At 70.0% G+C, this 114466-nt stretch carries 104 protein-coding genes, 1 tRNA gene, 5 pseudogenes and 1 riboswitch (2 of these 111 only partly in view); of the genes and pseudogenes, 57 read left to right on the top strand and 53 right to left on the bottom strand.

Annotated elements, in window-relative coordinates; all coding sequences use genetic code 11:
- The 4 genes from OG452_RS10355 to OG452_RS10340 form a co-directional block, all read right to left on the bottom strand.
- A protein-coding gene (locus tag OG452_RS10355) for a ribonucleoside-diphosphate reductase subunit alpha (protein ID WP_327295322.1) crosses the window boundary here: on the bottom strand, positions 1-2212 show its 5' portion. The gene continues 152 nt to the left of window position 1, outside the view; 2212 of the gene's 2364 nt are visible here — the first part of the coding sequence; it begins with the start codon at positions 2210-2212; its stop codon lies beyond the left edge, outside the window.
- A gap of 130 nt (positions 2213-2342) precedes the next feature.
- Positions 2343-2466, bottom strand: a riboswitch (cobalamin riboswitch).
- 158 nt (positions 2467-2624) lie between these two features.
- Positions 2625-4256 carry a monocarboxylate uptake permease MctP gene (mctP, locus tag OG452_RS10350; RefSeq protein ID WP_327295321.1) on the bottom strand — a complete coding sequence of 544 codons (1632 nt, stop codon included), beginning with the start codon at positions 4254-4256 and terminating at the stop codon, positions 2625-2627.
- Positions 4253-4495 (bottom strand): DUF3311 domain-containing protein, encoded by a 243-nt coding sequence (locus OG452_RS10345; RefSeq protein ID WP_327295320.1) that lies wholly within the window; start codon positions 4493-4495, stop codon positions 4253-4255. The genes mctP and OG452_RS10345 overlap by 4 nt, the downstream gene beginning before the upstream one ends.
- Before the next feature lie 407 nt (positions 4496-4902).
- The gene (locus OG452_RS10340) at positions 4903-5667 is read right to left on the bottom strand and encodes a GntR family transcriptional regulator (protein ID WP_327295318.1); all 765 of its coding nucleotides are present in this window, start codon (positions 5665-5667) and stop codon (positions 4903-4905) included.
- Between the two features lie 305 nt (positions 5668-5972).
- On the opposite strand from OG452_RS10340, the gene OG452_RS10335 reads away from it, so the two are divergent.
- The 4 genes from OG452_RS10335 to OG452_RS10320 all read left to right on the top strand — a co-directional run bounded on the left by OG452_RS10335 (position 5973) and on the right by OG452_RS10320 (position 10668).
- The gene (locus OG452_RS10335) at positions 5973-7250 is read left to right on the top strand and encodes an extracellular solute-binding protein (RefSeq protein WP_327295316.1); all 1278 of its coding nucleotides are present in this window, start codon (positions 5973-5975) and stop codon (positions 7248-7250) included.
- Between the two features lie 83 nt (positions 7251-7333).
- A complete protein-coding gene (locus OG452_RS10330; protein ID WP_327295315.1) occupies positions 7334-8320 on the top strand; it encodes a carbohydrate ABC transporter permease in 987 nt (328 codons plus the stop codon).
- The gene (locus OG452_RS10325) at positions 8317-9147 is read left to right on the top strand and encodes a carbohydrate ABC transporter permease (protein ID WP_327295314.1); all 831 of its coding nucleotides are present in this window, start codon (positions 8317-8319) and stop codon (positions 9145-9147) included. Before OG452_RS10330 ends, OG452_RS10325 begins: the two co-directional genes overlap by 4 nt.
- A 9-nt stretch (positions 9148-9156) precedes the next feature.
- Positions 9157-10668 (top strand): glycoside hydrolase family 3 protein, encoded by a 1512-nt coding sequence (locus tag OG452_RS10320; protein ID WP_327295313.1) that lies wholly within the window; start codon positions 9157-9159, stop codon positions 10666-10668.
- 76 nt (positions 10669-10744) lie between these two features.
- Here OG452_RS10320 and nagB read toward each other — a convergent pair whose 3' ends face one another.
- Positions 10745-11530 (bottom strand): glucosamine-6-phosphate deaminase, encoded by a 786-nt coding sequence (gene nagB / locus OG452_RS10315; protein ID WP_327295312.1) that lies wholly within the window; start codon positions 11528-11530, stop codon positions 10745-10747.
- 158 nt (positions 11531-11688) lie between these two features.
- Between nagB and OG452_RS10310 the strand changes: the two genes are divergently transcribed.
- Together OG452_RS10310 and OG452_RS10305 are read left to right on the top strand one after the other, a co-directional pair.
- Entirely contained in the window at positions 11689-11850 is a 162-nt protein-coding gene (locus tag OG452_RS10310) for a hypothetical protein (protein ID WP_327295311.1), read from the top strand.
- A gap of 297 nt (positions 11851-12147) precedes the next feature.
- Complete coding sequence (locus OG452_RS10305; protein WP_327299581.1) at positions 12148-13614, top strand: histidine kinase N-terminal domain-containing protein; 1467 nt, start codon at positions 12148-12150, stop codon at positions 13612-13614.
- A 194-nt stretch (positions 13615-13808) separates the two neighbouring features.
- On the opposite strand, the gene OG452_RS10300 is transcribed toward OG452_RS10305, so the two are convergent.
- Both OG452_RS10300 and OG452_RS10295 read right to left on the bottom strand, forming a co-directional pair.
- A complete protein-coding gene (locus OG452_RS10300; RefSeq protein WP_004937597.1) occupies positions 13809-14066 on the bottom strand; it encodes a WhiB family transcriptional regulator in 258 nt (85 codons plus the stop codon).
- A 321-nt stretch (positions 14067-14387) separates the two neighbouring features.
- Positions 14388-15356, bottom strand: coding sequence for a diacylglycerol/lipid kinase family protein (locus tag OG452_RS10295; protein ID WP_327295310.1), 969 nt, complete (start codon positions 15354-15356; stop codon positions 14388-14390).
- Positions 15357-15438: 82 nt separating this feature from the next.
- On the opposite strand from OG452_RS10295, the gene OG452_RS10290 reads away from it, so the two are divergent.
- Positions 15439-15867, top strand: a complete 429-nt coding sequence (locus OG452_RS10290) for a hypothetical protein (RefSeq protein ID WP_327295309.1) — start codon at positions 15439-15441, stop codon at positions 15865-15867.
- A gap of 41 nt (positions 15868-15908) precedes the next feature.
- On the opposite strand, the gene OG452_RS10285 is transcribed toward OG452_RS10290, so the two are convergent.
- The 3 genes from OG452_RS10285 to OG452_RS10275 form a co-directional block, all read right to left on the bottom strand.
- The gene (locus OG452_RS10285) at positions 15909-16829 is read right to left on the bottom strand and encodes an RNA polymerase sigma factor SigF (RefSeq protein WP_327299580.1); all 921 of its coding nucleotides are present in this window, start codon (positions 16827-16829) and stop codon (positions 15909-15911) included.
- A gap of 14 nt (positions 16830-16843) precedes the next feature.
- A complete protein-coding gene (locus tag OG452_RS10280) occupies positions 16844-17257 on the bottom strand; it encodes an anti-sigma regulatory factor (protein ID WP_327295308.1) in 414 nt (137 codons plus the stop codon).
- 298 nt (positions 17258-17555) lie between these two features.
- Entirely contained in the window at positions 17556-17816 is a 261-nt protein-coding gene (locus tag OG452_RS10275; protein WP_327295307.1) for a UBP-type zinc finger domain-containing protein, read from the bottom strand.
- Positions 17817-17861: 45 nt separating this feature from the next.
- On the opposite strand from OG452_RS10275, the gene OG452_RS10270 reads away from it, so the two are divergent.
- Positions 17862-19460 (top strand): Na+/H+ antiporter, encoded by a 1599-nt coding sequence (locus tag OG452_RS10270; RefSeq protein ID WP_327295306.1) that lies wholly within the window; start codon positions 17862-17864, stop codon positions 19458-19460.
- Here the strand turns inward: OG452_RS10270 and OG452_RS10265 are convergent.
- The 3 genes from OG452_RS10265 to OG452_RS10255 form a co-directional block, all read right to left on the bottom strand.
- Entirely contained in the window at positions 19436-20347 is a 912-nt protein-coding gene (locus tag OG452_RS10265; RefSeq protein ID WP_327295305.1) for a 1-aminocyclopropane-1-carboxylate deaminase/D-cysteine desulfhydrase, read from the bottom strand. The two genes, OG452_RS10270 and OG452_RS10265, sit on opposite strands and share 25 nt — an antisense overlap.
- A 49-nt stretch (positions 20348-20396) precedes the next feature.
- Positions 20397-21620 carry a globin domain-containing protein gene (locus OG452_RS10260; protein WP_327295304.1) on the bottom strand — a complete coding sequence of 408 codons (1224 nt, stop codon included), beginning with the start codon at positions 21618-21620 and terminating at the stop codon, positions 20397-20399.
- Positions 21621-21782: 162 nt separating this feature from the next.
- Entirely contained in the window at positions 21783-22229 is a 447-nt protein-coding gene (locus OG452_RS10255) for an RrF2 family transcriptional regulator (protein WP_327295303.1), read from the bottom strand.
- Between the two features lie 176 nt (positions 22230-22405).
- On the opposite strand from OG452_RS10255, the gene OG452_RS10250 reads away from it, so the two are divergent.
- The 9 genes and pseudogenes from OG452_RS10250 to OG452_RS10210 all read left to right on the top strand — a co-directional run bounded on the left by OG452_RS10250 (position 22406) and on the right by OG452_RS10210 (position 29691).
- Positions 22406-23812 (top strand): family 2B encapsulin nanocompartment shell protein, encoded by a 1407-nt coding sequence (locus OG452_RS10250; RefSeq protein WP_327295302.1) that lies wholly within the window; start codon positions 22406-22408, stop codon positions 23810-23812.
- A 111-nt stretch (positions 23813-23923) separates the two neighbouring features.
- Positions 23924-24964 carry a family 2 encapsulin nanocompartment cargo protein polyprenyl transferase gene (locus OG452_RS10245; protein WP_327295301.1) on the top strand — a complete coding sequence of 347 codons (1041 nt, stop codon included), beginning with the start codon at positions 23924-23926 and terminating at the stop codon, positions 24962-24964.
- Positions 24965-25133: 169 nt separating this feature from the next.
- Positions 25134-25727 carry a GNAT family N-acetyltransferase gene (locus OG452_RS10240; RefSeq protein ID WP_327295300.1) on the top strand — a complete coding sequence of 198 codons (594 nt, stop codon included), beginning with the start codon at positions 25134-25136 and terminating at the stop codon, positions 25725-25727.
- A 245-nt stretch (positions 25728-25972) separates the two neighbouring features.
- Positions 25973-26398, top strand: coding sequence for a DUF6304 family protein (locus OG452_RS10235; protein ID WP_327295299.1), 426 nt, complete (start codon positions 25973-25975; stop codon positions 26396-26398).
- A 239-nt stretch (positions 26399-26637) separates the two neighbouring features.
- On the top strand, positions 26638-27618 hold the full coding sequence (locus tag OG452_RS10230; protein WP_327295298.1) for a DUF1648 domain-containing protein: 981 nt from the start codon (positions 26638-26640) through the stop codon (positions 27616-27618).
- On the top strand, positions 27618-27968 hold the full coding sequence (locus OG452_RS10225; RefSeq protein ID WP_327295297.1) for a GntR family transcriptional regulator: 351 nt from the start codon (positions 27618-27620) through the stop codon (positions 27966-27968). Before OG452_RS10230 ends, OG452_RS10225 begins: the two co-directional genes overlap by 1 nt.
- Before the next feature lie 325 nt (positions 27969-28293).
- The gene (locus OG452_RS10220) at positions 28294-28743 is read left to right on the top strand and encodes a carboxymuconolactone decarboxylase family protein (RefSeq protein ID WP_327299579.1); all 450 of its coding nucleotides are present in this window, start codon (positions 28294-28296) and stop codon (positions 28741-28743) included.
- A gap of 9 nt (positions 28744-28752) precedes the next feature.
- Positions 28753-29106, top strand: a pseudogene (locus tag OG452_RS10215) (DUF952 domain-containing protein); the annotation flags it as partial.
- A complete protein-coding gene (locus OG452_RS10210) occupies positions 29083-29691 on the top strand; it encodes a DUF1349 domain-containing protein (RefSeq protein WP_327299578.1) in 609 nt (202 codons plus the stop codon). The pseudogene OG452_RS10215 and the gene OG452_RS10210, both read left to right, overlap by 24 nt.
- A 28-nt stretch (positions 29692-29719) precedes the next feature.
- Here OG452_RS10210 and OG452_RS10205 read toward each other — a convergent pair whose 3' ends face one another.
- From OG452_RS10205 to OG452_RS10185, 5 genes are all read right to left on the bottom strand, one after another.
- Entirely contained in the window at positions 29720-30964 is a 1245-nt protein-coding gene (locus OG452_RS10205; RefSeq protein WP_327295296.1) for an MFS transporter, read from the bottom strand.
- 387 nt (positions 30965-31351) lie between these two features.
- Positions 31352-32650: an ArsB/NhaD family transporter gene (locus OG452_RS10200; protein ID WP_327295295.1), complete on the bottom strand. Its 1299-nt coding sequence runs from the start codon at positions 32648-32650 to the stop codon at positions 31352-31354.
- 11 nt (positions 32651-32661) lie between these two features.
- The gene (locus tag OG452_RS10195; protein WP_327295294.1) at positions 32662-33120 is read right to left on the bottom strand and encodes a CBS domain-containing protein; all 459 of its coding nucleotides are present in this window, start codon (positions 33118-33120) and stop codon (positions 32662-32664) included.
- Positions 33107-34360: a cation:proton antiporter gene (locus OG452_RS10190; protein WP_327295293.1), complete on the bottom strand. Its 1254-nt coding sequence runs from the start codon at positions 34358-34360 to the stop codon at positions 33107-33109. The genes OG452_RS10195 and OG452_RS10190 overlap by 14 nt, the downstream gene beginning before the upstream one ends.
- A 330-nt stretch (positions 34361-34690) precedes the next feature.
- Complete coding sequence (locus tag OG452_RS10185; protein ID WP_327299577.1) at positions 34691-34924, bottom strand: PH domain-containing protein; 234 nt, start codon at positions 34922-34924, stop codon at positions 34691-34693.
- Between the two features lie 547 nt (positions 34925-35471).
- Between OG452_RS10185 and OG452_RS10180 the strand changes: the two are divergent.
- Positions 35472-37149: pseudogene (locus tag OG452_RS10180) on the top strand (chloride channel protein).
- A gap of 22 nt (positions 37150-37171) precedes the next feature.
- On the opposite strand, the gene OG452_RS10175 reads toward OG452_RS10180, so the two are convergent.
- A complete protein-coding gene (locus tag OG452_RS10175; protein WP_327295292.1) occupies positions 37172-37669 on the bottom strand; it encodes a nitroreductase family deazaflavin-dependent oxidoreductase in 498 nt (165 codons plus the stop codon).
- A 285-nt stretch (positions 37670-37954) separates the two neighbouring features.
- Between OG452_RS10175 and OG452_RS10170 the strand changes: the two are divergent.
- From OG452_RS10170 to OG452_RS10160, 3 genes and pseudogenes are all read left to right on the top strand, one after another.
- Positions 37955-38936, top strand: a pseudogene (locus tag OG452_RS10170) (PP2C family protein-serine/threonine phosphatase).
- A 54-nt stretch (positions 38937-38990) separates the two neighbouring features.
- Positions 38991-39521 carry a MarR family winged helix-turn-helix transcriptional regulator gene (locus OG452_RS10165; protein ID WP_327295291.1) on the top strand — a complete coding sequence of 177 codons (531 nt, stop codon included), beginning with the start codon at positions 38991-38993 and terminating at the stop codon, positions 39519-39521.
- Positions 39522-39732: 211 nt separating this feature from the next.
- Positions 39733-40956, top strand: coding sequence for a permease (locus OG452_RS10160; RefSeq protein ID WP_327299576.1), 1224 nt, complete (start codon positions 39733-39735; stop codon positions 40954-40956).
- Positions 40957-40984: 28 nt separating this feature from the next.
- On the opposite strand, the gene OG452_RS10155 is transcribed toward OG452_RS10160, so the two are convergent.
- From OG452_RS10155 to OG452_RS10145, 3 genes are all read right to left on the bottom strand, one after another.
- Positions 40985-41794 carry an aminoglycoside phosphotransferase gene (locus OG452_RS10155; RefSeq protein WP_327295290.1) on the bottom strand — a complete coding sequence of 270 codons (810 nt, stop codon included), beginning with the start codon at positions 41792-41794 and terminating at the stop codon, positions 40985-40987.
- Between the two features lie 78 nt (positions 41795-41872).
- On the bottom strand, positions 41873-42010 hold the full coding sequence (locus OG452_RS10150) for a hypothetical protein (RefSeq protein WP_327295289.1): 138 nt from the start codon (positions 42008-42010) through the stop codon (positions 41873-41875).
- Positions 42011-42177: 167 nt separating this feature from the next.
- On the bottom strand, positions 42178-42372 hold the full coding sequence (locus OG452_RS10145; RefSeq protein WP_327295288.1) for a hypothetical protein: 195 nt from the start codon (positions 42370-42372) through the stop codon (positions 42178-42180).
- 179 nt (positions 42373-42551) lie between these two features.
- Between OG452_RS10145 and OG452_RS10140 the strand changes: the two are divergent.
- Positions 42552-42923, top strand: a pseudogene (locus OG452_RS10140) (tyrosine-type recombinase/integrase); the annotation flags it as partial.
- A gap of 10 nt (positions 42924-42933) precedes the next feature.
- Here OG452_RS10140 and sodN read toward each other — a convergent pair.
- A complete protein-coding gene (gene sodN, locus OG452_RS10135) occupies positions 42934-43329 on the bottom strand; it encodes a superoxide dismutase, Ni (protein ID WP_327295287.1) in 396 nt (131 codons plus the stop codon).
- Between the two features lie 142 nt (positions 43330-43471).
- On the opposite strand from sodN, the gene sodX reads away from it, so the two are divergent.
- A complete protein-coding gene (sodX, locus tag OG452_RS10130) occupies positions 43472-43897 on the top strand; it encodes a nickel-type superoxide dismutase maturation protease (protein WP_327295286.1) in 426 nt (141 codons plus the stop codon).
- On the opposite strand, the gene OG452_RS10125 is transcribed toward sodX, so the two are convergent.
- Positions 43801-44430: a CGNR zinc finger domain-containing protein gene (locus OG452_RS10125; RefSeq protein WP_327295285.1), complete on the bottom strand. Its 630-nt coding sequence runs from the start codon at positions 44428-44430 to the stop codon at positions 43801-43803. The genes sodX and OG452_RS10125 overlap by 97 nt on opposite strands.
- Positions 44431-44636: 206 nt before the next feature.
- On the opposite strand from OG452_RS10125, the gene OG452_RS10120 reads away from it, so the two are divergent.
- Complete coding sequence (locus OG452_RS10120) at positions 44637-45326, top strand: class I SAM-dependent methyltransferase (protein WP_327299575.1); 690 nt, start codon at positions 44637-44639, stop codon at positions 45324-45326.
- A 144-nt stretch (positions 45327-45470) separates the two neighbouring features.
- On the opposite strand, the gene OG452_RS10115 is transcribed toward OG452_RS10120, so the two are convergent.
- The 3 genes from OG452_RS10115 to OG452_RS10105 are packed head-to-tail and all read right to left on the bottom strand — an operon-like array spanning position 45471 to position 48162.
- On the bottom strand, positions 45471-46259 hold the full coding sequence (locus OG452_RS10115; protein ID WP_327295284.1) for an amino acid ABC transporter ATP-binding protein: 789 nt from the start codon (positions 46257-46259) through the stop codon (positions 45471-45473).
- A complete protein-coding gene (locus tag OG452_RS10110; protein ID WP_327295283.1) occupies positions 46256-47194 on the bottom strand; it encodes an amino acid ABC transporter permease in 939 nt (312 codons plus the stop codon). Before OG452_RS10110 ends, OG452_RS10115 begins: the two co-directional genes overlap by 4 nt.
- 29 nt (positions 47195-47223) lie before the next feature.
- Entirely contained in the window at positions 47224-48162 is a 939-nt protein-coding gene (locus OG452_RS10105; RefSeq protein ID WP_327295282.1) for an ABC transporter substrate-binding protein, read from the bottom strand.
- Positions 48163-48720: 558 nt separating this feature from the next.
- On the opposite strand from OG452_RS10105, the gene OG452_RS10100 reads away from it, so the two are divergent.
- The 3 genes from OG452_RS10100 to OG452_RS10090 all read left to right on the top strand — a co-directional run bounded on the left by OG452_RS10100 (position 48721) and on the right by OG452_RS10090 (position 52926).
- Entirely contained in the window at positions 48721-49935 is a 1215-nt protein-coding gene (locus tag OG452_RS10100) for an NAD(P)-dependent malic enzyme (protein ID WP_327295281.1), read from the top strand.
- Positions 49936-50047: 112 nt separating this feature from the next.
- Positions 50048-51013: a zinc-binding dehydrogenase gene (locus tag OG452_RS10095; protein WP_327295280.1), complete on the top strand. Its 966-nt coding sequence runs from the start codon at positions 50048-50050 to the stop codon at positions 51011-51013.
- A gap of 356 nt (positions 51014-51369) precedes the next feature.
- The gene (locus OG452_RS10090) at positions 51370-52926 is read left to right on the top strand and encodes an FAD-dependent monooxygenase (protein ID WP_327295279.1); all 1557 of its coding nucleotides are present in this window, start codon (positions 51370-51372) and stop codon (positions 52924-52926) included.
- 189 nt (positions 52927-53115) lie between these two features.
- On the opposite strand, the gene OG452_RS10085 is transcribed toward OG452_RS10090, so the two are convergent.
- Both OG452_RS10085 and OG452_RS10080 read right to left on the bottom strand, forming a co-directional pair.
- Positions 53116-54288, bottom strand: a complete 1173-nt coding sequence (locus OG452_RS10085; RefSeq protein WP_327295278.1) for a PadR family transcriptional regulator — start codon at positions 54286-54288, stop codon at positions 53116-53118.
- Position 54289: 1 nt separating this feature from the next.
- Positions 54290-55141, bottom strand: coding sequence for a DUF4097 family beta strand repeat-containing protein (locus OG452_RS10080; RefSeq protein ID WP_327295277.1), 852 nt, complete (start codon positions 55139-55141; stop codon positions 54290-54292).
- Between the two features lie 124 nt (positions 55142-55265).
- Between OG452_RS10080 and OG452_RS10075 the strand changes: the two genes are divergently transcribed.
- Positions 55266-56072, top strand: a complete 807-nt coding sequence (locus OG452_RS10075; RefSeq protein WP_327295276.1) for a hypothetical protein — start codon at positions 55266-55268, stop codon at positions 56070-56072.
- Positions 56073-56107: 35 nt separating this feature from the next.
- Here the strand turns inward: OG452_RS10075 and OG452_RS10070 are convergent, their stop codons facing one another.
- The 5 genes from OG452_RS10070 to OG452_RS10050 all read right to left on the bottom strand — a co-directional run bounded on the left by OG452_RS10070 (position 56108) and on the right by OG452_RS10050 (position 63271).
- Positions 56108-56296 carry a DUF6104 family protein gene (locus OG452_RS10070; protein WP_327295275.1) on the bottom strand — a complete coding sequence of 63 codons (189 nt, stop codon included), beginning with the start codon at positions 56294-56296 and terminating at the stop codon, positions 56108-56110.
- A gap of 166 nt (positions 56297-56462) precedes the next feature.
- Entirely contained in the window at positions 56463-60296 is a 3834-nt protein-coding gene (locus tag OG452_RS10065) for a multifunctional oxoglutarate decarboxylase/oxoglutarate dehydrogenase thiamine pyrophosphate-binding subunit/dihydrolipoyllysine-residue succinyltransferase subunit (protein WP_327295274.1), read from the bottom strand.
- Between the two features lie 269 nt (positions 60297-60565).
- Positions 60566-61732 (bottom strand): HAMP domain-containing sensor histidine kinase, encoded by a 1167-nt coding sequence (locus tag OG452_RS10060; protein WP_327295273.1) that lies wholly within the window; start codon positions 61730-61732, stop codon positions 60566-60568.
- Positions 61729-62466: a response regulator transcription factor gene (locus OG452_RS10055; protein ID WP_266853138.1), complete on the bottom strand. Its 738-nt coding sequence runs from the start codon at positions 62464-62466 to the stop codon at positions 61729-61731. Before OG452_RS10055 ends, OG452_RS10060 begins: the two co-directional genes overlap by 4 nt.
- Positions 62467-62599: 133 nt before the next feature.
- Positions 62600-63271 (bottom strand): spermidine synthase, encoded by a 672-nt coding sequence (locus tag OG452_RS10050; protein ID WP_405565601.1) that lies wholly within the window; start codon positions 63269-63271, stop codon positions 62600-62602.
- A 153-nt stretch (positions 63272-63424) separates the two neighbouring features.
- On the opposite strand from OG452_RS10050, the gene OG452_RS10045 reads away from it, so the two are divergent.
- Positions 63425-64219, top strand: a complete 795-nt coding sequence (locus OG452_RS10045) for a rhomboid-like protein (protein ID WP_405563014.1) — start codon at positions 63425-63427, stop codon at positions 64217-64219.
- A gap of 106 nt (positions 64220-64325) precedes the next feature.
- On the top strand, positions 64326-66728 hold the full coding sequence (gene lon / locus OG452_RS10040) for an endopeptidase La (RefSeq protein WP_327295271.1): 2403 nt from the start codon (positions 64326-64328) through the stop codon (positions 66726-66728).
- Positions 66729-66823: 95 nt separating this feature from the next.
- Here the strand turns inward: lon and OG452_RS10035 are convergent, their stop codons facing one another.
- The gene (locus OG452_RS10035; protein ID WP_327295270.1) at positions 66824-67651 is read right to left on the bottom strand and encodes a lysozyme; all 828 of its coding nucleotides are present in this window, start codon (positions 67649-67651) and stop codon (positions 66824-66826) included.
- Positions 67652-67881: 230 nt separating this feature from the next.
- Here OG452_RS10035 and OG452_RS10030 point away from each other — a divergent pair, with 230 nt between their 5' ends.
- Entirely contained in the window at positions 67882-68364 is a 483-nt protein-coding gene (locus tag OG452_RS10030; protein ID WP_442809987.1) for a MarR family winged helix-turn-helix transcriptional regulator, read from the top strand.
- Positions 68365-68505: 141 nt separating this feature from the next.
- Here OG452_RS10030 and OG452_RS10025 read toward each other — a convergent pair whose 3' ends face one another.
- Positions 68506-69288 carry a hypothetical protein gene (locus OG452_RS10025; protein ID WP_327299573.1) on the bottom strand — a complete coding sequence of 261 codons (783 nt, stop codon included), beginning with the start codon at positions 69286-69288 and terminating at the stop codon, positions 68506-68508.
- Between the two features lie 378 nt (positions 69289-69666).
- Between OG452_RS10025 and OG452_RS10020 the strand changes: the two genes are divergently transcribed.
- The 5 genes from OG452_RS10020 to OG452_RS10000 are packed head-to-tail and all read left to right on the top strand — an operon-like array spanning position 69667 to position 74980.
- Positions 69667-72255, top strand: a complete 2589-nt coding sequence (locus tag OG452_RS10020) for a sensor histidine kinase (protein WP_405563024.1) — start codon at positions 69667-69669, stop codon at positions 72253-72255.
- Entirely contained in the window at positions 72252-72737 is a 486-nt protein-coding gene (locus OG452_RS10015; RefSeq protein WP_327295267.1) for a roadblock/LC7 domain-containing protein, read from the top strand. The genes OG452_RS10020 and OG452_RS10015 overlap by 4 nt, the downstream gene beginning before the upstream one ends.
- On the top strand, positions 72734-73123 hold the full coding sequence (locus OG452_RS10010; RefSeq protein WP_327295266.1) for a DUF742 domain-containing protein: 390 nt from the start codon (positions 72734-72736) through the stop codon (positions 73121-73123). Before OG452_RS10015 ends, OG452_RS10010 begins: the two co-directional genes overlap by 4 nt.
- A complete protein-coding gene (locus OG452_RS10005; RefSeq protein ID WP_327295265.1) occupies positions 73104-73730 on the top strand; it encodes a GTP-binding protein in 627 nt (208 codons plus the stop codon). Before OG452_RS10010 ends, OG452_RS10005 begins: the two co-directional genes overlap by 20 nt.
- A 14-nt stretch (positions 73731-73744) precedes the next feature.
- Positions 73745-74980, top strand: a complete 1236-nt coding sequence (locus OG452_RS10000) for a styrene monooxygenase/indole monooxygenase family protein (RefSeq protein ID WP_327295264.1) — start codon at positions 73745-73747, stop codon at positions 74978-74980.
- 88 nt (positions 74981-75068) lie between these two features.
- Here OG452_RS10000 and OG452_RS09995 read toward each other — a convergent pair whose 3' ends face one another.
- The 3 genes from OG452_RS09995 to OG452_RS09985 form a co-directional block, all read right to left on the bottom strand.
- On the bottom strand, positions 75069-76298 hold the full coding sequence (locus tag OG452_RS09995; protein WP_327295263.1) for a C40 family peptidase: 1230 nt from the start codon (positions 76296-76298) through the stop codon (positions 75069-75071).
- A gap of 197 nt (positions 76299-76495) precedes the next feature.
- Entirely contained in the window at positions 76496-76774 is a 279-nt protein-coding gene (locus OG452_RS09990; protein ID WP_327295262.1) for a hypothetical protein, read from the bottom strand.
- Positions 76775-76839: 65 nt separating this feature from the next.
- A complete protein-coding gene (locus OG452_RS09985) occupies positions 76840-77568 on the bottom strand; it encodes a TetR/AcrR family transcriptional regulator (RefSeq protein WP_327295261.1) in 729 nt (242 codons plus the stop codon).
- Between the two features lie 160 nt (positions 77569-77728).
- Between OG452_RS09985 and OG452_RS09980 the strand changes: the two genes are divergently transcribed.
- Positions 77729-78955 carry a 4-hydroxybenzoate 3-monooxygenase gene (locus OG452_RS09980; protein WP_327295260.1) on the top strand — a complete coding sequence of 409 codons (1227 nt, stop codon included), beginning with the start codon at positions 77729-77731 and terminating at the stop codon, positions 78953-78955.
- Here OG452_RS09980 and OG452_RS09975 read toward each other — a convergent pair.
- The gene (locus tag OG452_RS09975; protein WP_327295259.1) at positions 78928-79440 is read right to left on the bottom strand and encodes an ATP-binding protein; all 513 of its coding nucleotides are present in this window, start codon (positions 79438-79440) and stop codon (positions 78928-78930) included. The two genes, OG452_RS09980 and OG452_RS09975, sit on opposite strands and share 28 nt — an antisense overlap.
- 163 nt (positions 79441-79603) lie before the next feature.
- On the opposite strand from OG452_RS09975, the gene OG452_RS09970 reads away from it, so the two are divergent.
- On the top strand, positions 79604-80482 hold the full coding sequence (locus OG452_RS09970; protein WP_327295258.1) for a helix-turn-helix domain-containing protein: 879 nt from the start codon (positions 79604-79606) through the stop codon (positions 80480-80482).
- Positions 80479-80688, top strand: a complete 210-nt coding sequence (locus OG452_RS09965) for a DUF397 domain-containing protein (RefSeq protein ID WP_327295257.1) — start codon at positions 80479-80481, stop codon at positions 80686-80688. Before OG452_RS09970 ends, OG452_RS09965 begins: the two co-directional genes overlap by 4 nt.
- A 582-nt stretch (positions 80689-81270) precedes the next feature.
- Here OG452_RS09965 and OG452_RS09960 read toward each other — a convergent pair.
- The 6 genes from OG452_RS09960 to OG452_RS09935 all read right to left on the bottom strand — a co-directional run bounded on the left by OG452_RS09960 (position 81271) and on the right by OG452_RS09935 (position 84734).
- Positions 81271-81534 (bottom strand): hypothetical protein, encoded by a 264-nt coding sequence (locus OG452_RS09960; RefSeq protein WP_327295256.1) that lies wholly within the window; start codon positions 81532-81534, stop codon positions 81271-81273.
- Between the two features lie 74 nt (positions 81535-81608).
- Positions 81609-81749: a hypothetical protein gene (locus OG452_RS09955; protein ID WP_327295255.1), complete on the bottom strand. Its 141-nt coding sequence runs from the start codon at positions 81747-81749 to the stop codon at positions 81609-81611.
- Between the two features lie 176 nt (positions 81750-81925).
- On the bottom strand, positions 81926-82195 hold the full coding sequence (locus OG452_RS09950) for a hypothetical protein (RefSeq protein WP_327295254.1): 270 nt from the start codon (positions 82193-82195) through the stop codon (positions 81926-81928).
- A 76-nt stretch (positions 82196-82271) separates the two neighbouring features.
- Entirely contained in the window at positions 82272-82751 is a 480-nt protein-coding gene (locus OG452_RS09945) for an SMI1/KNR4 family protein (RefSeq protein WP_327295253.1), read from the bottom strand.
- Complete coding sequence (locus tag OG452_RS09940) at positions 82748-83311, bottom strand: HNH/ENDO VII family nuclease (protein ID WP_327295252.1); 564 nt, start codon at positions 83309-83311, stop codon at positions 82748-82750. Before OG452_RS09940 ends, OG452_RS09945 begins: the two co-directional genes overlap by 4 nt.
- Before the next feature lie 490 nt (positions 83312-83801).
- Entirely contained in the window at positions 83802-84734 is a 933-nt protein-coding gene (locus tag OG452_RS09935; RefSeq protein ID WP_327295251.1) for an AurF N-oxygenase family protein, read from the bottom strand.
- A gap of 125 nt (positions 84735-84859) precedes the next feature.
- On the opposite strand from OG452_RS09935, the gene OG452_RS09930 reads away from it, so the two are divergent.
- Positions 84860-85960, top strand: a complete 1101-nt coding sequence (locus tag OG452_RS09930; RefSeq protein ID WP_327295250.1) for a ferritin-like domain-containing protein — start codon at positions 84860-84862, stop codon at positions 85958-85960.
- A gap of 90 nt (positions 85961-86050) precedes the next feature.
- Here OG452_RS09930 and OG452_RS09925 read toward each other — a convergent pair whose 3' ends face one another.
- The 5 genes from OG452_RS09925 to OG452_RS09905 form a co-directional block, all read right to left on the bottom strand.
- Positions 86051-88750 (bottom strand): SpoIIE family protein phosphatase, encoded by a 2700-nt coding sequence (locus OG452_RS09925; protein WP_327299572.1) that lies wholly within the window; start codon positions 88748-88750, stop codon positions 86051-86053.
- A gap of 89 nt (positions 88751-88839) precedes the next feature.
- Positions 88840-89946, bottom strand: a complete 1107-nt coding sequence (locus OG452_RS09920) for an amidase (RefSeq protein ID WP_327295249.1) — start codon at positions 89944-89946, stop codon at positions 88840-88842.
- A gap of 64 nt (positions 89947-90010) precedes the next feature.
- Positions 90011-91468 (bottom strand): peptidoglycan D,D-transpeptidase FtsI family protein, encoded by a 1458-nt coding sequence (locus tag OG452_RS09915; protein ID WP_327295248.1) that lies wholly within the window; start codon positions 91466-91468, stop codon positions 90011-90013.
- Positions 91465-92844, bottom strand: coding sequence for an FtsW/RodA/SpoVE family cell cycle protein (locus tag OG452_RS09910; RefSeq protein WP_327295247.1), 1380 nt, complete (start codon positions 92842-92844; stop codon positions 91465-91467). The genes OG452_RS09915 and OG452_RS09910 overlap by 4 nt, the downstream gene beginning before the upstream one ends.
- A gap of 178 nt (positions 92845-93022) precedes the next feature.
- Positions 93023-93334, bottom strand: coding sequence for a zinc-ribbon domain-containing protein (locus OG452_RS09905; protein ID WP_327295246.1), 312 nt, complete (start codon positions 93332-93334; stop codon positions 93023-93025).
- Positions 93335-93435: 101 nt separating this feature from the next.
- Here OG452_RS09905 and OG452_RS09900 point away from each other — a divergent pair, with 101 nt between their 5' ends.
- On the top strand, positions 93436-94335 hold the full coding sequence (locus OG452_RS09900) for an NERD domain-containing protein (RefSeq protein WP_327295245.1): 900 nt from the start codon (positions 93436-93438) through the stop codon (positions 94333-94335).
- A gap of 33 nt (positions 94336-94368) precedes the next feature.
- On the opposite strand, the gene ligD is transcribed toward OG452_RS09900, so the two are convergent.
- A complete protein-coding gene (gene ligD, locus OG452_RS09895) occupies positions 94369-95259 on the bottom strand; it encodes a non-homologous end-joining DNA ligase (RefSeq protein ID WP_327295244.1) in 891 nt (296 codons plus the stop codon).
- A gap of 156 nt (positions 95260-95415) precedes the next feature.
- Here ligD and ku point away from each other — a divergent pair, with 156 nt between their 5' ends.
- The 6 genes from ku to OG452_RS09865 all read left to right on the top strand — a co-directional run bounded on the left by ku (position 95416) and on the right by OG452_RS09865 (position 102011).
- The gene (ku, locus tag OG452_RS09890) at positions 95416-96537 is read left to right on the top strand and encodes a non-homologous end joining protein Ku (protein WP_327295243.1); all 1122 of its coding nucleotides are present in this window, start codon (positions 95416-95418) and stop codon (positions 96535-96537) included.
- Positions 96538-97084: 547 nt separating this feature from the next.
- On the top strand, positions 97085-98941 hold the full coding sequence (locus tag OG452_RS09885) for an MFS transporter (RefSeq protein WP_327295242.1): 1857 nt from the start codon (positions 97085-97087) through the stop codon (positions 98939-98941).
- Positions 98942-99079: 138 nt separating this feature from the next.
- Positions 99080-99754, top strand: a complete 675-nt coding sequence (locus OG452_RS09880) for a hypothetical protein (RefSeq protein ID WP_327295241.1) — start codon at positions 99080-99082, stop codon at positions 99752-99754.
- 121 nt (positions 99755-99875) lie between these two features.
- The gene (locus OG452_RS09875; RefSeq protein ID WP_327295240.1) at positions 99876-100448 is read left to right on the top strand and encodes a DUF6461 domain-containing protein; all 573 of its coding nucleotides are present in this window, start codon (positions 99876-99878) and stop codon (positions 100446-100448) included.
- A gap of 301 nt (positions 100449-100749) precedes the next feature.
- Entirely contained in the window at positions 100750-101178 is a 429-nt protein-coding gene (locus OG452_RS09870) for a hypothetical protein (RefSeq protein WP_327295239.1), read from the top strand.
- A complete protein-coding gene (locus OG452_RS09865; protein ID WP_327295238.1) occupies positions 101127-102011 on the top strand; it encodes a NucA/NucB deoxyribonuclease domain-containing protein in 885 nt (294 codons plus the stop codon). Before OG452_RS09870 ends, OG452_RS09865 begins: the two co-directional genes overlap by 52 nt.
- Before the next feature lie 105 nt (positions 102012-102116).
- Here the strand turns inward: OG452_RS09865 and OG452_RS09860 are convergent.
- A tRNA-Arg gene (locus OG452_RS09860) sits at positions 102117-102188 on the bottom strand.
- 107 nt (positions 102189-102295) lie between these two features.
- On the opposite strand from OG452_RS09860, the pseudogene OG452_RS09855 reads away from it, so the two are divergent.
- The 10 genes and pseudogenes from OG452_RS09855 to prfA all read left to right on the top strand — a co-directional run.
- Positions 102296-102797 (top strand): annotated as a pseudogene (locus OG452_RS09855) (response regulator).
- Between the two features lie 55 nt (positions 102798-102852).
- Entirely contained in the window at positions 102853-103761 is a 909-nt protein-coding gene (locus tag OG452_RS09850; RefSeq protein WP_327295237.1) for a DALR anticodon-binding domain-containing protein, read from the top strand.
- A gap of 12 nt (positions 103762-103773) precedes the next feature.
- On the top strand, positions 103774-105165 hold the full coding sequence (lysA, locus tag OG452_RS09845; protein WP_327295236.1) for a diaminopimelate decarboxylase: 1392 nt from the start codon (positions 103774-103776) through the stop codon (positions 105163-105165).
- A 94-nt stretch (positions 105166-105259) separates the two neighbouring features.
- A complete protein-coding gene (locus tag OG452_RS09840; RefSeq protein WP_327295235.1) occupies positions 105260-106615 on the top strand; it encodes a homoserine dehydrogenase in 1356 nt (451 codons plus the stop codon).
- A 6-nt stretch (positions 106616-106621) separates the two neighbouring features.
- Entirely contained in the window at positions 106622-107695 is a 1074-nt protein-coding gene (thrC, locus tag OG452_RS09835; RefSeq protein ID WP_327295234.1) for a threonine synthase, read from the top strand.
- Positions 107696-108096: 401 nt separating this feature from the next.
- Positions 108097-109014: a homoserine kinase gene (gene thrB, locus OG452_RS09830; RefSeq protein WP_327295233.1), complete on the top strand. Its 918-nt coding sequence runs from the start codon at positions 108097-108099 to the stop codon at positions 109012-109014.
- Between the two features lie 350 nt (positions 109015-109364).
- The gene (gene rho / locus OG452_RS09825; RefSeq protein ID WP_327295232.1) at positions 109365-111491 is read left to right on the top strand and encodes a transcription termination factor Rho; all 2127 of its coding nucleotides are present in this window, start codon (positions 109365-109367) and stop codon (positions 111489-111491) included.
- 440 nt (positions 111492-111931) lie between these two features.
- On the top strand, positions 111932-113035 hold the full coding sequence (locus OG452_RS09820; RefSeq protein ID WP_327295231.1) for an LCP family protein: 1104 nt from the start codon (positions 111932-111934) through the stop codon (positions 113033-113035).
- 182 nt (positions 113036-113217) lie between these two features.
- Positions 113218-113445: a 50S ribosomal protein L31 gene (gene rpmE, locus OG452_RS09815; RefSeq protein WP_327295230.1), complete on the top strand. Its 228-nt coding sequence runs from the start codon at positions 113218-113220 to the stop codon at positions 113443-113445.
- Positions 113446-113551: 106 nt separating this feature from the next.
- A protein-coding gene (gene prfA, locus OG452_RS09810) for a peptide chain release factor 1 (RefSeq protein ID WP_327295229.1) crosses the window boundary here: on the top strand, positions 113552-114466 show its 5' portion. It continues 165 nt past the right edge of the window; 915 of the gene's 1080 nt are visible here — the first part of the coding sequence; the start codon lies at positions 113552-113554; its stop codon lies beyond the right edge, outside the window.

The raw sequence follows: 114466 nt of genomic DNA, 5'->3' as shown, positions 1-114466 counted from the left end.
ACGTGGTCTTGATGCCCTGCTTCCACGCGTACGCGTACATCGACGAGAGCTTCCCGATGGTGGGCGTCTCCAGGAAGAGGTTCAGCGACTGGCTCTGGTCGATGTACGGAGTACGGGCCGCCGCCATGTCGATCAGACCGCGCTGCGGGATCTCCCACGCCGTGCGGTACAGCGCCCGGACCTCCTCGGGGATCCAACTGAAGCCCTGCACCGACCCGCTGGCCTCGCGCAGTGCCTCACGGGACTGCGCGTCCCAGACGCCCAGTTCCTTCAGCTCCTTCACCAAGTACGCGTTGACCTGGAGGAATTCACCCGAGAGCGTCTCGCGCTTGAAGAGGTTGGAGACCTGCGGCTCGATGCACTCGTACACCCCGGCGATCGAGGCGATGGTCGCCGTGGGCGCGATCGCGAGGAGCAGCGAGTTGCGCATCCCGGTCTTCGCGATCCGGGCGCGCAGCGCGTCCCAGCGCTCCGGCCAGCTGAGCTCGGTCGCGTAGTGGTCGGGGTGCAGCACACCGCGCGCCGCACGGGTCTTCTCCCAGGCGGGCAGGGGGCCGCTCCGGTCGGCGAGGTCGCAGGACGCCTCGTATGCGGCGAGCATGATCCGCTCGGAGATCCGGGTGGAGAGCGCCTTGGCCTGCGGCGAGTCGAAGGGCAGCCGCAGCTGGAAGAAGACGTCCTGGAGCCCCATCAGGCCCAGGCCCACCGGCCGCCACTTGGCGTTGGAACGGCCCGCCTGCTCGGTCGGGTAGAAGTTGATGTCCACGACCCGGTCGAGGAAGGTGACCGCGGTGCGGACGGTCGCGTCGAGGCGCTCCCAGTCGAGCGAATCGCCCGAGACGAACGCGCCGACGTTGACCGAGCCCAGGTTGCAGACCGCGGTCTCGCCGTCGTCCGTCACCTCCAGGATCTCGGTGCAGAGGTTCGACGAGTGGACGACCGAGCCGGGCTCGGCGGTCTGGTTGGCCGTACGGTTCGACGCGTCCTTGAAGGTCATCCAGCCCTGGCCGGTCTGCGCGAGGGTACGCATCATCCGCCCGTACAGCTCCCGCGCGGGGATGGTCTTCCTGGCCAGCCCGTCGGCCTCGGCCTTGCGGTAGACGGCGTCGAAGTCGTCGCCCCAGAGATCGGTCAGCTCCGGTACGTCCGCGGGCGAGAACAGCGACCAGGTGCCGTCCGCGTCGACCCGGCGCATGAACTCGTCGGGCACCCAGTGGGCCAGGTTGAGGTTGTGCGTACGCCGGGCGTCCTCACCGGTGTTGTCGCGCAGCTCCAGGAACTCCTCGATGTCCGAGTGCCAGGTCTCCAGATAGACGGCGGCGGCGCCCTTGCGCCGGCCGCCCTGGTTCACCGCGGCGACCGAGGCGTCGAGGGTCTTGAGAAAGGGGACGATGCCGTTGGAGTGCCCGTTGGTGCCGCGGATCAGCGAACCGCGGGAGCGGATACGGGAGTACGAGAGGCCGATGCCGCCCGCGTGCTTCGAAAGCCGCGCCACCTCGTGGTAGCGCCCGTAGATCGAGTCCAGCTGGTCGAGCGGCGAGTCCAGCAGATAGCAGGAGGACATCTGCGGATGGCGGGTGCCCGAGTTGAAGAGCGTGGGGGAGGAGGGGAGGTAGTCGAGGCGGCTCATCAGTCCGTACAGCGCGGCCACCTCGTCCAGGGCGGCCGCGGACTCGTCGGCGGCGAGACCGCAGGCGACCCGGAGCATGAAGTGCTGGGGTGTCTCGATGACCTGGCGGGTGAGCGGGTGGCGCAGCAGGTAGCGGCTGTAGAGGGTGCGCAGTCCGAAGTACCCGAAGCGGTCGTCGGCCCCGGTGTCGATGGTCGCGTCGAGCCGCTGCGCGTGGAGCCGTACGAAGTCGGCCGTACGGTCGGCGATCAGGCCCTCGCGGTGCCCGACGGCGACCGATGAGGAGAAGGAAACCGCGCCCTGGCCCGCCGCCTCGTCCGCGATGGTACGGGTCAGCAGCCTGGCCGCCAGCCGCGAGTACGCGGGGTCCTCGGAGATGAGACCGGCGGCCGCCTCGGTGGCCAGCTCCCGCAACTCGGCCGCGTCCGACGCCGCGTTGCGCCCGCGCAGGGCGGCCGCGGCGACCTTGCCGGGGTCGGTGTCGGTGAGGTCGGCGGTGAGGTCGGTCAGGGTCCGCAGAAGTACGGTTCCCGGGGCGTCCGCCACCTGCTCGGAGACAGGTGCGGTGGGCGCGATGGTCACGGTGCGCTCTCCCTCGCTCGGCTGGGGGCCGGCGGGGGGCACGGGTGCGTACGGGCGCAGCAGAGCAGCACACCGCACAGCATCCGCAGGCCCAACCGCGAGGCCCGGACGTTTCCCATCCGGTTCGGTCGAGCCGGATGCGCCGTCGGCAGGTCCTCGGACTCCACGGTGCGCGAAAGCGCACTGATCACACCGTTGCGGGACAGTTCCGGATTCGCACCGGATTCCCCTGCGGCGACAGCGAGCATGAGCATACATGTGGGGTGCCCGCCGGAAAGCACCCCCCATATGTTGTGTCGTGGAGGGCGGAAGGGAGAGGCGGAGTGGCACGGCGAAGGGCCGCCGCAGCTCCCTGGGAGGGAGCGCGGCGGCCCTTGGCGGAGCGGTGGCTCAGTGGTGGCCTGCCGGTGGCTCAGTGGGCGGCCGGGGCGGCCTCTGTGGCCGGCGGGAGCTCCACCTGGACGCCCTCGTCACCGGCGTCCGCCGTGTAGTCCTCCGGGGAGGTCTCGTCGATTCCGGCCGGTGCCTTCACCGCGTTGAGCACGAGGGTGAGCACCAGCGTCACCACGACGTTCAGCACGAACGCCGTCAGACCGATGTAGCCGATCTGGCCGATGCCCGGGATCTCCTTGGAGGAGCCGCCGAAGTGCGCCTGGGTCGGGCTCGTCACACCGTACGCGGCGAGCGTGCCGTACACCATGCCGACCGCCCAGCCCGCGAGCAGCGCCCAGCGGTGGAACCACCGGGTGAAGAGCCCGCCGACCAGCGCCGGCATCGTCTGGAGGATCCAGATACCGCCGAGCAGCTGGAAGTTGATCGCCACCGTCGGGTCCATGGCGAGCACGAAGAGCAGCGCGCCGACCTTCACCACGAGCGAGACCAGCTTGGAGACCTTGGCCTCCTGGGCGGGGGTCGCGCCCGGTTTGATGAAGTCCTTGTAGATGTTGCGGGTGAAGAGGTTCGCCGCCGCGATGGACATGATCGCGGCCGGTACCAGCGCACCGATGCCGATGGCTGCGAAGGCCACGCCCGCGAACCAGTCGGGGAACATGTTCTCGAACAGCTGCGGGATCGCCAGCTGGCCGTTCTTCACCTTGATGCCGGCGGCGATCGCCATGAAGCCGAGCAGCGCGAGCAGTCCCAGCATCAGCGAGTACAGCGGCAGGATCGCGGTGTTGCGGCGGATCACGTTGCGGCTGCGCGAGGAGAGCGTCGCCGTGATCGAGTGCGGGTACATGAACAGCGCGAGGGCCGACCCGAGCGCGAGCGTGGCGTAACCCCACTGGCCGGCAGCGCCCGGCGCGAGCGCCCCGCGGGGCTTGCCCGTCGCCGGGTTGGTCTGCGAGAACGCGTGGCCGGCCTTGGCGAAGATGTCGTCGAAGCCCCCCAGTTTGATGGGGATGTAGATGATCGCCACCAGGATGACGATGTAGATCAGGCCGTCCTTGACGAAGGCGATCAGGGCGGGGGCTCGCAGCCCCGACGAGTACGTGTACGCGGCGAGCACCGCGAAGGCGATCAGCAGCGGGAGGTCCTTGACGAACCAGTTGCTGCCCGAACCGCCGACGCCCATCACGTCGAGCACCGCCTGGATGCCGACCAGCTGGAGCGCGATGTACGGCATCGTGGCGAGGATGCCGGTGACCGCGACGGCCAGCGAGAGCCCCTTGGAGCCGAAGCGCCCCCGGACGAAGTCCGACGTCGTCACGTACCCGTGCTTGTGCGAGACCGACCAGAGCCGCGGCAGGAAGGTGAAGATCAGCGGGTAGACCAGGATCGTGTACGGCACGGCGAAGAACCCGGCAGCGCCCGCGGCGTAGATGGCCGCGGGTACGGCGACGAAGGTGTACGCCGTGTAGAGGTCGCCGCCGAGCAGGAACCAGGTGACCCAGGTGCCGAACGACCGTCCGCCCAGGCCCCATTCGTCGAGGGTGGCAGCGTTGTCGGCGCGGCGCCAGCGGGCGGCCAGGAAGCCGACGACCGTGACGGCCACGAAGAAGAAGATGAAGACGCCGAGCGCGACGCCGTTCACACCGTCCTTCATGCGGAAGCACCCCCCTTGCGGGCGCGCTGGTCACGCTGCCACAGCTTGTACGCGGTCATGGTGAGCGCCGTCGAGATGAGCACCCAGAGCATCTGGTACCAGTAGAAGAACGGGATACCGATGAAGGCGGGGTCCACCTTCGCGTACGAACTCACCCAGAGCATGGCGATAAAGGGTGCGATCAGGCATACCGCGATGATCACGCGCACCGGCGTGATCACGGGTCTTTTCTCGGGCATGGTGCGGTCCGTCCCCTCACTGAGCACCTGGTACAACGCGCAGGAAATCTAGGCGAGGATGCTCATTCGACGGAACCCCTATCCGCATACCGGAATGGCAACACCGGTCATCCTGGGGGATTTCGGCGGAGAGTGCCGTTTCTGTGGGGGTGTTGGACCGGACCAGCCAGGCGAGCGGCCGCCGAGGGTCGCCCCCGGCCTCAGTCGGTAGGCCGCCGCAGCCGCGCCACGCTGTGCCTGTCCGGGGGGCGACCCCCGGACCCCCGGCCTCAGTCGGTAGGCCGCCGCAGCCGCGCCACGCTGTGCCTGTCCGGGGGGCGACCCCCGGACCCCCGGCCTCAGTCGGTAGGCCGCCGCAGCCGCGCCACGCTGTGCCTGCCCGGGGGGCGACCCCCGGACCCCCGGCCTCAGTCGGTAGGCCGCCGCAGCCGCGCCACGAATTTGTAGCGGTCGCCGCGGTAGACCGAGCGCACCCACTCCACCGGCTCGCCCCGCTCGTCGATCGAGTGGCGCGAGAGCATCAGCATCGGAAGCCCCACGTCCGTACCGAGCAGCCCGGCCTCCCGTGGGGTGGCCAGTGAGGTCTCGATCGTCTCCTCGGCCTCGGCCAGCCGGACGTCGTACACCTCGGACAGCGCGGTGTAGAGCGAGGCGTACTTCACCAGCGAGCGGCGCAGCGCGGGGAAGCGCTTGGCCGACAGGTGCGTCGTCTCGATGGCCATCGGCTCGCCGCTCGCGAGCCGCAGCCGCTCGATGCGCAGCACACGCCCGCCGGCCGTGATGTCGAGCAGCCCCGCGAGGGTGTCGTCCGCGGTGACATAGCCGATGTCGAGCAGCTGGGACGTGGGCTCAAGGCCCTGCGCCCGCATGTCCTCGGTGTACGACGTGAGCTGCAGGGCCTGCGAGACCTTGGGCTTGGCCACAAAGGTGCCCTTGCCCTGGATGCGTTCCAGCCGGCCCTCCACGACCAGCTCCTGGAGCGCCTGCCGTACGGTCGTGCGCGAGGTGTCGAACTCGGCGGCCAGCGTCCGCTCCGGCGGCACCGGGGTGCCCGGCGGCAGCGTCTCCGTCATGTCGAGCAAGTGACGCTTGAGCCGGTAGTACTTGGGCACCCGGGCGGTGCGTCCGGGCGCCGCGGTCTCCGTCCCGGCCGCCCCCCCGCTGGTGCTCATGGCCTGCCTTCCCGAGTGCTGCGCTGCTGCCGTCACCGGCTCCTCCGTCTGTCGCGGCTCACATGGTGGCACGGTCCGGTCACGGGACGACGCCCTCCCTCAGGTGTCGGTCCGATAACGGACACGACAGCCTTTCTTATACACCCTTGACACCCCCATAGGTCTAGGCCAAGCTCCCGGTACTGGTCTAAACCATTAAAGACCAGGTCCCAGCCCCACGGGCAGTACCGGTCGCACTGGTTGCGGCAGAACGGCGTTCTCGGGTGGTGGGGGGAAGTGTTTTTTGCATCCCTGAGGAGGGTGTCGTGAAGCGCGGACTCATCGCGGCGATCGGTGTGGCGGCAATGCTGGCAAGCGTCGCGGCCTGTGGCTCGGACAGTAAGGACAGCAGCAAGAAGGCGGGGGCCGACGGCTACAAGGGTCAGACCCTGACCGTCTGGGCGATGGACGGCTCCACGCCTCCCGGCTGGACCAAGGACCTCCAGGCCGCCTTCAAGAAGAAGACCGGTGCCACGGTCAACTTCCAGACGCAGAAGTGGGACGGGATCCAGCAGAAGATCACCACCGCTCTCTCCGAGTCGACCCCGCCGGACGTCATCGAGGTCGGCAACACCCAGACCCCGGCGTACGCGGCGACCGGCGGCCTCGCCGACCTCAGCGACCTGAAGAGCGAGATCGGCGCCGACTGGACGCCGTCGCTCAGCAAGTCCTCGGTCTACCAGGGCAAGTCGTACGCCGCGCCCTGGTACTTCGCCAACCGTGTGGTCATCTACAACAAGAAGGTCTGGGCGGACGCCGGCATCACCGGCACGCCGAAGACCCGCGCCGACTTCTTCAAGGACCTCGACGCGATCAAGGCGAAGGGCAAGGCCGAGCCGATCTACCTGCCCGGCCAGAACTGGTACTTCTTCGACGGCCTCACCATCGGCCAGGGCGCGGACCTCGTCAAGAAGGACGGCGACAAGTACGTCTCCAACCTCGGCGACCCCAAGGTCTCCGCCGCCATGGAGCTCTACAAGAAGTACCAGTCGTACTCCAAGGCGCCCAAGGACAAGGACGAGGCCACCCCGCAGCAGGCCGAGGTCTTCGCCAAGGGCAACGTCGGCGCCTTCATCGGCATGGGCTGGGAGGCCGGTACGGCCATCGCGGCCAACAAGAAGATCGCGAAGGACATCGGCTACTTCACCATCCCCGGTGAGACGGCCGCCAAGCCCGAAGGTGTCTTCCTCGGCGGCTCGAACTTCGCGGTGGCCGCGGCCAGCAAGAAGCAGGACCTGGCCAAGGAATTCCTGAAGATGGCGCTCGGGGACAAGTTCGAGGGCGCGCTCGCCAAGGAGAGCGGCATCATCCCGAACAAGGAGTCGCTCAACTCCAACCTCAAGGGCAACGCCGCGGCCGAAGCCGCTGCCCCCGCCGCCGCAGTCGGTGGCACCACCCCGCTCATCCCCGGGTGGGCCTCCGTGGAGAACGACCCCAACCCGATCAAGAGCTACATGACCTCGGTCCTCTCCGGGAAGTCGCCGGCGGCTGCTGCGTCCGCCGTCGAGGGTGAGATCAACAAGCGCCTGGCGCAGAAGAACTGACCGCAGGCGCCGGGGGGCGGGCCACCGCCCCCCGGCGCCCCCGCGTGGATCTCGACCGTACGGCTCAAGAAGAGATGGCGAGCATGTCAGTGCAGACCGAACAAGCGGACTCGGTCCCTCAGGCCGGCCCCCGCAAGGAAGACGCGCCACCCGGCGGCCCGGCGGCGGCGCCCAGGAGGAGAGCCGGGAGCGCGGGCCCCTATCTGCTCCTGCTGCCCGCACTGCTCGCCACCGTGGTGCTCCTGGGATACCCGCTGGTCAAGAACGGCATGCTGTCGTTCCAGAACCTCAATCCGCGCCAGCTGATCCTCCACCTCACCGAGTGGAACGGCTTCTCCAACTACCAGGACGTGCTGGGCGGCTCGGACTTCTGGAAGGTCGTCGAGCGGTCGATCTTCTTCACCGCGGCGAACGTCGTGCTGATCATGGTTCTCGGTGCACTGATCGGCCTGCTGCTCGCCCGCCTCGGCAAGAAGATGCGGCTGTTTCTTCTGCTCGGCCTGGTGCTCGCCTGGGCCATGCCGGTCATCGCCGCCACCACCGTCTACCAGTGGCTGTTCGCCCAGCGCTTCGGTGTCGTCAACTACGTACTGGACAGCCTCGGCTGGCACTCGATGGCCGCCTTCAACTGGACCGGCAGCCAGTTCTCCACCTTCTCGGTGGTGACGCTGCTGATCGTCTGGCAGTCGATCCCCTTCGTGGCGATCAACCTGTACGCCGCCTCGACGACCATCCCGAAGGAGCTGTACGAGGCCGCCTCGCTCGACGGCGCCGGGACCTGGAAGAGCTTCACCTCGGTGACGTTCCCGTTCCTCAAGCCGTTCCTGCTGGCCACGACGTTCCTCGAAGTCATCTGGGTCTTCAAGTCCTTCGCCCAGATCTTCGCGATCAACGGCGGCGGCCCTGACCGGCTCACCGAGACCCTGCCCGTGTACGCCTTCGTCGAGGGCGTCGGGAACCAGCACTTCGGCATGGGCGCCGCGATCTCGTTCCTGACGATCATCGTGCTGCTCGTGCTGACCGGCTACTACCTTCGCACCGTACTGAAGCAAGAGGAGGACGAGCTGTGAGGCGCTCACTGTTCAGCCGGTTCTGGCCCAACGCAACGGCGATCATCCTCTTCATAGGCTTCGCCTTCCCCGTCTACTGGATGTTCAGCACGGCCTTCAAGCCGACCGGCGACATCATCACCGACACCCCGGTGTGGTTCCCGGTGGACTTCACGTTCTCGCACTTCAGCAAGGTCCTCAGCGCGGACCACTTCTGGACGCTGGTCCGCAACTCCGTGGTGGTCACGGTGGTTTCGGTGCTCTCGTCGCTGGTGATCGCACTCCTCGCCTCGTTCGCCATGGCGCGGATGCGCTTCAAGGGCAAGCGCGGGGTGCTCCTGACCTTCATGATCGCGCAGATGGCGCCCTGGGAGGTCATGGTCATCGCGATCTACATGCTGGTCCGGGACGCGGACATGCTGGACAGCCTGCTCCCGCTGACGGTTTTCTACATGATGATGGTGCTGCCCTTCACGATCCTCACGCTGCGGGGCTATGTGGCCGCGGTGCCCAAGGAGCTGGAGGAGTCCGCCATGGTCGACGGCTGCACCCGCCCGCAGGCCTTCATCAAGGTGATCCTCCCGCTGCTCGGGCCCGGGCTGATGGCCACCTCGCTCTTCGGCTTCATCACCGCGTGGAACGAGTTCCCGCTGGTGCTCATTCTCAACAAGGACATCGGCTCGCAGACGCTCCCGCTGTGGCTCTCCCAGTTCCAGACGGCGTTCGGCGACGACTGGGGCGCGACCATGGCGGCCTCCTCGCTCTTCGCCATCCCGATCCTGATCCTCTTCGTCTACTTGCAGCGCAAGGCGGTCAGTGGTCTCACCTCCGGTGCAGTGAAGGGATAACGGCGCTCCATGACCACCATCACCACGGGCACGGACCAGCTCACCCGCGACGCCCTCGCCGTCCTCCAGCCCGGCTTCGCCGGCACCACCGCCCCCGACTGGCTGCTGCGCAGGGTCGGTGAAGGGCTCGCCTCCGTCGCGCTGTTCGGCCGCAACGTCACCAGCGCCCCCCAGGTCGCCGCGCTCACCGCCCGGCTGCGGGCCGAGCGGGACGACGTCCTCGTCGCGATCGACGAGGAGGGCGGCGACGTCACCCGGCTCGAAGTGCGCACCGGGTCCTCCTTCCCCGGCAATCTCGCGCTCGGCGCGGTCGACGACCCGGAGCTGACCTGGGCCGTCGCCCGTGAACTGGGCCGGCGCCTCGCCGACTGCGGGGTCAACCTCAACTGGGCCCCGTCAGCCGACGTCAACTCCAATCCGGACAACCCCGTCATCGGCGTACGGTCCTTCGGCGCCGACACCGCGCTGGTCGCCCGGCACACCGCCGCGTACGTCGAGGGGCTCCAGGCCGCCGGAGTCGCGGCCTGCACCAAGCACTTCCCCGGCCACGGCGACACCGCCGTCGACTCGCACCACGCGATGCCCCGGATCGACGCGGACCTCGCGACGCTGCACGCCCGCGAACTCGTGCCCTTCAGGGCCGCGATCGCCGCGGGTTCCAAGTCGGTCATGAGTGCGCATATCCTGCTTCCCGCACTCGACCGCGAGCGCCCGGCGACGCTGAGCCCGCAGATCCTCACCGGGCTGCTGCGCCGCGAGCTCGGTTACGAGGGGCTGATCGTTACCGACGGTATCGAGATGCGCGCCATCGCATCGGCGTACGGCATCGAGCGCGGCAGCGTCCTCGCCGTCGCGGCGGGCGCCGACGCCATCTGTGTGGGCGGCGGCCTCTCGGACGAGGGCACCGTACTGCGGCTGCGTGACGCACTGGTGGCGGCGGTACGGGCGGGCGAACTGCCCGAGGAACGGCTGGCGGACGCCGCCGCGCGCGTACGTGCGCTCGCGGAGTGGACCCGCCGGGCCAGGGGGGCTTCGGAGCCGGGCGCGGCGTCGCAGGAGGGGACCGCGCCCGGCACCGATATCGGGCTCGTCGCGGCCCGCAGGGCGCTCCGCGCCACCCCGCCGGACCACCGGCCGCTGACCACGGCCCCGTACGTCGCCGCCTTCACACCGGGGGCGAACATCGCCGTCGGCGACGAGACCCCGTGGGGCATCGCCGCCGAGCTGGCCGCGCTGCTGCCCGGCACCGGGACCGGCCGGTACGGCGCGGACAGCGCACCGGCCGATGTGCTCTCGGCCGCGGGGGAGCGCACGATCGTCGCGGTCGTCCGCGACGCCCACCGCCACCCGTGGATGACGGCGGCGCTGGACGCGCTGCTCGCGGCCCGCCCCGACACCGTCGTGGTCGAGATGGGCTTGCCGCGGGCGGAGCCGCGCGGGGCGCTGTATCTGGCGACCCACGGCGCGGCGCGGGTCTGCGGCCGCGCGGCGGCCGAGTTCATCACGGGCGCCGGGCGGTAACGAACCGGGCGGAGCGGAACGAACGAAAGAGCCGGGCACCCGTGAGGTGCCCGGCGCTGTCGTTTCCCGGATACCGCTACAGGCCCTGCCACTCCGGCTTCGAAGCGTACGTCGCACGGAAGTAGTCGGCCAGCTTCAGCTTGGACGCGGCCGCCTCGTCCACGACGACCGTCACGTGCCGGTGCAGCTGGAGCGCGGAGGCGGGCACCACGGCGGCCACCGGCCCCTCGACGGTCTGCGCCACGGCCTCGGCCTTGCCCTCGCCGGTGGCCAGCAGCACCACATGGCGGGCCTCCAGGATCGTCCCGATGCCCTGGGTGATGACGTGGTGCGGCACCTGCTCGATGTCACCGTCGAAGAACCGCGCGTTGTCGACCCGGGTCTGCTCGGTGAGCGTCTTGATCCGGGTACGGGAGGCGAGCGAGGAGCAGGGCTCGTTGAAGCCTATGTGCCCGTCGGTGCCGATACCCAGGAGCTGGAGGTCCACCCCGCCCGCCTCGGCGAGCGCCCTGTCGTACGCCGCGCAGGCCGCCGGGATGTCCTCGGCCGAGCCGTCGGGGCCCATGAAGGAGGCCTCGGTCAGCCCGAGCGGTTCCACGACCTCGCGCAGCACCACCGAGCGGTACGACTCCGGGTGCCCGGCCGGCAGCCCCACGTACTCGTCGAGCTGGCAGATCCGCGCCCGCGCCGCGTCGACGGCCCGCGCGCGCACCTTGGCGGTCAGAGCCTCATAGACGGGCAGCGGGGTCGACCCGGTGGCGACACCGAGCAGAGCGTCGGGCTTGCGGCGCAGCAGGCGGGCCATGGCCTCCGCGATGACTTCGCCGCCTGCCTTGGCGTCCGGGACGATGACAACTTCCACGCTGGGCCTGCCGATCTGGAGAGTGCAAACATGTGGTATAGACCAATCTAGCAGAGCGGGCCCTTCCCGCCAGGAGTTCCCCCTGCCTTTCCCGCGCAGGGGGCACCCACCGCCTCCTGTCCTCATCTCATGGTCGGCTGAAGGCGCACGGCCCGCATGTGGGCCGGGAGAAGGCGCTGTTCGGCGAGGTGGTGGAGGCGTACGCGGCGACATACGGCTCCTACTCGGCCCGCGCCCTGCGCGAGGAGCCGCTCGAACTGCTCGCCGAGACGGCGATGCGGGCCTGGCCCGGACGGGGTGCCGGCACCGTGGCGGGATGAACCGCCCGGCGCCGCCCCGGAAGCGACTGCGGGCCGCGGCGCCGGTGTGGTCGGGACCCTCGGCCCGGCCGTACGGCACCGCAGCCCTCAGCTGCATCGGCCGTCAGGTGTGCGGTTCCCGGCGGCCGTGGGGAGGACTCGGCGCAGTCAGGGCAGAGAGCGCCTCGTACCTCGTCTCCACTCTCCTGTGCGGGGAGAGCGGAAGTCTTTGCACGCACATTGTGGACTAGACCATTCTGCCCTGTCCATGCGTACGACGGAAAGAATCCGGCGGGTACGCTCACACACGTGCCCTCCATGAACGATCTCGTACGCCAGCACACCGCTCTGAGTGACACCGACCTCGAGTGGCTGCACCTGCTGGTCTCGGAGTGGCAGCTGCTCTCCGACCTCTCCTTCGCCGACCTGGTGCTGTGGGTGCCCACCCGCGACGGCACCCGCTATGTCTCCGTGGCGCAGATGCGGCCGAACACCGGGCCCACCTCCTACCAGGACGACATGGTCGGCCATCTCGTTCCACGCGGCCGGCGTCCGCTGCTCGACGCCGCGCTCGACGAGGGCCGGATCGTGCGCGAGGGCGACCCGGAGTGGCGCGAGGAGGTGCCGGTACGGGTCGAGTCCATCCCCGTACGCCGGGAGGGCCGAGTGCTCGGGGTCATCGCCCGCAACACCAATCTGCTCACCGTCCGTACGCCGTCGCGCCTCGAACTCACCTACCTCCAGTCGGCGTCCGACCTGGCCCAGATGATCGCCGCGGGCTCGTTCCCCTTCCCGGGCCAGCAGGTCGACATGGACGCATCCCCCCGGGTCGGGGACGGGATGATCCGCCTCGACGCGGACGGGGTGGTCCTGTACGCCAGCCCCAACGGACTCTCCGCCTACCACCGCCTCGGGCTCGCGTCCGACCTGGTGGGCCAGCACCTCGGCCAGCTGACCACCGACCTCGCGCCGTCCCGCGGCCCCGTCGACGAGGCCATGGTCAAACTGGCCAGCGGCTACGCACCGAGGGAGACCGAGGTCGAGGGGAACGACGGGGTGATCCAGCTCCGCGCCATCCCGCTCTCCCCGAAGGGCACCCGGATCGGCTCGTTGGTGCTGCTGCGGGACGTCACGGAACTGCGCCGCCGTGAACGCGAGTTGATCACCAAGGACGCCACCATCCGGGAGATCCACCACCGGGTGAAGAACAACCTCCAGACGGTGGCGGCCCTTCTGCGCCTCCAGGCCAGGCGGATGGACTCGGACCGCGGCAGGGAAGCGCTCAACGAGGCGGTGCGGCGCGTCGGTTCCATCGCGATCGTCCACGAGACGCTCTCGCAGAACCTGGACGAACGTGTCGAGTTCGACGAGATCGCCGACCGCGTCATCGCGATGGTGTCCGAGATCTCACCGGGCAAGGTCGACTGCCGCCGTACCGGCCGGTTCGGCATCCTGGACGCCGAGGTCGCCACCCCGCTCGCCATGGTGCTGACCGAAGTCCTGCAGAACGCGCTGGAGCACGCCTTCGGACCGGGCGAGCTGGGCACCGTCGAGGTCTCCGCCGTTCGGGGCGGGCTGCGCGAGGATGCCAGGCTGCTCATCACGGTGCAGGACGACGGCCGCGGACTGCCCGGCGGGTTCGACGCGAAGACGGCGGGAAACCTGGGGCTCCAGATCGTACGGACGCTGGTGGAGGGGGAGTTGGGCGGCTCGTTCGACATGGTCCCGGCTCCGGAGCGCGGCACCCATGTGGTGCTCGACATACCGGTCCCGGGCGACGCGTAGCTCCTTCCCCCAGCACACAGCAGTGAGCCCCGGACCGAAGTGGTCCGGGGCTCACCGTGTGCTGGGGAGAGGAACTCTCCCGGCGTTCTCTTACTGCGTGCGCATCGGGGGTACTGCGCGCTGCGTTTCGGGGGCGACGGTGGTGCGTACTCGCTGTACGCGCGCCGCCTGGCTCAAGCTCGTGAACAGGGTGGTCAGGCGGTCGCGTTACGCGCCCGGTTGCGAGCGGCACGGCGCTTCATCGCGCGGCGCTCGTCCTCGCTGAGGCCACCCCAGACGCCGGAGTCCTGGCCGGACTCAAGCGCCCACTGCAGGCACTGCTCCATGACGGGGCAGCGGCGGCAGACGGCCTTGGCTTCCTCGATCTGCAGCAGCGCGGGACCGGTGTTGCCGATGGGGAAGAACAGCTCCGGGTCTTCCTCACGACAAACGGCGTTGTGACGCCAGTCCATGGCTGCTACCTCTCTTAGGGTGTTACGTGCAGGTTGCTTGTGAATGTGAACGCTTTCACGAATCCCCCGACAAGTGAAGGGCCAGCTTCCAGATGACCTGGTTGCGGTCCTGTGGTGTTGAGGAGGGGTTCTGGCTTTCAGGGAGGCCGGTGTTGCGGGCCGTCCCGAGCGCCATGTAGAGATTCGCAAACCTCGGCGGCGGATACAACCCCTTCTGGAAAGTTTTTTTTGATTCCTCGGTGTCGGCTAGGTCACAGCCGTACTTCCATGGGGTGGATCCCAGCCCAAACGTTCGAGTTAAAGGACTTTGAGCTCTTCCACTCACACAATCACACGCAGTGCACGGCGTACGCCTGTGAACGTCACGCTGGTACGCAGTCCCAGGTGGTCGCCGTCCATCTGGAAGGGGAGCCGGACCTTGGAATGCAAGGAGAAGTCCGTCAGGTCGTGCAGCGAAACCGCGTGCTTTCCGTGGGGGCCCCGTTCGGGTGTCGAAGTGAGCAATTGAGTAGCGAAACGTGCCACATGAGCGGGTGACATTTTCGACAGTCCCAGCACATCGAGCGCGGTGTCGAAGGACGCCTCGGGGGAGGCGTACATCGGGCGATTGCCCAGGTAGGTATAGGGAGACGTGTTGCAGATTATGGACATCACGAGGTCCGTGACCGGGTCCTGGCCCGGGCGTTCCAGGGTGATCGCGCCATGCCTGCGGCTCGGCTCCTCCAGGAACTGGCGGACGACCTGACGCACATAGAGGGCGTGGGTGGACCGCTTTCCGCGTTCCCGCTGCTGTTCGACCCGGCCGACTACACCCGCGTCGAACCCGAGTCCGGCACAGAACGTGAACCAGCGCGAGGGCACCCCCTCGTCCGTGGTGCCCGGGGTGCCGGCCGCCAGGCCCAGGCCGACCGTCCGCTCGCGGCGCTCACGCAGCGCGTCCAGAAGTGCGCCGGTCGCCTCCACCGCGTCGTTGGGCAGGCCGAGCGCGCGGGCGAAGACATTGGTGGAGCCGCCGGGGACGACCGCCAGTCCGGGCAGCCCATCGGGGTCGGGCCCGTGGTGGAGGAGTCCGTTGACCACCTCGTTGACCGTGCCGTCGCCGCCGAGCGCGACGACGAGGTCGATGTCATCGCTCTCCGCGGCCCGTCTGCCGAGGTCGCGGGCGTGCCCCCGGTACTCGGTCGTGACGGCCTCCAGCTTCATCTCGCTGGCGAGCGCGTGGAGCAGTACGTCCCGTGTGCGGGCACTGGTGGTGGTTGCTGCCGGATTGACCACGAGGAGTGCGCGCATGACCAGAAGATTACCTACCGCTTGGAACCGGGCCCAGCCCCGGCCTCGATCCGGCCCCCGGGGTGCCCGCTACCCTGCAGGGGTGAGTACCGACCAGACCGCAGAGCAGCCCAGCGGCCCCCGCCCCACCCGTCTGACCGCCGCCGCGGCGCTGGCCGCGCTGGAAGGGGCGGCGCTGGCCGCCGGAGGGCTCTATGTCATCGGCCAGGGCGTGTTCGCCGACGGCGACAGCCCCGGGCAGTCCGCGCTGGCCGGCGTGACGCTGATCGTGCTCGCCCTCCTCCCGCTGATCGCGGCCCGTGGGCTGCTGGGCCGTCGCAGCTGGAGCCGGGGCCCCGCGATCGTCACCCAGATCATCGCGCTGCCCGTGGCATGGACGCTGCTCTCCGCGCAGGGCGTACTGATTCCGGCGGGAGCGGTGCTCGCGGTGGTGGCCCTGGCCGCGCTCGTCCTGCTGGTGAACCCGACGACGGCCAAGGCGCTGGGGATCAGGGGCGCGCGGGGGGCCTGAGCGTCGCGCGCGCCAGCCGTGGCCCCCCGCGTCCGCTGTGTCTACTCCTCGACCAGCAGGCGCTCCCGCAGCTGCGCCAGTGTCCTGGCCAGCAGCCGCGAGACGTGCATCTGCGAGATCCCCACTTCCTGGGCGATCTGCGACTGCGTCATGTTCCCGAAGAACCGGAGCAGCAGAATCCGCTTCTCTCGCGGGGGCAGATCCTCCAGCAGCGGCTTGAGCGACTCGCGGTACTCGACGCCTTCGAGCGCCTCGTCCTCCGAGCCCAGGGTGTCCGCCACCGCGGGCGACTCGTCGTCCGTGTCGGGCACGTCCAGCGAGAGGGTCGAGTAGGCGTTCGCGGATTCCAGACCCTCCAGGACCTCTTCCTCCGAGATGCCCAGCCGCTCCGCCAGCTCATGGACCGTGGGCGCCCGGCCGTGCTGCTGGGAGAGCTCCGCGGTGGCTGTGGTCAGCGAAAGCCGCAGCTCCTGGAGGCGGCGCGGCACCCGGACCGCCCAGCCCTTGTCGCGGAAGTGCCGCTTGATCTCTCCGACCACCGTCGGCGTCGCGTACGTGGAGAACTCCACCCCGCGGTCCGGGTCGAACCGGTCCACCGACTTGATCAGACCGATCGTGGCGACCTGGGTCAGATCGTCCAGCGGCTCTCCGCGGTTACGGAAGCGGCGGGCCAGATGTTCGACCAGCGGCAGATGCATCCGCACCAGCCTGTTGCGCAGTTCGGCCTTGGCGGGCGAACCGTCCGGGAGCTCGCGCAGCTCGATGAAGAGCGCCCGCGCCCCGCTGCGGTCCCGCGGGTTGTGCTGCTCGTGGTGCTCGTGATGCTCGCTCATGAGGCCCGCCTGATCCGCCGACTCCAAAAGGCCTTCCACCGGATGCGGCCGGGCCTGTTGCTCCGGGATGTCCCCCGTGCCCAGCGGTCCCGTGCCCGGCGCCCGCGCGCCGCGCTCGTCGTCCCGCACCGGTCCGTCCCCGTTCACGCCGGTCCAGGTCCAGCGCCGCGCTGTTTGTACAGACTGATGCTGACCGTACGGTCGTCGGCCACCGTCGACTCGACCTTGCCCGCCAGTGCCGAGAGCACCGTCCAGGCGAAGGTGTCGCGCTCCGGTGCGCGGCCGTCCGTGGTGGGCGCGGACACCGTCACTTCGAGGGAGTCCTCGACGAGACGGAACACGCAGCTCAGTACGGAGCCCGGCACGGCCTGCTGAAGCAGGATCGCGCAGGCCTCGTCGACCGCGATGCGCAGATCCTCGATCTCGTCGAGGGTGAAGTCCAAGCGTGCCGCGAGGCCGGCCGTGGCCGTACGCAGCACAGACAGGTAGGCACCCGCAGCGGGCAGCCGGACTTCCACGAAGTCCTGGGTCCCGGGCTCGCCTGCGATCTGGGACACCCTCACCTCCAAGGTGGCACAAGCTCGTTCATGGTCGGGGAAATTCTGCTCCCGCAACCGTGCGTGACATGGTCGCTTCCTGACGCCGTGACGCTATCGCGATCCAAGGTTCCCTGTCGCCAGGACCCCCACCCCACGACTGTCACTCATGGTAAGCCCATGAGTACATACGGTCGCCAGGGGTGTGCACATCCGATTGTGGCGCTGTGATTCTCCGGAATGTCCGGCGGCTCCGCGGGGTTCCCGGGATGCTTCGGCCAACTGGAAAGACGCAGCGAACGGTTGACGTACCCAGAGCTCAGACGATCGAACCGTCGACAAAGCACCACCGCCAGCTCTCTCCCGGCTCGAAACTCCGCATCACCGCGTGCCCGGTCTCCTTGAAGTGCCCGGTGGCGTGCTGGTACGGGGACGAGTCGCAGCAGCCCACGTGCCCGCACACCAGGCACAGGCGCAGCTGTACGGGATGGCTCCCGATGGCCAGGCACTCGGGACAGGTGTCACTCAACGGGACCGGCCGGGGGCGCGGCAGTTCTGCAACATGCTGGCACTCGCTCATGATTGCCAGGTTACGACGGACCAGGACCGAGGGCGGGGAGACCCCATGGACGCATTGCCGCTGGTGGCACTGGTGGCGGGCAGCGCGGCGGTGGCGGGTGTCGCACGCCGGACACCGGTGGCGGCGCCGCTGCTGCTGGTCGCGGTCGGGCTGGGTGTCGCGTATCTGCCGGGGGTGCCCGAGTACACGCTGGATCCCGGGATCGTCCTTCCGCTGGTGCTGCCGCCGCTGCTCCACACGGCGGCCGTCGACTCCTCGTACCTGGATCTGCGGGCCAATCTGCGGCCCGTCGCGCTGCTCTCGGTCGGCTATGTGCTCTTCGCGACCGTCGCGGTGGGCTGGCTCGCCTATCTGATCGTGCCGGATCTCCCGCTCACCGCGGCCCTGGTGCTCGGTGCGGTGATCGCGCCGCCCGACGCGGTGGCGGCCACAGCCATCGCCCGGCGCCTCGGACTGCCCTCCCGGCTGACGACGGTCCTGCAGGGCGAATCACTCGTCAACGACGCGACCGCGATCACCGCCTACAAGGTGGCGCTGGCGGCCGCGGTCGGCGCCGGGGTCTCCTGGGCGGACGGGCTCGGCGAATTCGCGCTGGCGTCGGTCGGCGGAATCGGGGTCGGCCTGGTCCTGATGGTGCCGCTGCACTGGCTGCGTACGCATCTCAAGGAGGCGCTGCTGCAGAACACCCTCTCGCTGCTCATTCCCTTCGTCGCCTATGCGGCGGCGGAGCGGGTGCACGCTTCGGGGGTGCTCGCCGTGGTGGTCGTCGCGCTCTATCTGGGACACCGTTCCTGGCAGGTCGACTTCGCCACCCGGCTCCAGGAGGAGGCCGTTTGGAAAATGGTCTCCTTCATTCTGGAATCGACGGTCTTCGCGCTGATCGGGCTGCAATTGCCCGTTGTTCTCCGGGGGCTTGGCACTTACGGCGGAGGGGAAGCCGCCTGGTATGCGGCCGCCGTTTTCGTGGTGGTCGTGGTGGTGCGCTTCGTCTGGGTCTTTCCCGCCACGTTCCTGCCACGCGTGATCTCCAGCAGGATCCGGGAACGCGAACCCGATACGGACTGGACCGCGCCGGTCGTCGTCGGCTGGGCCGGAATGCGCGGCGTGGTCTCGCTCGCCATTGCCTTCTCGATCCCGCTGACCGCGCACGGCGCACCGTTCCCGGCCCGGAACCTGGTGCTCTTCCTGACCTTTACGACGGTGATCGCGACCCTGGTCGTCCAGGGGCTCTCGCTGCCGCCGCTGATCCGGTTGCTGAGAATCCCGGGCCGTGACACGCACGCCGAGACGCTCGCCGAGGCCCAGGCGCAGAACGAGGCGTCGCAGGCGGCCGAGGACCTGCTGAACTCGATGCTCGCCGACGAGGACAACGAACTCCCGGAACCGCTCGCCGACCGGTTGCGCACCGTGATGGCGCGGCGCAGGAACGCGGTCTGGGAGCGGCTCGGCACGGTGAACGAGCACACCGGCGAGAGCGCCGACGACACCTACCGGAGGCTCGCACGGGCGATGATCGGCGCCGAGCGCGAGGTTTTCGTGGAGCTGCGCGACCGGCGGAGCATCGACGACGAGCTTCTCAGGACGCTGCTGCGCAGGCTCGATCTGGAGGAGGCGGCCGCCTACCGCGAGGAGGAGGCGGGCTGACCTGTGATGACGGCGGCGACCCTGGTGCCCGGCGGGAAGGCGCCTTCGGCGGCCAGCTCCACCAGTCCGTACAGCATCTTCGCGACGTAGACCCGCTCGACGGGGAGACCGTGCAGCTGCTCGAACCCGGCCGCGAAGGCTTCGAGTTCCGGTGCGCTGCGGGCGTACCCGCCGAAGTGGAAGCGGTCGTCGAGCCGCCAGTCGCCGGTCCTGGCTCCGAAGGAGGTCTGCTGGAGCGCCGCGACCTCGCCGGCCAGGAAGCCGCCCTTCAGGACGGGGAAGCCGATGGCGCGCTGGTCCGCCGTGAGGCCGGCCGCCAGCCCCGCGAGCGTGCCGCCGGTGCCGACCGCCACCGCGACGGTGTCGGCGAGCCCGTGCAGTTCCCGGCCGAGCGCGCCGCAGCCGTGCACGGCCGCGGTGTTGCTGCCGCCCTCGGGCACCACGTACATCCCCGTCGTGTCGAGACCGGCCGGGACCGCCTTGGCGCGGTAGGCAGCGCGGTCCACGAAGTACAGCCGCATACCGTCGGCCGCGCACCGGGCGAGGGAGGGGTTGAGCGGGCGGTGGGCCAGCTCGTCCCCGCGTACGACGCCGACGGTCGGGAAGCCGAGCAGCCGGCCCGCGGCGGCGGTGGCCCGCAGATGGTTGGAGTACGCGCCACCGAACGTCAGCACGGTCCGTCCGGTGGCTGCCGCCAGATTGGGCGCGAGTTTCCGCCATTTGTTGCCCGGCAGATCCGGGTGGATCAGGTCGTCGCGTTTGAGCAGCAGCTGTACGCCGCGCCGGGCGAAGCGCTCGTCGTCGAGCGGCTCCAGCGGCGACGGCAGTAGCGGTCGCAGCGACCGCAGCGGTGGCTGCCGGTCGGGGCCCGGGAATTCGGGAGGCATGGGCCCATTGTCCGCCCCGGGGGTCCGGCGGGCGGCGGCGGTCCGGCCGTCAGCTCGCGGCGAGCCAGAGGTCCGGGCCGAACACCTCGTAGTGGATGTCGGCGGCCCGTACGCCGCCGGCCAGCAGCTGGGTCCGTACGGAGCGCATGAAGGGCAGCGGCCCGCAGAGGTACGCACGGGTCCCCGGCGCGAGGGGCAGGCCGCTCAGATCGACCAGGCCCGTGCGGTCGGCCGGGTGGTCGGCGCCGGGGTGCTCGTACCAGAAGTGCGCGGCGGCATCCGGCAGCTTCTCGGTGAGGAGGGCATGTTCGTCGCGCAGTGCGTGGTCCGCGGGGGTGCGGTCGCCGTGCACGACGGTGACGGGGGCGGGGTGACCGGTGTCCGCGAGGTGTTCCAGCATCGCCAGTATCGGAGTGCAGCCGATTCCGGCCGACGCGAGCATGAGCGGGGCGTCCGCCGCGTCCGGGCCGATGACGAGATCGCCGTACGGGAGCGAGACCCGGAGCCGGGCACCGGTCCGCACGTGTGTGTGGAGGTGGTGCGAGACCTCGCCGTCCGGGGAAGCGCCGTGGCTGTACGGGGAAGGGCCTCCGCTCACGCGCTTCACGGTGATCGAGTGGAGCTGTCCACCGGGGGCGCCGGAGAGGCTGTACTGCCGGATCTGGCGGGCCCCGTCGGGGAGCTCGACCTGGACGGAGACGTACTGGCCCGGCCGGAAGTCCGGGGCGGGCGAGCCGTCGGCCGGGCGGAGCCGGAAGGTGGCCGTGTCGGCGGTCTCCTCGGTCCTGGACACCACGTCCCACTCGCGCCAGACGTCACCCGCGATGGCCTCGCGCTCCGTGTAGAGCCGGGCCTCCAGGGCGATCAGGGCGTTGGCCATCAGCCAGTAGACCTCGTCCCAGGCGGCGGCGACCTCCGGGGTGACCGCGTCGCCCAGCACCTCGGCGATGGCGGCGAAGAGATGGGTGTGCACGACGCCGTACTGGGCGGATGTGATCCCGAGTGAGGCGTGCTTGTGGGCGATACGGCCGAGCATGACGTCGGGGCGGGTGTCAGGGTGCTCCACCAGCTGGGTGGCGAAGGCGGCGATGGAGCCGGCGAGTGCCTGCCGCTGGGCGCCTGATGCCTGGTTGCCGCGGTTGAAGAGGTCGCGCAGCAGCTCCGGGTGGACGTCGAACAGCTTGCGGTAGAAGAGGTCGGCGATGTCCCCGATGGCCGCGCCGACGGCGGGGAGGGTGGCTCGGACGGTGGCGGTCGACGGCTCGCTGAGCATCGGTGACTCCTGGTTCCTGCGCTCGGTCTGGCTCTTGAATTGGTATGTGAGATGCGTATTTTTGGCCGTGAGTGGCCGTGAGTGGCCGTGAGTGGCGGGCCGGTGGGTGTTGCCAGGGGCCTGTGGACTGCCGCCAGCGGGGTTGGCGCGGCGCGGGGTGGGTCAGCCGTCGTCGGGGCGGCTGCCGATGCCGATCAGCAGCGGCCCGGTCGGGGGGGCGACCAGGTCGGCGACGGTGAGCGGGTCAAGCGACGCGTAGAACGCCTCCTGTGCCCGGCTCAGGGCCCTGCGCAGCAGGCAGGCCGACCGGAGCGGGCACGGGGCGGCGCCCTCGCACTCCATGACGTCGCCTGACCCTTCGAGCTCGCGGACCAGCCCGCCGATGGAGGCGGAGCGGCCTGCTCCGGTGAGGCTGAGGCCGCCGCCGCGGCCCCGGCGCGCCTCGACCAGGCCGAGATGCTGGAGACGGGCGACGATCTTCGCGGCGTGGCTGTACGGCACGCTCATGGCTGCCGCGACCTCCCGGGTCGTCGGCGCCTCGCCTTCCTCCGTGACGGCGAGGCGCATCAGTACGCGCAGTGCCACATCGGTGAATCTCGTCAGCCGCATGGGCGTCACGGTAGGTAACTTGCATAAAGGATGCAAGTTATGACCGTTCTGGACAACGAATGACAACGTGCCCCGCTCAAAGCCCTATTAGTCACACTCTTTTGTGTAATGGCGCGCCGCAGGTCTCCGCTGAAAGGCTCTTCAAGTACGTCAGTCGAAGATCGAAGGGGCGTCAGATGTCCGTTGGTGAAGAGGTTCGCGACACGCAGGCACCGCCGCAGCAGAGTCTGGGCACGGCAGCTGCGCGGAACCTCGCAACGACCACCAAGTCCGCACCGCAGATGCAGGAGATCACCTCACGGTGGCTGCTGAAGATGCTCCCGTGGGTACAAGTGCAGGGTGGTACGTACCGGGTGAACCGGCGGCTGAGCTACTCGGTCGGTGACGGCCGCGTGACGTTTGTGCAGACTGGCGACCGCGTCCAGGTCATCCCGGCCGAGCTCGGTGAGCTGCCCGCCCTGCGGGACTACGCGGACGAGGCGGCCCTGGCCGAGCTGGCGCAGCGCTGCACTCAGCGGGAGTTCGCGGCGGGCGATGTGCTGGCCTCCGCGGGCGACAGGGCGGACCGGGTGTTCCTGCTGGCACACGGCCGGGTCCAGAAGGTAGGCACAGGGCCCTACGGGGACGAGACCGTCCTCGGTTCGCTGGCCGACGGGTCGTACTTCGGCGACCATGCGCTGCTGGACGAGGGCGCCACCTGGGACTACACGGCCCGCGCCGACACCGCGTGCGTCGTACTTGAGCTGACCAGGGCGGACGTGCTGAACCTCGCGGAGCGCGCCGACTCGCTGCGCGAGCATCTCGCGGGGGTGACCTCGCTGCCCGCGCAGCGCACCAACAGCTACGGCGAAGCGGCGATCGACCTTTCGGCGGGACACGTCGGTGAGGCGCACGTCCCCCACACGTACGTCGACTACGAGGGGGCGCCCCGCGAGTACGAACTGAGCGTCGCCCAGACCGTGCTGAAGGTCCACAGCAGGGTCGCCGACCTCTACAACCAGCCGATGAACCAGACCGAGCACCAGTTGCGGCTCACCGTCGAGGCGCTGCGGGAGCGCCAGGAGCACGAGCTGGTCAACAACCGCGAGTTCGGCCTGCTCAACAACTGCGACTACGGCCAGCGGCTCCAGCCGCACGACGGTGTGCCCAGCCCGGACGACATGGACGAACTCCTCTCGCGCCGACGCGGATCGAAGCTCTTCCTCGCCCACCCGAAGGCCATCGCCGCGTTCGGCCGCGAGTGCAACAAGCGCGGCCTCGTACCGGAGAGCGTCGACATGGGGGGCCACCATGTGCCCGCCTGGCGCGGGGTGCCGATCTTCCCGTGCAACAAGATCCCGGTCAGCGACGCCCGCACCACGTCGATCATCTGCATGAGGACCGGCGAGTCCGAGCAGGGCGTCATCGGGCTCCAGCAGAGCGGCATCCCCGACGAGATCGAGCCGAGCCTGTCGGTCCGCTTCATGGGTATCGACGAGAAGGCGATCATCTCCTACCTGGTGACGGCCTACTACTCAGCGGCCGTGCTGGTGCCCGACGCCCTGGGGGTGCTGGAGAACGTCGAAGTCAGCCGCTGGCGGTGAGGCGACGCCCCGGACCGGCCGGCTCCGACGGTGCTCGGGCCGCCGCGGGGACCGGTGCGTCCGGGGCATCCGTGGCGACCGAGCCGTACGCACGCCGCAGAGGAAGGGACCATGACCACGACCAGAACGGACGCCGCGACCGAGGGACATGAGGCCGCAGCGCTCCTTGAACGCACCCGCACCGTCGTCGACCCGGAACTCCGCTCCGCGCTGGAGTCCCTGCCCGGCCCGATGCGGAACATCGGGATGTACCACTTCGGCTGGGAACAGTCGGACGGCTCGCCGGCCACGGGGCAGGCGGGCAAGGCGATCAGACCCGCGCTCGTCCTCGCCGCCGTCCAGGCGCTGAACGGCGACATCCGGCAGGCGGTACCGGCGGCCACCGCCGTGGAGCTGGTGCACAACTTCACCCTGCTGCACGACGACGTCATCGACCGGGACGCCACCCGGAGGCACCGGGCGACGGCCTGGACCGTCTTCGGCATACCCGACGCGGTCATAGCGGGGGACGCGATGCAGGCACTGGCCGTGCGGCTGCTCGCGGAGGACCCGCACCCCGCGGCGAAGGCGGCCACGGGGCGGCTCACGGCCTGCGTCATCGAGCTCTGCGCGGGGCAGCAGGCGGACTGTGCCTTCGAGGCCCGTTCGGAGGTCACGCTGGACGAATGCCTGATCATGGCTGAGGCCAAGACCGGGGCGCTCCTCGGCTGCGCCTGTGCGATGGGTGCGCTCTACGCGGGCGCCGGGCCCGAAGCGGCGGCGGCGATGGACGCGTTCGGCCGGGAGGCCGGGCTGGCCTTTCAGCTGATCGACGACCTGATCGGCATCTGGGGCGAGCCGTCCCACACCGGCAAGCCGGCCGGTGCGGATCTCGCCGCCCACAAGAAGTCGCTGCCGGTGGTGGCCGCGCTGAACTCGGGCACCGGGGCGGCGGCGGAGCTGGCGGAGCTGTACGGCGGCCCGCTCGACGCGGACGGCATCAGGCGGGCCGCCGACGCGGTCGACCGGGCCGGCGGCCGGGACTGGGCACAGGTCGAGGCGGCCGACCGGATGGCCAGAGCCGTGGGTCACCTCTCCCGCGCGGTTCCCGACCTCGCGGCGGCGGGAGGCCTGCTCTCCCTCGCGGAGTATGTGACGCGGCGCAGCCGCTGAGCTGTACCGCTGTACCGCTGTACCGCCCATGGTCGGGTCCGGCCAACTCTAGGATCACGTCTGCGAGTTATCGATGGCTCATCCGTCCATCGAGCAAGCGAGCAAACGAGCAAGCGAGCAAGCAGTAGCGAGCGAGCGACGTGATCGGCGAGAGAAGAGGGACCGGACCATGGGCGTGGCGATACAACAGGCGGGCGAGGCCGACCGCGAGGTGCTCGTACGACTTCTTGATGAGTCCTTCATGCGGGACCCGGTGAGCAACTGGGTGTTCCCCGACGAGGCGCACCGCAGGGCCGTGCACGGCAAGTTCCTCGGGGTCTTCATCGACGTGGCCCTCGCCGAGGGCCGGGTAGACCTCGCCGAGGACCACACGGCGATGGCCCTCTGGCTCGACATTCCCGCCGGCGTGCCGGAGGAGGAGGACGACACGCCCGCCCGGATGCGGGAGGTCGCCGACCCGGAGAACGAACGCGCCGAACTGGTGGGGCGGTTGACGGGCGAGCTCCATCCGCACGACCGGGCGCACGCCTACCTGCTGATGATCGGTGTGACACCGGAGCGGCAGGGCGAGGGCCTGGGCACCGCGCTGATGGCCCCCGTACTGGAGCGCTGCGACCGGGAAGGGGTTCCGGCGTACCTGGAGGCGAGCAGCGCGCGCAGTCGCGCGCTGTACGAGCGGCTCGGGTTCGTGTTCATGGGCACCGCGGTTCAGCTGCCCGACGGTCCGCAGATGTGGCCGATGTGGCGCGAGCCGCGCGGCTGATCCGCGACCGGGCCGTACGCCGGGGGAGGGGCGCCTCACCCGTTCGGTGGTCCGGCCGGTCACTCGTACGTGCCGTCGTATGTGCCCTCGTACGTGCGCTCGCCGGGTGGCGCGGGCGGACACGAACGGGACCTTTCGGGCCGTCAGGAAAGGGATGCCAGGCCCGAAGTGCACCAGGAACCAGTAATTCCGGACTTGATCACTCTTGGTGACGCCGGGCTGGTGGCGGCGCTACAGTCGCGCTCATGACACCACAGTCATGGGCCGGCTGGTACCGGGACAGCCATGGATCAGATGCCCTAGTGATCAGTGCCGTTGAGCGTCAACTCCGCACCCGGATCAGGGGAGTCGACTACGCCGGAGCTTCGTTCGACTCGTTCAGGCCGGTGGGCGACGTACCGGAGGGGGTCGAGCCGTTGAGCGACTGCGTCCTGGAGTGGGACATGCCGCTCCCGGTCGTGGCCGGTGACAGCACGGCCCAGCCGGCCACGCTGAGCTGCCTGCTCGCCCTGCGCCGCCCGGCCACCGATCTCGGCGTCACACTGCACTACGGCGGCACGAGTTACGTATCGGGCAACGACCAGGGCGACTTCGGCGCCGCGGTCGCCCTGATCCAGGAGCAACTTCCGCCCGGTTCCACCCTCCAGGCGCCCTTCTCGGCAGCCGTCTAGTCCGATGGCGGCGGGGGTGTAATCGGACCCCGCCGGCTCCCGTCAGTTCCGGTAAGCGGTCCCTCATCGGACCGGCACTCATGATCGCGTGCCGGTCCGATGAGGGACCGCTGCTCTCTGCGTCGTCGGCCTGCGCTCTCCCCGCCTCGTTCCCTTCCCTTCCCCTTTCCCTTCCTCTTCCCCTTTTCCTTGACGCCCCGCGCGCATATTGTTCTACTTGGATGCAAACAATAGGGGGAATGATGGAGCGCTCCACATGGCCGCGGGTTCCGGGCGATGCCCGAGGGGTTCCGGCGGCACCCGGCCGCATCCGGCGCGCGACAGTTGCCGGGCTGCCCTTCCTGCTTGCCTACGCCGTCGATCTGGCGGTCTTCCTCCAGCTTCGGGACCGGTTGCCGCACCGCCTGGCCAGCCACTTCGGGAGCGGCGGGAGGCCCAACGACACGGCGGGACAACTGGAATACGTACTCGTCACCACCGGTCTCCTGGTCGGCCTCGGGGTGATCTGGATGCTGATCGCCCGCGGGGTGCGGAGCCTGCTCGTCACGGGCTGGGCGCTCGCCGGCTTCATCGGCGCGCTGATGGCCGCGATCCTGTACGCCAACCTCCGCACTCCGGTGGACTTCCCGTTCTGGCGGTTCGCCACCGCCGTCGGGGTGGCGGTCCTGGCGGGCGGGGCGGGCTGGTGGCTGGCCCGTTTCGTACCGTCCGTGCTGCCGCCGCCGGCCGAGGGGCCCGTCGAGCGGATCGACCTCGCGGCCGGCGAGACCGCCGGCTGGGCGCGCCACGCGGGCGCCCGTCCGCTGCTGGCGCTCGCGGTGGCCGTCGTCGTCACCGGAGTCGTCGTGCTGACCGTCTCCGGTTGGCAGGCCGCCGTGGCCCCTGTCGTGGTCGGCCTGGTGCTGATGGCCTTCGCCAGGCCGTACGTCACCGTGGACCGCAGGGGCCTGACCATCTCCACCGGCCGCCTGCCCTGGCCGCGTATCCGGATACCGCTGGACCAGGTCGAGCAGGCGACCAGCCGCGATATCGACGCCCTGAAGGACTTCGGCGGCTGGGGCTACCGGTTCCGCGCGGGCAGCTCCGGACTCATCCTCCGCTCGGGGGAGGCCATCGTGGTCCGGCGCAGGAGCGGCCGCGACTTCGTCGTCACCATCGACGGCTCGTCCGACGGCGCCGCACTGCTCAACACCCTGGCCGAGCGGCGGGAGAACCGCTGATGCTCTTCCGGATCGACCCGTCGTCCGCGATTCCGCTCGGGGACCAGATCGCCGCGTGCGTCCGGGGCGCCGTCGCGGACGGCCGGGTGGACGCGGGCGAGCGGCTGCCCGCCGCCCGCGTCCTCGCCGACTCGCTCGGGGTCAACGTCCATACGGTGCTGCGCGGTTACCAGCGGCTGCGCGAGGAGGGCCTGATCGAACTGCGCCGGGGGAGGGGTGCGGTGGTCGTCGGCGGGCCCACGCAGGCGCGGGCGCGACTGCTCGTACGGGTAAGGGAATTCGCCGCCGAGGCAAGGGAGCTGGGTCTCACGGACGAGGCCGTGCTGGCACTCGTACGCGAGGCTCTCTGAGGCCGCGCGGCGGCGACCGCCCCCACTGCGGAGCCGCCCACCCACTGCCGTCTGCCCATTCCGCACAGTCTGTCCTGCCCCGACCGGGTCCCGTACCAGGTCCAGCGCTTACCGTCTTTCTACGAACGGCGAATGTTCAACCACCTTGTACGGACCGTACGTACGGCCACCGTACGGTCACTTTGCACGGCTGCCCGATACCCGACGGGCAGCCCGGAACGGAGCAGCCATGAGTACCCCGAGCGATCCGGCCACCCCGGAGGCCGCCACGGCACTCTCGTCCGACACCGTCGCCGAGACCCGGCAGGACCGTTTGCAGCGGGGGATGGGGATGCTCGACCGCGTCGTCGGCGAGGGCGGCCGGCAGGTCATCGACTCCCTGGCCGACATCTCACCCGACCTGGGGCATCACATCGCCGCCTGGGCTTTCGGCGACATCTACAGCAGGCCCCAGTTGGCGCTGCGTGACCGGCAGTTGGTCACCCTGGGCATGCTCACCGCCCTCGGCGGCTGCGAACCGCAGCTCGACGTCCACATCAACGCCGCGCTCAACGTCGGCCTCAGCCCGGAGGAGATCGTCGAGGCGCTGCTGCACTCCGCGGTCTACTGCGGGATGCCCAAGGCGCTCAACGCCACCGCCGTGGCGAAGAAGGTCTTCGCCGAACACGGCCTGCTCACCGAACCGGAGAAGCCCGGCGGGCCGGCGCACAGCGTTCCGGAACAGCGTCTCCCCGGGCAGGGTTTCGCCGGGCAGGCCGGTCCCGGGAGCGCATAGCGTTGGCCCATGACCGAACTGCTGCACATCACCGAGCGCTCCCTGTGGGAGGCGGCCCGCGCGGTCGGCGCGTACGAGATGTCGACCCGCGGCCGCACCCTCCAGGAGGAGGGCTTCATCCACTGCTCGACGCGCGGCCAGCTCGTCGCGGTCGCCGACTTCCTCTACGGGACCGGAGCAGGGGCCGGGAGCGGGAGCGGGACGGGGAGCGGCGGCCACGGTGAGCTGGTCGTGCTCGTCATCGACAGCGACCTGCTCTCCGTACCGCTGCGCTACGAGGTGCCCGCGCCCGGCGCCGACGCCTTCCCGCACATCTACGGGCCGCTCCCGGTGGAGGCGGTGACCAAGGTCGTTCCCTGGCAGGACGGTTACGCACTCGACTGGTCGGACGGGACCTGGCTCAACCCGCCCGCGCACACCGCGACGGACGGCGCGGAGCTGGTGGTGACCACCCGCGACAGGACCGACTTCTGGCGTACGACCAGCTACGGCTTCGTCCGTGACGACGGGCACGCGCTGCTGACGGAACTGAGTGCGGGATCGGCGGTCGAGGTGACCTTTGTGGCCGATTTCGACACGCTCTACGACCAGGCGGGCGTCCTGGTCCGCACCGACGAGGAGAACTGGATCAAGGCGGGCGTCGAGATGACGGACGGCACACCGCAGGTCGGCGCGGTGGCCACCCGCGGTGTGTCGGACTGGTCCATGGCGCCGGCCCCGGAGTGGGCGGGCCGGCCGGTCACGGTCCGGGCCAGCCGCTCGGGGGACGCGGTGACGGTGCGGGCGCGCGCCGAGGGCGAGCCGTGGCGCATGATCCGCCTGACGCCGCTCGACCCCGCAGCGGAGGCGTCGGCGGGCCCGTACTGCTGCTCCCCGCAGCGGGCGGGGCTGCGGGTCACCTTCACCCGGTTCGCGGTCGGCCCGGCCGACCGGCAACTCCACGGCTGACGGGCGGCTCCGAGGCTGACGGGGAGCTTCACGGCTGATCGGCGGCTTCACCGCTGACGGGCGACGACGAGACCGCTATCGGCGCGTGCGGCCGTACGGAGAGGCTGACGCCCGCGGCGGTCAGACAGACCGCCCCGCACCCCGCGAAGAACACCCCTGCGCCCCAGGCGGCGGCGACCAGACCGGCGAGCGGATACAGCAGCGGGCTGAGCCCCACGGTGCACAGGCTCGTCAGCGAGGAGACCCGGCCCAGATAGCGGACCTCGGTGCGTTCCTGGAGCAGCGCGTTGCTCACCACCATGGCTGCACCGCTCCCCGCCCCGAGCAGCGCGCCCGCCGCCACGGCCGGGCCGGGCCCCGGCGCCCGGCCCACAGCGGCGACCTGTACGGCGGTGAGGAGCAGCGCGCAGAACAGCACGGCGCGTGCGTACGGGACGCGACGCACGGCGGTCAGCAGAAGGCCGGACGCGGCGCCGCCGACGGAGAAGGCGGTGAGGATCCAGCCGAGCGCGCCCGCGCCCCAGCCGCGCTCGGCGGTGAGCAGCAGCAGCCCGGTCCCGACCGGCCCGCTGAAGCACAGCTCGCCGAGGCCGATGACGAGCACCAGCCTGCCGAGGTGCGGGTTCTCCCGCAGATAGCGCAGACCGGCCCGGAAGTCCTGCCGGGCGGTCGTGCGACCGGGCCCGTCCCGGGCGTCCGGCACCGGGCGTACCCGTACGGCGATGAGCAGCACCAGCGATCCGCAGAAGAGCAGCCCCGACGCCCCGAAGGCACCGGCCGCACCGCCGGCGGCCAGCACCAGGGCGCTGGCCATCGGCCCCACGGCGTTGCTGAACCGGATGGACAGGGTGCGCATGCCCTGCACCCGGGCGAGCTGGTCCGGGCCTGTGAGCTGCGGTGGAAGCGTCCCTACAGCGGGCATGAACAGCGCGTCCACGGTGCCGAAGACGACCGCCAGGACGTAGAGCAGCCAGAGCTGGGCGCCCGCGAGCCAGGTGAACGCGGCGGCGGTGAGGATCACCACGCACCGCACCAGATCGCTGCCGACGACGACGCGGCGCGCCCCGAACCGGTCGGCGACGACACCGCCGCCGAGCATCAGCAGGGCCCGGGGCACGGCCCCGGCGGCCAGCACCGCACCGGCCTGGGCGGGGCCCGCGGTACGGGTGGCGGCCCAGGTCAGCCCGAGGAAGTAGGTCACGTCACCGGTCACGGAGGCGGTGTAGGCGCCCAGCCAGCGCAGGACGTCGGCGTCCCGGTGGGCGGCGGTCATCAGCGGTCGAGCAGCGGGAACGGGTGCGGGTCTGTGCGCGGCTACATCGCCGACCAGTTGGACATCACGGACGAGGTGGCCTCCGCGCTGCGCCGGAACTTGCTGGAGCCTGCCTCAGCAGCCGGACCCCGGCCGTAGGGCGACGCGCGGGACCGGCCCGGCCCGGGGCAGCAGGGGGCGGGGCGATGAACAGCGGACGAGGTGCGGCAGGCGAAGGGGCCGGTGGAGGCAACTCTCCCGCAGATCAGGGCAGGCGGCTCTGCGGACCGTGGCCGACGCCCTGTGTTCCGGTTCCGACGGAGCCCTGGTACTGGTGCCAACCCTGGTGGGGACGGCCGGGGTCGGCAAGACGGCGCCGGCCCTGCGCGCCGGCGGTGCGTTTCGGCTTCATCCGAGAGAGAAGTAGCGCAGCCAGATGTAGGCGGCTGAGATCACCAGGGTGGCGGCGGTGACGACGAGACCGTACTTGGTGAATTGCCAGAAGGAGATGGGGGTGCCGTTGCGTTCGGCGATGCCGAGGACGACGACGTTCGCGCTGGCGCCGATCGCGGTGGCGTTGCCGCCGAGGTCGGCGCCCAGGGCGAGGGCCCACCACATGACGTGGTCGCCGTCGCCGCCCAAGCTGTGAACGAGGTCGCCCGTGATGGGCGCCATGGTGGCAACGTAGGGGATGTTGTCGACGACTCCGGACAGGATGCCGGAGGCCCCGAGGATCAGTATGGAGCCGCCTTGCTCCTTGTCGCCGACCGCGTTGGCGAGGGCTTTGGAGACCTCGCCGATGACGCCGGTGTCGATGAGGCCGCCGATCATGATGAAGAGGCCGGCGAAGAATGCGAGGGTGGGCCACTCGACCTCGGCGAGGACCTCGCCGGTCTCGACGGTGGAGACCGCGACGAGCAGACCTGCGCCGAGGAGGGCGACGATGCTCGGTTCGAAGTGCAGTACGGGGTGCAGGACGAACCCGACGATGACCAGGGCCAGCACGCTCAGGCCCTGGATGAGCAGCCGAGGGTTGCGGATGGCCTCTTTCTCCTCAAGTTCCATGATTTCCGCCGCGCGGTCCTCGTCGTAGCGGAAGGACTTGCGGAAGAGGAACCGGCACATCGCGATAAGTACGAGTGTCAGCAGGGCCGACAGCGGTGCCAGATGGACGATGAAATCGTTGAAGTTCAGTCCGGCGCGGCTGGCGATGATGATGTTGGGCGGGTCGCCGACGAGGGTGGCGGTGCCGCCGATGTTCGACGCGAGTACCTCCGCGATCAGGAACGGAGCGACGGGCAGTGCGAGCCGTTCGCAGACCAGCAGGGTGACGGGTGCGATCAGCAGGACCGTGGTGACGTTGTCCAGCAGGGCCGAGGCCGCAGCGGTGATGATGATCAGCATGGCCATGACCCTGAAGGGCTTGGCCTTCGCCTTCTTCACGGACCAGATGGCCAGGTATTCGAAGAGGCCGGTCCTCTTCAGCACACCGACGATCATCATCATGCCCAGGAGCAGGAAGATGACGTTCCAGTCGATGCCGGAGTCCTCGGAGTAGAACGCCGAGACATCGTCCGTCGCGCCGATCGCGAGCATCAGACCCGCGCCGCCCAGCGCCGCGGCGACGCGGTGGACCTTCTCACTGATGATCAGGGCGTACGTGCCGACGAAGACGGCGATCGCCGCCCAGCTGTGCCAGTCACTCACAAGGCCTCCAACTAGGGGTTTTCGAGAAGCTGATGAAGCAGGTGGGAGGCGGTGATCACGCCCAGCAGACGGGTGCCCCGCTGGTCCTTTTCGGCCACCGCCACCAGAGGGCTGCGGACCTGAGCCATGAGGGCGGCGACTTCCAGGGCGGTGTCGTCGGGGGCGGCGACGGGCGGCGGGCCGGCCTTGGCGGGAAGGCAGTCGCCCACGCTCCGGTCGGCCAGTGCGTGGCCCAGCCGGTCGGCGTGCTTCTCGTCGATGACCGCGGCCAGGGTGGGGTCATCGATCACGTAGCCAGGCACGAGTACTTTGACCAGCTGCGACGCGGGCATGACCGCCACGGGGGCCCCCGCCCGGTCCACCACGAGCAGAGCGGGCAGTTTCTGTTCCGCCATCAGCCGGGCGGCGGCCAGAGCGTCACTGTCGATCAGAACCGTCTCGTACTCCACTGCCAGATCACGTGCGCGCATGGTCGTCTCCCTCTTGCTGGCGCGGGCCGCCCTGTGCGCCGTCATCCTCGGCGTCCGGGATTCCCACGAGGTCATTGACGTGGAACATACGGGCAACCGGGACATCGGTGCTGCTGTGCGCCACGATCGAGAAGGCGATGCATACGGCGATGAGCGTGTACGCCTGCTCGGCGTGTGGAATTCCCGACTGGAGCACCAGCAGCCCGTAGACCACGGAGGCGAAGCCCTTCGGGCCGAACCAGGCCGCGGCCAGCTTTTCCCGTCGGTCGATCCGCGTCCCGATCAGGGAGAGCAGCAGGGACGCCGGGCGGATGACCACGATCGCCAGCACCACGGCCACGTATCCGCCGACTGAGAGGTCGTTGAAGAGGTGCGGGGTGAGCAGCGCGCCGAATACCAGCAGTGCGGCGAACTTGGCCAGTTCGGCGAGGGATTCGCCGAGGGGTTCGAAGGCGCGTTTGGCCTCGGGGGATACGGAGGTCAGGACCGCGCCGGCGGAGAACGCGGCGAGGTAGGGGTTGGCGTGGGTGAGATGGCACAGGGCGTAGAGGGTGATGCCGGTGGCCAACGGCAGCAGAGGCTGGAGTTTGGGCTCCGCCCCGAGCAACGGGAGCCGGGTGACGGCGTTGACGAGGAGCGGGATCACGATGCCCAGGACCAGACCGAGAGCGAGCTCGACACCGATCTTCGAAGGTGACGCCTCCGCGTGGGCACCTGCCACCGGGCCGGCCGCGGCGATCAGCAGCAACACGACAGGCAGGGCAAGCCCGTCGTTCACACCGCTCTCAACGTTCAGCAGCTGGCGCAGCCTGGCCGGGACTTCCCTGCGTCCCACGATCGCCGAGGCGAACACCGGGTCGGTCGGCGCCAGTACCGCACCGACCAGGAAGGACGTAGTCCAGTCCAGGCCCACGAGGTAGTGGGTGACCAGGGCCATGAAGGCGAATGCGAGAGGCATGCCCAGGCCCAGTGCGCGAGCCGGGTTCCTCCAGGCGCGGCGCAGAGCGGGGAAGGACACGTGCATGCCGTCGGTGAACAGCACGGCGAAGAGTGCGAGATCGGCGGTCACCGACACGATGTCGCTGCCCGGCGTGATGTGGATCAGCCCGAGGGCGCCGTCGCTGACGAGAGCGCCGCCGGTCAGGAAGAGGAACGAGGTGGAGAGCACAGTACGGGCCGCGAGCCCGGACAGCAGGACCGCGACCAGCAGGGCGACACCGAATACGGCGATGAGTACCACGAGAACAGGCCCCCGATCGGCAGAGCTCTGAGCCGGAGACCCTTGGAGCGGATCCCCTTGCTCGCCGACCAGACTTCCCGGCACACCGTGGTGAACCGTACAGGTTCTTTACCTGTCTTTGGCAGCTCCGTGATCCGCAGAGATGGGGCGAAGCCTTGCCGGGGTCCGGCAATGTCCTGGACTGTCCTATTTCCTGTGCAGGACGGGTGGGGAACCGGGCGCCATTGACGGCGGTCCGGGAAACACCTGCCGGGACGGCCAGAACACCGCGGCGATGTGGTCTGGGGCCGTGCCGGCCAACGTTTGCGCTGACCGCGACGTGATGCAGTACTAAGTGTCGGTCGGGCGGGCTCTGCACTGCCGGATGGTCGCCACCTTCGCCTCGAATTTGGGGTCGTGCCAGCGGGCGGTGAAGGCACCCGGAACCGTGAGCGGCCGGCCCTGAACTCGGCGGATGCGCACGTCCGACCACGTGCCACTCCGTCTTGTGCGGCAACGTTTCTCAATCCCCGTAACCTCGCTCCAAGGCACTGACCTGTGCCTGAAGAGGGTGCGTAACTCCATGCCCTGGGAGGTGAGGAGCGTCGCGCCCGTCCCCTGGCTGACCATGGAGATGAGTGCGAGCAAGTCGAAGACGGCGACCCCTCCGATCCACCACCACCGCTCTGGTGCCGGTTCAGTGAGCCCAGCCGCCACTGCCATTCCGGCGAAGGTCAGCATCACAAACCCGGCCCGCCACCAGTACCTACGGCGCTCAGTGGCATCGAGTCGTATCCATGTCTGAGGAGGCACAGCCCGGATGTTACCGGCGGCTGACGCTCCTGCTACCCCCTTCAGCCGAGCATCGCGACAGCGCGAGTGTTGCCTGCTGCTGCACGGGCTCTGCCAGCGCACGGCACGTCGCAGCCAGCCTGTACGCAGGTCAAAGGTGGCTCCGACCTGACAACGTTTGCATAATGCAAATGTAGAGAGAGGGGGCGCCGTGATGATCGGCACCAGAACGAGGGAGACATCCGAGGAGGCGGCGCCAGGGGCGCCGGGCACTCGATCGTGGAAGGCCGCCGCCCTCAGCGCGGCCCGTGAGACCCACGGGGGGCTTGCGGTACTCGCCGTGCTGATCGGTGCGGGCGCGGGGCTGGGATCGATTGTCTTCCGCTGGCTGATCAAGGTCTTCACGGAGGTCTTCTCCGGGCACGCGGACTACGCGGGAGCGGGGCATGTGGCGAACCCTCATGTGCCGTGGCTCGGTCCGTTCTTCGTACTGGTCGCGCCGGTCGTCGGGGGGCTGTTGTACGGGCCGCTGGTCGACCGGTTCGCCAAGGAGGCGCGTGGCCACGGTGTGCCGGAGGTGATGCTTGCGGTCTCCCAGCGCGGGGGGCGTATCAACGCGAGTGTCGCGGTCGTCAAGTCGCTGGCCTCGGCCCTGACCATCGGCTCCGGCGGGTCGGTCGGCCGTGAGGGGCCCATCGTGCATCGGCTCCGCGCTCGGTTCCACACTGGGACGGTTGACCAGGGTCACCGAAGGGCGGATGCGGCTGCTGGTGGCGTGCGGAGCCGCGGGTGGTATCGCCGCCACCTTCAACGCCCCCCTGGCAGGGGTCTTCTTCGCGATGGAGCTGATCCTGCGGGACTTCGCGATCGAGTCGTTCGGGGCGGTCGTGGTGTCCAGCGTGACCGCGAGCGTGATCGGACGCGCCGCGTTCGGCAACGTCGCCTTCCTGAACCTGCCCGCCTTCCACGTGGAACACGTCGTCCAGTACGGGCTGTTCGCCCTGCTCGGCGTCGCCGCCGGCGCGGTCGGCATCGGCTTCACACGCATCCTTTACCTGGTCGAGGACGCCTGCGACTGGGCCTGGCGGGGCCCGGAATGGCTGCGCCCGGCGGCGGGCGGCCTGCTGCTCGGCGTGGTCCTGCTGGTGCTCCCTGAGATGTACGGAGTCGGATACCCGGTCCTGGAGAAGGCGACCGAGGGCGGATACGCGGCGGCGTTCCTGCTCCTTCTGCTTGTGGGGAAGATCGTCGCGACCAGTGTGACCATCGGCATCGGCGGTTCGGGCGGGGTCTTCGCACCGAGCCTGTTCATCGGTGCGATGCTGGGCGCCGCTTACGGGGCCGGTGTGCACGCACTGATGCCCGGTACAGGCGGAGAGGTCGGTGCCTACGCGCTGGTCGGGATGGGCGCGGTGTTCGCCGGGTCCGCACGTGCCCCCATCACCGCCGTGGTCATCCTGTTCGAGCTGACCGGCGAGTACTCGATCATCCTGCCGCTGATGCTGGCCATCGCCACGGCGACACTGACCAGCAAGCTCCTCAGCCGGGACACCGTCTACACCCTCAAGCTCAGCCGCCGCGGCATCGACCTGGACGCACCGGCACCCGGTGCGGCCATCGGCTCCCAGCAGGTCGGCGAGGTTATGGAGAAGGTCCCCGACCCGCTGCCCGCGGCCACGAAACTGTCCGCGGCCGCGCTGCTGCTCTCCCGCTCCGAGCACGGCGTGCTGCCCGTGTTCGACGAGGACGACCGGTACCTGGGCACAGTGACGGCCCGCGCCGTCGCGGAAGCCCTGTCCGAGACCCCCGACGGAGAACCGGGAGCGCCGGCCACCGCGGGCGACCTGACCGAGCTTCCCCACCCCATAACAGCGGACATGCCGCTGGCCACCGCCCTGCGCGGCCTGGTCTCCTCGCCCGGCACGGGACTCCCGGTCCTCGACGCCGACCGGACCCGCCCCGTCGGCTGGATCAGCCACCAGAGCGCGCTGCGCGTCTTGCACCCCGTACCCGCCTGAGCCCCGTCGGGCCTTCGGTGGCTCACCGGGGGCCCGACGCCTCCAGGCGGACGAAGGGGATGAGCTCGCCCGCCCGCTGGAAGCTCTGCGGGTTCCCGTCGCTGGGCAGCCCCATGTACCGGCAGAGAATCCGTGCCGCGCGGGGATGCTTCGGTGCGTACGCGGCCATGATCCGGCCGCCCTCCTCCGGGCTCAGGAAGCGGGCGTCCACGGCGTGGAAGCGGCGGCCGGTCTGAATGGTGGCCTGCGGGGCGTGGCGCAGATTCCGGTACCAGTGCGCCTGGGGTCCGAAGCCGGATGCCACGGTCCACGTCCGCTGCTCCGGGTCGTGCGCGACGACCTCGATGACAGCCCGGCGCTGTTGCCCCGAGACGCGGCCCGTGTGGATGAGCAGCAGCATCCGTCTCCCGAACAGAGGCCCCAGCCCCATGCGGTAGAGGCCGACCGGCAGTCTCGCCAGGGTCCGGCGCCAGCCGGTGGGCCGCCGGGGGCGGTGCGGTTCGTCGGGCCAGGGAGTCACGGAGCACCTCTCGTGTACACCAGTACGGTCGGACCGGGTCGGTGCCGAAACGGAGCGACACACGTAAAATACTTCGGCTGGCAAACCTTTGCACAGTCCAAATATGTTGGAGAGGGTGGGCGGTCGATGAGGCGAGGAGAGAGACCGGTCATACGTGTCGCGGCCTCCCCCGGTCCCCGGCAGGCTGAGACCGCTCCGCGGGCCACGCCGCCGGTACCGGACCTGCCGGACGGACAGCACACCGAGTCACCTCTGGGGCTGCTGGCGGCTCTGCCCTTCGTGGTCATGACGGTGATCGCGCTGGTGGACGTGGCGGCGGGATCGGGTGTCGGCCTGCTGCCGATGGTCTCTCTCGGCCCTGCCTTCGCATGTCTGACCGGCGGCCGTCGGCGTGCTGGCCCTCGCGCTGTGCGCCGCGCTCGGGCTGTACGACGGACTGTTCGACGAGCGCCGCGGGTTCACCGCTGTCGCATCCGTCGCCGGCGTGACCATCGCGGGCCTGGCCGCCACTGTGATTCGCCAGCGCCGTGAGAGCGAGCTCGCGAACATGCGGTCCATCGCCGAAGTCGCCCAGCGGGTGCTGCTGCGACCGGTGCCGCGCGCCGCAGGACACCTGCGGGCTGCTGTCTCCTACACCTCGGCCGTAGCGGAGGCCCGGATCGGGGGCGACCTCTACGAGGTGGTCACCGCACCGACCGGGGTACGCGTGATCATCGGAGACGTCCAGGGCAAGGGCCTCGGAGCGGTCGAGACCGCGGCGGTGGTACTTGGCGCCTTCCGGGAGGCAGCCCACGACGAACCCGACCTGACCGAGGTCGGGGCCAGGGTGGAACGGGCCGCCGACCGCGCACTGAACGGAGAGAAATTCGTCACCGCGATCATCGCCGAGATCAGCAGGGAACGCGGAGCGGTATTCCTCAACTACGGCCACCCGCCACCGCTGCTCGTACGGACCGACGGCACGGCCGTCTTCCCGGAGCCACCGGAGTACGCTCTCCCGCTGGGCCTGGGCATCCACGGTACGGCCCCGCCGCAGCCCTTCCGGGTCGACTTCGGCCCTGGAGACCAGCTGCTCCTCCACACCGACGGCGTCACAGAGGCCCGCGACCCCTCCGGGACGTTCTACCCACTGGTTGAACGGACCGGGCTGCTCAAGGATCCGGACCTCGACTTCGCGTTGGAGGCCCTCCACCAGAACCTGCTGGACCACGTGAATGGACCGGTACACGACGACGCTGCCATGCTGCTGCTCCGCTACCGTGCATAGCACAGCGGGCCCGCCCCCTCCGGGCCCGGACGCAGTGCGGAAGAAGAAGCAACCATGACCGAGCAAGCTCAGCCCGCGCCAGCCATGGCCGACGTCGATGCCGTGGCCAGGGCGGTACTGACCTCGTCTCGCTTGCTGGTTGCCGTCTCAGCCCGCTCCCTCGCCGCCGTCGAGGACCGCGTCACCCTCCCGCAGTTCCGGCTGATGGTCGCCCTTTCGACCCACGGGACTGCCAAACTTGTCGTCCTCGCCGAGATGCTCGGCGTGAACCCGTCGACCGCGATGCGCATGCTGGACCGCCTCATCACGGCAGGACTTGCAGACCGCAGGATCAATCCGGAAGACCGGCGCGAGACCCTCCTCGGCCTCACCGACGAGGGACGGCAGCTGGTGGAGGAGGTCACAGCCCGGCGCCGTACGGAGATCACCACCATCGTCGAACGGCTCGCACCCGAACAGAGGGCCGCCCTGATCGACGCGTTGACCGCATTCGCTGAGGCCGGGGGCGAACCCGCGGCCCCCGACGATGACGTGTCTCTGTATCCGCTGGGCTGGTCCAGCACGCAGGCCAGCCACGTCCACTGAGCCCAGCCCAGGCACGAAGATTCACCCGTGAGCCCTGGTTGGATATGAACGCGTTAGCCGGGTATCCGCCGCACCGGCCACAGAGAGAGCCATGTGCCCAGGGATGAAGGTGGGGCCCGTGCAGCGCTGCTGCACCGGTTCTCGGTAGCCGCGTACGTGGGGCGTGTCGGTGTGCCCCGTACCGCGCTCCTGCCGGAAGGGTTCAAAGATGATCCACGCCGTACTGCACGCACTGTCGATCACGGGTTCCATGGCCTGGGAGATCGCCTGGGCCCTGATCCTGGGCTTCACTCTGTCCGCCGTAGTCCAGGCCATCGTCCGTAAGTCCACCGTCGTGTCCCTGCTCGGCGACGACCGCCCCCGAACCCTCGCCATCGCCGCCGGTCTCGGTGCCGCCTCGTCCTCGTGCTCCTACGCCGCGGTGGCCCTGGCCCGCTCGCTGTTCCGCAAGGGCGCGAACTTCACCGCCGCGATGGCCTTCGAAATCGCCTCCACCAACCTCGTCGTGGAACTCGGCGTCATCCTTGCCCTCCTGATGGGCTGGCAGTTCACTGCGGCGGAGTTCGTCGGTGGCCCCCTCATGATCGTCGCCTTGGCCGTGCTGTTCCGTCTGTTCCTGCGGGACACACTTCTGCGCCGGGCAGGGGAACAGGCCGAACGCGGACTGACCGGAGCCATGGAAGGCCACGCAGCGATGGACATGTCAGTCCAGCGCGAGGGCTCCTTCGTTCGTCGGCTGCTGTCCCGCGAGGGCTTCACCTCCACCAGCCACGTCTTCGTCATGGAATGGGCGGCGATCCTTCGCGACCTGGTGATCGGACTGCTCATCGCGGGAGCCATCGCAGCCTGGGTGCCTGATTCGTTCTGGCGGACGTTCTTCTTCGACGGTCACCCACTGGCCTCCAAGCTCTGGGGCCCGGTCATCGGCCCGTTGGTCGCGATCGCCTCCTTCGTCTGCTCGATCGGCAATGTGCCTCTCGCGGTAGTGCTGTGGAAGGGCGGGATCAGCTTCGGCGGTGTGGTCTCGTTCGTCTTCGCGGACCTGCTGATCCTCCCGATCCTGAACATCTACCGGAAGTACTACGGAGCGAAGACGGCCCTCTTCCTGCTCGGCACCCTCTACCTCGCCACGGTCGTGGCCGGCTACATCGTGGAGTTCATCTTCGGCGGGCTCCGCCTCATCCCCGACCAGGCCGACGCCAGAGTCCCCATGGGAGGAGCCACCTGGAACTACACCACCTTCCTCAACATCGCCTTCCTCATCCTGGCCGCCGCTCTCCTCATCCGGTTCTTCCGTACCGGTGGCCGAAGCATGCTCGGGATGATGGGCGACACCCCCAGTTCCGGGCATGACCACGAAGGCTCCGCTGACGGCAATCATCATCAGCGCCACGTCCACGAAGCTGATGACGGTGGAGAGCCTGGTCCTTCCTGAGCCCCACGGGGGCGGACGCCGAATCTCGTCAGGAGCGATCGTCTCGGTGCTGCTGCCAGAGCCGTGCGGCGTCGAGCAAGTTCGTCGCCCAGTCATCTGGGGCGGCGTCCGCGATCTCTTCCCAGAGGTTCGCGCTGGCGTGGGCGAAAGCATCCACTGCTTGAGGTGGTGCCAATGACCAGGCGGGTAGAGACGTGACCGACTCTTCTGCGTCTGTCGGTGTGTGACCTGCCGCGATCAGCCAGATGATCCAGTAGGCCGGACCGAGCCAGGCGGCTCCGCGGGTTGCCCAGCCCCAGTCGACGAGGTGGGCGCGGTGGCCAGCGATGAGGATGTTGTGGTTGTTCCAGTCGGTGTGGAGCAGGGCGTCGCCTTGGAAGGCGTCCGCCTCGCCGGGGTGCAGCACGTAGTTGGCCAGGCGCTGTTCGGCGTGGCGGAGTTCGATGTCAGGGCAGGGGAGGGCGGCGAGGTCTCGGAGCACGTCCAAGACTTTGGTCAGGTCAGGGGAGCCAGGTGCGTAGTCGGCGTGACGTCCCACGATGCTCTCGAAGCCGAGGACGTCCCAGCCGTCGACGATGACGTGAAAGAGAACACGCGGGGCAAGGGGGGTGACGTATGGGTTGACATCTGCCTCGCGCTGCTGGGTCCAGACCCAGCGGTGGCCGGTACGCAAGCCCTTGAGGAAGACGGTTCTGCCAGTGGTGTGTGCACGTGCGGAGAGAGAGCTGTTGAGACCGGTATTGATGTTCTCGATTCTGCGGATCGGGCCGGTCTCGGCCTCGATGGCCGTACGGACCGCGGCGGGGAGTTCATAGAAGGTGATCGGGGCTGCGGGCATGGTGGCGAGGCTTCCAGATATGCGTGCCGACAGGGGCTTCCGGCGCGACGTGCGACCGGAAGCCCCGTGGCCGAATGGTTAGTTGTACGGGTTGTCGTCACCGCAGCCGGACACAGTGGCGTCGGCGAAGGTGTCCACGTCTTCGATGAGGGTGATCTCCTCATCGGGCTCGGACGGCGGGCGGATGGGGGCGATTTCGACTGCTACGGCGGTCATGGCTCAGCTCCTTGTTGTCGCGTGCTGGCAGTACCTGTCCAGTGGTGCCTTCGCCTCCTGGTAGACCTTGGCCAGCGGTCGGCATACCCGGCAGGTGCCGGAGAGCTGACAGCCGGTGCAGCCACCGGTGCGAAGCATCAGGGAGTCGGCGACGCCGGCGAGGCGGCTCAGGCCCTCGACTCCCTGGTCATGAGGGGGATCGCGTCGTCACGGCCGACCTTGCAGATGGAAGCCATTCCGTGCGGGTCGACGTGGAAGAAGGTGTGGCCGGCGTTGCAGCCGTTGAAGGGCTTGCGGTCGGCGAGGTGGTCCGGGGCCTGGGTGGCGAGGGTTTCCGCACCGCCGTAGATGGTCGGTGACATATGGGTGTACTCGCGGTACGGCAGCGCGTAGCGGCGAAGGCGCGTATGAGGTCGGCCTCGTGGACGTTGTGCCGCGTGATGATCAAGGCCAGGTCGAGAGGCAGCTCGGCCTCGTGGGCTGCGTCCAGTCCTTTGACGAACATGCGGTACGCGCCCCGACGCCGGGTCAGCCCATCAGGATGGAGGAGGGTGAACCCCTCAACTACCGCCGCTGGAAGACCGAATGGAATTGTGCTCGCCGTGCGCTCCAGGCAGCGGAGAACGAGGCGGCCGAGCGTGAGGGCCGCAAACCCGTCGAGCTGCCGCACCTGGTGACCCACGACCTGCGGCACCTCTACGCCTCCGCGCTCATCGCGGGCGGGGCGAGCGTCAAGCAGGTCCAGATGGTACTCGGCCACGCGTCCGCCGTCATCACCCTGCGGATCTACGCGCATCTGTGGCCGGGCGAAGAAGACCGCACCCGCTCCGCCATGGACGCCGTGCTCGGCGGCCTGCGGACCGGGTGCGGGCAGGTGGGCGACGTGACCAGCGAGATCGCGGGTCAGGTGGCCCAGCCAGAGATCAAGCCTTCTTGGTCTCCCAGAAGATCTTGTCGATCTGGGCGATGTAGTCCAGCGCCTTCTGGCCCGTGGCCGGGTCCGTCGAGCCCTTGGCCGTCGACAGCGCCTTGAGGGCGTCATTGACGAGCTGGTGGAGCTCGGGGTACTTCTCGAAGTGCGGCGGCTTGAAGTAGTCGCTCCACAGCACCGATACGTGGTGCTTGGCGAGCTCCGCGCGCTCTTCCTTGATGACCGTGGCGCGGGCCCGGAAGTGCGGGTCCTCGTTGGCCTGGTACTTCTCCTGTACGGCCTTGACCGACTCGGCCTCGATACGGGCCTGGGCCGGGTCGTACACGCCGCAGGGGAGGTCGCAGTGGGCGCTGACCTTCACCTTGGGGGCAAACAGGCGGGAAAGCATGGAGCTGTCCTTCCTCGTGATCGTCTTCTCGGGTGGGACATTACTCCGTGAGAAGCCCGATTTCGCGAGTGCCCCCTGAGGCTTAGGACAAAAGTCCAGGGTCAGTATGGGACTGGTGGACGATCGGACCGGGAGGTACCGGATGACGGATCAGGGGCGGGAGACGCGGGCTCTGTTGGGATTGGCGGAGGTGACGGGGCCGTCCATGGTGCCCACCCTGCTCCACGGTGACCAGCTGCTGGTGCACTACGGCGCCGGTCTCAGGCCGGGCGACGTGGCCGTGCTGCGCCATCCGCTGCAGCAGGATCTGCTGATCGTGAAACGGCTGATCGAGCGACGCGACGGCGGCTGGTGGGTGCTGGGGGACAACACGCACGCCGAAGGCGTGGACAGCCGCGCGTTCGGCACCGTTCCTGAGGAGTTGCTGCTCGGGAGGGTGCGGGCCAGATACCGGCCCATCATGCCGGGCCGTCAGCGCTCGGCCGCCGTGGTGCTCTCCTGGCTGGCGTCGGCGGTGCGGCCGGTACTGGCGGACCGTGACGTCTCCAGGCGCTTGCGCGCGCGGTAGGCGGCCACGTTGGCGCGGGTCGCGCAGCGGTCCGAGCAGTAGCGCCGGGAGCGGTTTGTCGATGTGTCGAGATAGGCATTGCGGCACGGCGCTGCCTCGCACAGCCCGAGCCGGTCCACCCCGTACTCGGTGAGATGGAAGGCGAGCCCCATCGAGGCGATGGCCGCGTAGCCGGACGTCGCGTTGGACGGGTGGTCGGCCAGGTGCATGTGCCACAGCGGCCGGTCGTCGTCGTCGCGGTGGTCGTGCCCCGAGATCTGCGGCGAGACCGGGAACTCCAGCAGCAGCGAGTTGAGCAGGTCGACCGCGAGAGTCTCGTCCCCTTCGTCCGCTGCCCTGAACACGGCGCGCAGCCTGCCCCTGACCGAGCGGAAGCGGGTGACGTCGGCGTCCGTCGCGCGGCGGGCCGCGGACGCGTTCGTGCCGAAGAGCTCGCGTACCGCTTCGACCGAGGTGAGGGAGTCCTTGTTGCGGGCCGGCTCCTCGGTGTTCACCAGGCGCACGGCGTAGTCCGAGTAATAGGCCAGTTCCACTTGTAGTCCTTACGGAGGCGGTCTAGTGTCGACGAGCGGGCGGCCGTAATGGCTGCTCATCCTTCGAGGGTATTACTTGGGTACTGAGTGGTGCTGTGGACGGGTTCGCAGCGGTCGGATCAGTGGAGGAAGCAGTGGCGGAGTCGGTGGCGGGTACGGACTGGCAGTCCTGGCAGGAGAGCTGGGACCGGCAGCAGGAGTGGTACATGCCCGACCGTGAGGAGCGGTTCCGGGTCATGCTGGACATGGTCGAGGCCCTGGTGGGACCTGCTCCCCGGGTGCTGGATCTCGCATGCGGTACGGGAAGTATCACGGATCGGCTGCTGAAGCGGTTCCCCGGAGCCACCAGCACGGGCGTGGATCTCGATCCTGCGCTGCTCGCGATCGCAGAGGGCTGCTTCGCCGGTGACGACCGTGTCACCCTGGTGGCCGCCGATCTCAAGGACCCCGCCTGGACCGGGCTGCTGCCGCACCAGGAGTACGACGCCGTGCTCACCGCGACCGCGCTGCACTGGCTGCACACCGAGCCGCTCGCCGCGCTCTACGGGCAGATCGGCTCCCTCGTCGTGGACGGCGGCGTGTTCATGAACGCCGACCACATGACCGACGACGGGACGCCGCGGATCAACGCGGCCGAGCGCGCCCACCGGCACGCCGCCATGGACCGCGCCAGGGCCGCGGGCGCCCTCGACTGGGCGGACTGGTGGGCCCTGGCCGCCAAGGACCCCGTCCTCGCGGGACCGACCGCCGAGCGGTACCGGATCTACGGCGAGCACGCGGAGGGGGACACACCGTCCGCCCGGTGGCACGCGGACACCCTGCGCGCGGCGGGCTTCGCGGAGGCGCGGCCTGTCTGGGCCTCCCCGTCCGACACCCTGGTGCTCGCCGTGAAGTAGCCGGGCACCGGAGGCTCCGACGGTCCCCGACGGCCCGGCGGGCGTGCGGAAGGCCCGGCGTGCGTCCGGCGTGCGTGCGGAACGTGAAGGGGGGTACGGGCGCGTCGGCCCGTACCCCCCTTCACGTACGCCTGGTGCGACCGCTCACAGCACCTTCGACAGGAACGACTTCGTCCGATCGTGCTGCGGGTTGGTCAGCACGTCCCGCGGGTGGCCCGACTCGACCACCACACCGTCGTCCATGAAGACCAGCGCGTCGCCGACCTCCCGCGCGAAGCCCATCTCGTGGGTCACGACGACCATCGTCATGCCCTCGTCCGCGAGGCCGCGCATCACGTCCAGGACGTCACCCACCAGCTCCGGGTCGAGCGCCGACGTCGGCTCGTCGAAGAGCATCAGCTTCGGCTCCATCGCCAGCGCGCGGGCGATGGCCACCCGCTGCTGCTGGCCGCCGGAGAGCTGCGTCGGATAGCTGCCGGCCTTGTCGGAGAGCCCGACCCGGTCCAGCAGCCGCTCGGCGCGGGCGCGCGCGACGGCCTTGGCCTCACCGCGCACCTGGACCGGCGCCTCCATCACGTTCTCGATGGCGGTCATGTGCGGGAAGAGGTTGAAGCGCTGGAAGACCATGCCGATGTCCCGGCGCTTCAGGGCGACTTCGCTGTCCTTCAGCTCGTAGAGCTTCTCGCCCTTCTCGCGGTAGCCGACCAGGTCCCCGTCGACGTACAGCCGTCCGGCGTTGACCTTCTCCAGGTGGTTGATGCACCGCAGGAACGTGGACTTGCCGGAGCCCGACGGGCCGATGAGGCAGAACACCTCGCGCGGGGCGACCTCAAGGTCGATCCCCTTGAGTACCCGAGTCGGTCCGAAGGACTTGTGGACGCCCTCGGCCTTCACCATCGCCGTCGTGCCCTCGGTCTTCACCATCGCGGTCATGCGGACACCCCCGAGCGGTTGCTGAAGGAAGCCAGGTTCGCCTTGATCCGCTGGAGCGGGGTCAGCGGCAGGCTGCGGCTGGAGCCGCGCGCGTAGTAGCGCTCCAGATAGAACTGGCCGATGGAGAAGATGGTCGTGAGCACCAGATACCAGGCGGCGGCCAGGAACAGCATCTCCACCGCTGCTCCGGACGTCTGCCCGATGTCCTGGGCCGTCCGCAGCAGTTCGTAGAACTGCACCGCGGCCACCAGCGAGGTGGTCTTCAGCATGTTGATGACCTCGTTGCCGGTCGGCGGCACGATGACCCGCATCGCCTGCGGGACCACGATCCGCCGCAGCGTCCTGGCATGACTCATGCCGAGCGCGTGCGCGGCCTCCGTCTGGCCCTCGTCGACCGCGAGCAGCCCGGCCCGGCAGATCTCCGCCATGTACGCGGCCTCGTTCAGGCCGAGACCGAGCAGCGCCGTCAGAAGCGGCGTCATAAAGCTCGACCAGTAGTCCTTGTAGATCGGGCCGAGGTTGATGTACGTGAAGACCAGGCCCAGGTTGAACCAGACCATCAGCTGGACCAGGACCGGAGTGCCCCGGAAGAACCAGATGTAGAACCACGCGATCGACGAGGTCACCGGGTTCTTCGACAGCCGCATCACCGCGAGGACGATGCCCCCGACGATGCCGATCGCCATGGAGAGCACGGTGAGCAGCAGCGTCTGGCCGACACCGTGGATGATCCGGTGGTCGAAGAAGTAGTCCGGTACCGCGCCCCAGTTGATCTTGCCCTGGGAGAACGCGTAGACGATCGAGGCCAGCAGGGCCACGGCGACCACCGCGGCGACGTACCGTCCGAAGTGCCTGACCGGGATGGCCCTGATGGTTTGCGGTCCGGTGGGGGGTGCGTCGACCGCGCCGCCCAACTTTTCCATGTCAGCAGTCATAGGTGATACCTCTCAGCGCCGGCGTCCGGTCAGGATCCGCCGTTGACCTTGGCCGCGGTGACCGCGCCCTGCTCGGCGCCCCACTTCGCCAGGATCTTGTCGTACGTGCCGTTCTTGATGATGGCGTTCATCGCCTGCTGGACGGCCTTGGTGAGCTGGTCGTTCCCCTTCGCGACCGCGATGCCGTACGGGGCTGCCTGGACCGTCGGGCCGACGATCTGGAAGTCCTTGCCGCCGCCCGAGGTCTTCACCGCGTACGCGGCGATGGGGGAGTCGGCCGATCCGGCGTCCGCGCCGCCCGAACGGAGGTGGGTCTGGGCCTGCTGGTCGTCGTCGTAGGCCTGGATGGAGAGCTTCTTTCCGGCCGGACACTTCTTCGCCTGCGCCTTGGCGAGGTCGTTGGAGACCGTGCCGCGCTCCATGACGATCGTCTTGCCGCACAGGTCGGACCAGTTCTTGATGCCCTCGTCCTTGCCCTTCCGCGTGTAGATGGAGACGCCGGCGCTGTAGTAGTCGACGAAGTCGACGCCGGCGCCGACCTTCTTGCCGTTCTCCACACCGTTCTGCCGGTCCTTGGTGTCGGTCATCGCCGACATCGCGACGTCGTAGCGCTTGGCCCGCAGACCGGTGACCAGGGTGTCGAACGTGCCGTTCTCGAACTGGAACGTCACCCCGAGCTGCTTACCGAGCGCCGCGCCCAGGTCGGGGTCGATCCCGGAGACCTTGCCGGAGCTGTCCTTGAACTCGACGGGGGCGTACGCGATGTCGGAACCGACCTTGACGGTGCCCTTGGCCCGGATGGCCTGCGGCAGCAGATGCGCGAGCGGGGCGGCGGACGAACCCGTGCTGTCGTTCTTGGTCTGGTCGCCGCAGGCGGTCAGCAGCAGTGCGCCGGCGACCGCGATCGCGCCGACCGCGGCTGTCCGGGAGTTCATTGCGGCCGTGCGGCGCGTGGAGCGTGCGGTCATGGTGGTGGTCCTCCGGCGGATCGGACAGCTGAATGCTGGCGCCGCGGCACACGGGGTTCCGGTGCCACGACCAGGTGTGGATGACGGCATCTTGCCAGCCGCACTGGCCCAATCAGGCGGCTGGGCATGTCAAAATCGGGTAACGGGTCACCCCCGTTCTCCACTTGGCCGGTACGGCACGACCGGACCATCTGCTGGCAAACGCACCTTCCGCCGGAGGATCTCCGGTCTGCCCCGCGCCGTTCCGGGGCGCGTCTCGAAGGATGGACTTGTACCGTGGAACCGGGCCCAGCTGCCCGGATATCCCGCTATGAGCCATCTCACCGTGTCGGTGCGGACTCGATATGGACTCGTCCGATGTGCGGTCCATCCGGTAGAACAGACGGTTACACCCCTCATCCGGGGCTCAGGGCGCGTGTGCGGCGCGCCCGCGCGTATGTACCTCCCCCCGCCCGGCGGGCCAACCGGCCGCGCGGGGCACATACGCGGTGCCCGCCCACCCCTCCTCAACCAGGAGTGGCCACCCTCAACTGATGAAGACTTAAGGGGTAACAACCAATGGCAGCGGAGATCGTCAATCCTCGCAGCGAAAGTGTCAGCGCTTCCTCGCAGGACGGAGAGCCCTTCGACCCGGTGTTCGCCCTGCATCGCGGTGGCAAGATGGCCATCCAGGCCACGGTGCCGGTGCGCGACCGGGACGATCTGTCCCTCGCGTACACGCCCGGTGTCGCCAAGGTGTGCAGCGCCATCGCCGAGAAGCCGGAACTCGTCCACGACTACACCTGGAAGTCGCAGGTCGTGGCCGTCGTGACGGACGGTACGGCGGTGCTGGGGCTGGGTGACATCGGCCCGGAGGCATCCCTTCCGGTGATGGAGGGCAAAGCCATCCTCTTCAAGCAGTTCGGTGGTGTCGACGCCGTTCCGATCGCGCTGGCGACGACCGACACGGACGAGATCATCGACACCGTGGTGCGGCTCGCCCCGTCGTTCGGCGGCGTGAACCTGGAGGACATCTCCGCGCCGCGCTGCTTCGAGATCGAGCGCAGGCTCCAGGAGCAGCTTGACATCCCGGTCTTCCACGACGACCAGCACGGCACCGCCGTCGTCACCCTGGCGGCCCTGCGGAACGCGGCCATCCTCACCGGTCGCTCGCTGGGGCAGCTGCGCGCGGTCATCTCGGGTGCGGGCGCTGCGGGCGTCGCCATCGCGAAGATCCTCATCGAGGCCGGAATCGGCGATGTCGCGGTGTGCGACCGCAAGGGCATCGTCTCTGCGGACCGCGAGGACCTGACCGAGATCAAGCGGGAGGTCGCGGGTTTCACCAACAAGGCGGGCCTGACCGGCACGCTGGAGACCGCGATGTCCGGTGCGGACGTCTTCATCGGGGTTTCGGGCGGTACGGTCCCCGAGCCCGCGGTCGCCTCGATGGCCGAGGGCTCATTCATCTTCGCGATGGCCAACCCGAACCCGGAGATCCACCCGACGGTCGCCGCCAAGTACGCGGCTGTCGTCGCCACCGGGCGCAGCGACTTCCCGAACCAGATCAACAACGTGCTGGCGTTCCCGGGCATCTTCGCCGGTGCGCTCCAGGTGCGGGCCTCGCGGATCACGGAGGGCATGAAGCTCGCCGCCGCCGAGGCGCTGGCGGCCGTGGTGGCCGATGAGCTGAGCGCGGACTGCGTGATTCCGTCGCCGTTCGACGAGCGGGTCGCTCCGGCGGTCACCGCGGCGGTGGCGGCCGCGGCGCGCGCGGAGGGCGTGGCCCGGCGCTGAGGCCGCCCCGGGGAGCGAGGGGCCGGCGAGGCCCCTGCACCCCGGACCAGTGCAGGCAGCGTCACACCTGTGGCCGGTTCCGTACGGAACCGGCCACGCCTATGGTCGGGGCATGTTCGCCGCCTACGCAGCCCGCATCGATCGCGACCACCCTCTCAACGGCCTTGAGCTGGGGGAGCGTCCGGCCCCCGAGGCCCGGCCCGGCTGGACGACCGTCGACGTCAGAGCCGCCTCACTCAACCACCACGACCTCTGGTCGCTCCGCGGTGTGGGGCTCGCCGCCGACAAGCTGCCGATGATCCTCGGCTGTGACGCCGCAGGGATCGACCAGGACGGCAACGAGGTCGTCCTGCACTCCGTCATCGGGCAGAGCGGTTACGGGGTCGGGCCCAAGGAGGGGCGGTCCATCCTGACGGAGAAGTACCAGGGCACGTTCGCCGAGCGGGTCACCGTCCCCGAGTGGAACGTGCTCCGCAAGCCGAAGGAGCTGAGCTTCGAGCAGGCCGCCTGCCTGCCCACCGCCTGGCTCACGGCCTACCGGATGCTCTTCACCAACGCCGGTGTGCGACCCGGCGACTCCGTACTCGTCCAGGGCGCGGGCGGCGGTGTGGCGACCGCCGCCATCGTCCTCGGGAAGGCGGCGGGCCTGAGTGTGTACGCCACCAGCCGGGATGAGGCCAAGCGCCAACGGGCCGTCGAGCTCGGCGCGGTGGACGCCTTCGAGCCGGGTGCGCGGCTGCCCCAGCGGGTGGACGCCGTCATCGAGACCGTGGGGGCGGCCACCTGGTCGCACTCCGTCAAGTCGCTCAAGCCGGGCGGCACCCTGGTGATCTCGGGCGCCACCAGCGGCTCCGACCCGGCGTCGGCCGAACTCACCCGGATCTTCTTCCTGGAGCTCAGGGTCGTCGGCTCGACCATGGGGTCCAAGGACGAGCTGGAGGACCTGCTCTCGTTCTGCGCGGCCACCGGGGTACGGCCCGTCGTCGACGAGGTGCTGCCGCTCGACCGGGCCCGCGAGGGCTTCGAGAAGATGGCGTCGGGCGAGCTCTTCGGCAAGGTCGTGCTGACCGGGTCCTGACCTGCTTCTGTGGGCGACCGGCACCCCGTACTCCTCACCCGGAGTGCGCGGCAGCCGCTGACCGGGCACTGCCGTCGGGTCGTTGTCAATGAAGGCTGACGGCCGCCATCTGCTGCTGGCCCTCATCGAGCAGGCCGGGGTGGCCGCGGGCGCCCTGGCGGCGTGCGGGTGTCGTACGAGGGTGTCGGAGCGCGTACTGCGGGGCAGCGGGGCGACGGGCTGCCGGGCGCGGCGTGACGGAACCGGACTGTGCCGGCCCCATTTCTCGCGGGGCTCGCCCCTTGACACCGCGACGCCTGTTGTGGCTGGTCAGGGCGGTGAATGGGCCTTTTTGACCCTCCGTCATAGTGGCCGCCATGGACTATGACGTAGTGGTGGCCGGAGGCGGCCCGGTGGGGTTGATGCTGGCCTGCGAGCTCCGGCTCGGAGGCGCGCGGGTGGCCGTCCTGGAGCGCCTCACCGAAGTGGACCCGACGATCAAGGGCGGGGCGATCACCACGCCCAGCGCCGAGGCGCTCTACCGCCGGGGCATGCTGCCCGCGCTGGCCGAGGCGCAGCGGCAGACGATGGACCGCTTCCAGGCGTTCATGCGCGAGCGGAACGGCGGGGACGGAGGCGGGGCCGCGGGCCAAGGGCTCGGGTTCGTCGGCCACTTCGCCGGAATCATGCTGCGCGCCGACCTGGTCGACCGTACGGAGCCGGACCTCCGCAACGCCGGACCGGCCGCCGAGATCGCTTTCGTGGCGCAACAGGACATCGAGCGGCTGCTCGGCGGGCGGGCGGACGAGCTCGGCGTCGACGTGCGCCGGGGAGTGGAGCTGACCGGCTTCGACGCGGACGACAGGGCCGTCACCGTGCGGACCAGCCACGGGGCCATACGCGCCGGCTGGCTCGTCGGCTGCGACGGCGGCCGCAGCCCGGTCCGCAAGCTCGCGGGGTTCGAATTTCCCGGTACGGAACCGGAGGTCACCTGTCACCAGGCGGTCGTGGAGATGACCGGCAGCGAGGACCTGAACGTCGGCTGGACCGCCACGGACACCGGGGTGTACGCCCACGGGCCGATGCCGGGCCGCATCGTCACCGTGGAGTTCGACGGTCCGCCGGCCGACCGGGACGCTCCGGTCACCGCCGAGGACCTCCAGGCGCGATTGCGCCGTGTATCCGGCGTGGACGTCACGATCACCGGGGTGCGGACTGCGACCCGCTTCACCGACCACGCCCGCCAGGCCACCGAGTACCGCAAGGGCCGGGTGCTGCTGGCGGGAGACGCGGCGCACGTGCACTCCGCGTTCGGGAGCCAGGGGCTGAGCCTGGGTATCGGGGACGCGATGAACCTCGGCTGGAAGCTCGCCGCGACGATCGGGGGCCGGGCGCCCGAAGGTCTGCTGGGCACCTACACCTCCGAGCGGCACCCGGTCGGTGCGTGGGTCCTGGACTGGACGCGGTCCCAGGTCGCGGCCATGCGCCCGGACCCGCAGTCCCGGGCTCTGCGCGAGATCGTCAGCGACCTGGCGGGAACGGTCGTGGGCACCACGTACCTCACCGCGCGGCTCAACGGTGGCGGGTTGAGGTACCAGCTGCCGGGCGAGCACCCGCTGACCGGCCGCAGCGCCCCGGACCTCGAACTCACCGACGGCGGCCGCCTCGCGCACCACCTCCACGGCGGCCGGGCGCTCCTGCTCGACCTCACCGACGATCCGGAGCTCCGGGCGCTCGCGGCGGGGTACGCCGCCCGCGTCGACACCCTGACGGCCGGCTGCCCGGCCCGCCCGGAACTGGCGGCGGTCCTCGTCCGTCCGGACGGCTTCACGGCGTGGGCGGCCGACGCGGGGGCGCCGACGTCGACGGCCGGGCTGGCGGAGGCGCTGGAGAAGTGGTTCGGAGTGCCAGAGGGCACGGTGACACGGGGCTGATCCCGGCGGTGACGGTCACCGCACCCGGTCACCTCACCGGTGGCGTCCGGGTCGCGCAGCGGGCGCAGGCCGCCCGGCAGTTGGGGGAGCTGGAACGAGTACCGGCGCCCCCTCCGGCAGTTGCCGGAGGGGGCGAGGGTCTGGCCCGTCGTCCCGGCCCCGTATCCGGGCCGGCGACTCATCCCCGGCTTACGCCCCGGGGCCGCGCAGTGCGGCGCCGATGTGGGCTGCCGCCGCCGACAGGTGCCGCCTGGCGTCCCGGAGCTGGCTGTCCGTGACGCCGTGATCGCGTGCCGCGTCCCGGATATCGTCGCGGAAGCGGTCGAGCAGCCGGTCCAGGTCGCGGGCCGGGTTGCCGGATGGCTCCTCGTGCGCCCAGTCCGGCTCGGGCGCCGGGCGGCCGTCCTCCCTGTCCACGTCGGTCTTGCCCAGGCCGACGGGGGCTGCGGTGTCCGGGCCGGCGCTTGTCTCCGTACCGGCACCGGGAGCCGCGCCCGTACTGGTGCCGTCCGTACCGGCCGTGGTGCGCGCACCGGAGTCCGTATCCGTACGGGTTCCCGCCCCCGGCTCCGCGGTCCGCCCGAAGCGTCCCAGCTCCCGGGTGAATTCGGCGAGGCCCTCGCGCACCCCGGCGGGCCAGTCGCCACGTGCGAAGTGGTCCTGGACCTGCTCGGCGACCCGCTGCAGCTGCTCGCGGGCGTAGTCCTGGGCCTCCCTGGCCTGGCGGCGTGCCTGCTGGGCGTCCTCGCGGGCGCGGCGGGACTCGTCCTTCGCCCGGCGCGCCTGCTCCTTCCACTCCAGCTTGGCGCGCTTGAAGTCCTCCTTGGCCTGGCGCCAGCCCTCCTTGTCGGTCCAGTTCCCGTCCAAGAAGTCGGAGGCGTCCGGGAATCCGGGGAACGGTTTCCCCGCGCCGGAGCCGCCGCCCGGGCCCGCGTCCGCCGTCCGGCCGCCGCCCGCCGCACCGGCCGATGTCCTGCGCGCCTCCTTCGCGGCCTGGCGGATCTCGCGCCGCAGGTCGTTCGCCGAGCCGCTGACGTCGGCCCGGATCTCCGCTGCGAGTTCGGATACCGACTCGCGGATCTCCATCTCCAGGTCGGCCAGTTCACCGCTGCGGCCCGCCAGTTCGGCGCGCCCTGCCTCGGTGATCGAGTACACCTTCCGGCCGCCTTCCGAGGCGTGGGTGACCAGTCCCTCCGCCTCCAGCTTGGCGAGACGCGGATACACGGTGCCCGCGCTCGGCGCGTAGAGCCCCTGGAAGCGCTCCTCCAGGAGCCTGATCACCTCGTAGCCGTGGCGCGGTGCCTCGTCCAGCAGCTTGAGGAGGTAGAGCCGCAGTCGGCCGTGGGCGAAAACGGGGGCCATGTCAGAGCACCTTCTCGGCGATGTCGTCCTGTGCGGGCCTGCGCAGCAGGGCGATGGCCCCGCTCACGGTGGTCGCCCGGAGGCTGCCGGTGCCCGCGCCGAGGGTACCGGTGATCTTCTTGGCACCCCACTGGCCGCTGACCCGCAGATCCTCGAAGGCGTTCGACACGGCGCCGCTCGTGGTGTTCGCGCTGACCCTGGCGTCCGTCAGCGGGGCCAGCCGGATGGCGACCTCGCCGGAGACGGTGTTGAGGGCGATGTCGGTCGGCCTGCCGGTCGCGTCGAGATCGACGACCATGTCGCCGCTCACCGATTCTCCCCGTACGGACGAGCCGGTCCCCTCGATCACGGTGAGGTCCCCGGAGACGGAGTGGAAGCGCAGATCGCCGCTGACGGCCTGGGCCTCGACGTTCCCCGAGACGGTCCCGGCGAGAACGGTGCCGGAGAGGCCGACCAGGGCGGTGTCGCCGGAGACCCCGCGGACCTCCGTACGCCCCCGGATCCCGGAGACGACCGCTGCCGCGCCCACCACGCCGACCTCGACCCGCGCCGACGCGGGCACCGTGAGCGAGACCACGGCGTTGCGGCGCCAGCCCTTGCGGTCCAGCCACTTCAGGAAGCCCTTCCAGGGCAGGTCCTCGTAGGCCACGGTCAGCGTGCCGTTCTCCAGAGTCACGATCAGCGGCGGCCCGTCGACCCCGGAGATCTCCAGCCGGGCGCCCCCCTGCTCGTTCAGTACGGCGTCGTCGGTGCCCACGACATTGACCGTGCCGTTGACGATGCGCACGTTCAGTGCCGTCACGGGTTCCTCGAAGGAGAGCTTCTGCGGCTCCGACACTGACCTCTCGGACATGGAACTGACCTCCACGGGTCGGATGCGACGCAACATATCGCGTCTTCTGAAGAACACGATATATCGCGGATAGGTGAAGTCAAGTGCGCGGGTGGAATGCGCGGAACTGTCCTAGCGTGGGGCTATGTCAGAGAACGCCACAGGTGCCCTGCTGCTCTGCCGGGCGGACCCGGCCGCCGTACGGCCGGCGGCCCGGGTGCTGGGGGAGCAGCTGCTCCTCGCCCCGGCGGGCGAGCAGTGGAGCGTGCTCGTCCCCGAGGGGAAGCCCTGGCTGCACGGGGAGGAACCGGTCGACCGGGTGGCCGGCGGCTGGGTCACCACGCTCGCGGTCGCGTCGGACTGGCCGGTGCTCGCCCTCTGGTGGGACTGCGACCGGGCGGGCCTCACACTGGCCTCCGGATTCCGGCGGCCGGTCGGCTATGTGTGGCGCGCGGACGGCACGCCGGTCGGTGAGGACGGGGCGATGCGCACGTTCGGCGCACGGCTGCGGCTCGATCCCGTACTGGATCTCCAGGCGCTGACCGAACTCACCGTCCCGGACCCGCTCGCCGACTCACGCTCCCGGCTGACCGGCCTGACCGCGGTCCTCGCCCGGGCCGGCCTCGCGCTGCCCACCGGTCTCACGCCCGGTGACCCCGCCGACCGGCTGCGCGAGGTGGCCAGGGTCCACCCGGCCACCGGTCGGATCGATCCGACCGGTCTGCGGGAGACCGTACGGGCGGAGCTCGCCGCCTTCGAGGACGGCGCGCTCGGCCCCTGGCTGCGCGGCCCGCGGGCCCGCGCGCTCGGTGCGGCCCAGCTGGCGGCCGGCGTCCCGCTCGCGCTCTGGGGCTTCAGCCGCCGCAGGGGAGGCTGGACGGTGGCGGCCGCCCTGCTGATGGCGCACGGGGTGCTGGGCCTCGCGTACGACCGGATGCGGGCGGGCACCTGAGCGGAGTGCTGCCGGACAGGACCTCGTGCCGCGGCCTACGCGTCGTCGTCCTCGTCCTCGTCGTCCAGCCGGGCCAGCCAGGTCGCCAGGCGCTCGACCGGGACTTCGAAGTCCGGGTTCAGGTCGACGAACGTACGCAGCTGCTCGGCGAGCCACTCGAAGGTGACCTCCTCCTCGCCCCGCCGCTTCTCCAGTTCCTCGATGCCGCGGTCGGTGAAGTACACGTGTCGCTCCTGATGCGTTCCGGATGTTCCTTGTTCAGATTATGCGAGGCACCGGGCCGTCCGCCGCGCGGTCGGTTACGGGCTCCGCGACCCACCCGCCGTACGCCGCGGGGCCCGTACGCATCGTGTGATGCGTACGGGCCCCACGAGAATCTGCCGGTACCGCCTAGGCCTCGAAGACCTCGGCGACCAGCTGGGCCTGCTCGGCCTGGTGGCGCTTGGCGGAGCCGACCGCGGGCGACGAGCCGTGCGGCCGCGAGATGCGGCGCAGGCGCTCACCGTGCGGGACGTCGGCGCCGACCGCCAGGTCCAGGTGGTCGATCAGGTTGAGCGCGATGAACGGCCACGCACCCTGGTTCGCCGGCTCCTCCTGTGCCCAGAGGTACTTCTCGGCGTTCGGGAACTTGGCGATCTCCGCCTGGAGTTCGGCACCCGGCAGCGGGTACAGGCGCTCAAGACGGATGATGGCGGTGTCCGTGACGCCGCGCTTGGTGCGCTCCGCGTCCAGGTCGTAGTAGACCTTGCCGGCCGTGAAGACGACCTTGCGCACGGCGCTCGGGTCGACGCTGTCGTCCCCGATGACCGGACGGAAGCCGCCCGTGGTGAACTCGTCCGCCTTCGACGCGGCCGCCTTGAGGCGGAGCATCGACTTCGGGGTGAAGACGACCAGCGGCTTGTGGTGCGGGTTGTGCACCTGCCACCGCAGGAGGTGGAAGTAGTTCGACGGGAGCGTCGGCATGGCGACCGTCATGTTGTTCTGCGCGCACAGCTGGAGGAAGCGCTCCGGGCGGGCGGACGAGTGGTCCGGGCCCTGGCCCTCGTAGCCGTGCGGGAGGAGCAGGGTGACGCCGGACGTCTGGCCCCACTTCTGCTCGGCGGCCGAGATGTACTCGTCCACCACGGTCTGCGCGCCGTTGACGAAGTCACCGAACTGCGCTTCCCACATGACCAGCGACTCCGGGCGGGCCAGCGAGTAGCCGTACTCGAAGCCCATCACCGCGTACTCGCTGAGCAGCGAGTCGTAGACGTTGTAACGCGCCTGGTCGTCGGAGAGGTAGAGCAGCGGGGTGAAGTCCTCGCCGGTCTTGCGGTCGATGAGCACCGCGTGCCGCTGGCCGAAGGTCCCGCGGCGCGAGTCCTGGCCCGAGAGGCGCACCGGGGTGCCCTCCAGGAGCAGCGAGCCGATGGCGAGGGTCTCGCCCATCGCCCAGTCGATCGTGCCCTCGTCGATCATCGCGGCCCGACGCTGCACCTGCGGCAGCAGCCGGGGGTGCACGGTGATCCGGTCGGGGATGTTGACCTGCGACTCGGCGATCCGCTTCACGACCTCCTGGGAGATCGAGGTGTCCACGGCGACCGGGAACTCGGCCTGCGGCACCGGCACCGACGCCTCGGCGGGCTCGGAGGTGGCCTCGCGGACCTCCGCGAAGACCTTCTCCAGCTGGCCCTGGAAGTCCTGGAGCGCCTGCTCCGCCTCTTCCAGTGTGATGTCGCCGCGACCGATGAGGGACTCGGTGTAGAGCTTGCGCACCGAGCGCTTCTTGTCGATCAGGTCGTACATCAGCGGCTGCGTGAACGAGGGGTTGTCGGCCTCGTTGTGACCGCGGCGGCGGTAGCAGATCAGGTCGATGACGACGTCCTTGTTGAACGCCTGGCGGAACTCGAAAGCGAGGCGCGCGACGCGCACCACGGCCTCCGGGTCGTCGCCGTTCACATGGAAGATCGGCGCCTCGATCATGCGGGCCACGTCGGTGGCGTACATCGACGAGCGCGACGACTCCGGGGCGGCGGTGAAGCCGACCTGGTTGTTGATCACGATGTGCACGGTGCCGCCGGTGCGGTAGCCGCGCAGCTGCGACATGTTGAGAGTCTCGGCGACGACGCCCTGGCCCGCGAAGGCCGCGTCGCCGTGCAGCGCCACGGGCAGCACGGTGAAGTCCGTGCCGCCCTTGTTGATGATGTCCTGCTTGGCGCGCGCGATGCCCTCGACGACCGGGTCGACGGTCTCCAGGTGGGACGGGTTGGCGGCCAGCGAGACCTTGATCTGCTCGCCGTCCAGACCGGTGAAGGTGCCCTCGGAGCCGAGGTGGTACTTCACGTCGCCGGAGCCGTGCATCGACTTCGGGTCGAGGTTGCCCTCGAACTCGCGGAAGATCTGCGCGTACGACTTGCCGACGATGTTGGCCAGCACGTTGAGACGGCCGCGGTGGGCCATCCCGATGACCACCTCGTCGAGGCGCGACTCGGCTGCCGAGTCGATGACCGCGTCCAGCAGCGGGATGACGGACTCGCCGCCTTCGAGCGAGAAGCGCTTCTGGCCGACGTACTTCGTCTGCAGGAAGGTCTCGAACGCCTCCGCCGAGTTCAGCCGGCGCAGGATGCGCAGCTGCTCCTCGCGCTCGGGCTTGGTGTGCGCGCCGCGCTCGATGCGGTCCTGGATCCACTTGCGCTGCTTGGGGTCCTGAATGTGCATGAACTCGACGCCGGTGGTGCGGCAGTACGAGTCCCGCAGGACGCCCAGGATGTCGCGCAGCTTCATCATCGACTTGCCGGCGAAGCCGCCGACGGCGAACTCGCGCTCCAGGTCCCAGAGGGTGAGCCCGTGCTCGATGATGTCCAGGTCGGGGTGCTTGCGCTGCTTGTACTCCAGCGGGTCGGTGTCGGCCATGACATGGCCGCGGACCCGGTAGGAGTGGATCAGCTCGAAGACGCGGGCGGCCTTGGTGACGTCATTGTCGTGCGAGACGTCGATGTCCTTGAGCCAGCGGACCGGCTCGTACGGGATACGCAGGGCCTCGAACAGGTCGTCGTAGAAGCCGTTCTCGCCGAGCAGCAGGTTGGCGAGGATCCGCAGGAACTCGCCGGACGCGGCGCCCTGGATGACCCGGTGGTCGTAGGTCGAGGTCAGGGTCATGACCTTCGAGATGCCCAGCCTGTTCAGGGTGTCCTGCGACGTGCCCTGGAACTCGGCCGGGTAGTCCATCGCGCCGACGCCCATGATGAGGCCCTGACCGGGCATCAGACGGGGCACGGAGTGGACGGTGCCGATACCGCCGGGGTTGGTGAGCGACGCGGTGACCCCGGTGAAGTCGTCCATCGTCAGCTTGTTCGCGCGGGCGCGGCGGACGATGTCCTCGTACGCCTGCCAGAACTCGAAGAAGTTGAGCGTCTCGGCCTTCTTGATGGCCGCGACGACGAGCTGGCGGTCACCGTTCGGCTTCACCAGGTCGATGGCGAGGCCGAGGTTGACGTGAGCCGGCTTGACCAGCGTCGGCTTGCCGTCCTTCACCGCGAAGGAGTGGTTCATCGACGGCATGGCCTTGAGGGCCTGCACCATCGCGAAGCCGATGAGGTGGGTGAAGGAGACCTTCCCGCCCCTGGCGCGCTTCAGGTGGTTGTTGATGACGATGCGGTTGTCGAAGAGCAGCTTCACCGGGACCGCGCGGACGGACGTGGCCGTCGGCAGCTCCAGCGAGGCGTTCATGTTCTTCGCGACCGCGGCGGACGGGCCGCGCAGTGTCACCAGCTCGGGCCCTGCCGGCGCCTCGGGCTCGGCGGCGGGCTCGGCCTTCGCCGCGGGCTTGGCGGCCGGAGCGGGCTTGGCGGCGGCCGCGGGCTTCGCGGCGGCAGGGGCGGCCGGAGCCGGAGCCTGCGGCGCTGCGGGCGCGGCAGCCGGGGGCGTGGCGGGCGCGGCCGAGGTGGGAGCAGCCCCCGCGGCTGCGCCACCCTGCGCGGCGGCGGCCCGGCCGCTCTCGCCCGACTGGTGTGGAGGGCTCGCGCTCACCGGGTCCGCACCCGCGGTGGGAGCGCCGGCAGAACCTGGCTTGTAGTCGGCGAAGAAGTCCCACCAGGCACGGTCAACCGAATTCGGGTCCTGGAGGTACTGCTGGTAGATCTCGTCGACGAGCCACTCATTGGGACCAAAAGCGTCAGCAGGACTCTTGTCCTGCCCCTCCTGGTCGGTCGAGATGCTCGAATTACTGGGGGACTGAGACGACACGGCGTTAACCGCCCTCTTCCGCTTCACAAGGTGATGGACAGCGGAAATAAAGGCTACGCCTCCCTGGCCTGGGGGCGCAGGCTGGGCGGTCCAACGTCGCGCAAGTCACACTCGAAACTTGGTTTCGGGGGTTGAAATGGCGGGAAACAAGCGTGGTTCCGCGTTATGCGGGTATGGCGTATCACAGCTGCCGCCCCTTGGCCGACACCCTCTGACGCGCCTACCCGCCGGTTCTGTACGGAACGCGGGCTTCCGCTGAAGACTTTACGTCAACTTGGTGTTCTCGATACGCCCGGAAGAGTGACGCGTATCCGGCAGCCACGGGAGGATTCGGCCACCCCGATCCGCCCGCCGTGCAGATCGACCGCCCAGCGGGCGATGGCCAGACCGAGCCCCGTGCCGCCGTCGCCGCCCGGACCGTGCGGGGACGGGGCGCGGCCCCGGTTGAAGCGCTCGAAGACCCGGTGCCGCTCGGCCTCGGGGATGCCCGGGCCCTCGTCCGTGACCTCCAGGTCCAGCGACTCCGGCTGCTGGCCGCGCCGGGCCCGTACCGTGACCCGGCCGTGCGGCGGGGAGTGCTTGACCGCGTTGTCGATGAGGTTGGCGACGACCTGGTGAAGCCGCTCCGCGTCCGCGTGCGCGGTCAGCTCGGGCGGCGAGACATCCAGATGGAGATGGACGTCCGTCCGGGTGTGCTGGCCGCCGGAGCCCGACGCGCCCGCGCGCTGCGCGGCTGCGAGATTCGCCTCCTTCAGCACGCCCGAGAGATACGGCCACACCTCGAAACGGGCGGCCTTGAGCGGCACCACTCCGTTGTCCAGGCGGGAGAGGTCGAGCAGCGTCTCGACCAGCCGGCCCAGCCGCTCGGTCTGCTTGAGCGCGGTGCGCATCGTCTCGGGGTCGGCGGCCGACACCCCGTCCACGACGTTCTCCAGCACCGCCCGCAGGGCCGCGATCGGGGTCCGCAGCTCATGGGAGACGTTCGCGACCAGCTCCTTGCGGTGCCGGTCCACCGCCTCCAGGTCCTCGGCCATCCGGTTGATGGTCGTGGCCAGGTCGCCCAGCTCGTCCCTGCGGTCGGCGCCGCTGACCCGCCGGGTGTAGTCACCGTGCGAGATCGACCGGGCCACGGTGTTCATCTCGTCCAGCGGCGAGGTCAGGCTGTGCGCCACGAACTGGGTGATCAGCATCGAGGCGATCACCGAGAAGACCGTGATGAACCGCAGCTCCGTCTTGGTGCGCAGCGCCACCAGGAGCAGCCCCGTGGTGATGAAGACCGACACCACCACGAGCGTGCCCAGCTTGGCCTTGATCGAGACCGGGAAGGGGCGCTGCCGGTTCCACGGCCGGGGCCGGGACAGCAGCCGGCCCAGATCGTGGCCCAGCTCCCGGGGCCGGACACCGCTCCAGGTCCGCCGCCAGCGCGGACGGGTCATGGTGCGGGGGTCTCCAGCGCGTACCCGACACCGTGCACCGTACGGATGCGCTCCGCGCCGATCTTCCTGCGGAGCGCCTTGATGTGACTGTCCACGGTCCGGGTGCCGGACGCGTCGGCCCAGTCCCAGACCTCGGCGAGCAGCTGCTCGCGCGAGAGGACGGCACGCGGGGTGTTCGCCAGGCAGACCAGCAGATCGAACTCGGTGGGCGTCAGATGTACGTCCTCGTTGCGCACCCGGACCCGGCGCTGCGCGTGGTCGATCTCCAGCTCACCGAGGCGCAGGATGCCGCTGCGCGGCGTCGATGCGGCGATGGTCGCCCGCTCCACCCGCCGCAGCAGGACATGGACGCGGGCCGCCAGCTCACGCATGGAGAACGGCTTGGTCATGTAGTCGTCGGCGCCGACACCGAGCCCGACCAGCATGTCGGTCTCGTCGTCGCGGGCCGTCAGCATCAGGACCGGCACCGGCCGCTGCGCCTGGACGCGTCGGCAGACCTCAAGGCCGTCGAAGCCGGGCAGCATCACGTCGAGGACCATCAGGTCCGGCTGCCAGCCCTGGGCCGCGTCCACCGCCGCCGGGCCGTCCGTTGCCGTCTGCACCTGGAAACCCTCGGCCCGCAGCCGTGCGGCGATGGCGTCGACGATTGTCGGGTCGTCCTCGACGACCAGCACCCGGCGCTGGGCGCCCGGGGTGGCCGCGACGCCGTTGTGGGTGGTGTGTGTCTGCTCCATCGCCCGCCCCTGGAAGTGCGCTCTTGAATGTGCGTTCTGCTGCGTACGCGGCTGTGTCCCAGCTGCGTTCTTGGACAAAGCGTCCAGATCTCATCTGCCGGTCAGCAGACTAGATGCCCGGACGCCGTCCCGGCTACGCAGGGCGAACACCGAGATGGACCACGTCAGGCACGCCCCGGGCAACTGGGATCTCTTCGGTCCTTACCCCACTGAACCCGGCATTCCGCAAGGCTTCCTCAAAAGTCGCCGAAGGCTGAGCCGACCAGACGGCCAGGATTCCTCCCGGTTTCAGCCGTTCCATACAGGCTGTGAGCCCGTCGGCGGTGTACAGCCCGCCATTGTCGTCGGTGACCGTCCACTCCGGCCCGTTGTCGATGTCCAGGCACAAAGCGTCATATGCCGATGTGGATCCGCGCATGTGTGCGACCAGATCGGTGGGCAGGATCACAGTCCGGGGATCGGCGAGCGCCGCGCCAGAGATCCGGGCGAGCGGACCCTCCAGGTGCCAGTCGATGACGGCCTGCTCGCGTTCGACGACCGTGATCCGGCCCCAGCGGGGGTCTGCCGCGGCGTGTGCGAGTGAGAATCCGACGCCGAGTCCGCCGATGAGTACGGAGGGACGGTCGCGGCCGGCCGGCAGCGCGGCCAGCGCCGCATCGATCAGCAGCCGCTCCGAGCGGCCGTCCGACGTGTCCATCAGGAAGCACCCGTTGGCGATGATCTCGAAGTGCTCCCCGCGCTCGCGCAGCACGACTTCTCCGTACGGGCCCTCGCGCCGGTCAAGCGTGCGTACGTCCAAGGTGATGATCCCTCCCGGATCGGCCCCGGACGCCACGGGGGGTGCGGGGGTTGCTTCGTGTGGTGGATGTCATAGGCGCCGTCGGAGGCTATCCCGGAGAGTGAACGTTGGGGGGAGTGGAGTCGAACGGACAGACCGACGGCCGACGGGACAGACAGAGTGCACCACACGCAGCGGACGCGACGCCCGGCCGGTGGCCCGGGCCGGGCCCTGTTGCCCTTGCTGCGCCTGCTGCCCACCCCCGCCGGTACGCCCTTCACCTTCGTCTACGTCCTGGTGCTGGTCGCCACCTCGCTCTTCGCCGAGCACGCCGACCCGCACACCGTCACCGCCTTGCTGCGCGATTCCAGTACGGACATGGCGCATCTGGCCCGCACCCCGCTCCTCGTCCTGGTGGGCAGCGCCCTGTGGATAGCCGGCGGCCTGCTCTCGGTGTCCGCGGCGGGCTTCCTGCTCGTCCTGACCGCCCTGGAGCGCCGGATAGGCGCCCTGCGCACCGGCGCGGTGTTCCTTACCGGGCATGTCCTGGCGACGCTGGCCACCGAGATCCCGGTCGGTGTCGCGGTCGCCGCCGGTCATCTCCCCGACTCCTCGCTCCACCGTTTGGACTACGGCATCAGCTTCGGACTGATGACCGGTGTCGGAGCGCTGGCCGGACTGCTTCCGCCACTGCTGCGCTGGCCCCTCCTGGCGGCCGTCGCCACGGCGCTCGTCCAGGCGCTGCTGACCCTCGGAGACCCCCTCACCGACTGGGGCCATCCGCTCTCGCTCGCCATCGGGGTGGCCTGCTGGCCGCTGGTGCGCCGCTGGGCGGCCGCCAGGACGGGCCGCGCGCCCCGGTCGGCGGCGCCCACGGCACTCACCGGGTCCGGGCCGTCCGGCGTACCGGTCGGCCCGGGTTCCTCCACGGGTGAGCCCGGCAGCCCCGCTGACGCCTCCGCGGCGGCCTCCTGACCTGATGGCGGACCCGATCGCTGAGAGCGAACGGCCACCCGGGAACACCAGCGCCCCTCCCGGCATTGAGTCTGCATAGCTCAACTTCACTGCCTAAGGGGAGATCATGGCTGACACGTCCACACCGCTCACCCTGCCCGTGCTGCCGCTCGACGACGAGGTCGTGCTGCCCGGAATGGTGGTGCCGCTGGACCTTTCCGAAGCGGACGTACGCGCCGCCGTGGAGGCCGCCCAGGCGTCCTCCGCCCGCTCCAGCGGCAACAAGCCGCTGGTCCTGCTCGTTCCGCGGCTCGACGGCAGCTACGCGAGCACCGGCGTCCTCGGCACCGTCGAACAGGTCGGCAGGCTCTCCGACGGAGACCCCGGAGCCCTGGTCCGGGGCCGCGGCCGGGTCCGTATCGGTGCGGGCACCACAGGCCCGGGCGCCGCGCTCTGGGTCGAGGGGACCCCCGTGGACGAGACCGACCCCGAGCCGCTGCCCGGCGCCGTCACCGCGCTGGTCAAGGAGTACAAGGCGCTCGCCACCGACTGGCTGAAGAAGCGCGGAGCCTGGCAGGTCGTCGACCGCGTCCAGCAGATCGAGGGCGTGTCGGCCCTCGCGGACAACTCCGGCTACTCGCCGTTCCTCACCCTCGCCCAGAAGACCGAGCTCCTGGAGACCGCCGACCCGGTGGCCCGGCTGAAGCTCGCCGTCCAGTGGCTGGGCGAGCACCTCGCCGAGCAGGACGTCGCCGAGTCCATCGCCAAGGACGTCCAGGAGGGCGTGGACAAGCAGCAGCGCGAGTTCCTGCTCCGCCGCCAGCTGGAGGCCGTACGCAAGGAGCTCTCCGAGCTCAACGGCGAGGCGGACGACGAGTCCGACGACTACCGGGCCCGCGTCGAGGCCGCCGTACTCCCCGGGTACGTCAGGGAGGCCGCGCTCAAGGAGGTCGAGAAGCTGGAGCGCTCGTCCGACCAGAGCCCCGAGGGCTCCTGGATCCGGACCTGGCTGGACACGGTCCTCGAACTGCCGTGGAACGAACGCACCGAGGACGAGTACGACATCAGGGGCGCCAAGGCCGTACTGGACGCGGAGCACTCGGGCCTGGACGACGTGAAGGAGCGCATCACCGAGTACCTGGCCGTGCGCAAGCGCCGTGCCGACCGCGGCATGGGCATCGTCGGCGGCCGCCGCGGCGGCGCCGTACTGGCGCTCGTCGGCCCGCCCGGAGTCGGCAAGACCTCACTCGGCGAGGGGGTCGCGCACGCCATGGGCCGCAAGTTCGTCCGCGTCGCGCTCGGCGGCGTACGGGACGAGGCGGAGATCCGCGGACACCGGCGTACATACGTCGGCGCGCTGCCCGGACGGATCGTGCGGGCGATCAAGGAGGCCGGCTCGATGAACCCGGTCGTCCTGCTCGACGAGATCGACAAGGTCGGCTCGGACTTCCGGGGCGACCCGGCGGCCGCCCTGCTCGAAGTGCTCGACCCGGCCCAGAACCACACCTTCCGGGACCACTACCTGGAGGTCGAGCTCGACCTGTCCGATGTGGTGTTCCTGGCCACCGCGAATGTGCTGGAAGCCATCCCGGAGGCGCTGCTCGACCGGATGGAGCTGGTCAGGCTCGACGGCTACACCGAGGACGAGAAGGTCGTCATCGCCCGCGACCACCTGCTGCCCAGGCAGCTGGAGCGCGCGGGTCTCGAGCCCGGCGAGGTGACGCTCGACGACTCCGCGCTGCGCAAGCTGGCGGGGGAGTACACCCGCGAGGCCGGTGTACGGAATCTGGAGCGGGCCGTCGCCAGGCTGCTGCGGAAGGTCGCGGCCCAGCACGAGCTGGGCGAGCAGGAGCTGCCGCTCACCGTCACCGACGCCGGGCTGCGGCCGCTGATCGGACGCCCCCACCATGTGCCGGAGTCCGCCCAGGACCCGGCGGAGCGCCGTACGGCGGTGCCCGGTGTGGCCACCGGACTCGCGGTGACCGGCGCGGGCGGCGACGTCCTCTTCGTCGAGGCGTCGCTGGCCGACCCCGAGACCGGGGCGGCGGGGCTGACCCTCACGGGCCAGCTCGGCGACGTCATGAAGGAGTCGGCGCAGATCGCGCTCTCCTTCCTGCGCTCGCGCGGCGCCGAACTGGAGCTGCCCGTCGCGGATCTGAAGGAACGCGGAGTGCACATCCACTTCCCGGCGGGCTCGGTGCCCAAGGACGGCCCGAGCGCGGGCATCACGATGACGACCGCGCTGGCGTCGCTGCTCTCGGGCCGGCAGGTCCGCACGGACGTGGCCATGACCGGCGAGGTGTCGCTGACCGGGCGGGTGCTGCCGATCGGCGGTCTGAAGCAGAAGCTGCTGGCCGCGCACCGGGCGGGCATCACGACCGTGGTGATCCCCAAGCGGAACGAGGCCGATCTGGACGACGTACCCGCCGAGGTGCTCGACACCCTGGAGGTGCACCCGGTGACGGACGTACGCCAGGTCCTGGAGATCGCGCTGTCCCCCGCGGAGGTACGGGTTCCGGCGGCCGCCTGACGGCCCGGTGCCGTAGCGGAGAACGGCTGAAGGAATACGCAGGCCCCCGGCAGCGCGCCGGGGGCCTGCGGCAGACGGTGGTGCGGTCCGCGGCGTCAGCCGTTGGCGAGTGCCTGGACCCGGTCCAGCGCGCCGTTGAACTTGTCGTGGTCGCCGACCGTCGGCCCGCTGGAGGTGTACTGCCACATGGTCTGGTAGCCCCAGCCGGCGGGCAGCGTGCCCGGCGTCGTGTTGTAGCGGGCGATCCAGAGCGGGTTGGTGGCCCCGAAGCCGCTGTTGTTCCCCGTGCACTGCGTCCACCAGCTGGTCGCGGTGTAGATGACCACGTCGCGTCCGGTGAGCGACTTGTAGGTGTTGGCGAAGGCGTGGATCCAGGAGACCATCGATGCCGCGCTGAGCCCGTAGCAGGCGTCGCCGTACGGATTCCACTCGATGTCCAGCACCCCGGGCAGTGTCTTGCCGTCGCGGGACCAGCCGCCGCCGTGGCTGACGAAGTAGTTCGCCTGGTTCGCACCGCTGGAGTCGTTCGGGGTCGCGAAGTGGTAGGCGCCGCGGATCATCCCGACGTTGTACGAGCCGTTGTACTGCTGGGTGAAGGAGGGGTTCGTGTAGTAGTTCCCCTCGGTGGCCTTGGTGTAGGCCCACCGCACGCCGCTGCCCCACAGCGTCGCCCAGTTGACGTTGCCCTGGTAGCCGGAGACGTCGACGCCTTCGGTCTGGACCGCGGAGGGGGTGTTGTGAGGGGCGCCGCCCTGGCCGTCGTGCGCGATGACGCCCATCCCCATGGTGGCCGTGCCGCGCGCCGGGGGGCCGGCCGCGGAGGCCGAGCCGGGCAGGGCCAGCAGGGAGGTGAGGAAGGCGAGAAGGATCCCGACTGCGGCGGTGCGTCCGCGTCGGGCCGTTCCGGATCTGAGCACGGGCATGTGCGTGCCTCCGAAAGGCTCGGTGGGGGAGCTGGGAGAGCTCAGTCATCGCCGATATGTCGTGGTGTGGACATGCCAGCGATGACGACGCTACGCACGTAGACCCGTGCGGCGGAAGGGGGCCTGGGTGCTGCCGTTGGTCTACTCCTGCGAAATACTGGCCCAGCTGCGGCGATGGCAGACGCTGAAAGAAACTTTCAGGATCGGGAAAGCTCGTAAGGGGTGCTGACGTGCACGACAGCGGTACTGCAAGTGAACTCCCCGTCCCGCCGGAGAATGGTGTGGACCATGAATACCTGGCGCTGGAGCGGGAGTTGGCCGTCTTCCTGCGCCGCGCGCGGGCTTCGTCCGGTGAGATGTCGCGCGCCGTCCACCCTGATCTGGAGGCCGCGGCCTACGGGCTGCTGGTCTGCCTCGACGAGTGGGGCGGGCAGCGGGCCACCGACCTGGCCGCCTATATCGGAGTCGGCCGGGCGACCATAAGCCGTCAACTGCGGTCCCTTGAGGTCCTCGGACTGGTCACCCGTGAGCAGGACCCCGGCGACGGGCGCGCCTTCCTGGTGCAGCTCACCGTCGAGGGGCGCGAACGGATGCGCCGGGTGCGGGACGCGCGCCGGGCCGAGTACGTACGCAAGCTGGACGGCTGGGACCGGGCCGAGGTCGCGGAACTGGCTCGCCTGCTGCACCACTTGAACGCCCGGGCGGAGGGCTGAGCCGGGGGCTGGGGGCTGAGGGGCTGAGGCCTCCAGGCCGGCCGGCCGACGGGGACCGGACTGCGGGCCGGTAACCGTACGCGGCCTCCGGCCGGCTCCCGCGGCTCCAGCCCGCGCCCCTGCACAGCCCCATCCGGGCCTCTACAGCTCCACCAGCACGGCCGACGCGTCGTCGTGCGTCTTGCTGTTCCGCAGGAACGCGCGGTCCGTGTCCGCGTCCTCCAGCGCCCGCACCCGCCCGATCAGTGCCTCTGGACCCTCCTTGCGCAGCACCGCCAGGCACTCCGCCCAGTCGCCCTCCCGGAAGACCTCCACCCAGCGGCCCGCGCCGTCACTGAGCGCGGCCAGCGCCCGTACCTCCGCCAGGGGCGTGCGCCCGGTCACCGCGCGCGCCGCCACCGCCGGATCGGCGGCCGCTGTGAAGAACCCGCCCTCCCGGTTCCGTGCCGCGTCGGCCGTCGCCTCGGTCGCCAGCACCTCGCGCGGCAGCCGGTCCAGGCGGTCGTCCAGCACCGCCCGTACGGCCCCCGAGGCGTCCTCGACCAGCAGGACCGAGTCGGACAGCACCAGGTGATCGACTGTCCCGGCGGACCAGCGCGCCATGACGACGGTTGCCTGCGGGGTGCGCACGTGAGAAAGGTCACAGATTGAGCCGTGAGCTTCGGCGGTAAGGCGAATTGCCTCCGCAAGTACCTCACGCAGGCTCATATCCTCCCGCGAACCGGACAGTTCGACCAGGGAACCGCCGAGCCGGGCGGTGAACCACGGCACGCCGTGCACACATCCGTCGGCCCCCGCGGGCGGAGTCACGCCGTCCAGCAGTACGAGTAGCCCGCCCCGCCCCGAGGCAGGCAGGACGGCACCCGCCCAGTCCTCGTTGGGACGTTCGGGGGTGCCCGGGGTGGAGGCGAGTTCGATCCGCATACCGATCAGTCTGCCCGATGCCTTCACGGGGGGGCGCACAGGCACGGGCGAAAGGTACGGACCGCCGTGCGGGCGGGGGAACTTGGCACGGAATGTACGACTCCGTTACTCCGCCGGTCCGCTGCGGGCGGGCATCCTGCCAAAGCCGGTCCGGAAGTTCCAACCGGCGCCCCGCGTGCGCCCCGCGTGCGCGGGTCGCAGAGTTGTTCGCCAACTTGCTGTTGATGTTCACTCGTTCAGGTGGCTGACCTGGTGATGCACACTCCCCTCCCAAAACCACTGGAATGGTCAGAAGCCGGTACCAGAGGTGGGAGTGCATCCTTGTGATCAGTCATCACCTCGGCGTCATGCGTGGACGAGTCAAGATTGTGAGCACCGGTGCAGAACAAGCGGCTTCGGGGCAACAGAGGCGTGCCACCCGAGCGCACCACCCGGGTACGCAGGCGCCTGGTCGCAGGTGTGGCCGTCGTCGGCCTCGCCGTCCTCGCGGCCAGTGCCCCGGCGGTCTACAGCGCGTCGGCCGAACTGACCGACGCCCAGCGACTGGTGACCCTCTCCGACCTGGACCAGCAGACCGTCTCCCTGGCGCACGACCTCGCGGACGAGCGGGACGACGTCACGGTCTACATCGCGGGCGGGCGCGCCAAGAAGGACAGACTGGCGGCCGACCGGGCCACCCGTGTCGACAGCGACATCGAGGAGATCGGCGCGTCCGCACCGGCCGCTCTCCGGCATGACCTCGCCACCCTCCCCTCCGTGCGCAGGACGGCCCTGACCGGCAAGAGCACCGCGCTCGAAGCCAACAAGGCGTACTCCGACCTGATCGAGAAAGTCCAGGAGATCTCGGGCCAACTCGCCGACCGCACACCGCCCGGGGAGGCGGCGGCCACCCGCGCCGCGGCCTACCTCGGCCGGGCGGTCGGGCAGGCCTCGCAGACCCGCGGGCTGCTGCTCGGCGCGCTGGCCGTCCCGCGCCCCGTCACGACCCCCGTGTACGACCCGGTGACCGGAACCTATGTCCAGCAGTCGGGCGACACCGGCGGCGCGGACGGCCGCACCAGGGACGCGCTGAGCACGGCGGCCCAGCAGTCCAGGGTCCGCGAACTCGCCGCCCTCGCCGACTTCGACCAGGCCGCGGACCCCGCCGACCAGGAGTCGCTCGCTTCCACGGTCTCCGGCCCGGAGGTCAGCACCGCCGAGGGCTATCTCTCGCGGCTGACCGACCAGCCCACGCTCTCCGCGTCCGACCTCAAGACCAACCCGGTCAAGGTGGGCTCCGCGCTCGCGGCGCGCACCGACCAGATGCGCGGCGTCGAGGCCTCGCTCGGTATCCGGCAGGCCAAACGGATCGCCGCGCTCCGCGACGAGGCCGTGACCGCCCTCGAACTGCGGATCGCCCTCGCCGGATTCCTGCTGCTCCTCACCATCGGGGTCGGCGCCGCCGTCGCGCGTACGCTCACCCGCCCGCTCGCGGTGCTCCGGATCGGCGCCGCGCGCCTGGCCGGGTCGCCCGAGACGGAGGAGCCGATCGTCTTCACCGGCCGCAACGACGAGTTCGCCCAGGTCGTCCGCTCCATCAACGCCCTGCACACCAGGGTGCTGACCGCGGACGCCCGCGCCGAAGCCCTCGCGGGCGACCAGCGCGAGCTGCGCGGCGGCCGGGACCGGTTCGACGCCGAGCGCGCCATGCTGGAGGCGGACACCGCCGAGGTCACCGCCCGCCTCGACCGGCTGCGCCACACGGTCCGCGCGACCTTCGTCAACCTCTCGCTGCGCTCCCTCGGCCTGGTCGAGCGTCAGCTCACGGTCATCGAGGGCCTGGAGGAGCGCGAACAGGACCCCGAGGCGCTCGCCACCCTCTTCAAGCTCGACCACATGGCGACCGTGCTGCGCCGTCACAGCGAGAACCTGCTGGTCCTCGCGGGCACCGAGCACGGCCATGGACAGGGCGCGGGACCGGTGCCCCTGGTGGACGTGCTGCGTGCCTCGGTCAGTGAGATCGAGCGGTACGAGCGGGTCGCCATCCAGTCCCTGCCGCCGCACGCCCAGATCGCGGGCTTCGCCGCCGACGACATCAGCCACCTCGTGGCCGAACTGCTGGAGAACGCCACCGCGTTCTCGCCGCCGGAAGCCCATGTCCAGCTCTCCGGCTGGCTCCTGGAGAACGGCGAGGTGATGCTCTCCGTACAGGACGAGGGCATCGGCATGTCGCCAGGCCGGCGCACCGAACTCAACGCGCTGCTCGCCGACCCCGACGCGTCCCGTCCCGGCGCGCCCGGCGACGAGCAGTCAGGACTCGGCCTCCACGTGGCCTCGCTGCTGGCCAGGCGGCACGGCGTACGGGTCGAGCTGCGCGAGCAGAAGCAGGGCGGAGTGGCCGCCGTGGTCGTGCTGCCCAGCGCGCTGCTGCCGGACGGCCCCCCGGTCGCACCCCCGCACTTCGTCCCCGAATCCGGCGCGGCACCGGCGATCAACCTGCCGGGCTCGATGGCCGAATCCAACTCCAACACGATCCCGACCAGGTCGCGTTACGAGATAGGGCCCGAAACCCACGAGCGCACCGCCGACGAGGTGGACGAGCCGACCTTCACGATGCGGCGCCCCAGCCCCGTACCGGAGCCGGAGCCCGTACCCGAGCCCGCACACGAGTCCGCGTACCGGCCCGACCCGGCGGCCGCGGAACCTGCCCCGGAGCCCGCCACCGGCGGTATCCCGGAGCAGGGGGCCGGGCGCATCACCGACAAGGGGCTGCCCAAGCGGGTCCCCAAGGTCACCAAGCCCGCGGGCACGGCCCCGAAACAGCGCACCGGCAGTGTGGACGCCGAGGCCCTGCGCCGTAGGCTCGGCGGCTTCCACCAAGGAGCGAAGGACGGCCGCAAGGACGTCGAAACGGAGATCTCGGAGCAGAGATCGGATGTTGTACCTACCGATGACGCGGGGGACAGTGTCGAGGAGGCACGCAGTTGACTGCGCCCAGCACATTCGGACTCAGCAGTGAAGCCCGGAACCTGCACTGGCTGTTGAAGAATCTCGTGGAGGAGGTCCCAGGGCTCCGTTCCATCGCCGTCGTCTCGTCCGACGGGCTGATGCTGCTCTCGTCGGACCCCGGGGTCTCGGCCGCCGGTTCTGCCCCGACTGTCCGGCAGAGCGGCCCGAAGGGGTCGGCCGCCGACCTCGCCACCATCGTCTCGGGCATCGGCAGCCTCACCATCGGCGCCGCGAAGCTGATGGACGGCGGCAGCGTCAAGCAGACGATGGTCGCGATGGAGGAGGGCAGCGTCTTCGTGATGTCCATCAGCGACGGTTCACTGCTGGGCGTCCACGCCACACCGGACTGCGACATGAGCGTCGTCGCCTACCACATGGCGCTCTTCGTCGGCCGTGCCGGTCATGTCCTCACCCCCGAACTCCGCAGCGAGCTGCGCAAATCGATGGAGAGCGCCCAGTGACTCCGGCCCTCCCGGCCCGCAACCCGGACCGCCGCCCCGCGCGAGTGCGCCCGTACTCGCTCACCGGCGGCCGCACCAAATTCGGCCACATCCTCTTCGTTGAGACCTTCGTGGCCGCGATCGAAGCATCCCCGGAGCGCCCGGAGCTGGCCAACGGCCCCGCGAGCCTCATGCCGGAGATGCGCGCCATCGTCGAGATCTGCCGCCGGATGCGTACCGTCGCGGAGATCTCGGCGCTGCTCAAGATGCCGCTGGGGGTCGTCCGCGTCCTGCTCAGCGACCTCGCAGACCAGGGAAAGATCCGTGTGTACGGTACCGGGCACGGCGAAGGCCAGCCCGACCGCGCCTTGCTCGAAAGGGTGCTGAGTGGACTCCGCCGTCTCTGAGACGCTGATCCCCGCCGAGGCCGATGAGGCCGTCCAGGCCTGGCAGAACAACCGCACCCGGGCCCCCATATCCACCAAGATCGTGGTGGCGGGCGGCTTCGGCGTGGGGAAGACGACCTTCGTCAGCTCGGTCTCTGAGATCACCCCGCTCCAGACCGAGGCCCTGATGACCCAGGCGAGCGAGGAGACCGACGACCTCAGCGCCACCCCGGACAAGGTGACCACCACGGTCGCGATGGACTTCGGCCGGCTGACGCTCGACGACGACCTCGTGCTGTACGTGTTCGGCACGCCGGGGCAGCAGCGCTTCTGGTTCATGTGGGACGACCTGGTGCGCGGCGCGATCGGCGCGATAGTCCTCGCCGACACCCGCAGACTCGCCGACTGCTTCCCCGCCCTTGACTACTTCGAGAGCTGCGGGCTCCCGTACATCGTCTCGGTCAACCACTTCGAGGGCACACCCGGCTTCGAGGCGCAGGACGTGCGGGAGGCCCTGACGATTCCCCCGCACGTGCCTGTACTGATCATGGACGCGCGTAACAGAATGACGGTGGTCGAGTCACTGCTGGCCCTGGTGGGCCACGCTCTCGACGCCACCCCCGAATAGGAGAACAACCCGCCATGCGGAAGATACTCATCGTCGGAGCCGGCCAGTCCGGGCTCCAGCTGGCTCTCGGCCTCCAGTCCCAGGGCTACGAGGTCACGCTCATGTCCAACCGCACGGCCGACGAGATCCGCTCCGGCAGGGTCATGTCCACGCAGTGCATGTTCCACACGGCTCTCCAGCACGAGCGTGACCTCCAGCTCAACTTCTGGGAGTCCCAGGCGCCGAAGATCGAGGGCCTGGGCGTCTCGGTCGCCGCGCCCGACTCCTCCCGCGCCATCGACTGGGTCGGCAAGCTCGACGGCTACGCCCAGTCCGTCGACCAGCGCGTGAAGATGGCCGGCTGGATGGAGTCCTTCGCGCGGCGTGGCGGCCAGTTGGTCATCCACGGTGCGGCAGTCTCCGACCTGGACTTCTTCGCCCGGACGTACGACCTGGTGATGGTCTCGGCGGGCAAGGGCGAGCTGGTCTCGATGTTCGGCCGGGACGCGTCGCGCTCGCCGTTCACCGTGCCGCAGCGCGCGCTGGCGGTGGCGTACGTGCACGGCATGGGCGTACGCCCCGAGCACCCCGACTTCGACGCGGTGCGCTGCAATCTGGTGCCGGGCGTCGGCGAGCTCTTCGTGATGCCCACCCTCACCAACAGCGGCCGCGCCGACATCCTCTTCTGGGAGGGCGTGCCCGGCGGCCCGCTGGACGCCTTCCAGGGCATCAAGGACCCCTCCGAGCACCTGGCCCTCACGCTGGAACTCATGGAGAAGTTCACGCCCTGGGAGTACGCGCGGGCCACCAAGGTCGAACTGACCGACGCGGGCGGCACCCTCTCCGGCCGGTACGCCCCCACGGTCCGCAACCCCGTCGGCCGGCTGCCCGGCGGCGGCCTGGTCCTCGGCGTCGCCGACGTGGTCGTGGCCAACGACCCGATCACCGGCCAGGGCTCCAACTCGGCGTCGAAGTGCGCGGCCGCCTACCTCGGCTCCATCGTCGAGCGGGGCGACCAGCCCTTCGACGAGGCGTGGATGCAGCAGACGTTCGACCGCTACTGGGAGACGGCGCAGCACGTCACCAAGTGGACGAACGCGATGCTGGGCGTCCCCCCGGAGCACGTACTGAACCTCATCGGGGCGGCGGGGCAGCTCCAGCCGGTGGCGGATCGTTTCGCCAACGGGTTCGACAACCCCGCCGACTTCGAGAACTTCTTCTTCGACCCGGAGAAGACCGACGCGTACCTGGCCTCGGTCGCCGGAGCCTGAGGCCAGGCGCCAGGCGCCAGGCGCCAGGCGCCGGGCGTTCGGGGTCCGGGCGCCCGGCATTCAGGCAACGCCGTGCGGGCATCGGCGTTCAGGCGTCCGGGCGGACCGCGCCCAGGATCGGGTTGGCCGCCATGGGGGAGACCTTCACGGTGGCCCCGGGGCGGGGCGCCTGGACGACCTTGCCGCCGCCGATGTACAGCGCGACATGGGTGGCCCCCGGGAAGTAGACGATCAGGTCACCCGGCCGCAGCGACCGCAGCGAGACCCTGCGCAGCCGGCGCCACTGCTCCTGGCTGGTCCGGGGAATCGTGCGCCCGGCGTGCGCCCAGGCGCGCCAGGTCAGCCCCGAGCAGTCGAAGGAGCGGGGGCCCTCGGCGCCCCAGAGGTACGGCTTGCCGACCTGGGCGAGTCCGAACGCCACGGCCCGGGTGCCGCGCCTCGACGCGGAAGCCTGCGGTCCGCTCAGCGCCCCGGAGGCGTCCAGCGCGCCCTGGGCAGCGGTCGTATCGGCGTCGTCCTGCGCCTGTACGTCGGAGACCTCGCCGGGGGAGAGCCCGGCGAGCAGCGCTTCCGCCTCGCGCAGACGGGCCTGGGCCGTCCTGTACTGCTGCTTCTGCCGGGCGACGAGCGCCTTCTTCTTCTGCAGTGCGGCACGTGACGCGGTGTCAAGTGCCCCGGCGTGCGCCTCGGCCTTCTTGAGCCGACGGGCCTTGGCCATCAGATCGGCCGACGCCCGCTGGATCTGGTGGCCCGCGTCGAGAGCCTGCTGGGGGTTGCCGCCCAGCATCAGATCCAGGTAGGGGGACAGCCCGGTCTGCTCCTGGTACTGCTCGCGTGCCAGCCGGCCGGCGGCGTTCCGGCTCTGGGCGAGCTCCATCCGCGCCTTCACCAGACCGGCGCCGACGCTCTTCGCCTTGGCCTCCTGGCGCTTGAGCGCCTCCGTGGTGGCGCGGTAGGTCTGCCCGGCCTGCTCGGACTGCTGGTAGAGGGTCCGGAGCCGGGTCAGGGTGGCCTCGGCCGGGGTACGGGGAACCGCGGGCACGACGGCGGGCGCGCCCGCAGCCGGGTCGGCCACCCCGGGTGGGGTCGGGCCCGGGTCCGGCGCAGCGTCACCGGGACCGGTGTCACCGGGACTGGCGGAACCGGTGGGACCGGCAGGAGTTGCGGGCCCGGTGGGGGCGGGTGATGCTGCCGGTCCCGGTTGCGGGAACGGGACCGGGATGCCGAGACCTACCGGAACGGCGAGCGCGGGGGTCGCGCCGACGACCACCGTGGCCAGCGCCGTCGTACAGATGAACCGCAGCAGCCTGCCTGACACCACATCACCTCTGCTTCCGGGGCGGACCGTCCGCCCCGGGCCGAGCATGGGGCGAAGCCGTCGTTGTCACCTCCGGGGTGGGCGGATCGGCTCAATCCCGTCACCCGTACAGGGCGGAACCGTTGCGGGACCAGCCGCCTGACTCCCTATCAGGCGCCATATCCGGCGTGATGTCCGGCTCCACGCCGCCTCCGGTCTCACGCCTCCGGTTGCACGTCCGGTTTCGACCAGGGCCACTTCAGCGTGCGGGGCCGGCCGTCCGGTGCGTACACGTACTTCCAGCCGCGCTGGATGCCGAGACGCCTGGTGTGACCGGCCGGGGTGCGGACATAGACCAGTACCGTCGTCGGCCCGCCCCCGGCGTCCGGGACGGGAACCTCGTACACCTTGGGCGGGTGACCGGTCGGGCCGAGCAGGACGGGAAGGATCCGCCCGTCCAGCGGACCGCCCTCGAACAGGGTCTCTTCGCTCTTCACCTGCCCAGTCTGACGCAGCGCGCCGACAGCTCGCGGACGGCGCCCGGCCGCCCCTCTCCGGCGCGTCAGCCGCCCAGCAGCCGCGCGGCCTCGTCCACCACCGGCAGCAGCCGGTGGGCCAGGGCTCCGACCGCGCCTTCGGGCCGCTCATCGGCCAGCGCGGTCCTGACGGCCGCCGCGGTCTGAGGGTCCGTCCCGGCCGTCGCCGCGAGCAGCGCGATGAGATGGTCGATCAGCCAGTCGCGCAGCTCGCCGGCGGGCGGTTGCTTCTCCTCGTCCAGCCAGATCAGCGAGGCGGCCTCGACGGCGGCGATCCAGGTCCGCACCATCATGCGCAGCCGCGGACCCGGTGCGCCGACCCCGAGGTGGACGAGGATCTGCTCGGCCGCGGCCCGCCGCACCTCGTCCACGATCGCCCCCGTGCGGGACGTCTCGGCGACGGTGCCGCCCTGGAGCAGCGCGGAGAACCCGGCGTCGTGCTCGTCCACGAAGGCGAGATAGCGGTCGAGCACCAGCGCCAGCCGTACGGTGAGCGGGCCGGTCTGCGGCTCGGCGAAGCAGAGTTCGAGCTGGTCGGCCGCCGAGCGCAGCGCCTTCTCGTACAGCTGCTGCTTGCCGCCGGGGAAGTAGCGGTAGACGAGTGGCCGCGAGACCCCGGCCGCCTCGGCGACGTCGTCGAGCGAGACCTCGTCGGGCGCCCGGTGTGCGAAGAGCGACAGGGCCGCGTCGAGGAGCTGGACACGGCGCTCCTCGACGCTGAGGCGTCGGTACGCGGGGATCGCTGCGGGGGTCATGAACGCAGCGTAATCCCGGCGTTCGGGGCGGGGCACGTTCCGGGGAGCGCCCCGGATCCGGCCGCCCAGGTTCCACCGCCATACTGCGACTGATCATTCCGCAGTTCCGGCCCGTGTCCTCCTGGGCGCTCTGCCGCCCGAACCCGAAGGGAACCCCCACGTGTCCTCGGCTCGTCCCGTTCTCACGCACACCTCCGTCGTCGTCATAGGGGCCGGTCCCGCCGGGCTCGTCGTGGCGAACCGGCTGCACGACAGCGGCATCGGCTGCGTACTTCTGGAAGCGGAGAGCAGAGATTTCATCGAGAGCAGGCCGCGTGCCGGGTTCATGGAGGAGTGGGCGGTACGGGCTCTCGCCGGGCACGGTCTCGCGGAGCGGATACTCGTCCAGGCCGAGACCCAGGGCGAGTTCGAGTTCCGGTTCGACGGCGAACGGCACACCGTGCCGACGGCCGGGCTGTCCGGGCGGCGCCACTTCGTCTATCCGCAGCCGCGGCTGGTGACCGATCTGATCGCCTCGTACGCGGACAAGGGCGCGGGTGACGCCCGCTTCGGCGTCCGGGACGTACGGCTGGACGGCATCGGCGGCGACCGGCCGGTGGTCTCGTACACCGATCCGCTCACCGGCTCCCGGCACCGCGTGGTGTGCGACTACGTCGCGGGCTGCGACGGCGCGCGGGGGGTCACGCGGGCGGCGATACCCGACGGCCGGATCACGGTCAGCCGCCGCGACGACGGGGTCGCCTGGCTGGCGCTGCTCGCCCAGGCACCGCCGTCGGCGGACGGCGTGGTCTTCGGCATCCACGAGCGCGGGTTCGGCGCCCATATGGCCCGCAGCCCCGAGGTCACCCGCTACTACCTCCAGGTCCCGCCCGGCGACACCCCGGACGACTGGCCGCACGAGCGCGTCTGGCACGAACTGCGCACCCGGCTGGCCGCGGACGGGACTCCGTCGCTCACGGAGGGACCGCTCGTGGAGAAGGTGGTCCTGGACATGCACAACTACGTGGTGGAGCCGATGTCCTACGGCCGCCTCCACCTCGCGGGCGACTCGGCGCACCTGATCGCACCGATCGCGGCAAAGGGGATGAACCTCGCGATCCACGACGCGCTGCTACTCGCGGACGCGCTGATCGCGGCCTACCCGGGAGAGGGCGGCGACGGCGCGGGCGACGACGGCGGGCTCGCGGGGTACTCGCAGGCGGCCCTGCGGCGCGTCTGGCAGTACCAGGAGTTCTCGCAGTGGCTCTCGGACGTGCTGCACGGGGCGTCGTCCGGCAACCGCTTCCGGGCGGGCACCGCGCGGGCCCGGCTGCGCCGGCTCCTGGAGTCGGACACCGCGGCCAGGTCGTTCGCGGGCCTCTACATGGGGGAGGAAGACGGGCGCTGACCGGGCCGTGGGCGACCGCGACCGGGTGACTGCGGTGGCGCCGGCCACGGTACGAGGTCGATCTCGGCCCACACCACCTTGCGGGGGACTGGCCCCGGGGCCACGCCCCAGCGGTCGGCGAGCGCTGCGACGATCAGCAGACCGCGCCCGGACTCGGCGTCGTCGGCCGGCGGGGCGCTGCTGCCGGGACCGGTGGGCGGGAGCCGGTCGCCCCGGGTGTCGGTCAGCTCGATCCGCAGAAGCGTGTCCCCGTGCACGGCGAGGCTCAACTGGAAGTCCCTGCCGGGCACCCGGCCGTGGACGGTGGCGTTGGTGGCCAGCTCGGCGACGATGTGCGCGGCCGACTCCGACGGCAGCCCCCAGGCGCCCAGATGCGCGACGGCGAGCAGCCGGGCGAGCCTGGCGCCCCGGCGGGTGGGGGAGAGCAGGACGGTGAACTGCCGGGTGGGAGCAGAACGTTCGGTTCGGGTGATTTCTTGAGTCACGTCACTCAGAGTCGCCGCACCGGCCTACCGTGACCAGTGACACGACGCCTACGTACGGTGACTGTCCCGGGCTTGTCCAGTGCTGTCCCGGCTGTCCGGGGTGACGTGCTGGGGACGAACAGGGTTGAGCCAGAACGGCATACACGTCGGAAGCGGGGCACGGATGAGCGTGGATGAGGCCGGTACGGAGCGCGTGGACGTCGGGGCGGACGATCCCGGCTGGGACGTCGACCCCGATGACGAGTCCGGGGCGGCGGTCGTCGCCGCGGTGGGCCGCCAGCTCAAGGCGTGGCGGGAGTCGGCGGGGCTGCGCGCGAGCGAGTTCGGGGCCGCGATCGGCTACGGGGAGGACCTGGTCTACAAGGTGGAGGGTGGGCGGCGCATCCCGCGCCCGGAATTCCTGGACAGGGCGGACGGGGTGCTGGGCGCGGGCGGGAAGATCGCCGCGATGAAGAAGGACGTCGTCGAGGTCCGGTATCCGAAGAAGATCCGGGATCTGGCGCGGATGGAGGCACGGGCGGTCGAGGTCGGGGTGTACGCCGAACATGGCATCCACGGCCTGTTGCAGACGGAAGGCCATGCGCGGGTGTTGCTGGAGACGCGACAGCCTTCGTACTCCCGTGACGAAGTGGAGCGAGGCGTGGCAGGCCGGATGGCCCGGCGCTCGATCTTCGACCGTTCGCCGGCGCCCGCGCTCAGCTTCGTCCAGGAAGAGGCTTCGCTGCGGCGGCCCATCGGAGGCAGAATGGAGTGGCGCCGTCAGCTCGAACGTCTTCTGGAGGTGGGCCGGTTGCGGAATGTTTCACTCCAGGTCATGCCTCTCAAAGTCGAGACTCACCCGGGGCTGGGTGGCGGGATCGAGGTACTGAAGTTCAGTGACGGCACGGCCGTGGGACGATCGCCTGGTGCGTTCAACGGTCGTCTGGTCTCGGACCCAAAACACCTGCGGGTCCTTGACCTTCGCTATGGCATGATCCGGGCCCAGGCTCTTTCGCCGGAGGAGTCACTGGCCTTCATCGAGCAAGTGCTGGGAGAGACATGATCCGCAAGCCCTCTGCCGGGGATGCTTCCGAGCTGGAGTGGTTCAAGAGCAGCTACAGCGACAGCAGTAGCGGCAACGACTGCATCGAGGTTGCCTCCGAACCCGGCACGGTCCACGTCCGCGACTCCAAGAACGTGCCGGGGCCGGACCTCGGGTTCACCCCCGACGCGTGGGCGGGTTTCGTGGCGTACGCGTCGGCGAGCTGACCGAGCTGTGTGGTGGGCCTGCTGATGTTTCTCGCCTGACATCGGGTGAGGTACATCAGCAGGTCTGGTCGAGCCGTGTGGCAACGCCCTCGGACAGCAGATGTTCGCCGCCCACGTGGTGTCCGGTCCAATGCACTTGAGTAGCCGTACTCAGGCGTGCGGCTGTCGCCAGCGTCAGCATGATGGGCATGCTGATGCGGGGTGTGGACATTGGTCTGGCGTTTCTGCTCGCAGCCTTGGACGTGGCGGCACTTGTCGCTTTCTGGTTTGCCGAGGGCCTGAAGCAGTGGGCGGCCCAGGGGGAGGCCGTCCCCGGCGCGGTAACGCGATTCTTCCTGGTAGTGAGCGTGGGGCCGACTTTCCTGGCAGCGGTCAGCTACGGCTTCTTCTGCGCTGACCTGCCGGTGGCTTGTGCGTCTCAGGCCCTCATAGCCGCACTTCTCGCTCTGCTACTGATCCTGAGCGCAGGGAGCGTGTGCCGTAAGCGGGTCACGAGTTGGCGTTCACGGCGTCGTCTACGCCGAGAACGTCGTCGCTGGCACGAGTCTCAGCGCGCAGGCACAGGGCACGTACCGACCCGGCTCAGCCGACGTCGGCCGCGATGACATGCCGGACTTCTTCGGTCGCCGGTTCGGCGATGCCGATGAGGTCCCCGGCCATGGTCCGGAGGCGGACCGACCCCGCCATTCTTGTGAGGTCGTCGGTGAGGCCCGGGCATTGTGGAATACCTTCACTATGCGGTATCTGGCTGCCGTCATCGAGCCGTCGCAGTGCTGCCGGGGCCGGCTGATTCGCGAGGACTTCCTCGTGTGCCGCTGCGGCAGGACCGTCGTCGACGAGAATCACTTTGCCTCCCGGCGCGAGCGCGGCGGAAACGTGTTCCAGAAGTGGGACAGTCGTGTCGGCGGGACGCGGGAGAGTCAGAAGGCAAAGAACACGGTGTCGTAGCGTCGTGGAGGCTGCCACTCGAACAGGTCGGCCTCGACGAACTGGACGGTGGGGGAAGCGGTGCGCGTGCCGGCGAGGGCCAGTACTTCGGCTGCGGCGTCGACAGCCGTCACTGACTGCGCCCGCGCGGCGAGTTTCGGCGTCCACTGGCCCGTTCCGCATGCGCCTCGTACGGGTCTGCCATGGATGAGTTCCTTCCATCTGTGAGGACTCTTGTCCAGAGAGCTGAACAGGCCCCGCCGAAGCGCGAGTACGGACAGATCGGCTTCAACGGGGCCTGACCGACAGCTCAGTCGACTCTGACGTTGAGGTTGTCGTCGGCGAGGAACTCCGGGTATTCGAAGCGTTCGCCAAGAGCGACGAACATCTCGCAGCGTTCTTCGCTGATATCCACGGAGTACGCCTTCATGGCCCGCAGGAACAGCCGGTAACCGAGGTCCGCACAGGCTTCGGCGACGACCTGTTCCAGTGCAGGCACCACACCCGGCACAGAGCGCTTCGCGGCCACCTGCTCCAGGTCATCCGCGACAGGACGGATCTGGTCCAGAACAGCCCTCACCCGTATAGCGGGGTGTCAGCGAGGCCCAACAAATGCGGGGTGTCAGCGAGGCCCAACAAATGAGGGATGGGCGCCTCTATGTACTCATGGCTCGCTGACACTCTTCCAGCGCGAAGGAACCGAAGCTTTCTCCGACCCTCTCCATGCTGTCGCGCCCCTGGAGGCCAGGGTTCCAGGCGAATACCGGATACTCGCCGTCCTGGTCTCCCCGTGAGGTGTCGAGAACAACATATGCCCATACGTCATCGACCATGACGACCATCAGATCGGCTGGCAGCCCGACTTGACGACGAGCCTCCAGGGTTTGCTCGACCGACCCCAACAGGGCGCCCCCTCCGGCGGGCGACTTGTACACACCGAAGAACTCTTTTCCCGCGATTTCCCAGGTGCCGAATTCTTCGAGGAGGCGCCGGTAGGACGGAGGGAATACGAGACCCATCTCTCGCTCCGCGGCGTTCAGTACCTCGACGTCGCAGCCGTCGGCATGGTTCATATTGTCTTCGTTCTCCCGCACCAGCGCGATCACCCGTTCACTTGCCTCGACGGCACGCGTCATGGACTGAATCCCTTCGCCCTATCTTTCCAATACAGCTTTTTCCACTTGTCGAACTCTGGACGGTCGATTCCGCTAGGAATCTTGCTGCCTGACTTCCAGTGGAGCTGATGGTAATTCTCGTCGAGATGCATCTTCTTTGTCACCTCGGCCATCGGTCCGTCCTGGGTCTGAAGCATGTGGTGGAGGTTCAGGGGCATGTCATCTGGGCCCATTGGTGCGAGGCCCTGCTGCATCCGCTTGAGATCCTTGCCCGCCGCGTCACGGTCCGCCGTGTACGCCGTGGCGAGCGGAGTCTTCTGCCAGTACTGCCGGTCAGCCAGTACCCGCAGCTGGTCCGGGGCCTGGTTGAGGCCACCCTGCGCCGTCTTGGCCATCGACGGGCCGCCCAGCCGCAGCACATCGCCCATCAAGCACTGGTCCTGCCGCAACTTCTCAGCAGCCGTGTCCTCGTACCAGTCGTACGAGTCACTCGCCGACTCGGCACCTCGTCCGAGATCCAGCAAGTCCGGGCGGACCGTCAGGCCACCGAGAACGGCAAGGGCCACCACGGACGTGACCACGGGGGCCAGAATTCCGGATCTTCGAAATCCGGGCATACGGAACCACGGTCTTGGGCGCATCGGAATATCCCTTCAGGAGGTGAAGGGCACGCCGAAGGCAAACAGAACGTGCGGCTGGGAAAGTGTGAGCCGTCAGGTGCAGTGCGACACCCCCCCGGGCGTGCCAGTTTGGTCATCGCCCCCGGCAGGGGATGTGGTCAAGATCCCCGCTTTTGAGGCGCGGCACGCACCATAGACATGGAGCGATGGGGTGTCACAAGCGGCAGATGTGGTGCTGACTCGAACACGGCAGCGGGCAGAAGGGTCTCTGGGACCCGCAACTCCTGTGCGTGCGCCAGGGATTACCTGTGAGGAACATGTGAAGGTGATGCAAGAGGGAGGCCGGAGTGCGAAACAGGATTGACCGAAAATCGATCTCTCGTCAGTGGGTTGCCCGCCCCCGGCGTCACCGCTCGGCTGTCCTTGCGCCGCCCGCCCGCCGACGGCCCCCCTACTTCGCCAGCAGCCCCGAGCTCACCCACAGCCTGCGGCCGGCCCCCCGCAGTACGCCGATGTCGTCCAGGAAGTCCGTCAGGCGCTTGGCGCCGCTCTGCATGACCTCCGCGCGGTGGCCGCTCGCCTTGACCTGGGCGACGGCCTCGCGGCGGTCCAGGCCGGTGTTCGTGTACACCTGGGGGTTGATGAAGCAGGTGGAGAAGACCCGCGCCGCCTCACCGCAGCTGAGCCTCGTGAAGTGCTGCTCCCAGCGTGGCGCCGTGACCATCTGGCGGCGCAACTCCTCACGCGCGTACCGGACATGGCGTGCCTCCTCGACCACATGGATCCGGGTCACCCCGCGGACCAGGGTCTGGACGCGCTCGTCCGGGAAGGTCAGCCGCTGCATGTAGTCGAGGATCTCCTCGCCCAGCAGGGTCGCGGCGAAGGAGCCCGGGGTGGTCGAGACGGTCTTCAGTACCCGTGCCAGGTTGTGGTACATCCGCGGGACCGGGTACGACGGTGCCCCGCCCTTCTCGATCATCCTGGCGAACATCATCGAGTGCCGGCACTCGTCGGCTATCTCGGTGAGCGCGTAACGCACATGATTGCTGGTCACCGACTTGTCGTAGATGTGCCGGACGAGCAGCTGCATCAGGATGATCTCGAACCAGATGCCGAGCGAGGCGAGCGAGGCCGCTTCGTGCCGGGCGAGATCCATCCGCTGGTCCTCGGACATCTTCCGCCAGAGCGGGGTGTCGTAGAGCGATACGAGCTCGGGCGGCCAGAACCACTTGCCGTCCTCGACGGGGGCCACCCAGTCCAGTTCCTTGTCCGGGTCGAAGGAGTGCTTGGCGGACGATTCGAGGAGGCGCTCGGCTACTTGTTCGCGGTCCCTGAGCAGGCCGAGGGCGTCACGGAGCACTTCGCGTTCGGTCGCTGTCGTCATCTCTGAGGTACCTCGCTTGGGGTTACCGGTGGTCACCTCTTATGAGACTGCGTGTCAGTAAGATGGTCAATCCCTTGCACGCGACTTGTTGACCCGGCGTCTACCAACGTGTGAGCCTGCGAGGTATGTCGACGCATGAGCTCTACACCAAGGGGCCGGCCGAGCCCAACTGGCAGATACCCGCATCGGGTTCGGCCCGGTTCAGCTGGGAGTACGACGAAGGGCGCGACCGCCTCCTCGCCCTGTACCAGAAGGGCAAGGACAAGCAGTGGGACGGCGCGAAGCGCATCGACTGGTCGCTCGAAGTAGACCCGTACGATCCGCTCGGTACGCCCGACGAGGCGATGACCCTGTACGGGACGCCCCACTGGGCGAAGATGACCGACCGCGACCGGGGCGAGTTGCGCAAGCACTACACGTCCTGGCAGTTCAGCCAGTTCCTCCACGGTGAGCAGGGCGCGATGGTGTGCGCGGCCCGGATCGTGGAGTCCGCGCCCGACATGGACGCCAAGTTCTACTCGGCCACCCAGACCATGGACGAGGCCAGGCACGCCGAGATATACGGCCGCTTCCTGCACGAGAAGATCGGGATGCTCTACCCGATCAACGACAATCTCCAGGCCCTGCTCGGCGACACCCTGCGCGACTCCCGCTGGGACATGCCGTACCTGGGGATGCAGGTCCTCATCGAGGGCCTGGCGCTCGCCGCCTTCGGCATGATCCGCGACACCACGGACAAGCCGCTGCCCAAGCAGATCCTGGCGTACGTCATGCAGGACGAGGCCCGCCATGTGGCCTTCGGGCGGATGGCGCTGCGCGACTACTACAAGCAGCTCACCGACGCCGAGCTGCGGGAGCGCGAGGAGTTCGTCATCGAGGGCTGCTACCTGATGCGCGACCGGCTGCGCGGCGTGGAGGTCCTGGAGAACTTCGGCATCGCGCGCAAGGAGGCCGAGGAGCTCTCGGAGCAGTCCGAATTCCTCACGCTCTTCCGGCGGTTGCTCTTCAGCCGGATCGTCCCTTGCGTCAAGGACATCGGTCTCTGGGGCAAGCGGCTGCAGAAGGCGTACGTCGACATGGGCGTCTTCGAGATGGGCAACTCGAACCTGGACCTGCTGATGTCGCAGGACGAGGAGATAGCCGAGCAGCTCGACCGGGAACGGTTCGCGCAGGAGGAGCAGGAGCGGGTCGCCGAGGTGGAGTCGGCGATCGCGGACGGAGCCTGAGGCATCGCGGACGGAGCCTGAGGCGCTGGACGGAGTCTGAGGCCGCCGGGGCCTGAGCGCTGCCCCGGGGCCGGTACCGCCCCGAGCCCGTCACGGGCCGGCGCCCCCCGGGCCTCCCGGACCCTCCAGGTCGTCCAGGTCGTCGAGGTCGTCCAGATCCACGGACCACTGCTGGGGCTGGGCCGGCGGCCCGGTGAGGAGCTGTTCGGCCCAGATGATCTTCCCGTGCGGCGGGTACCGGGTGCCCCACCGCTCCGCGAACTGCGCGACGAGATAGAGCCCGCGCCCGCCCTCGTCCATCGCCGCCGCCCGCTTCAGATGCGGTGAGGTGCTGCTGCTGTCGGCGACCTCGCAGGTCAAGGTCTCGCTGTGGAGCAGCCGCACCCGGATCGGGGCGGTGCCGTAGCGGACCGCGTTGGTGAGCAGTTCGCTCAGGATGAGCTCGGTGTTGAACGCGATCTCGTCCAGGCCCCATTCGCCGAGCCTGCGGGCCGCCTGGGACCGTACCGTGGCGACCGCCGCCGGGTCGGCGTCCAGCTCCCAGTCCGCGACGGACGCCGGGTCGAGCAGCCGGGTCCTGGCCACGAGGAGGGCGGCGTCGTCCTCCCGGTGCGAGGGCGACAGCGCGTCGAACACGCTCCGGCACATCTCCTGCGGCTCCGTGTCGCGCCCGGCCTGTTCCTCCAGGGTGGTGCGCAGCAGTTCCAGGCCCACATCGATGTCCCGGCCGCGCTCCTCCACCAGGCCGTCGGTGTAGAGCACCAGGCTGGTGCCGGCGGCCAGGTCGAGCACCGCGGTCTCGAAGGGCAGATTGGCGGTGCCCAGCGGCGGCCCCACGGGGACGCCAGGGAACCGCGCCGTTCCGTCGGGGTCGACGAGCGCCGGGCCGAGGTGGCCGGCGCTCGCCACCGTGCATCGGCCCGACACGGACTCGTACACCGCGTACATACAGGTGGCCCCGGTGACGCCGGTGCCGTCACCCAGCGAACTCTTCCCCTCGTCCATGGTGAGGACCAGGTCGTTGAGGTGGCCCAGGATCTCGTCCGGGGACAGGTCGAGGGAGGAGAAGTTGTGGACGGCCGTCCGGAGCCGTCCCATGGTCACGGCGGCGTGCAGGCCGTGCCCGACGACATCGCCGATGACCAGTGCGACCCGGGCGCCGGGCAGCGGGATGACGTCGAACCAGTCGCCGCCCACCCCGGTCCGCGCCGGTACGTAGCGGTGGGCCACGTCCAGGGCCCGGTTCTCCGGCAGATCGTGGGGGAGCAGGCTCTGCTGGAGGGTGACTGCCGTGGTGTGCTCGCGGGTGAACCGGCGGGCGTTGTCGACGCTCAGCGCCGCCCGCAGGGCCAGCTCCTCGGCGAAGGAGAGGTCGTCCTCCTCGTACGGTTCACGCTCCAGGGTCCGCCAGAAGCTCACCAGCCCCAGTACCACCCCGCGCGCCGTGAGCGGCATCCGGATCAGGGAGCCGAACCCCTCTTCGACCGCGCGCAGACCGCCGGCCGGGTCCTGCTCCCGCCAGTCGGACGTACCGGGGAGATCGGCCTCCAGAGTGGCCTCACCGGAGGCCAGGTACTGCGCCAGCGGGGTTCCGGGCTCCACCTCGATCCGGGTGCCGGCCGGGTCCAGCGCACCGCTGTCGCGGACACCCCGTACGGCGGCCCGCCGCATCGAGGTGAAGGCGCCGCCCGGCTCCCCGCCGGACAGCACCGGCTCCGTCAGGTCCACCGTGACGAAGTCGGCGAACCGCGGCACGGCCACTTCCGCCAGTTCCTCGGCCGTCCGTACCGCGTCCAGCGAGGTGCCCACCCGCCCGCTCGCGTCGTACAGCAACTGCAGCCGCTCCCTGGCCACTTCCGCGCGGCCGGTCAGGGCGCGCAGCTCGGTGGTGTCCCGCAGGGTCACCACCGAGCTGCCGAGCCCGGCCCGGGTCGGGGTGAGCCGCAGGTTGACCGCAAGCAGCCGGTCCCCGGTGAGGTGCACGGCGTCGGTCACCGGCTCGCCCCTGGTCAGCAGCCGCTCCGTGGCAGGGGCGAGCCCGAGGTCCGTGATCCGGCCGAGCTCGGCATCGGGCGGCAGGGAGAGCAGCCGGCGCGCCTCGTCGTTCGCCAGCAGGACCTGCCCCTCGCTGCCGATGATGAGCACGCCCTCGCGCACCGCGTGCAGAACGGCGTCGTTGTGCTCGTACATCCGGGTCATCTCGGCGGGGCCCAGACCGTGTGTCTGGCGGCCGAGCCGGCGGCTGACCAGAGCCGCCCCGACGGTGGCCACGGCGAGGGCGGCCGCGGTGGTACCGAGGAAGAGCGGCAGCCTCCGGTTGACCAGGTCCGTCACATTGTTGATCTCGATTCCGGCCGCGACCAGGCCGACGACCCGGCCGTGGCCGTCGGGCACGGGGGCGACGGCACGCACGGCGTCGGACGGCGCCCCGGAGAAGATCTCGGTGAAGGCGTGCCCCGCCACGGCCTTGCTCAGATCACCTGAGGACCGCTTGCCGATCAGGGCGCGCTGAGGGTCCGTGTAGCGGATCCCCCGGGTGCTCATCACGGTGACGAAGTCGACCCCGGCCCCTTTGCGGGCGGCCTCCGCCAGCGGCTCCAGCGCGGCCGTCGGATCGCGTGAGCGCAGCGCCTGGGGCAGCCCGGGAGCGTGGGCGAACCCCTCGGCCGCGGCCAGTGAGCGGTTCCGCGCCGCGTTCACGCTGTCGGTCCTGGACTGCAGCACCAGCACCACCGCGGCCGCTGCGACCAGCAGAACGATCAGCACCACCTGCATACCGAACACCTGCATGGCGACACTCCGGCGCAGCCCCCAGCGCGACGGGTGCGGCACGGGGCTCCGGCGGTGGGCGGTCACACTCGTTTCATAGCATTGATCCCTTAGCGGGGCGAAGCGGGCCAAGCGGTCCTGTCCAAGATCGTCTCGGCGGCCCGCGCCATCTCCAGCAGCGAGGCGTCCTGCCCGCGCGGGGCCACGATCTGCAGTCCCACCGGGCACCCATCCGGGCCGAAGCCCGCCGGAATGCTTGCCGCCGGATGACCACTGAGGTTGAAAGCCCAGGTCAGCGAGGTCGAGTACCGTTCGCCCGGCCCTTCATGGCCATGCGGCCGGTTCGGTGTCACTGGTGTGAGCAGCAACGGGGTGCGGGCGAAGAGGGACGCCAGCCGGTGGTCGTTCTCCGCACGGACAGCCGTGGCCAGGTCCGGCTGTCCGCCGCGCACCGCCAGCCAGGCATCGCACGGGTCGAGCAGGTCGTACGAGGTGGCGTCGAGGCGTACGAGACCGGCCGCCGCCATCCGGTCCACCGCTCGCCTGGCCACCCGTTCCACCTCGTCGTCGACCGCGGCGAAGCCCAGGTCCGCCGACCAGACGGCGGACACCGGGAACTCCGGCAGGGACGGTTCGTACCGGCCCGTCACCGCACGCAGATACGCCTCCGCCCAGGAGGCGTCGGCCGCCAGCACGCCGGCCGACGCCAGCCCGGTCCGGTCGGGCGACGGCAGCAGCCCCGCCGTCGTCCTGAGGCCCAGCACGCCGCACCACGCGGCCGGTATCCGCACCGATCCCGCGCCGTCGCTCCCGGTGGCCAGCGGGACCATGCCGGTGGCGACCGACACCGCCGACCCGGCCGACGAACCGCCAGGCGTACGGTCCGGGCGCCACGGATTGCGGGTGGGGCCGTGCGCGCCGAGGCCCCAGGTCTGCCAGTGCGTCCCGGGCCCCGGCACCGCCGTCGAGCCGACCGGGACGGCGCCCGCGGCCCGCAGCCGCCGGGCCGCGTACCCGCGGAGGCCGGACGGGCCCTTCACCGCGAACGGGGCCCCGGAGAGGGGCACTCCGGCGAGCGGCGGAGCGTCGCCCCCGGGGTGGTCCGGGGGCGGGCAGCCCTGCGCCGCATCCGGCCAGACCTCGGTGAAGGCGCTGAGCGCGGGGTCCAGCCGTGCGATCCGCCCGAGCGCTTGCGCCACCACCGCGTTCACCGGCATCGCCCTCATCCCCCTTCAATCGGCGGCCGGTCCCGGCCACCGCTCCAGCCGCCGGTCCCGGCTGTCATTGTCCCAGCGCGGCCCGCATGACCGCCCGTGCGATCGGGGCCGCGAAGCCGCCGCCGGTGATGTCGGCACGGTGGGCCGACGCGTCCTCGACGACGACGGCCACCGCGACCGCCGGCCGGCTCGCGCCGTCGGCCTTCGCCCAGGAGATGAACCAGGCGTACGGGGTACCGGTGTTGTTGACCCCGTTCTGTGCGGTGCCGGTCTTGCCGCCCACCGTCGCGCCCGGGATCGCCGCGTTGGAACCGGTGCCCTGGGTCACGACGTCCACCATCATCTGCTGGAGCTGGACCGCCGTCGAGGCGTCCATCGCCCGGCGGTACGACTTCGGTTCCGTACGGCTGACGACCCGCCCGCCCTTGGCCCGGGTCTCGTCGACCAGATGCGGGTACATTAGCTCCCCGCCGTTCGCGACGGCGGCCGAGACCATCGCCATCTGCAGCGGTGTCGCCGAGGTGTTGAACTGCCCGATCGACGAGAGCGCCAGCTGGTCCTTGGTCATGTCGGTGTCGAAATTGCTCTTGGCCACCCCGGAGGGGATCCTCAGACCGGTGTCGTTGAAGCCGAACTTCCCGGCCGCGTCGACCATCCCGCCCAGCCCGACCCTGACTCCGAGGTTGGCCATCACGGTGTTGCAGGAGACCTCGATGGCGTACGCGAGTGAGGCGTTCCCGCAGCCGCTCGCCTCGTTCGGCAGGACGGTCGTGGTGTTGGGCAGCGTGTACGGATCGGGGGTGTCGGTGTCCGCGTTCATATCGGTGACCACACCCGCGTCGAGGGCGGCTGCCGCCGTCACGATCTTGAAGGTGGAACCTGGCGGATAGGTTTGCCGGATGGCCCGGTTGACCATCGGCTGGTCGGGGGAGCGGGTCAGCCGCGACCAGGCGCTGCTGGCGGACGAGCCGGTGCTCGACAGGTCCCCCGGGTCGTACGAAGGGGTGCTGACCAGCGCCAGGATCTTCCCGGTCGAGGGCTCGAGCGCGGCGACCGCGCCGCGCCTGCGGCCGAGCCCGTTGTACGCTGCCTCCTGCACCGACGCCTTGATGGTGGTGGCCACGCTGCCGCCCGGCTGCTGCGCGCGGGTCAGTTCGTTCCAGAGCGGGAAGGGGGCGAGCATCGAGTCGGTGCCGGACAGGATGCCGTCCTCGGCGTTCTCGATCAGGGTGGTGCCGTAGGTCTGCGAGGCGTAGCCGGTGACCGGCGCGTACAGCGGGCCGTCGCGGTACGTGCGCTCGTACCGCAGCTGCTGGCCGGTGTCCTTCGACCCGGTGATGCTGTGCCCGCCGACCAGGATGCTGCCGCGCGGCTGCTGGTAACGGGCAATGGTCTGGCGGCGGTTGGCCTGGTTCTTGTCCAGCGAGTCCGCCTGGAACACCTGGATCCTGGCGGCGTTGGCCAGCAGCGCGACCAGAAGCAGCAGACAGCAGGCGGCAGCGCGCCGGATGTAGCGGATCACGACTCGCCCTCCACGATCGGCGCGATGATGCCGGTCTCCATGAACTCCGGGTCCGGTCTGCGCGCGGAGTCGCTTATCCGGATGAGCAGCGCCACGATCACCCAGTTGGTGACCAGCGATGAACCGCCCTGGGCGAGGAAGGGCATCGCCATACCGGTCAGCGGGATCAGGCCCATCACCCCGCCCGCGATCACGAACACCTGGATCGCCAGGATCGAGGAGAGGCCGATCGCGAGCAGCCGGCCGAAGGTGTCGCGGAGCGCGAGCCCGGCCCGGTAGCCGCGGGCCACCGCCAGGGCGTACAGCAGGAAGATCGCCGAGAGCCCGGCGAGACCCAGCTCCTCGCCCGCCGTGGCCAGGATGAAGTCGGACTTCACCGCGAAGCCGATGAGGATCGAGTGGCCGAGCCCGAGGCCGGTGCCGAGGATGCCGCCGGCCGCGAACGCGAAGAGCGACTGGGCGAGCTGGTTGGCACCCTGGCCCGCTTCGATGGAGGCGAAGGGGTGCAGCCAGTCCTCGACGCGGCCGCGGATATGGGGTTCGAGACTGCCCACGACGAACGCGCCGAACGCCGCCATCACCATGCCGATCGCGATCCAGCTGAGCCGGCCCGTCGCCACGTACAGCATGATCACGAACAGGCCGAAGAAGAGCAGTGAGGTCCCGAGATCGCGCTCCAGGACGAGGACGCCCACACTGATCAGCCAGATCGCCAGCACCGGTGCCAGCACGCGCATGGTGGGCAGTTGGAGCCGCCAGATCCTGCGGCCGGTGTAGGAGAGCGCGTTGCGGTTGGCCGAGAGGTACGCCGCGAAGAAGACCGCGAGCAGGATCTTGGCGAACTCGCCGGGCTGGATGGAGAAGCCGCCGACCCGGATCCAGATCTTCGCGCCGTTCACCGCGGGGAAGAGGATCGGGATGATCATCAGGGCCAGGGCGGCGGCGACCGAGAGATAGGTGTAGTGCTGCAGGACCCGGTGGTCGCGCAGGAAGAGCACGCAGCAGATGAAGAGCGCCACGGCGAGCGTGGACCAGATCAGCTGGGTGGGGGCCGCGCTGTCGCCCGGGGTCTCCAGGTCGAGACGGTAGATCAGCACGAGGCCGATGCCGTTGAGGAGCACGGCGATCGGCAGTAGCAGCGGGTCCGCGTACGGGGCCCGGAAGCGGACCGCGAGATGGGCGAGGAGCGCCAGCAGGCCAAGACCCGCACCGTAGTTCAGGGTGTCCGCCGGTACCGCGTCGTTCTTGGCCAGTCCGACGTTGATGTAGCCGTAGACGGAGATCAGTACGGCGCCCATCAGCAGCACCAGCTCGACGCCCCGACGCTTCGGCAGACGTAGTTCGGGCGGGGGAGCGTCCGCCGTCGTTGCGGTCATGCCAGGAAAGCTAGCAAGACGCTGACGCTATGTCCGTTAATGTCTCAGTGCGCCGATGGGGAGCCGGTACCGCGCATGGCGGGGGCGGTGGCCGGACAGCGGCGGGACGGCCCCGGAGTGACGCTGGGTCAGGGCCGCCCGGACCGGCTTCGCCGGCGGCGCGGGCCGGCGGCGCGGCTCACCGCTGGTACGGGTTCTGCCCCTGCTGCTGCGGCGCGGGCCGGCCGTACCCCTGCTGCGGGCCCTGCGGCTGACCTGCGCTCTGGGCCAGCAGCTGCTCGGCCTGCTCCTTGGTCGCCCGGTTCTCGACACCGCAGAACGTGCACTGCGTCGCGTACTTGACGGAGAGCGGGAAGAGCGGCACGAAGAACAGCGTGAACTTGGTGACGCGCTTACGGAGCGTGTGCGCGGCTGGGTTTCCGCACTGTCCGCACACCAGCGTCAGTATGGCCAGCTGGTAGAGATAGCCTCTGCTGCCAAAAATGATCATGATGGGTCCCCTCCTGGTCGGTAATCGCGGTACACCGTAACCGGGTTCTTGCCCCTGCGGCGCCCGGGCTGTTCCCATGGTCGGGGTGGGGGTGATGCGGTATGCCGGAACTCAGGGTGACACCGGGGCGGTACCAGGGCCGGACCCGGCTGTACGTCACGCTGCCGGGAGGCCCGGCCGCTGCCTGGTACGACCAGGAATCGGGGCGAGTCAGCCTGGTACTGGCCGAGTACGGAGCCGAGGTGCTGGAAGCCCTGGCGCCGTATCTGAGCGGAGAGCCCGGAAGTTGGTCCGTCGGCCCGCCGCCGGTCCCCACCCCGGCGGAACTCGCGCTGCTCACCCTCCACCCCGACGACGACCTCGCACCCAACCGGCCGGGCGAGGCGCTGCACACCGCCCTGGCGGGGATCGCCGTCTCCCGTTTCCGGCCGGCTCCCCGGCGCGCCGCGCTCAACGCGCTCGCCGCCCAGGAGGCACTGGGGGCCGAGCTGGACACGCTGGAGGGCGCGGGGTGGCGGGTACTGCACTCGGTGCCGCTGCCCGGTGGCGGGCATATCGGCCATTTGCTGATCGGCCCGGCCGGAGTGCTGTCCGTGCGGACCCTGGCCTCCCGGAAGCGGACGGTCCGGATCGCGGATCCGCTGGTCGCGGCCGGGCGCGGAGAGCCGGAACCGCAGCTGCGCTGGGCCCGCCACGAGGCGGAGCGGGCATCGCTCGCCCTGGCCACGGCGGTACGTCCGGTGCTCGGGATCGTCGGCGCGGTACGGGTGGAGCCGGCGGCGCGGGGCGCCGGGGGCCGCGGAGAGCCCGGCGGGCCCGGGGGACCCGGTGCGCGGCCGGATGAGGCGTGGCTGCTGCGGGAGGGCGGGCAGGTGGGCGTACGGCTGCTGAGGGACGGCGAGGTGGGGGCGCTGGCCGGGCTCGGTGGCGTGCTGAAGCCGGCCGACATCGAGTCGCTGTACGCGACGGCCCGCGACCGGAGGACCTGGCTGCGGGTGTGACCGGGCATGGCCGGCGGCTGGGGGGTGCTGGGGTCAGGCGCCGGGCAGCGGCCTGGCCCGGTTGGGGTTGAGCAGCGGGCCCAGCAGATCGCCGTACCGCTGCAGCCGGGGGCCGATGTCGTCGATTCTGAAGACCAGGTCGGCGGAGGCGGTGCACCCTTCGACCTCCTCCCAGGTCACCGGCGTGGAGACGGTCGGTTCGGCCCGTGCGCGCACCGTGTAGGGCGCGGCCGTGGTCTTCGCCGCCGCGTTCTGGCTGTGGTCCACGAAGACCTTGCCCGGCCGCAGCGCCCGTTTCATCCGGTGCAGGGCCAGATCGGGCAGAGCGGCCTCGGCCTCGACCGCGAGCTTCCTGGCGTACGCCGACACCTCGTCCGAAGGCGTCGGCTCCAGCGGTGCCAGCAGGTGGAGCCCCTTGGAGCCCGAGGTCTTCGCGTACGCGGTCAGCCCGTCCGCCGAAAGCCGCTCACGCAGCCACAGCGCCACCGTGCAGCACTCGACGGCGGTGGCCGGGTCCCCGGGGTCCAGATCGAGGACGAGCCGGTCGGCGCGGGCCGGTGCGTCGACCGTCCACTGCGGTGTGTGGAACTCGACCACCAGATTGGCGGCCCACATCAGGCTCGCCAGGTCCTGCAACAGCACCTGGCGCGCGTCCCTGCTCCTGGAGCGCGGCACCTCGGCCGTATGCACCCAGGAGGGGGTGCCCGGCGGCACGTTCTTGGTGAAGAACAGCTGGCCGCCGGGGCCGTCCGGGTATCGCAGGAAGGAGACGGGGCGGCCGTGCAGATGGGCCAGGAGTGCCCCTGCGGTGCTGGCGCAGTAGTGCAGGACCTCGCCCTTCGTGGTGCCCGTGGCCGGATAGAGGACCTTGTCGAGGTTGGTCAGCGGCAGGCGCCGGCCCTCCACCTCGGTGATCGGCGACATACGATGAGAATCCCACGAAATGCGTCGAACGGGATAAATAGCAGCATGTAGCTACAAGGTGTGCAGCTCCGGGTGCACAGCCACCGGGCATACAGCGCATACAGCGTAGAGAGCACATACAGAGCAGAGAGCCGTACTGACGGAACGGGAGCCATCGTGCGATCCATATGGAACGGGGCCATCTCCTTCGGCCTGGTCAGCATCCCGATCAAGCTGGTGAACGCCACCGAGAACCACTCGGTCTCCTTCCGGCAGATCCACACCGCGGACGGCGGCCGCATCCGCTACCGGAAGGTCTGCGAGCTGGACGGCGAGGAGCTGGCAGCCGACGAGATCGGCAAGGCGTACGAGGCCGACGACGGCTCCATGATCCCGATCACCGATGAGGACCTGGCCGCGCTGCCGCTGCCGACCGCGAAGACGATCGACATCGTGGCGTTCGTACCGCTGGACTCGATCGATCCGTTGCAGATGGGGGCGGCCTACTACCTCGTCGCCGGCGGGCCCACGGCCGCGAAGCCGTACACCCTGCTGCGCGAGGCGCTCAAGCGCAGCCGCCGGGTCGCCATCGCCAAGTTCGCGCTCCGCGGGCGGGAGCGGCTGGGGATGCTGCGGGTCGTCGGCGACGCCATCGCGATGCACGGCCTGCTCTGGCCGGACGAGATCAGGTCGTACGAAGGGGTCGCCCCGGAAACCTCCGTCACGGTGCGCGACGCCGAACTCGACCTGGCCGACACCCTGATGGACACCCTGGGCGAGGTCGAGATGGACTCGCTGCACGACGACTACCGGGAGGCGGTCGAGGAGCTGATCGCGGCGAAGACGTCCGGCGAGGAGCCACCCGCCCAGCCCGCGGCGGGGGCCGGTGCGGGCAAGGTCATCGACCTGATGTCGGCGCTGGAGAAGAGCGTGCGGGCGGCCAAGTCCTCGCGCGGCGATGAGGGCGGAGAGGGAGCGCAAGCAGCGGGCGGGGAGGACGCCGAGGTCCGGGAGCTGCGGCCGGATGGGAAGCGGAAGGCCGACGCGAAGAGCGGGAGCGGGGGAGCGCGCGCCACGACGGCCACCGCCAAGTCCGCTCCGAAGAAGGCCACTTCGGGTCGGACGGCCCCGAAGAAGGACGCTGCGAAGAAGACCACAGCGAAGAAGACCACAGCGAAGAAGACCGCAGCGAAGGGGAGTTCAGCCGGCAGGACGTCGGCAAGGAGCGGTACGGCCAAGAGGACGGCTGCGGGCAGCGAGACGTCGGGGACGCGCGGAAAGAAGCGCGCATCGGCGTGACGTGGGGCGCCACCCGCGCCTGGTCCGGGGCCGGTTGCGCGGGTCAGCGGTCTCGCCGCCCTGATCCTCTTCGTCGACGTCGTCGGCCTGTCGCTCACCACGCTCACAGGTGCCCTCGGCTGATGCTCGTCAAGGACAGCGCGGGCAGCAGGGCGATGGGCATCGGGGTGCTGATCTCCGTACTGCTCGGAAGGCCACCTGATGTCCTATGGCCTGAGTCATAAATGGAATGTGCGAGCGATTTATGGCGCGGTCGTGCGCCCCGCGCCCGCGCCTCCACCGCTTCCCTGGAGCGCCGGATCGCGCCCCGTCCGACGTGCTTCTTTACTGGAACTTCTGGACTTCGTGCCCCTGCGCCGTCGCCAGTGAGCCCTGGGGCGTGAGGGGCAAAGGAGGCCATGCAGCCCCGGCATACCGGGGGCTCTCCCCGCCGCCCCGAAATGTGGATGTCACGTACAAGGGTTAGATTGCTTGCGTCAACTAACGACCCGTGTCCACCGGTGTCGGCGGGCAGGGGTGCGCGCAGAGGGGAACGTGCATCGTGGGCATGACCGGTCGAATACCCATAGCCGCAGAGTCGTCGCCCCCGGCCGGACCGGGGGAGCCCTACAAGTGGATCGCGCTGTCGAACACCACGCTCGGCGTGCTGATGGTGATGATCAACCAGTCGATCGTGCTGATCGCGCTTCCGGACATCTTCCGCGGCATTCACCTTGACCCGCTGGACTCCGCGAACACCAGCTATCTGCTCTGGATGCTGATGGGATTCATGGTGGTCACCGCGGTGCTGGTGGTCACCTTCGGCAGGCTCGGCGACATGTTCGGCCGGGTCCGTATGTACAACCTCGGCTTCGCCGCCTTCACGCTCTGCTCGATCATGCTCTCGGTCACCTGGATGGACGGCAGCGCGGGCGCGCTCTGGCTCATCGGCTGGCGTATCGCGCAGGGGGTCGGCGGTGCGCTGCTCTTCGCCAACTCCACAGCGATCCTGACCGACGCCTTCCCGGCCAACCAGCGCGGTACGGCGCTGGGTATCAACTCCATCGCCGCGATCGCCGGTTCGTTCCTCGGGCTGATCCTGGGCGGTGTACTGGCCCCGGTGAACTGGAAGATGATCTTCCTGGTGTCGGTGCCGTTCGGCGTCTTCGGCACCATCTGGGCCTATGTGAAGTTGCACGACACCGGGGTGCGGGCCAAGGCGCGCATGGACTGGTGGGGCAATGTCACGTTCGCCGTCGGCCTGATCTCGGTGCTGGTCGGCATCACGTACGGCATCCAGCCCTACGGCGGCAGCACCATGGGCTGGCTCAACCCGTGGGTGCAGGCCGCGCTGACCGGCGGGGTGGCCGTGCTGGCGGTGTTCGTCTGGATCGAGACACGGGTGGCCGAGCCGCTCTTCCGGCTCTCGCTTTTCCACCTGCGGGCCTTCACCGCGGGCAACATCGCCAGCCTGCTGACCGCGCTGGGGCGCGGCGGCCTCCAGTTCATGCTGATCATCTGGCTCCAGGGGATCTGGCTGCCCCTGCACGGCTACAGCTTCGAGAGGACCCCGCTCTGGGCGGGCATCTACATGATCCCGCTGACCGTCGGCTTCCTCCTGTCGGCCCCGCTCTCCGGCTGGCTATCGGACCGGCTCGGATCACGGCCGTTCACGGTCGGCGGCGCGCTGCTCACCGCGGTGAGCTTCCTGGCGCTGATGACGCTGCCGACCGACTTCAACTACTGGATCTTCGCGCTGCTGCTGATGGTCAACGGCGTCGGCTCCGGCCTCTTCGCCTCACCGAACCGGGCCGAGATCATGAACGCCGTCCCCGCGGAGTCGCGCGGCGCCGGGTCCGGGATGACCGCGACGTTCCAGAACTCCGCGATGGTCCTGTCGATCGGCATCTTCTTCAGCCTGATGATCGCGGGACTCTCGCACACCCTGCCTGGCGCGATGCACGACGGTCTGGTGGCGCAGGGCGTCCCCAACGCCGAGGCCACCCAGGTGTCCCAACTCCCGCCGATCGCGGTCCTGTTCGCGGCCTTCCTCGGCTACAACCCACTCCAGCAGCTCCTCGGGGACCATCTGACCAGGCTGCCGGACGGCGGCAAGCACCTCACCAGCAAGGAGTTCTTCCCGCATCTGATCTCCGGCCCCTTCCACCAGGGCCTGGTCATCGCCTTCTGGTTCGCGGTGGCGGCCTGCCTGGTGGCGGCGCTCTCCTCGCTGCTGACGGGCAGGGTGGGCCGCAAGCACCGGGTGCTGTCGCCGGAGTCGCTGGGCTCCGAGCTGGCCGGTGTCTCCGGAGGCGCCGGTCCGGGCCTCAGCGAGCCGGTCGTTCCGGACGGGGAGGGCGTCCACCCGGCCGACCCGGGTCGTGGGGCGGCCTCGGCGGGACGCGGCGGTACGCCGCGCACTTAGGGCCTGTCCGGCCGATCTTCGCGGGCCCGCTCGCCGACCGGGTCCCCGGCGAACCGCAGGGCGGGGCCGCGGAGCGATCTCTACGATGTCAGTCACCGGGCCGAACTGGGGGGCCGGGAACGGGAGATCGGGGGAGCCATGGCAGCCAGGCAGCACGGGGACGGCCCGGACAGTGCGGAGCAGCAAGGCTGGAACGTGCTGGACGACCACCTGCTGTACACCTGCGGCGTGGTGCACGACCTCGGAGCGGGCCGTCTCGGCGGGCGTGCGCCGATACCCACGAGGGCGCGGCTGCACCAGGGCGAACTGTCCCTGGCGGTCGGCCCGGCCGCACGCTCGACCTGGCGGGCCCTGGGCAACGGCTCGTACGTGAACAGCAGCACGGTCGCGTTCGGCTCCCCCTCCTTCGTGATCGGCAGCATGGTCGGTTCGGCGGTGGGCAACGCGGCCCGCAGGAACAGGGCGATCGCCGACGCGCAGCCCCGCTGGTTGCCTGACGGCCCCGGCGAACTCACGGTCACCGACCGCCGCGCGGTCTTCGGCCAGCAGCAGAACCCGCTCGATCTGGGCTGGACGGGCCTGGACTCGGTGGAGCTGATAGCGCCCGAGATCGTCCAGTGCAGCTTCCAGGACACGTACGGCAACGGCTATATGACCGTACAACTGCACACACTCTGGGCCTCGTTGGTCTTCGTCCTGGCGGCACGCGCCGCCTTTCCCGCGCACCCCCGGCTGCTCCAGGGCGACTGGCTGCCCCCGGGCTTCGAAGCACGCTGCGCGGCCACGGGACGGCAGTGCCCGCCGGTGCGGTGAACGGCGGCCGGCTCGGATGCGCCCGCGGCGGACGGTCAGCTCCGGGGCGCGTACGCGACGAAGGCGGCCCACCCGCTGAGGGGGTCACGCGCAGGGGGCTCCCGCAGTAGCGTCTGTCGGCATGGTGGATCTCGACGATCGGTACGGCGAGGGCTGGTGCGTCACCCTGGCCCGGCGCCCGGTGACGGAAACCCTCGCGCTCATGGGGGTGGAGCCCGGCCGTCAGGGCGATGTGGACGCCCTCGACGGCGAGGGCACGGAAGCCGGCCCGCCCGCGCGGCTGACCGCCCGCGCGCTGCCCGGCGGGTGGTCGCTGGTGGTGGAGACCTCCGGCATGACGGGCTGGGTCGGCACCCGCAGCGAGGTGCTGGAGGCGCTGTCGGCCGACGGCGGCGCGACCTGCTCACTCACGGCCAACCTGGGGCAGGACGAGGTCCTGTACGCGGAGGACGGCCGGATGCTCATCTGGTTCGAACCGGTCACCGCGAGTCTGGCCGGCGAGGGCGCGGACCGTTTCCGGGGCCCCCTGGAACGGGCCGGGTTCATGCCGGACGCCGACGGGCGTCTCGACGCCGCCCTGGAACCCCTCCCAGGATCGCAGCTCCTGATGATCGCGGTGGAGGTCGTCGCAGGTCTCCGGCTCACGGCCGAGGCGTTCGACGGGCCATGGCGGGGCGGGGTATCAGAGCTCTGACCCCTTTCGGCCAACTTCCCGCGCGCGGAGGCGGCTTGCTCCCCCCGGGGTGCGTACCGGTCCAAGTGTGCCTTCATCAGGCCTTCACTTGACATGCTCACGATCTAACTGGCTCAACAGACTGTTGTACCGACCCGACCCGAGTGCTACCCCCTGCACCGGTCTCTCCTCCGCGCCTAACGTGCCCCACGACTCAGCACCGTCTTCCGGGAAACACATGGGGGAACACATGAGACACCGGAACCGCCGTCACTTACTCCGATCGATATGGGCGGCACTCGCCGCCGGGGTGCTGATCGGGGTGACTCCCACGACGAGTTCGGCCGCACCGGCTCCGGACGCCGGACATCAGTCCCGTACGGCCACACCGGCACCGACGCCGGCACTGCCGTCAGCACCGGCCGCGCCATCGGCCGACCAGGCCGTCACCGTGGACGTCGGCATCTCCGCCGCGGACCTGGACCGCCTGCACAAGGGCGAGAAGCCGAAGGGGGGCATCAAGACGGTTCCGCTCTCCTCGCCCCGGATGGCTCTGCCGAAGGAGACGTTCCAGCAGGCGGCCGAAGCAGCCCGGGCCCGGATCAAGAGCCAGGTCGCCAACCGGCTCACCGACGTGCCGCCGTCGTCCACGCCTCCGGCGCCGATCAAGGACGACCCGAACGCGGAACTCCTGAGCAAGTGCCTCGACGGCAGCGGTGGGACGACCTCTGGCAGACCCCGAAGATCGTGAAGCTCTCCATGTCCGGGGAGTGCGACGGGGCGGAGCTTGAGTGCAGCGGCCTTTCTGGAACACCGACGCTCCCCTTCAACGTCTGGGACCACGACCCCACCTGGTACCACTTCGACATCGCGGACTCGTCCGACAGCTACGGTTCGGCGCGGGGGCGCGACAAGATCGCGTACCACCGCTGGTTCCTTCAGTTCACCTCGCAGGGCGAGGGGTACAGCACGCTGGTGCCCGGCCGCGGGGCGGCCACCCGGATGCGCTGCGACTCGGCGACGTACATCTCGGCGGGTCAGCAGAATTCCTGCCTCTTCCCCGACTCACTGCCGGTGCTGAACTACTACGCGACGCCCGGTTCCCCGACCGAGATGGTCGCCAAACACATCGCGGACGCCCAGTACCACCCCGAAACCACCTACCCGCTCACGGCTCCGCCCGGCACGCCGAACCCACCCGCCAAGCGGATCCCCGGCGCCGTGCTGAACGCGCCGCTGCACCGCATCAAGAGCACCGACGCCGGCTGGAAGGACAACCAGCGCCACAAGGACATGGCCTGCACCGACACGGGTGACTACAAGGGCCTGGGGCTGCCGCCGGACAAGCGGCCGGACAAGAGCAAGCAGGAGCAGTGCGACGAGTATCCCTTCCGGGCCACACTCGAAGGCGCGGCGAACCCTGAGTGGGACTTCTCCGTACGAGCCGTGCCACGCTCCGACAACGCGAGCGCGGGAAGCCGCCTGAAGCTCTACTACCTCCACGAACGGATCCTGTCCTGGGACCCGACGCTGCCCGACCCCGCCAACTCCAACGACTGGTACTGGGTCAACATCAACTACTAGACATCGACTGCTGGACATCGCCCGCCGGCAGTGACTGCTGGACCCGGCGGCACGCAAAAAAGGCTCTGGCCGACATTTCTGTCGGCCAGAGCCTGATTCCGGAAGTGCCCCCGGCAGGATTCGAACCTGCGCACCCGGCTCCGGAGGCCGATGCTCTATCCCCTGAGCTACGGGGGCGTTGTCGCTGCGGTAAGCGGCGACGGGTAGAACCCTACCAGCTCAGTGGGGGTGACCATGAACAGCTTTGTGCGGCGGGCGCCGTTCGGTTCCCGCACGGGGTGGAAGTGGGCAAAACCCGGACGCGGTGGTGGCCGCGGTTCTACGCTCGTGGGTGTGTCAGGCGCGTACGGCAGGGTGCTCGTTGTCGACGACAACAAGGTCATCCGGCAGTTGATCAGGGTCAACCTCGAACTGGAGGGCTTCGAGGTCGTGACCGCGGCCGACGGTGCCGAATGTCTGGAAGTCGTCCACCGGGTCGCCCCTGATGTGATCACCCTCGACGTCGTCATGCCGCGTCTCGACGGTCTGCGCACCGCTGCCAGGCTCCGGGCCGACCCGCGGACCAGCCGGCTGCCGCTCGCGCTCATCAGCGCGTGTTCGCAGCAGGAAGTGGAGAGCGGGCTCGCCTCCGGCGTCGACGCCTTTCTGGCCAAGCCCTTCGAGCCCGCCGAGCTGGTCCGGCTCGTGGGCCGGCTGATGCGTCAGCGGTCGCCCGCCGGGGGGCCGGACCGGAGCAGCCCCGGCGGCAGCAGGCCCGCGGGGTGGGCCGGGAGCACCCTCGGCTGACCGGATGGCGAAACCGGTTCGCGGAGTGGCCCCCCTTCTCCCATACGCTGGACCTGTGACCCCGGCTGAGCTCTCCCGTACCGTCGCGCGCGCCGTGCGCCGCGCGGTCGACGAGGGTGCCCTGTCCGTGCCCGTCCCCGAGCGGGTCAGAGTCGAGCGGCCCAGGCCGGGCGGGCGCGGCGACTACGCGACCAGCGCGGCGCTCCAGCTGGCCGGCCCCGCCGGAATGGCCCCCCGCGCGGTGGCCGAGGCCCTGCGGCAGCGGATCGCCGGTACCCGGGGGATCGAACGGGTCGAGATCACCGGGCCCGGCTTTCTGAACTTCACGCTGGTGCCGGACGGCTCCGGCACGGTCGTACGCACCGTCCTCGCGGAGGGTGCCCGGTACGGCACGGGCAGTGGCGGGACGGAGCCGGACCGCGGGGTGGCCGCGGCCGGCCCGGCCCCCGGGACGTCCGGCCCCGCCGACCACCCGGGCCTCGACGCCGCCCGCTGGGGCGCCCTCTTCGGCGGCGGCGGTGACGAGCTGCTGGTGCGGCGCGAGAGCAATCCGCTGTTCCGGGTGCAGTACGCCCACGCCCGCAGCCGCGCCCTGCTCCGCAACGCCCGCGATCTCGGCTTCCGTGCCGCGTACGGGACCGAGTACGACGCGGCCTGCGAGCGGGACCGCGAGGCCCCCGCGCTGGTCGCCGCCCTCGCCGACTACCCCGCGGCCGTCGAGTCCGCGACCGGCCTCGGGAACACCCCGACCACCCCCGCATCCTTCGGTGCGGGTCACCGGATCGCCCGGCAGCTCGTCGTGGTCGCCGATGCCTTTCTGGCGTTCCACATCGCGGTGCTTCCCGTCGGGGACGAGAAACCCTCGGCCGCCCACCGCTCCCGGCTCGCCCTCACCGAGGCCGCCGGGACGGTGCTGGCAGGCGGCCTGTCCCTGCTCGGTATCAGCGCACCCGAACACATCTGAAAGAGCGAAGAGATGAGCCGTTCCGCACACCCCGCCGGACCCCGGCACGCCGATGTCTACACCGAGGGCCACTACACAGCCCCCGCCGATGACCTCAACTCCCTGGACGAGAAGGTCTGGTCGCGTACGGTCGGCCGTAACGCGGACGGGGTCGTCACCGTCGGCGGCATCGAAGTGACCCGGCTGGCCGAGGAGTTCGGCACCCCCGCCTACTTCGTCGACGAGGCCGACTTCCGGGCCAGGTGCCGGGCCTGGGCCGACGCCTTCGGGCGGGACGCGGACGTGTTCTACGCGGGCAAGGCCTTCCTCTCGCGCGCCGTCGTGAAGTGGCTCCGGGAGGAGGGGCTCAACCTCGACGTCTGCTCCGGCGGCGAGCTGGCCACCGCGCTCGATGCGGGGATGCCCGCCGAACGCATCGCCTTCCACGGCAACAACAAGACCGCCGCCGAGATCGAGCGCGCCGTCGAGGCCGGGGTCGGCCGTATCGTGCTCGACTCGTTCCAGGAGATCGTCCGGGTCGCCCACATCGCGCAGAGCCGCGGAGTGCGCCAGCGGGTCCAGATCCGGGTGACGGTCGGCGTCGAGGCGCACACCCACGAGTTCATCGCCACCGCCCACGAGGACCAGAAGTTCGGGATCGCGCTGGCCGGGGGCGAGGCCGCCGAAGCCGTCCGCAGGGCGCTCAAGCTCGACGGGCTCGAACTCATCGGAATCCACTCGCACATCGGCTCGCAGATCTTCGACATGGCGGGCTTCGAGGTCTCCGCGCGCCGGGTCGTGCAGCTCCTCGCCGAGGTGCGCGACGAACACGGCGTGGAGCTCCCCGAGATCGACCTCGGCGGCGGCCTCGGCATCGCGTACACCTCGGAGGACGACCCCCGCGAGCCGCAGGAGATCGCCAAGGCGCTCGGCGAGATCGTCACCCGCGAGTGCGAGGCGGCCGGTCTCGCCACCCCGCGCATCTCCGTCGAGCCGGGACGCGCCATCGCCGGGCCCACGGCCTTCACGCTGTACGAGGTCGGGACCATCAAGCCGCTCGAAGGGCTGCGCACCTACGTCAGCGTCGACGGCGGGATGTCCGACAACATCCGTACTGCCCTCTACGACGCCGAGTACAGCGTGGCCCTGGTCTCCCGCACGTCCACCGCCGAGCCGATGCTCACCCGGGTGGTCGGCAAGCACTGTGAGAGTGGCGACATCGTGGTCAAGGACGCGTTCCTCCCCGCGGACCTCGCGCCCGGCGATCTGCTCGCCGTCCCGGCCACCGGCGCCTACTGCCGAGCCATGGCGAGCAACTACAACCACGCCCTGCGCCCGCCCGTCGTCGCCGTCAGGGACGGCGAGGCCCGGGTGATCGTCCGGCGTGAGACGGAGGAAGATCTCCTGCGCCTCGATGTCGGCTAGTGAAATAGTCATCTCAGAATCCGGACGGGGGACAGAAACCCCCGTCCGGTGAGTGAGACTGGTCCAACCGTAGAAGTTTGAGAAGTGAGGTCGGATGATGCGTACGCGTCCGCTGAAGGTGGCGCTGCTGGGCTGTGGAGTCGTCGGCTCAGAGGTGGCGCGCATCATGACGACGCACGCCGACGACCTCGCGGCGCGCATCGGCGCCCCCGTCGAGCTCGCCGGTGTGGCCGTCCGCCGCCCTTCCAAGGTCCGTGAGGGCATCGACCCCTCGCTCATCACCACGGACGCGATGGCCCTGGTCAAACGCGGGGACATCGACGTGGTGATCGAGGTCATCGGCGGCATCGAGCCCGCCCGTACGCTGATCGCCGCCGCCTTCGAGCACGGCGCCAGCGTCGTCTCCGCCAACAAGGCGCTGCTCGCCAAGGACGGCGCCGCGCTGCACGCGATCGCCCAGGGGCACGACCGGGACCTCTACTACGAGGCCGCCGTCGCCGGCGCGATCCCGCTCGTACGCCCGCTGCGCGAATCGCTCGCGGGCGACAAGGTGAACCGCGTCCTGGGCATCGTCAACGGCACCACCAACTTCATCCTCGACAAGATGGACACCACCGGCGCCGGCTACTCGGAGGCGCTGGACGAGGCCACCGCGCTCGGCTACGCCGAGGCCGACCCGACGGCCGACGTCGAGGGGTTCGACGCGGCGGCCAAGGCCGCGATTCTCGCCGGGATCGCCTTCCATACGCGCGTACGCCTTGACGACGTCCACCGCGAGGGCCTCACCGAGGTCACCGCGGCGGACATCGCGTCCGCCAGGCGCATGGGCTGCACCGTCAAGCTGCTCGCCATCTGCGAGCGCGCCGCCGACGGCAAGTCCGTCACCGCCCGGGTGCACCCCGCGATGATCCCGCTCAGCCACCCGCTGGCCTCGGTGCGCGAGGCGTACAACGCGGTGTTCATCGAGGCCGAGGCCGCCGGGCAGCTGATGTTCTACGGCCCCGGCGCCGGCGGCTCACCCACCGCGTCCGCGGTACTCGGCGACCTGGTCGCGGTCTGCCGGAACAGGCTCAACGAGGCCACCGGGCCCGGCGAGTCGGCGTACACGATGCTGCCCGTGAGTCCCATGGGCGACGTCGTCACGCGCTACCACATCAGCCTCGACGTGGCCGACAAACCGGGTGTTCTCGCCCAGGTGGCCACGGTCTTCGCCGAGCAGGGCGTATCGATCGACACGGTACGCCAGCAGGGCCGAAATCCATGCAGCGGTGACGAAGTCGCCATCGAACAGGGCGGCGGCGGGCGACGGGCGGGCGGAGGCGGCGAGGCATCCCTCGTCGTCGTCACCCACCGCGCGCGCGACGCAGCCCTTTCCGGGACCGTCGAGGCGCTGCGCAAGCTCGACACCGTGCTCGGTGTCGCCAGCATCATGCGTGTTGAAGGGGAGTAAGGACCCATGACCACCAAGGGCACCCACCAGTGGCGCGGCATCATCGAGGAGTACCGGGACCGCCTCCCGGTCACGAGCACGACACCGGTCGTGACACTCCGTGAGGGCGGTACGCCGCTCGTCCCCGCGCAGGTCCTTTCCGAGCGCACCGGCTGTGAGGTACACCTCAAGGTCGAGGGCGCCAACCCCACGGGGTCCTTCAAGGACCGGGGCATGACCATGGCGATCACCCACGCCAAGGAGCAGGGCGCGCAGGCCGTCATCTGCGCCTCCACCGGCAACACCTCGGCCTCGGCCGCCGCCTATGCCGTACGGGCCGGAATGGTCTGCGCGGTCCTGGTGCCGCAGGGCAAGATCGCCCTCGGCAAGATGGGCCAGGCGCTGGTGCACGGCGCGAAGATCCTCCAGGTGGACGGCAACTTCGACGACTGCCTGACGCTGGCCCGCTCGCTCTCGGACAACTACCCGGTGGCGCTGGTCAATTCGGTCAATCCGTCCCGTATCGAGGGCCAGAAGACCGGAGCCTTCGAGATCGTCGACGCGCTCGGCGACGCCCCCGACATCCATGTACTGCCCGTCGGCAACGCCGGTAACATCACGGCGTACTGGAAGGGTTACAAGGAGTACGCGGCGGACGGCATGTCCACCCGCACCCCCCGGATGTGGGGCTTCCAGGCCTCCGGCTCCGCCCCCATCGTGCGCGGCGAGATCGTCAAGGACCCCTCGACCATCGCCACGGCGATCCGGATCGGGAATCCGGCGTCCTGGCAGCTCGCGCTCGACGCGCGCGAGGAGTCCGGTGGCTTCATCGACGAGGTCACCGACCGTCAGATCCTCTCCGCGTACCGGCTGTTGGCCTCGCAGGAGGGTGTCTTCGTGGAGCCCGCTTCGGCCGCTTCGGTCGCCGGTCTGCTGAAGGCGGCCGAAGAGGGCAAGGTCGACCCCGGTCAGCGGATCGTCTGCACGGTCACAGGCAACGGCCTCAAGGACCCGGACTGGGCCGTCGCGGGAGCCCCGCAGCCGGTCACCGTGCCGGTCGACGCCGTACAGGCCGCCGAGCGGCTGGGCCTGGTCCCGTAGCATCCGGCCCGCCCGGGGCCCGTCCGTCAGGACCGGGCCCCGGGCTGTGCTCCGGTTGTGCCCGGCTGTGCCCCTGAGCTGCCGCATCACCCGCAGGACGGGCCGCCCGGCGGCCCGGTCGGGCCTGGAGCGCATGGGTAGCGTGCGACACGCATCGTGCGCCTCCTGTGCGCCCTATGTCGCGACAGAACCTTCCTTCGATAAGCTGTAGCCAACCCACCCCGCCGCATGTGCCGCGGTGTTGCTGCTGTGATGGCCTGCAGGTGCCCGTTAGGCCTGTCGGGGTTGTCCGGTCCAGGGGCCCCGGGGGAGTGTTCTCCCGGAAAGCACAGCCGAGTTCCCCGTAACAATCCCGCGGTCGAAACCAGACTCGCAGTCTCACAAGGAGAGTCGTCAGAGCGATGGCCGGTCCCGCGTTCCGTGCCGCCGCCGTCCGGGTGCGCACCCCTGCCACCAGCGCCAACCTCGGACCGGGCTTCGACGCCTTCGGTCTGTCGCTGGGGCTGTACGACGACGTGGTCGTCCGGGTCGCCGACACCGGGCTGCACATCGACATCGCCGGCGAGGGCGCCGAGACGCTCCCGCGCGACGAGAGCCACCTGCTCGTACGGTCGCTGCGCACCGCTTTCGACCTGCTCGGCGGGCAGCCGCGCGGCCTCGAAGTCGTCTGCGCCAACCGCATCCCGCACGGCCGCGGCCTCGGCTCCTCCTCCGCCGCCATCTGCGCCGGTATCGTCGCCGCCAGGGCTGTGACCATAGGCGGGGCCGAGAAACTCGACGACGAGGCCCTGCTCGAACTCGCCACCGAGATCGAGGGCCACCCCGACAACGTCGCCGCCTGCCTCCTCGGCGGCTTCACCCTGGCCTGGACCGACGGTGGAACCGCGCGCGCCATCAGGATGGATCCGGCGGACTCCATCGTTCCGGTGGTCTTCGTCCCCGGCAGGCCGGTGCTCACCGAGACCGCCCGGGGTCTTCTTCCGCGCTCCGTCCCCCATGTGGACGCGGCCGCCAACGCGGGCCGCGCGGCCCTGCTCGTCGAGGCGCTGACCAGGCGCCCCGAGCTGCTGCTGGCCGCAACGGAGGACCGACTGCACCAGGAGTACCGTGCCCCGGCGATGCCCGAGAGCGTGGCCCTGGTCAACCGGCTGCGGGCGGACGGCGTCCCCGCGGTCATCTCCGGCGCGGGCCCCACGGTGCTCGCGCTGGTCGAGAACAGTGCGGCCGACAAGGTCGCACGCCTGGCCGGCGAAGGGTGGGCCGCCAACCGGCTGCCCCTCGACGCCACCGGTACGAGCGTCCTGCCACTGGGTACCTAGACGTGCCGTCCGGTTGCCGGTGACGGAGAGGGGGAATATTTGTTGGACCCGGTAGTGTTAACCTCAAGTCTGCACTCGACGTCTTTGCGGCGCGGTGCTCAGTGTCCCCATCAGGGACCGCCATTTCTTCCGGGAGCCTCCCAAACTGCCTGACAGCCTGTCTGAGCAGTTTCGAGCACGCTCCGGAACCGGCCTCTGCCGGACCCCTGCACGTCTTGCCCTCCGCCGTTTCCCGGCGGACCACCGCCCCGGCGTCGGTTCGCGATCAGTCAAGATCAGAACCGCAGTCGGACAGCACAACCGGTCGCCGAGCCAGACAGGCCGACGCCCGCTCCAGGGAAGGACCCTTCGTGAGCGACACCACCGATCTGATGGGCGTGACTGCCGACAACTCTGTCGAAGCCGCGTCCGCCGCCGGTGCTGCCACCGGCAGCACCGCACGGCGCCGCCGCTCCGGCACCGGCCTCGACGGCATGGTCCTGGCCGAGCTGCAGCAGGTCGCGTCCGGCCTCGGCATCAAGGGCACTGCGCGGATGCGTAAGAGCCAGTTGATCGAGGTCATCAAGGAGGCGCAGGCCGGTTCGTCCGCGCCGAAGAGCGCCAAGGCCGATGCAGGCGGCTCCGACGCGGCCGAGACCAAGCCGAAGTGCCGTGCCACTTCCAAGTCCCGTACGGGTGAGGAGCCCCCGGCGGCCGAGAAGTCCGCTGCCCAGCAGCAGATCGACATTCCCGGCCAGCCCGCCAACGACGACCAGCCCGCCGGTGAGCGGCGCCGTCGCCGTGCCACCGCGCAGGCCGGCAGCCCCGAGCCCGCGGCTTCCGCGTCGTCCGCCGCCGAGGCCAAGGCCGTCGGAACCAAGGCCGTCAAGACCGAGGCCGAGACGCAGTCCGTGGCCACCGGCGTGAAGACCGAGGCTCCGGCCGACGCCAAGGACTCCAAGGAGGCCAGGGCGGAGACGGCCACCGACACCGCCGAAGGCCGTCGCGGCGACCGCCAGGACCGCGGCCAGCGCGGTGACCGGCGTGAGCGCGGCGACCGCCAGGAGCGTGGCGACCGTCAGGACCGCGGTGACCGTCAGGACCGCGGTGACCGTCAGGACCGTGGCGAGCGCGGTGGCCGTGACCGCCGTGACCGCGGCGGCAAGGGCGACGACCAGCAGGGCGGCGGCCAGCGCGGACAGCGCCAGGGCGGCCAGGGCAACGGTCCCCGCGCCGACGAGAACGAGGACGACTTCGACGGAGGCCGCCGCGGCCGCCGTGGCCGTTACCGCGACCGCCGTGGCCGCCGCGGTGAGCGGCAGGAGTTCGGTGACACTCCGCAGGTCGCCGACGACGACGTCCTGATCCCCGTCGCGGGCATCCTGGACATCCTCGACAACTACGCGTTCATCCGGACCTCCGGCTACCTGCCGGGCCCCAACGACGTGTACGTCTCGCTCGCCCAGGTCCGCAAGAACGGCCTGCGCAAGGGCGATCACGTCACCGGAGCCGTCCGTCAGCCCAAGGACGGCGAGCGCCGCGAGAAGTTCAACGCGCTCGTCCGCCTGGACTCGGCGAACGGCATGGCGGCCGAATCCGGCCGCGGGCGCCCGGAGTTCCAGAAGCTCACCCCGCTGTACCCGCAGGACCGGCTCCGTCTGGAGACCGACCCGGGTGTGCTGACGACCCGGATCATCGATCTGGTCGCGCCCATCGGCAAGGGCCAGCGCGGTCTGATCGTGGCCCCGCCGAAGACCGGTAAGACCATGATCATGCAGGCCATCGCCAACGCGATCACGGTCAACAACCCCGAGTGCCACCTGATGGTCGTCCTCGTCGACGAGCGTCCCGAAGAGGTCACCGACATGCAGCGGTCGGTGAAGGGCGAGGTCATCTCCTCGACCTTCGACCGGCCCGCCGAGGACCACACCACCGTCGCCGAGCTGGCCATCGAGCGCGCCAAGCGCCTCGTCGAGCTGGGCCACGACGTGGTCGTGCTGCTCGACTCGATCACCCGGCTCGGCCGTGCGTACAACCTGGCGGCCCCGGCCTCCGGGCGCATCCTCTCCGGTGGTGTCGACTCGACCGCCCTCTACCCGCCGAAGCGCTTCTTCGGTGCCGCGCGGAACATCGAGGACGGCGGCTCGCTGACCATCCTCGCCACCGCGCTGGTGGAGACCGGCTCGCGCATGGACGAGGTGATCTTCGAGGAGTTCAAGGGCACCGGCAACATGGAGCTCAAGCTCGACCGGAAGCTCGCCGACAAGCGCATCTTCCCCGCTGTGGACGTCGACCCGTCCGGTACACGTAAGGAAGAGATCCTCCTCAACGCGGAGGAGCTCGCCATCGTCTGGAAGCTGCGCCGGGTGCTCCACGCGCTCGACTCGCAGCAGGCGATCGAGCTGCTGCTGGACAAGATGAAGAAGACCAAGTCGAACGCCGAGTTCCTGATGCAGATCGCCAAGACGACCCCGTCGTCCGGCAACGGCAACGACTGACCTTCCGTCACGGAACGTCAACTGGCCCGCCCCGTCACGGAAGTGACGCGGCGGGCCAGTCGCGTGCGGCGGCCCGGCCTCCCCCAGTCTCCGACTGGGAGGTGCCCCCAGCGCACGCGAGGGCTGCACGCACAGCCTCCACACACCGCTCACGTGCTGCTCACCCGCCTGCCGTGCCGCTTCGCGGCCCGCCGAGATCTTCGCCACAGCGCACGCCGGGCGCCGGCCCACGACAAGCCTCTGGTGCCGGAGAGAAAACCCCAGGTGAGGGCCGTTTTTACGGAGAGAACCCGGCTACCGTCCGTGACGCCGGGGCCGTTCCGGGGTCACAGCGCGTTGTGCAACTCTTTCGCGAGAAACGTCGTCTCACAAGTGATGACGGACCGCGCCTGAACTTCGGGGCAGGGGGTAGCGGGACCACCGAGAGAGCTGGAGGGGACATGGCCGACCCGCAGAAGGGCAGCCGAATACGGGGCAGCGGCAAACGCCGCAAGGGGGCCACGCCGCGCCGGAAGGCGCTGGTGATCACTGCATGGGTGGCGGCCGGAGTGGTCGTGCTCGGCGGCGGCGGCCTCGGCTTCCTCTACTTCAAGCTCGACGGCAACCTCAAGAGCGTCGACATCAACGCCCAGCTCGGCGCCGACCGCCCGCACAACGTCGACAACGGCTCGATGGACATCCTGGTGCTCGGCTCCGACTCCCGGGCCGGCGCCAACTCCAAGTACGGCAAGGACGAGGGCGGCGCCCGCTCGGACACCGCGATGGTCGTCCACGTGTACAAGGGCCACAAGAAGGCCAGCGTGGTCTCGATACCCCGCGACACCCTGATCGACCGCCCCGACTGCACCACCGCCAAGGGCGCGGACGCCCCGGGAGCGCAGCACGCCATGTTCAACACGGCGTACGAGAGCGGCGGCCCGGCCTGCGCGGTGAAGACCGTGGAGCAGATGTCCGGGATCCGGATGGACCACTATCTGGAGGTCGACTTCGCCGGCTTCCAGAAGCTGATCGACGACCTGGGCGGCGTACCCGTCACCACCAGCAAGGCGATCAACGACGACAAGAGCCATCTGCACCTGGCGGCGGGCTCCCACACCCTCAACGGGCAGGACGCGCTCGGTCTCGTACGGACCAGGCACGGCGTCGGGGACGGCAGCGACCTCGGGCGAATACAGCTCCAGCAGGCCTTCATCAAGGCGCTCATCGCCCAGGTCAAGCACGTCGGGATCTTCAGCAGCCCCAGCAAGCTCTACAGCCTCGCGGACACCGCCACCAAGACCGTCACCACCGACTCCGACATCAACTCCGTGAAGAGCCTGGCGTCCTTCGCCGACGGCCTCAAGGGCATCGGCGCGGGCTCCACGAAGATGGTGACGATGCCGGTCGAGTACGACCCGGCGGACCCCAACCGCGTCATCCCGCTGGAGGCCGAGTCCCGGCAGGTGTGGGCCGCGCTGAAGCAGGACAAGCCGATTCCGGCCTCCGCGACCAAGGGCTCCGCCGGTGACAAGGGCGAGGCGGGCAAGGTCGTCACGGGCTCCTGAGCAGCCGGCCGCGCCAGGTCCTGCGGTGGCGGGGCGGAATAGATCCGGTCTGTCTCCGGTTCACCGACTGTCCGAAATTTTGACGGGCGGGCCACTCCTGGCAGACTGGTCCGCTGGCCCCGGTTCACGTACGGACAATTCCGCCCGCACGACCCGGCGCCCTCCCGAAACTAGGAGTCACCTTGAAGCGCGACATCCACCCCGAGTACCACGAGACCCAGGTCAGCTGCACCTGCGGTGCCTCGTTCACCACTTACAGCACCCTCGCCGAAGGCACCATCCGTGCCGAGGTCTGCTCCGAGTGCCACCCGTTCTACACGGGCAAGCAGAAGATCCTCGACACCGGTGGCCGTGTGGCCCGCTTCGAGGCCCGCTTCGGCAAGAAGGCCGCGGACTCCGCCGCCAAGTAGCGAGCTACTGCGCCGGTCCCCGGACGCTCCTTCCCGGAGCGCCCGGACCGGCGCTTTTGCCGTCCCGGAAGCGCCCTTCTTGATGTACGAAAGCAGGAAACCCCCGATGTTCGAGGCGGTCGAGGAACTGATCGGCGAGCACGCCGGTCTTGAGGAACAGCTCGCCGACCCGTCGGTCCACGCCGACCAGGCCAACGCGCGCAGGCTCAACAAGCGCTACGCCGAGCTGACCCCGATCGTCTCCACGTACCGTTCCTGGAAGCAGACCGGGGAGGACATCGAGACGGCGCGTGAACTCTCCTACGACGACCCGGAGTTCGCGGCCGAGGTCAAGGTGCTCGACAAGCAGCTCGAAGCGCTGACGGAGAAGCTCCGGCTGCTCCTGGTGCCGCGCGACCCCAGCGACGACAAGGACGTGCTCCTCGAGGTCAAGGCGGGCGCGGGCGGTGACGAGTCCGCGCTGTTCGCGGGCGACCTGCTGCGGATGTATCTGCGTTACGCGGAACGCGTCGGCTGGAAGACCGAGATCATCGACGCCACCGAGTCCGAGCTGGGCGGCTACAAGGACGTCCAGGTCGCGGTGAAGACCAAGGGCGGCAACGGCGCGACCGAACCCGGCCAGGGCGTCTGGGCGCGGCTGAAGTACGAGGGCGGTGTGCACCGGGTGCAGCGCGTGCCCTCCACCGAGTCGCAGGGCCGCATCCACACCTCGGCCGCCGGTGTGCTCGTCACGCCCGAGGCCGAGGAGGTCGACGTCGAGATCCACTCCAACGACCTCCGGATCGACGTCTACCGTTCGTCGGGCCCCGGCGGGCAGTCGGTCAACACCACCGACTCCGCGGTCCGCATCACCCACCTCCCGACCGGTGTCGTCGCCTCCTGCCAGAACGAGAAGAGCCAGCTCCAGAACAAGGAGCAGGCCATGCGCATCCTGCGCTCCCGGCTGCTCGCCGCCGCTCAGGAGGCCGCCGAGCAGGAAGCGTCCGACGTGCGCCGCAGCCAGGTCCGTACCGTCGACAGG

This window comes from Streptomyces sp. NBC_01197, from assembly GCF_036010505.1.
Classification (GTDB): Bacteria; Actinomycetota; Actinomycetes; order Streptomycetales; family Streptomycetaceae; genus Streptomyces.
This window is presented reverse-complemented; position numbering and strand designations above follow the sequence as displayed.

Coding starts and splice junctions, on each gene's coding strand:
- mctP (WP_327295321.1), bottom strand. CDS start 4,256: ATGAAGGACGGTGTGAACGGCGTCGCGCTCGGCGTCTTCATCTTCTTC.
- OG452_RS10345 (WP_327295320.1), bottom strand. CDS start 4,495: ATGCCCGAGAAAAGACCCGTGATCACGCCGGTGCGCGTGATCATCGCG.
- OG452_RS10340 (WP_327295318.1), bottom strand. CDS start 5,667: ATGAGCACCAGCGGGGGGGCGGCCGGGACGGAGACCGCGGCGCCCGGA.
- OG452_RS10330 (WP_327295315.1), top strand. CDS start 7,334: ATGTCAGTGCAGACCGAACAAGCGGACTCGGTCCCTCAGGCCGGCCCC.
- OG452_RS10320 (WP_327295313.1), top strand. CDS start 9,157: ATGACCACCATCACCACGGGCACGGACCAGCTCACCCGCGACGCCCTC.
- OG452_RS10305 (WP_327299581.1), top strand. CDS start 12,148: ATGAACGATCTCGTACGCCAGCACACCGCTCTGAGTGACACCGACCTC.
- OG452_RS10300 (WP_004937597.1), bottom strand. CDS start 14,066: ATGGACTGGCGTCACAACGCCGTTTGTCGTGAGGAAGACCCGGAGCTG.
- OG452_RS10295 (WP_327295310.1), bottom strand. CDS start 15,356: ATGCGCGCACTCCTCGTGGTCAATCCGGCAGCAACCACCACCAGTGCC.
- OG452_RS10275 (WP_327295307.1), bottom strand. CDS start 17,816: ATGAGCGAGTGCCAGCATGTTGCAGAACTGCCGCGCCCCCGGCCGGTC.
- OG452_RS10270 (WP_327295306.1), top strand. CDS start 17,862: ATGGACGCATTGCCGCTGGTGGCACTGGTGGCGGGCAGCGCGGCGGTG.
- OG452_RS10265 (WP_327295305.1), bottom strand. CDS start 20,347: ATGCCTCCCGAATTCCCGGGCCCCGACCGGCAGCCACCGCTGCGGTCG.
- OG452_RS10260 (WP_327295304.1), bottom strand. CDS start 21,620: ATGCTCAGCGAGCCGTCGACCGCCACCGTCCGAGCCACCCTCCCCGCC.
- OG452_RS10255 (WP_327295303.1), bottom strand. CDS start 22,229: ATGCGGCTGACGAGATTCACCGATGTGGCACTGCGCGTACTGATGCGC.
- OG452_RS10250 (WP_327295302.1), top strand. CDS start 22,406: ATGTCCGTTGGTGAAGAGGTTCGCGACACGCAGGCACCGCCGCAGCAG.
- OG452_RS10245 (WP_327295301.1), top strand. CDS start 23,924: ATGACCACGACCAGAACGGACGCCGCGACCGAGGGACATGAGGCCGCA.
- OG452_RS10240 (WP_327295300.1), top strand. CDS start 25,134: ATGGGCGTGGCGATACAACAGGCGGGCGAGGCCGACCGCGAGGTGCTC.
- OG452_RS10235 (WP_327295299.1), top strand. CDS start 25,973: ATGACACCACAGTCATGGGCCGGCTGGTACCGGGACAGCCATGGATCA.
- OG452_RS10230 (WP_327295298.1), top strand. CDS start 26,638: ATGATGGAGCGCTCCACATGGCCGCGGGTTCCGGGCGATGCCCGAGGG.
- OG452_RS10225 (WP_327295297.1), top strand. CDS start 27,618: ATGCTCTTCCGGATCGACCCGTCGTCCGCGATTCCGCTCGGGGACCAG.
- OG452_RS10220 (WP_327299579.1), top strand. CDS start 28,294: ATGGGGATGCTCGACCGCGTCGTCGGCGAGGGCGGCCGGCAGGTCATC.
- OG452_RS10205 (WP_327295296.1), bottom strand. CDS start 30,964: ATGACCGCCGCCCACCGGGACGCCGACGTCCTGCGCTGGCTGGGCGCC.
- OG452_RS10195 (WP_327295294.1), bottom strand. CDS start 33,120: ATGCGCGCACGTGATCTGGCAGTGGAGTACGAGACGGTTCTGATCGAC.
- OG452_RS10185 (WP_327299577.1), bottom strand. CDS start 34,924: ATGGAGTTACGCACCCTCTTCAGGCACAGGTCAGTGCCTTGGAGCGAG.
- OG452_RS10165 (WP_327295291.1), top strand. CDS start 38,991: ATGACCGAGCAAGCTCAGCCCGCGCCAGCCATGGCCGACGTCGATGCC.
- OG452_RS10155 (WP_327295290.1), bottom strand. CDS start 41,794: ATGCCCGCAGCCCCGATCACCTTCTATGAACTCCCCGCCGCGGTCCGT.
- OG452_RS10150 (WP_327295289.1), bottom strand. CDS start 42,010: ATGACCGCCGTAGCAGTCGAAATCGCCCCCATCCGCCCGCCGTCCGAG.
- OG452_RS10145 (WP_327295288.1), bottom strand. CDS start 42,372: ATGTCACCGACCATCTACGGCGGTGCGGAAACCCTCGCCACCCAGGCC.
- sodN (WP_327295287.1), bottom strand. CDS start 43,329: ATGCTTTCCCGCCTGTTTGCCCCCAAGGTGAAGGTCAGCGCCCACTGC.
- sodX (WP_327295286.1), top strand. CDS start 43,472: ATGACGGATCAGGGGCGGGAGACGCGGGCTCTGTTGGGATTGGCGGAG.
- OG452_RS10120 (WP_327299575.1), top strand. CDS start 44,637: ATGCCCGACCGTGAGGAGCGGTTCCGGGTCATGCTGGACATGGTCGAG.
- OG452_RS10115 (WP_327295284.1), bottom strand. CDS start 46,259: ATGACCGCGATGGTGAAGACCGAGGGCACGACGGCGATGGTGAAGGCC.
- OG452_RS10110 (WP_327295283.1), bottom strand. CDS start 47,194: ATGACTGCTGACATGGAAAAGTTGGGCGGCGCGGTCGACGCACCCCCC.
- OG452_RS10105 (WP_327295282.1), bottom strand. CDS start 48,162: ATGACCGCACGCTCCACGCGCCGCACGGCCGCAATGAACTCCCGGACA.
- OG452_RS10100 (WP_327295281.1), top strand. CDS start 48,721: ATGGCAGCGGAGATCGTCAATCCTCGCAGCGAAAGTGTCAGCGCTTCC.
- OG452_RS10095 (WP_327295280.1), top strand. CDS start 50,048: ATGTTCGCCGCCTACGCAGCCCGCATCGATCGCGACCACCCTCTCAAC.
- OG452_RS10090 (WP_327295279.1), top strand. CDS start 51,370: ATGGACTATGACGTAGTGGTGGCCGGAGGCGGCCCGGTGGGGTTGATG.
- OG452_RS10085 (WP_327295278.1), bottom strand. CDS start 54,288: ATGGCCCCCGTTTTCGCCCACGGCCGACTGCGGCTCTACCTCCTCAAG.
- OG452_RS10080 (WP_327295277.1), bottom strand. CDS start 55,141: ATGTCCGAGAGGTCAGTGTCGGAGCCGCAGAAGCTCTCCTTCGAGGAA.
- OG452_RS10075 (WP_327295276.1), top strand. CDS start 55,266: ATGTCAGAGAACGCCACAGGTGCCCTGCTGCTCTGCCGGGCGGACCCG.
- OG452_RS10060 (WP_327295273.1), bottom strand. CDS start 61,732: ATGACCCGTCCGCGCTGGCGGCGGACCTGGAGCGGTGTCCGGCCCCGG.
- OG452_RS10055 (WP_266853138.1), bottom strand. CDS start 62,466: ATGGAGCAGACACACACCACCCACAACGGCGTCGCGGCCACCCCGGGC.
- lon (WP_327295271.1), top strand. CDS start 64,326: ATGGCTGACACGTCCACACCGCTCACCCTGCCCGTGCTGCCGCTCGAC.
- OG452_RS10035 (WP_327295270.1), bottom strand. CDS start 67,651: ATGCCCGTGCTCAGATCCGGAACGGCCCGACGCGGACGCACCGCCGCA.
- OG452_RS10025 (WP_327299573.1), bottom strand. CDS start 69,288: ATGCGGATCGAACTCGCCTCCACCCCGGGCACCCCCGAACGTCCCAAC.
- OG452_RS10000 (WP_327295264.1), top strand. CDS start 73,745: ATGCGGAAGATACTCATCGTCGGAGCCGGCCAGTCCGGGCTCCAGCTG.
- OG452_RS09985 (WP_327295261.1), bottom strand. CDS start 77,568: ATGACCCCCGCAGCGATCCCCGCGTACCGACGCCTCAGCGTCGAGGAG.
- OG452_RS09970 (WP_327295258.1), top strand. CDS start 79,604: ATGAGCGTGGATGAGGCCGGTACGGAGCGCGTGGACGTCGGGGCGGAC.
- OG452_RS09965 (WP_327295257.1), top strand. CDS start 80,479: ATGATCCGCAAGCCCTCTGCCGGGGATGCTTCCGAGCTGGAGTGGTTC.
- OG452_RS09945 (WP_327295253.1), bottom strand. CDS start 82,751: ATGACGCGTGCCGTCGAGGCAAGTGAACGGGTGATCGCGCTGGTGCGG.
- OG452_RS09935 (WP_327295251.1), bottom strand. CDS start 84,734: ATGACGACAGCGACCGAACGCGAAGTGCTCCGTGACGCCCTCGGCCTG.
- OG452_RS09930 (WP_327295250.1), top strand. CDS start 84,860: ATGTCGACGCATGAGCTCTACACCAAGGGGCCGGCCGAGCCCAACTGG.
- OG452_RS09925 (WP_327299572.1), bottom strand. CDS start 88,750: ATGCAGGTGTTCGGTATGCAGGTGGTGCTGATCGTTCTGCTGGTCGCA.
- OG452_RS09920 (WP_327295249.1), bottom strand. CDS start 89,946: ATGCCGGTGAACGCGGTGGTGGCGCAAGCGCTCGGGCGGATCGCACGG.
- OG452_RS09910 (WP_327295247.1), bottom strand. CDS start 92,844: ATGACCGCAACGACGGCGGACGCTCCCCCGCCCGAACTACGTCTGCCG.
- OG452_RS09905 (WP_327295246.1), bottom strand. CDS start 93,334: ATGATCATTTTTGGCAGCAGAGGCTATCTCTACCAGCTGGCCATACTG.
- OG452_RS09900 (WP_327295245.1), top strand. CDS start 93,436: ATGCCGGAACTCAGGGTGACACCGGGGCGGTACCAGGGCCGGACCCGG.
- ligD (WP_327295244.1), bottom strand. CDS start 95,259: ATGTCGCCGATCACCGAGGTGGAGGGCCGGCGCCTGCCGCTGACCAAC.
- OG452_RS09885 (WP_327295242.1), top strand. CDS start 97,085: ATGACCGGTCGAATACCCATAGCCGCAGAGTCGTCGCCCCCGGCCGGA.
- OG452_RS09880 (WP_327295241.1), top strand. CDS start 99,080: ATGGCAGCCAGGCAGCACGGGGACGGCCCGGACAGTGCGGAGCAGCAA.
- OG452_RS09875 (WP_327295240.1), top strand. CDS start 99,876: ATGGTGGATCTCGACGATCGGTACGGCGAGGGCTGGTGCGTCACCCTG.
- lysA (WP_327295236.1), top strand. CDS start 103,774: ATGAGCCGTTCCGCACACCCCGCCGGACCCCGGCACGCCGATGTCTAC.
- OG452_RS09840 (WP_327295235.1), top strand. CDS start 105,260: ATGATGCGTACGCGTCCGCTGAAGGTGGCGCTGCTGGGCTGTGGAGTC.
- thrC (WP_327295234.1), top strand. CDS start 106,622: ATGACCACCAAGGGCACCCACCAGTGGCGCGGCATCATCGAGGAGTAC.
- thrB (WP_327295233.1), top strand. CDS start 108,097: ATGGCCGGTCCCGCGTTCCGTGCCGCCGCCGTCCGGGTGCGCACCCCT.
- OG452_RS09820 (WP_327295231.1), top strand. CDS start 111,932: ATGGCCGACCCGCAGAAGGGCAGCCGAATACGGGGCAGCGGCAAACGC.